This is a genomic window from Lysobacter panacisoli, assembly GCF_009765165.1.
In the GTDB taxonomy this organism is placed as follows: domain Bacteria; phylum Pseudomonadota; class Gammaproteobacteria; order Xanthomonadales; family Xanthomonadaceae; genus Lysobacter_J; species Lysobacter_J panacisoli.
Map to the genome: position 1 here is coordinate 841442 of NZ_VLNU01000001.1, position 109542 is coordinate 950983.

General features: G+C 66.9%; 118 protein-coding genes (2 of these 118 only partly in view). 49 read left to right on the forward strand and 69 right to left on the reverse strand.

All coding sequences use genetic code 11. From position 1 onward, the window contains the following. On the forward strand, positions 1-391 hold the 3' portion of the coding sequence (locus tag FOF45_RS04165; RefSeq protein ID WP_158982739.1) for a hypothetical protein. The gene continues 107 nt to the left of window position 1, outside the view; only the last 391 of its 498 coding nucleotides appear in the window; its start codon lies off the left edge, out of view; its stop codon occupies positions 389-391. 4 nt (positions 392-395) lie between these two features. Here FOF45_RS04165 and FOF45_RS04170 read toward each other — a convergent pair whose 3' ends face one another. After that, positions 396-1196 carry a lytic transglycosylase domain-containing protein gene (locus FOF45_RS04170; protein ID WP_158982740.1) on the reverse strand — a complete coding sequence of 267 codons (801 nt, stop codon included), beginning with the start codon at positions 1194-1196 and terminating at the stop codon, positions 396-398. A gap of 100 nt (positions 1197-1296) precedes the next feature. On the opposite strand from FOF45_RS04170, the gene hemN reads away from it, so the two are divergent. Further along, positions 1297-2688 carry an oxygen-independent coproporphyrinogen III oxidase gene (hemN, locus tag FOF45_RS04175; RefSeq protein WP_158982741.1) on the forward strand — a complete coding sequence of 464 codons (1392 nt, stop codon included), beginning with the start codon at positions 1297-1299 and terminating at the stop codon, positions 2686-2688. On the opposite strand, the gene FOF45_RS04180 is transcribed toward hemN, so the two are convergent. Continuing rightward, the gene (locus tag FOF45_RS04180; RefSeq protein WP_158982742.1) at positions 2670-4097 is read right to left on the reverse strand and encodes an aminotransferase-like domain-containing protein; all 1428 of its coding nucleotides are present in this window, start codon (positions 4095-4097) and stop codon (positions 2670-2672) included. The genes hemN and FOF45_RS04180 overlap by 19 nt on opposite strands. Positions 4098-4194: 97 nt before the next feature. Here FOF45_RS04180 and FOF45_RS04185 point away from each other — a divergent pair, with 97 nt between their 5' ends. The 12 genes from FOF45_RS04185 (at position 4195) to FOF45_RS04240 (ending at position 13677) form a co-directional block, all read left to right on the forward strand. After that, positions 4195-4530 carry a hypothetical protein gene (locus tag FOF45_RS04185; protein WP_158982743.1) on the forward strand — a complete coding sequence of 112 codons (336 nt, stop codon included), beginning with the start codon at positions 4195-4197 and terminating at the stop codon, positions 4528-4530. Further along, entirely contained in the window at positions 4527-4733 is a 207-nt protein-coding gene (locus tag FOF45_RS04190) for a twin transmembrane helix small protein (RefSeq protein ID WP_158982744.1), read from the forward strand. The genes FOF45_RS04185 and FOF45_RS04190 overlap by 4 nt, the downstream gene beginning before the upstream one ends. A gap of 134 nt (positions 4734-4867) precedes the next feature. After that, positions 4868-6307 (forward strand): cytochrome-c oxidase, cbb3-type subunit I, encoded by a 1440-nt coding sequence (gene ccoN / locus FOF45_RS04195; protein WP_158982745.1) that lies wholly within the window; start codon positions 4868-4870, stop codon positions 6305-6307. A 10-nt stretch (positions 6308-6317) separates the two neighbouring features. Then, positions 6318-6932, forward strand: a complete 615-nt coding sequence (gene ccoO, locus FOF45_RS04200) for a cytochrome-c oxidase, cbb3-type subunit II (protein ID WP_158982746.1) — start codon at positions 6318-6320, stop codon at positions 6930-6932. 1 nt (position 6933) lies between these two features. After that, complete coding sequence (locus FOF45_RS04205) at positions 6934-7077, forward strand: cbb3-type cytochrome oxidase subunit 3 (RefSeq protein WP_158982747.1); 144 nt, start codon at positions 6934-6936, stop codon at positions 7075-7077. Continuing rightward, on the forward strand, positions 7074-8006 hold the full coding sequence (gene ccoP, locus FOF45_RS04210) for a cytochrome-c oxidase, cbb3-type subunit III (protein WP_158982748.1): 933 nt from the start codon (positions 7074-7076) through the stop codon (positions 8004-8006). The genes FOF45_RS04205 and ccoP overlap by 4 nt, the downstream gene beginning before the upstream one ends. Continuing rightward, positions 8003-8299, forward strand: coding sequence for a hypothetical protein (locus FOF45_RS04215; protein ID WP_158982749.1), 297 nt, complete (start codon positions 8003-8005; stop codon positions 8297-8299). The genes ccoP and FOF45_RS04215 overlap by 4 nt, the downstream gene beginning before the upstream one ends. 16 nt (positions 8300-8315) lie before the next feature. Next, positions 8316-9869 (forward strand): 4Fe-4S dicluster domain-containing protein, encoded by a 1554-nt coding sequence (locus FOF45_RS04220; protein ID WP_158982750.1) that lies wholly within the window; start codon positions 8316-8318, stop codon positions 9867-9869. Next, the gene (locus tag FOF45_RS04225; RefSeq protein WP_158982751.1) at positions 9869-10378 is read left to right on the forward strand and encodes a FixH family protein; all 510 of its coding nucleotides are present in this window, start codon (positions 9869-9871) and stop codon (positions 10376-10378) included. Before FOF45_RS04220 ends, FOF45_RS04225 begins: the two co-directional genes overlap by 1 nt. A gap of 5 nt (positions 10379-10383) precedes the next feature. Further along, a complete protein-coding gene (locus tag FOF45_RS04230; RefSeq protein WP_158982752.1) occupies positions 10384-12789 on the forward strand; it encodes a heavy metal translocating P-type ATPase in 2406 nt (801 codons plus the stop codon). Beyond that, positions 12786-12968 carry a cbb3-type cytochrome oxidase assembly protein CcoS gene (gene ccoS, locus FOF45_RS04235; protein ID WP_158982753.1) on the forward strand — a complete coding sequence of 61 codons (183 nt, stop codon included), beginning with the start codon at positions 12786-12788 and terminating at the stop codon, positions 12966-12968. Before FOF45_RS04230 ends, ccoS begins: the two co-directional genes overlap by 4 nt. After that, a complete protein-coding gene (locus FOF45_RS04240) occupies positions 12958-13677 on the forward strand; it encodes a sulfite exporter TauE/SafE family protein (RefSeq protein ID WP_158982754.1) in 720 nt (239 codons plus the stop codon). Before ccoS ends, FOF45_RS04240 begins: the two co-directional genes overlap by 11 nt. Before the next feature lie 24 nt (positions 13678-13701). On the opposite strand, the gene fnr is transcribed toward FOF45_RS04240, so the two are convergent. Continuing rightward, complete coding sequence (fnr, locus tag FOF45_RS04245; RefSeq protein WP_158982755.1) at positions 13702-14469, reverse strand: fumarate/nitrate reduction transcriptional regulator Fnr; 768 nt, start codon at positions 14467-14469, stop codon at positions 13702-13704. 590 nt (positions 14470-15059) lie between these two features. Between fnr and FOF45_RS04250 the strand changes: the two genes are divergently transcribed. Together FOF45_RS04250 and FOF45_RS04255 are read left to right on the forward strand one after the other, a co-directional pair. Further along, positions 15060-15593, forward strand: a complete 534-nt coding sequence (locus FOF45_RS04250) for an outer membrane beta-barrel protein (RefSeq protein ID WP_158982756.1) — start codon at positions 15060-15062, stop codon at positions 15591-15593. A 116-nt stretch (positions 15594-15709) separates the two neighbouring features. Continuing rightward, positions 15710-17005 carry an APC family permease gene (locus FOF45_RS04255; RefSeq protein WP_158982757.1) on the forward strand — a complete coding sequence of 432 codons (1296 nt, stop codon included), beginning with the start codon at positions 15710-15712 and terminating at the stop codon, positions 17003-17005. 3 nt (positions 17006-17008) lie between these two features. Here the strand turns inward: FOF45_RS04255 and FOF45_RS04260 are convergent, their stop codons facing one another. The 11 genes from FOF45_RS04260 to FOF45_RS04310 form a co-directional block, all read right to left on the reverse strand. Next, a complete protein-coding gene (locus FOF45_RS04260; RefSeq protein ID WP_158982758.1) occupies positions 17009-17821 on the reverse strand; it encodes an N-acetylmuramoyl-L-alanine amidase in 813 nt (270 codons plus the stop codon). Between the two features lie 90 nt (positions 17822-17911). Continuing rightward, entirely contained in the window at positions 17912-18421 is a 510-nt protein-coding gene (locus FOF45_RS04265) for a DUF1993 domain-containing protein (RefSeq protein ID WP_158982759.1), read from the reverse strand. A 193-nt stretch (positions 18422-18614) separates the two neighbouring features. Continuing rightward, positions 18615-19049: a hypothetical protein gene (locus FOF45_RS04270; protein ID WP_158982760.1), complete on the reverse strand. Its 435-nt coding sequence runs from the start codon at positions 19047-19049 to the stop codon at positions 18615-18617. An 85-nt stretch (positions 19050-19134) separates the two neighbouring features. Then, on the reverse strand, positions 19135-20040 hold the full coding sequence (gene gnd / locus FOF45_RS04275) for a phosphogluconate dehydrogenase (NAD(+)-dependent, decarboxylating) (RefSeq protein WP_158982761.1): 906 nt from the start codon (positions 20038-20040) through the stop codon (positions 19135-19137). Positions 20041-20151: 111 nt separating this feature from the next. Continuing rightward, positions 20152-20574 (reverse strand): hypothetical protein, encoded by a 423-nt coding sequence (locus FOF45_RS04280; RefSeq protein ID WP_158982762.1) that lies wholly within the window; start codon positions 20572-20574, stop codon positions 20152-20154. A 60-nt stretch (positions 20575-20634) separates the two neighbouring features. Then, on the reverse strand, positions 20635-21057 hold the full coding sequence (locus tag FOF45_RS04285) for a hypothetical protein (protein ID WP_158982763.1): 423 nt from the start codon (positions 21055-21057) through the stop codon (positions 20635-20637). Between the two features lie 64 nt (positions 21058-21121). Next, on the reverse strand, positions 21122-21664 hold the full coding sequence (locus FOF45_RS04290; protein WP_199244427.1) for a lipocalin family protein: 543 nt from the start codon (positions 21662-21664) through the stop codon (positions 21122-21124). Positions 21665-21730: 66 nt separating this feature from the next. After that, positions 21731-22282, reverse strand: a complete 552-nt coding sequence (locus FOF45_RS04295; RefSeq protein ID WP_158982765.1) for a DUF4166 domain-containing protein — start codon at positions 22280-22282, stop codon at positions 21731-21733. A gap of 43 nt (positions 22283-22325) precedes the next feature. After that, positions 22326-22637, reverse strand: coding sequence for an antibiotic biosynthesis monooxygenase family protein (locus FOF45_RS04300; protein ID WP_158982766.1), 312 nt, complete (start codon positions 22635-22637; stop codon positions 22326-22328). A 10-nt stretch (positions 22638-22647) separates the two neighbouring features. Beyond that, on the reverse strand, positions 22648-22857 hold the full coding sequence (locus FOF45_RS04305) for a hypothetical protein (protein ID WP_158982767.1): 210 nt from the start codon (positions 22855-22857) through the stop codon (positions 22648-22650). Between the two features lie 113 nt (positions 22858-22970). Further along, positions 22971-23180, reverse strand: a complete 210-nt coding sequence (locus FOF45_RS04310) for a dodecin (protein ID WP_158982768.1) — start codon at positions 23178-23180, stop codon at positions 22971-22973. Positions 23181-23368: 188 nt separating this feature from the next. On the opposite strand from FOF45_RS04310, the gene FOF45_RS04315 reads away from it, so the two are divergent. Beyond that, positions 23369-24112, forward strand: coding sequence for a hypothetical protein (locus tag FOF45_RS04315; protein ID WP_158982769.1), 744 nt, complete (start codon positions 23369-23371; stop codon positions 24110-24112). Between the two features lie 4 nt (positions 24113-24116). Here FOF45_RS04315 and motB read toward each other — a convergent pair whose 3' ends face one another. Both motB and motA read right to left on the reverse strand, forming a co-directional pair. After that, a complete protein-coding gene (gene motB, locus FOF45_RS04320; protein WP_158982770.1) occupies positions 24117-25082 on the reverse strand; it encodes a flagellar motor protein MotB in 966 nt (321 codons plus the stop codon). A gap of 3 nt (positions 25083-25085) precedes the next feature. Beyond that, a complete protein-coding gene (gene motA, locus FOF45_RS04325) occupies positions 25086-25940 on the reverse strand; it encodes a flagellar motor stator protein MotA (protein ID WP_158982771.1) in 855 nt (284 codons plus the stop codon). 200 nt (positions 25941-26140) lie between these two features. On the opposite strand from motA, the gene FOF45_RS04330 reads away from it, so the two are divergent. The 5 genes from FOF45_RS04330 (at position 26141) to FOF45_RS04350 (ending at position 29688) form a co-directional block, all read left to right on the forward strand. After that, positions 26141-26878: a phytochelatin synthase family protein gene (locus FOF45_RS04330; protein ID WP_158982772.1), complete on the forward strand. Its 738-nt coding sequence runs from the start codon at positions 26141-26143 to the stop codon at positions 26876-26878. 289 nt (positions 26879-27167) lie between these two features. Further along, a complete protein-coding gene (locus FOF45_RS04335) occupies positions 27168-27425 on the forward strand; it encodes a GlsB/YeaQ/YmgE family stress response membrane protein (RefSeq protein ID WP_158982773.1) in 258 nt (85 codons plus the stop codon). A 61-nt stretch (positions 27426-27486) separates the two neighbouring features. Next, positions 27487-27861 (forward strand): hypothetical protein, encoded by a 375-nt coding sequence (locus FOF45_RS04340; protein WP_199244428.1) that lies wholly within the window; start codon positions 27487-27489, stop codon positions 27859-27861. Positions 27862-28149: 288 nt separating this feature from the next. Continuing rightward, complete coding sequence (locus tag FOF45_RS04345; protein ID WP_158982774.1) at positions 28150-28815, forward strand: response regulator; 666 nt, start codon at positions 28150-28152, stop codon at positions 28813-28815. Between the two features lie 81 nt (positions 28816-28896). Next, complete coding sequence (locus tag FOF45_RS04350) at positions 28897-29688, forward strand: Crp/Fnr family transcriptional regulator (RefSeq protein WP_158982775.1); 792 nt, start codon at positions 28897-28899, stop codon at positions 29686-29688. Here the strand turns inward: FOF45_RS04350 and FOF45_RS04355 are convergent. The 6 genes from FOF45_RS04355 to FOF45_RS04380 all read right to left on the reverse strand — a co-directional run bounded on the left by FOF45_RS04355 (position 29576) and on the right by FOF45_RS04380 (position 38354). Then, positions 29576-31759 (reverse strand): coiled-coil domain-containing protein, encoded by a 2184-nt coding sequence (locus FOF45_RS04355; protein ID WP_158982776.1) that lies wholly within the window; start codon positions 31757-31759, stop codon positions 29576-29578. The two genes, FOF45_RS04350 and FOF45_RS04355, sit on opposite strands and share 113 nt — an antisense overlap. 49 nt (positions 31760-31808) lie before the next feature. Continuing rightward, positions 31809-32627, reverse strand: coding sequence for a class I SAM-dependent methyltransferase (locus FOF45_RS04360; protein WP_158982777.1), 819 nt, complete (start codon positions 32625-32627; stop codon positions 31809-31811). A gap of 239 nt (positions 32628-32866) precedes the next feature. Beyond that, positions 32867-33883: a fimbrial protein gene (locus tag FOF45_RS04365; RefSeq protein ID WP_158982778.1), complete on the reverse strand. Its 1017-nt coding sequence runs from the start codon at positions 33881-33883 to the stop codon at positions 32867-32869. A 203-nt stretch (positions 33884-34086) separates the two neighbouring features. Next, entirely contained in the window at positions 34087-36693 is a 2607-nt protein-coding gene (locus FOF45_RS04370; RefSeq protein ID WP_158982779.1) for a fimbria/pilus outer membrane usher protein, read from the reverse strand. A gap of 232 nt (positions 36694-36925) precedes the next feature. Then, positions 36926-37681 carry a fimbrial biogenesis chaperone gene (locus tag FOF45_RS04375; RefSeq protein ID WP_233264044.1) on the reverse strand — a complete coding sequence of 252 codons (756 nt, stop codon included), beginning with the start codon at positions 37679-37681 and terminating at the stop codon, positions 36926-36928. Positions 37682-37784: 103 nt separating this feature from the next. Beyond that, complete coding sequence (locus tag FOF45_RS04380; RefSeq protein WP_158982780.1) at positions 37785-38354, reverse strand: fimbrial protein; 570 nt, start codon at positions 38352-38354, stop codon at positions 37785-37787. A gap of 625 nt (positions 38355-38979) precedes the next feature. Between FOF45_RS04380 and FOF45_RS04385 the strand changes: the two genes are divergently transcribed. The 4 genes from FOF45_RS04385 to FOF45_RS04400 all read left to right on the forward strand — a co-directional run bounded on the left by FOF45_RS04385 (position 38980) and on the right by FOF45_RS04400 (position 44203). After that, the gene (locus tag FOF45_RS04385; protein WP_158982781.1) at positions 38980-41283 is read left to right on the forward strand and encodes an arylsulfatase; all 2304 of its coding nucleotides are present in this window, start codon (positions 38980-38982) and stop codon (positions 41281-41283) included. 197 nt (positions 41284-41480) lie between these two features. Next, the gene (locus FOF45_RS04390) at positions 41481-42362 is read left to right on the forward strand and encodes an alpha/beta fold hydrolase (protein ID WP_158987221.1); all 882 of its coding nucleotides are present in this window, start codon (positions 41481-41483) and stop codon (positions 42360-42362) included. A gap of 75 nt (positions 42363-42437) precedes the next feature. Further along, positions 42438-43472, forward strand: coding sequence for a sensor histidine kinase (locus FOF45_RS04395; RefSeq protein ID WP_158982782.1), 1035 nt, complete (start codon positions 42438-42440; stop codon positions 43470-43472). After that, a complete protein-coding gene (locus FOF45_RS04400; protein ID WP_158982783.1) occupies positions 43469-44203 on the forward strand; it encodes a LytR/AlgR family response regulator transcription factor in 735 nt (244 codons plus the stop codon). Before FOF45_RS04395 ends, FOF45_RS04400 begins: the two co-directional genes overlap by 4 nt. A 28-nt stretch (positions 44204-44231) precedes the next feature. Here the strand turns inward: FOF45_RS04400 and FOF45_RS04405 are convergent, their stop codons facing one another. The 3 genes from FOF45_RS04405 to FOF45_RS04415 form a co-directional block, all read right to left on the reverse strand. Further along, positions 44232-45443 carry a trypsin-like serine protease gene (locus tag FOF45_RS04405; RefSeq protein WP_158982784.1) on the reverse strand — a complete coding sequence of 404 codons (1212 nt, stop codon included), beginning with the start codon at positions 45441-45443 and terminating at the stop codon, positions 44232-44234. Positions 45444-45595: 152 nt separating this feature from the next. Then, entirely contained in the window at positions 45596-47131 is a 1536-nt protein-coding gene (locus FOF45_RS04410; protein WP_158982785.1) for a hypothetical protein, read from the reverse strand. A gap of 139 nt (positions 47132-47270) precedes the next feature. Beyond that, positions 47271-47645, reverse strand: a complete 375-nt coding sequence (locus FOF45_RS04415; protein ID WP_158982786.1) for a hypothetical protein — start codon at positions 47643-47645, stop codon at positions 47271-47273. Positions 47646-47851: 206 nt separating this feature from the next. Here FOF45_RS04415 and FOF45_RS04420 point away from each other — a divergent pair, with 206 nt between their 5' ends. Together FOF45_RS04420 and FOF45_RS04425 are read left to right on the forward strand one after the other, a co-directional pair. Further along, a complete protein-coding gene (locus tag FOF45_RS04420; RefSeq protein ID WP_158982787.1) occupies positions 47852-48409 on the forward strand; it encodes a YaeQ family protein in 558 nt (185 codons plus the stop codon). A gap of 66 nt (positions 48410-48475) precedes the next feature. Further along, positions 48476-49615: a BaiN/RdsA family NAD(P)/FAD-dependent oxidoreductase gene (locus FOF45_RS04425; RefSeq protein ID WP_233264200.1), complete on the forward strand. Its 1140-nt coding sequence runs from the start codon at positions 48476-48478 to the stop codon at positions 49613-49615. 42 nt (positions 49616-49657) lie between these two features. Here the strand turns inward: FOF45_RS04425 and arr are convergent, their stop codons facing one another. The 3 genes from arr to FOF45_RS04440 all read right to left on the reverse strand — a co-directional run bounded on the left by arr (position 49658) and on the right by FOF45_RS04440 (position 51272). Further along, positions 49658-50059, reverse strand: a complete 402-nt coding sequence (arr, locus tag FOF45_RS04430) for an NAD(+)--rifampin ADP-ribosyltransferase (protein WP_158982789.1) — start codon at positions 50057-50059, stop codon at positions 49658-49660. Between the two features lie 176 nt (positions 50060-50235). Further along, positions 50236-50664, reverse strand: a complete 429-nt coding sequence (locus FOF45_RS04435) for a hypothetical protein (RefSeq protein WP_158982790.1) — start codon at positions 50662-50664, stop codon at positions 50236-50238. 110 nt (positions 50665-50774) lie between these two features. Further along, positions 50775-51272 carry a YaiI/YqxD family protein gene (locus FOF45_RS04440; protein WP_158982791.1) on the reverse strand — a complete coding sequence of 166 codons (498 nt, stop codon included), beginning with the start codon at positions 51270-51272 and terminating at the stop codon, positions 50775-50777. Between the two features lie 135 nt (positions 51273-51407). Here FOF45_RS04440 and FOF45_RS04445 point away from each other — a divergent pair, with 135 nt between their 5' ends. After that, positions 51408-51962: a nucleoside 2-deoxyribosyltransferase gene (locus FOF45_RS04445; protein ID WP_158982792.1), complete on the forward strand. Its 555-nt coding sequence runs from the start codon at positions 51408-51410 to the stop codon at positions 51960-51962. On the opposite strand, the gene FOF45_RS04450 is transcribed toward FOF45_RS04445, so the two are convergent. Continuing rightward, complete coding sequence (locus tag FOF45_RS04450) at positions 51937-52578, reverse strand: GNAT family N-acetyltransferase (RefSeq protein ID WP_158982793.1); 642 nt, start codon at positions 52576-52578, stop codon at positions 51937-51939. The two genes, FOF45_RS04445 and FOF45_RS04450, sit on opposite strands and share 26 nt — an antisense overlap. Positions 52579-52704: 126 nt before the next feature. Here FOF45_RS04450 and FOF45_RS04455 point away from each other — a divergent pair, with 126 nt between their 5' ends. The 5 genes from FOF45_RS04455 to FOF45_RS04475 all read left to right on the forward strand — a co-directional run bounded on the left by FOF45_RS04455 (position 52705) and on the right by FOF45_RS04475 (position 58594). Further along, positions 52705-55686, forward strand: a complete 2982-nt coding sequence (locus FOF45_RS04455) for a death domain-containing protein (RefSeq protein WP_158982794.1) — start codon at positions 52705-52707, stop codon at positions 55684-55686. Positions 55687-55853: 167 nt separating this feature from the next. Further along, positions 55854-56195 (forward strand): ArsR/SmtB family transcription factor, encoded by a 342-nt coding sequence (locus FOF45_RS04460; protein ID WP_158982795.1) that lies wholly within the window; start codon positions 55854-55856, stop codon positions 56193-56195. Continuing rightward, positions 56192-56671 carry an SRPBCC domain-containing protein gene (locus FOF45_RS04465; protein WP_158982796.1) on the forward strand — a complete coding sequence of 160 codons (480 nt, stop codon included), beginning with the start codon at positions 56192-56194 and terminating at the stop codon, positions 56669-56671. The genes FOF45_RS04460 and FOF45_RS04465 overlap by 4 nt, the downstream gene beginning before the upstream one ends. 10 nt (positions 56672-56681) lie before the next feature. Further along, a complete protein-coding gene (locus FOF45_RS04470; RefSeq protein WP_158982797.1) occupies positions 56682-57572 on the forward strand; it encodes a pseudouridine synthase in 891 nt (296 codons plus the stop codon). 122 nt (positions 57573-57694) lie between these two features. Continuing rightward, positions 57695-58594, forward strand: a complete 900-nt coding sequence (locus FOF45_RS04475; protein WP_158982798.1) for a TolB family protein — start codon at positions 57695-57697, stop codon at positions 58592-58594. Between the two features lie 60 nt (positions 58595-58654). Here the strand turns inward: FOF45_RS04475 and FOF45_RS04480 are convergent, their stop codons facing one another. The 7 genes from FOF45_RS04480 to FOF45_RS04510 form a co-directional block, all read right to left on the reverse strand. After that, a complete protein-coding gene (locus FOF45_RS04480) occupies positions 58655-59014 on the reverse strand; it encodes a hypothetical protein (RefSeq protein ID WP_158982799.1) in 360 nt (119 codons plus the stop codon). Between the two features lie 36 nt (positions 59015-59050). Continuing rightward, on the reverse strand, positions 59051-59410 hold the full coding sequence (locus FOF45_RS04485) for a hypothetical protein (protein WP_158982800.1): 360 nt from the start codon (positions 59408-59410) through the stop codon (positions 59051-59053). 57 nt (positions 59411-59467) lie between these two features. Then, entirely contained in the window at positions 59468-59956 is a 489-nt protein-coding gene (locus FOF45_RS04490) for a hypothetical protein (RefSeq protein ID WP_158982801.1), read from the reverse strand. Between the two features lie 96 nt (positions 59957-60052). Further along, positions 60053-60394: a YciI family protein gene (locus FOF45_RS04495; protein WP_158982802.1), complete on the reverse strand. Its 342-nt coding sequence runs from the start codon at positions 60392-60394 to the stop codon at positions 60053-60055. A 74-nt stretch (positions 60395-60468) separates the two neighbouring features. Further along, entirely contained in the window at positions 60469-60966 is a 498-nt protein-coding gene (locus FOF45_RS04500) for a DUF2199 domain-containing protein (RefSeq protein ID WP_158982803.1), read from the reverse strand. Beyond that, the gene (locus FOF45_RS04505) at positions 60963-61253 is read right to left on the reverse strand and encodes a hypothetical protein (RefSeq protein ID WP_233264046.1); all 291 of its coding nucleotides are present in this window, start codon (positions 61251-61253) and stop codon (positions 60963-60965) included. Before FOF45_RS04505 ends, FOF45_RS04500 begins: the two co-directional genes overlap by 4 nt. A 195-nt stretch (positions 61254-61448) precedes the next feature. Beyond that, a complete protein-coding gene (locus tag FOF45_RS04510) occupies positions 61449-61877 on the reverse strand; it encodes a hypothetical protein (protein WP_158982805.1) in 429 nt (142 codons plus the stop codon). A 148-nt stretch (positions 61878-62025) separates the two neighbouring features. Here FOF45_RS04510 and FOF45_RS04515 point away from each other — a divergent pair, with 148 nt between their 5' ends. Beyond that, positions 62026-62871 (forward strand): bile acid:sodium symporter family protein, encoded by an 846-nt coding sequence (locus FOF45_RS04515; RefSeq protein WP_158982806.1) that lies wholly within the window; start codon positions 62026-62028, stop codon positions 62869-62871. A 17-nt stretch (positions 62872-62888) separates the two neighbouring features. On the opposite strand, the gene FOF45_RS04520 is transcribed toward FOF45_RS04515, so the two are convergent. From FOF45_RS04520 to FOF45_RS04550, 7 genes are all read right to left on the reverse strand, one after another. Beyond that, positions 62889-64412 (reverse strand): arylsulfatase, encoded by a 1524-nt coding sequence (locus FOF45_RS04520; RefSeq protein WP_199244429.1) that lies wholly within the window; start codon positions 64410-64412, stop codon positions 62889-62891. A 111-nt stretch (positions 64413-64523) separates the two neighbouring features. Continuing rightward, a complete protein-coding gene (locus FOF45_RS04525) occupies positions 64524-64766 on the reverse strand; it encodes an XAC0095 family protein (protein WP_158982808.1) in 243 nt (80 codons plus the stop codon). 892 nt (positions 64767-65658) lie between these two features. Further along, positions 65659-66165, reverse strand: coding sequence for an REP-associated tyrosine transposase (locus tag FOF45_RS04530; protein WP_233264047.1), 507 nt, complete (start codon positions 66163-66165; stop codon positions 65659-65661). 87 nt (positions 66166-66252) lie between these two features. Continuing rightward, complete coding sequence (locus FOF45_RS04535) at positions 66253-67113, reverse strand: hypothetical protein (RefSeq protein WP_158982809.1); 861 nt, start codon at positions 67111-67113, stop codon at positions 66253-66255. A 9-nt stretch (positions 67114-67122) separates the two neighbouring features. Then, on the reverse strand, positions 67123-67917 hold the full coding sequence (locus FOF45_RS04540) for a TSCPD domain-containing protein (protein WP_158982810.1): 795 nt from the start codon (positions 67915-67917) through the stop codon (positions 67123-67125). A gap of 88 nt (positions 67918-68005) precedes the next feature. Next, positions 68006-68587, reverse strand: a complete 582-nt coding sequence (locus tag FOF45_RS04545; RefSeq protein WP_158982811.1) for a hypothetical protein — start codon at positions 68585-68587, stop codon at positions 68006-68008. A gap of 152 nt (positions 68588-68739) precedes the next feature. Next, on the reverse strand, positions 68740-70893 hold the full coding sequence (locus FOF45_RS04550; protein ID WP_158982812.1) for an adenosylcobalamin-dependent ribonucleoside-diphosphate reductase: 2154 nt from the start codon (positions 70891-70893) through the stop codon (positions 68740-68742). Positions 70894-71432: 539 nt separating this feature from the next. Here FOF45_RS04550 and FOF45_RS04555 point away from each other — a divergent pair. Genes FOF45_RS04555 through FOF45_RS04575 form a run of 5 tightly spaced genes read left to right on the forward strand, consistent with a single transcriptional unit; the run spans position 71433 to position 75497 of the window. Further along, positions 71433-72872 carry a trypsin-like peptidase domain-containing protein gene (locus tag FOF45_RS04555; RefSeq protein ID WP_158982813.1) on the forward strand — a complete coding sequence of 480 codons (1440 nt, stop codon included), beginning with the start codon at positions 71433-71435 and terminating at the stop codon, positions 72870-72872. A 49-nt stretch (positions 72873-72921) separates the two neighbouring features. Next, entirely contained in the window at positions 72922-73314 is a 393-nt protein-coding gene (locus tag FOF45_RS04560; protein WP_158982814.1) for a hypothetical protein, read from the forward strand. A gap of 6 nt (positions 73315-73320) precedes the next feature. Then, positions 73321-73869, forward strand: a complete 549-nt coding sequence (locus FOF45_RS18240; protein WP_233264048.1) for a phage holin family protein — start codon at positions 73321-73323, stop codon at positions 73867-73869. A 6-nt stretch (positions 73870-73875) separates the two neighbouring features. Continuing rightward, positions 73876-74367, forward strand: a complete 492-nt coding sequence (locus FOF45_RS04570; RefSeq protein WP_158982815.1) for a hypothetical protein — start codon at positions 73876-73878, stop codon at positions 74365-74367. Further along, entirely contained in the window at positions 74364-75497 is a 1134-nt protein-coding gene (locus FOF45_RS04575; protein ID WP_158982816.1) for an AI-2E family transporter, read from the forward strand. Before FOF45_RS04570 ends, FOF45_RS04575 begins: the two co-directional genes overlap by 4 nt. A gap of 34 nt (positions 75498-75531) precedes the next feature. Here the strand turns inward: FOF45_RS04575 and FOF45_RS04580 are convergent, their stop codons facing one another. Continuing rightward, positions 75532-75753, reverse strand: coding sequence for a DUF6289 family protein (locus FOF45_RS04580; protein ID WP_158982817.1), 222 nt, complete (start codon positions 75751-75753; stop codon positions 75532-75534). Positions 75754-75972: 219 nt separating this feature from the next. Here FOF45_RS04580 and FOF45_RS04585 point away from each other — a divergent pair, with 219 nt between their 5' ends. Both FOF45_RS04585 and FOF45_RS04590 read left to right on the forward strand, forming a co-directional pair. Further along, positions 75973-76689 (forward strand): HAD-IA family hydrolase, encoded by a 717-nt coding sequence (locus FOF45_RS04585; RefSeq protein ID WP_158982818.1) that lies wholly within the window; start codon positions 75973-75975, stop codon positions 76687-76689. Beyond that, the gene (locus tag FOF45_RS04590; protein ID WP_158982819.1) at positions 76686-78068 is read left to right on the forward strand and encodes a leucyl aminopeptidase family protein; all 1383 of its coding nucleotides are present in this window, start codon (positions 76686-76688) and stop codon (positions 78066-78068) included. The genes FOF45_RS04585 and FOF45_RS04590 overlap by 4 nt, the downstream gene beginning before the upstream one ends. Positions 78069-78248: 180 nt before the next feature. Here FOF45_RS04590 and FOF45_RS04595 read toward each other — a convergent pair whose 3' ends face one another. From FOF45_RS04595 to FOF45_RS04610, 4 genes are read right to left on the reverse strand one after another with little or no spacing between them, the layout of a single operon-like run. Then, complete coding sequence (locus tag FOF45_RS04595) at positions 78249-78866, reverse strand: response regulator transcription factor (protein ID WP_158982820.1); 618 nt, start codon at positions 78864-78866, stop codon at positions 78249-78251. 49 nt (positions 78867-78915) lie between these two features. Then, positions 78916-80112, reverse strand: coding sequence for a sensor histidine kinase (locus tag FOF45_RS04600; protein WP_233264049.1), 1197 nt, complete (start codon positions 80110-80112; stop codon positions 78916-78918). A 52-nt stretch (positions 80113-80164) separates the two neighbouring features. After that, a complete protein-coding gene (locus FOF45_RS04605) occupies positions 80165-80923 on the reverse strand; it encodes an ABC transporter permease (RefSeq protein ID WP_158982821.1) in 759 nt (252 codons plus the stop codon). Continuing rightward, complete coding sequence (locus FOF45_RS04610; protein ID WP_158982822.1) at positions 80923-81831, reverse strand: ABC transporter ATP-binding protein; 909 nt, start codon at positions 81829-81831, stop codon at positions 80923-80925. The genes FOF45_RS04605 and FOF45_RS04610 overlap by 1 nt, the downstream gene beginning before the upstream one ends. A 240-nt stretch (positions 81832-82071) precedes the next feature. Here FOF45_RS04610 and FOF45_RS04615 point away from each other — a divergent pair, with 240 nt between their 5' ends. Genes FOF45_RS04615 through FOF45_RS04630 form a run of 4 tightly spaced genes read left to right on the forward strand, consistent with a single transcriptional unit; the run spans position 82072 to position 86619 of the window. After that, a complete protein-coding gene (locus tag FOF45_RS04615) occupies positions 82072-83331 on the forward strand; it encodes an efflux RND transporter periplasmic adaptor subunit (RefSeq protein ID WP_158982823.1) in 1260 nt (419 codons plus the stop codon). Positions 83332-83383: 52 nt separating this feature from the next. Continuing rightward, positions 83384-84079 carry an ABC transporter ATP-binding protein gene (locus tag FOF45_RS04620; protein ID WP_158982824.1) on the forward strand — a complete coding sequence of 232 codons (696 nt, stop codon included), beginning with the start codon at positions 83384-83386 and terminating at the stop codon, positions 84077-84079. Between the two features lie 52 nt (positions 84080-84131). Next, positions 84132-85289 carry an ABC transporter permease gene (locus FOF45_RS04625; protein WP_158982825.1) on the forward strand — a complete coding sequence of 386 codons (1158 nt, stop codon included), beginning with the start codon at positions 84132-84134 and terminating at the stop codon, positions 85287-85289. 10 nt (positions 85290-85299) lie between these two features. Beyond that, positions 85300-86619 (forward strand): ABC transporter permease, encoded by a 1320-nt coding sequence (locus FOF45_RS04630; RefSeq protein ID WP_158982826.1) that lies wholly within the window; start codon positions 85300-85302, stop codon positions 86617-86619. Positions 86620-86802: 183 nt separating this feature from the next. On the opposite strand, the gene FOF45_RS04635 is transcribed toward FOF45_RS04630, so the two are convergent. The 3 genes from FOF45_RS04635 to yedA are packed head-to-tail and all read right to left on the reverse strand — an operon-like array spanning position 86803 to position 89166. Beyond that, the gene (locus FOF45_RS04635; RefSeq protein ID WP_158982827.1) at positions 86803-87303 is read right to left on the reverse strand and encodes a DinB family protein; all 501 of its coding nucleotides are present in this window, start codon (positions 87301-87303) and stop codon (positions 86803-86805) included. Positions 87304-87322: 19 nt separating this feature from the next. Next, a complete protein-coding gene (gene rarD, locus FOF45_RS04640; RefSeq protein WP_158982828.1) occupies positions 87323-88231 on the reverse strand; it encodes an EamA family transporter RarD in 909 nt (302 codons plus the stop codon). Continuing rightward, positions 88228-89166 (reverse strand): drug/metabolite exporter YedA, encoded by a 939-nt coding sequence (gene yedA / locus FOF45_RS04645; RefSeq protein ID WP_158982829.1) that lies wholly within the window; start codon positions 89164-89166, stop codon positions 88228-88230. Before yedA ends, rarD begins: the two co-directional genes overlap by 4 nt. 209 nt (positions 89167-89375) lie before the next feature. Here yedA and FOF45_RS04650 point away from each other — a divergent pair, with 209 nt between their 5' ends. Continuing rightward, positions 89376-89870 (forward strand): Lrp/AsnC family transcriptional regulator, encoded by a 495-nt coding sequence (locus FOF45_RS04650; RefSeq protein WP_158982830.1) that lies wholly within the window; start codon positions 89376-89378, stop codon positions 89868-89870. A 211-nt stretch (positions 89871-90081) separates the two neighbouring features. Here the strand turns inward: FOF45_RS04650 and FOF45_RS04655 are convergent, their stop codons facing one another. From FOF45_RS04655 to FOF45_RS04680, 6 genes are all read right to left on the reverse strand, one after another. Beyond that, positions 90082-90528, reverse strand: coding sequence for a universal stress protein (locus FOF45_RS04655; RefSeq protein ID WP_158982831.1), 447 nt, complete (start codon positions 90526-90528; stop codon positions 90082-90084). Between the two features lie 111 nt (positions 90529-90639). Further along, positions 90640-91470, reverse strand: a complete 831-nt coding sequence (locus tag FOF45_RS04660) for a methylated-DNA--[protein]-cysteine S-methyltransferase (protein WP_158982832.1) — start codon at positions 91468-91470, stop codon at positions 90640-90642. Between the two features lie 73 nt (positions 91471-91543). Further along, positions 91544-93805: a carboxy terminal-processing peptidase gene (locus tag FOF45_RS04665; protein ID WP_158982833.1), complete on the reverse strand. Its 2262-nt coding sequence runs from the start codon at positions 93803-93805 to the stop codon at positions 91544-91546. A 276-nt stretch (positions 93806-94081) separates the two neighbouring features. Next, complete coding sequence (gene lipA, locus FOF45_RS04670) at positions 94082-95098, reverse strand: lipoyl synthase (protein ID WP_158982834.1); 1017 nt, start codon at positions 95096-95098, stop codon at positions 94082-94084. 56 nt (positions 95099-95154) lie between these two features. Next, entirely contained in the window at positions 95155-95844 is a 690-nt protein-coding gene (gene lipB / locus FOF45_RS04675) for a lipoyl(octanoyl) transferase LipB (protein ID WP_158982835.1), read from the reverse strand. After that, on the reverse strand, positions 95832-96110 hold the full coding sequence (locus FOF45_RS04680; RefSeq protein WP_158982836.1) for a DUF493 family protein: 279 nt from the start codon (positions 96108-96110) through the stop codon (positions 95832-95834). Before FOF45_RS04680 ends, lipB begins: the two co-directional genes overlap by 13 nt. A 79-nt stretch (positions 96111-96189) precedes the next feature. Between FOF45_RS04680 and FOF45_RS04685 the strand changes: the two genes are divergently transcribed. After that, a complete protein-coding gene (locus FOF45_RS04685; protein ID WP_158982837.1) occupies positions 96190-96954 on the forward strand; it encodes a DUF695 domain-containing protein in 765 nt (254 codons plus the stop codon). A gap of 58 nt (positions 96955-97012) precedes the next feature. Here the strand turns inward: FOF45_RS04685 and FOF45_RS04690 are convergent, their stop codons facing one another. From FOF45_RS04690 to FOF45_RS04725, 8 genes are all read right to left on the reverse strand, one after another. Then, positions 97013-98227 (reverse strand): D-alanyl-D-alanine carboxypeptidase family protein, encoded by a 1215-nt coding sequence (locus tag FOF45_RS04690; RefSeq protein WP_158982838.1) that lies wholly within the window; start codon positions 98225-98227, stop codon positions 97013-97015. A 60-nt stretch (positions 98228-98287) separates the two neighbouring features. After that, a complete protein-coding gene (locus tag FOF45_RS04695) occupies positions 98288-99421 on the reverse strand; it encodes a septal ring lytic transglycosylase RlpA family protein (protein ID WP_158982839.1) in 1134 nt (377 codons plus the stop codon). Further along, positions 99418-100569, reverse strand: coding sequence for a lytic murein transglycosylase B (mltB, locus tag FOF45_RS04700; RefSeq protein ID WP_158982840.1), 1152 nt, complete (start codon positions 100567-100569; stop codon positions 99418-99420). Before mltB ends, FOF45_RS04695 begins: the two co-directional genes overlap by 4 nt. Positions 100570-100684: 115 nt before the next feature. Beyond that, positions 100685-101797 carry a rod shape-determining protein RodA gene (gene rodA, locus FOF45_RS04705; RefSeq protein ID WP_158982841.1) on the reverse strand — a complete coding sequence of 371 codons (1113 nt, stop codon included), beginning with the start codon at positions 101795-101797 and terminating at the stop codon, positions 100685-100687. After that, the gene (gene mrdA, locus FOF45_RS04710; protein WP_158982842.1) at positions 101794-103860 is read right to left on the reverse strand and encodes a penicillin-binding protein 2; all 2067 of its coding nucleotides are present in this window, start codon (positions 103858-103860) and stop codon (positions 101794-101796) included. The genes rodA and mrdA overlap by 4 nt, the downstream gene beginning before the upstream one ends. 3 nt (positions 103861-103863) lie before the next feature. Then, the gene (gene mreD / locus FOF45_RS04715) at positions 103864-104349 is read right to left on the reverse strand and encodes a rod shape-determining protein MreD (protein ID WP_158982843.1); all 486 of its coding nucleotides are present in this window, start codon (positions 104347-104349) and stop codon (positions 103864-103866) included. Next, complete coding sequence (mreC, locus tag FOF45_RS04720; RefSeq protein WP_158982844.1) at positions 104346-105401, reverse strand: rod shape-determining protein MreC; 1056 nt, start codon at positions 105399-105401, stop codon at positions 104346-104348. Before mreC ends, mreD begins: the two co-directional genes overlap by 4 nt. Before the next feature lie 165 nt (positions 105402-105566). Further along, positions 105567-106613 carry a rod shape-determining protein gene (locus tag FOF45_RS04725; RefSeq protein WP_158982845.1) on the reverse strand — a complete coding sequence of 349 codons (1047 nt, stop codon included), beginning with the start codon at positions 106611-106613 and terminating at the stop codon, positions 105567-105569. A gap of 298 nt (positions 106614-106911) precedes the next feature. Here FOF45_RS04725 and FOF45_RS04730 point away from each other — a divergent pair, with 298 nt between their 5' ends. Beyond that, positions 106912-107844, forward strand: coding sequence for a carbohydrate kinase family protein (locus tag FOF45_RS04730; RefSeq protein ID WP_158982846.1), 933 nt, complete (start codon positions 106912-106914; stop codon positions 107842-107844). A 63-nt stretch (positions 107845-107907) separates the two neighbouring features. Here FOF45_RS04730 and FOF45_RS04735 read toward each other — a convergent pair whose 3' ends face one another. The 4 genes from FOF45_RS04735 to FOF45_RS04750 all read right to left on the reverse strand — a co-directional run. Beyond that, positions 107908-108375 (reverse strand): aminoacyl-tRNA deacylase, encoded by a 468-nt coding sequence (locus tag FOF45_RS04735; RefSeq protein WP_158982847.1) that lies wholly within the window; start codon positions 108373-108375, stop codon positions 107908-107910. Between the two features lie 165 nt (positions 108376-108540). Next, the gene (locus FOF45_RS04740; RefSeq protein WP_233264051.1) at positions 108541-108783 is read right to left on the reverse strand and encodes a hypothetical protein; all 243 of its coding nucleotides are present in this window, start codon (positions 108781-108783) and stop codon (positions 108541-108543) included. Positions 108784-108802: 19 nt separating this feature from the next. Continuing rightward, positions 108803-109540 carry a hypothetical protein gene (locus FOF45_RS04745; RefSeq protein WP_233264052.1) on the reverse strand — a complete coding sequence of 246 codons (738 nt, stop codon included), beginning with the start codon at positions 109538-109540 and terminating at the stop codon, positions 108803-108805. Next, positions 109537-109542, reverse strand: partial view of an alpha/beta fold hydrolase gene (locus FOF45_RS04750; protein WP_158982848.1) — the final stretch only. Its footprint extends 963 nt past the window's final position; 6 of the gene's 969 nt are visible here — the last part of the coding sequence; its start codon lies off the right edge, out of view; its stop codon occupies positions 109537-109539. Before FOF45_RS04750 ends, FOF45_RS04745 begins: the two co-directional genes overlap by 4 nt.

Below are 109542 nucleotides of genomic sequence, written 5' to 3' on the forward strand. Positions count from 1 at the left end.
GCGCTCGGACATCGAGCTGGAGGAAATCCCGAACGATCGCAAGGAAGCCGACACCGACCTGCTGCCGGCAGCATTGCGTGGCGCCGGTTATGGCGGCGCCGCGGGATTGCTGGCGGGCTTGGCGGCGGTGGTGATCACACCGATCGGACTGACCCTGGCGGGCGCCGCTGCAGCGGCAGTCGCGGGCGCACTGGTGGGCTGCTGGGCGTCGGCGCTGATTGGCTCGGCATTGCCCGATCCGATCCGGCGCAAGTTCGACGACGAGATCCAGGCGGGTCGCATCCTGGTGGTGCTCGACGGCGACAAGCCGTTCCTCGACGGCATCGAACCGTCGCTCGTCGCCGCGGGCGCGACGCCGCTGCCTTACGAATCGACCAAGGCGATGGCCTGACGCGTCACGGCGACGCGGCGGTCTTCGCCACTGGCGGCAACGGCGTCATGCCGAGCGCATCGCGGTAACGTCCGTAGAGCGTGCGCACCTTCGCCACGTACTCCTGCGTTTCCTGGTACGGCGGCACGCCCCCGTATCGTGCGACCGCGCCGATACCGGCGTTGTACGCGGCGGCCGTGAGCGTGAGGTCGTTGCCGTAGCGCCGCAGGAGCGAACGCAGGTGACGCGCACCGGCCATGATCGATTCGCGGTCGGAGAACGGATCGACCACGCCGTACTCGCGACTGGTCTGCGGCATCAGCTGCATCACGCCCTGCGCGCCCTTGGGCGACACGGCGTTCGCATCGAACCCGCTCTCGGCGTGCGCGATCGCGCGCAGCCAGGCTTCATCGACGCCGGTCGCTTTGGCGGCGGCGCGGAACTGTTTCGGGAATGCGTCCAGGCGCGGCGGTCCTACGTTGCCCAGGCCTGCGTGCGCGGGTTCGCCCGGCGGCGCGGGCACGGTGAAGGACAGCACCTTCACCGAACCGGGCAGCTTGCGCGTGCCGTACACCACCTTGCCGTCCTGCACGCGCTCGTACAGCACGCCGCTGACGGCTTCGCCGGTACCGAACAGGTTGGGCACGCGCGCGGCGTTGTCGTCGATTTCCTTCGCCCGGCAGCGCGATCCGGGCTCCGGCGCTGTGGACAGGCTGACCGTGCCGTCGCGCACGCATCGATAGACCTTGCGCGCGTCCGCCTGCCCGGGGGCGAGCAGTGCCACCGAGGCCAGCAGGACGACCATCGCGGGCGCTGTCCGGGCCATTCGCCGGATTCTAGGCCCGCGTGGCGGATGAATGCGCGATACCCCCGTCGCGCTTGATCGAGGTCAAAGCGGCCTCGCGCGCGCCGGCTAGCCTGCCCGGATGCCGATCCTGCCGCCCTTCCCGACCGAACTGCTGCGTCGCTACGACCGACCGGGGCCGCGTTACACCTCGTACCCGACCGCGCCCCAGTTCAGCGAGTCCTTCGGCGTCCCGCAGCTGATGGAAGCGGCGCACCAGAGCAACGGCGATCCGATCCCGCCGCGCCTGTCGCTGTACGTGCACGTGCCGTTCTGCGCCAATCCGTGCTTCTACTGCGGCTGCAACCGGGTGATCACGCGCGATCGCAGCCGCAGCGGCCCCTACCGCAACCGGCTGGGTCGCGAGATCGGCATGATGTCTGGCCTGTTCGATCCGGACCGCGAAGTCGTGCAGCTGCATTTCGGTGGCGGCACGCCGAACTTCCTCACCCCCGCGCAGCTGGCAGACACGCTGCGCGACCTGCGCGACCACTTCCGCTTCAGCGATGCCGCCAACCGCGACATCTCCATCGAACTGGATCCACGCGAACTCACCCCCGACGACATCGCCGAACTGGTCGCGGCAGGCTTCAACCGCGCCAGCCTGGGTGTGCAGGATTTCGACCTCGCCGTGCAGCAGGCGGTCAACCGCGAGCAGGACGTCGGCGCGACGCTGGCGGTCCTCGATGCATGCCATCGCCACGGCATGCGCTCGGTCAACGTCGATCTCATCTACGGCCTGCCCCAGCAGACGCTGGAAGGTTTCGCGCACACGCTGGACACCGTCATCGGCGCCCGCCCGCAACGCCTCGCGGTCTACAGTTACGCGCACCTGCCCGAGCTGTTCCGCCCGCAACGGCAGATCCGCGCGGAGGACCTGCCCTCGCCGGAAATGAAACTCGAGCTGCTGCAACTGGCGATCCAGCGCCTGACCGCCGCCGGCTACGTGCACATCGGCATGGATCATTTCGCGCTGCCCGACGACGAACTCGCGATGGCGCAATCGCGCGGCGGGCTGCACCGCAACTTCATGGGCTACACCACGCATGCCGACTGCGACCTGATCGGCCTGGGCGTCAGCGCGATCAGCCGGATCGGCGACAGCTACAGCCAGAACGTGCGCGACCTCACCGCGTGGGAACAGGCCATCGACGCGCCGCGCCTGCCGGTGTGGCGCGGCATGCGACTGAGCGCCGACGACCAGCTGCGCTCGGACGTGATCCAGCGCCTGATGTGCCAGGGCGAAGTGCCGATCGACGCGATCGAGCGTGCGCACGGCATCGATTTCTCGCAGTACTTCGCCGACAGCCTGCGCCGCCTGGAACCGTTGCAGGACGACGGGCTGGTGTGGATCGAACCCGAACGCATCGTCGCCACGCCGGAAGGCCGCCTGCTGCTGCGCGTCATCGCGATGTGCTTCGACGCCTACCTGCCGCGCGTGTCGGCGCCGGCACGCTACTCGCGCACTGTCTGAGCCTCGGCCGCCAGCGCGCCAAGCGTGCGCAGCGCCTGTTCGGCGCGCGCATCGAAAGGATGGCCGTAATTGAGGCGCAGGCAGCGCGCGAAGCCACGGCTCGCGGAGAAGATCGGTCCCGGCGCGATGCTGATGCCGTGGCGTGCCGCGCGACGCTGCACTTCGAGCGAATCGATGCCCTCGGGAAGTTCGATCCAGGCGAAGTAGCCGCCGCCGGCGCGCGTCACCCGCGTGCCGGGCGGGAAATCGCGCGCCACCGCCGCGATGTACTGCGCCTGCTGTTCCGCCAGCGCCGCGCGCAGGCGTCGCAGGTGGCGGTCGTAGCCGCCGCGCTGCAGGTAACGGCTGATCGCGTGTTGCGCCGGCACGTTGGTGTTGAGCGTGGTGGTGAGTTTGTTGCGCGCGATGGTGTCGCGGAATCGTCCCGCCGCGACCCAGCCGATGCGGTAGCCCGGCGCCAGGCACTTGGAGAACGACGAGCAGTGCATCACCAGCCCGTTGCGGTCGAACGCCTTGGCTGGCGGCGGACGCTTGGGACCGAAGTGCAGCTCGGCGTAGACATCGTCCTCGATCAGCGGGATCCCGTGCTCCGCGAGCAGTTCCACCACGGCCTGCTTGGCGGTGTCGGGCATGGTCGCGCCGAGCGGATTGTGGAAGGTCGGCATCAGCCAGCACGCGCGCGGCGCATGACGGACGATCGCGCGCTCCAGCGCCTCCGGATCGACGCCGTCGCGCGGATGGGTCGGCACTTCGATCGCGCGCAGGCCGTTGCGTTCCAGCGATTGCAGTACCGCGTAGAAGCACGGCGATTCCACCAGCACCGCGTCGCCCGGACGCGTCGCCGCGCCAATCGACAGGGTCAGCGCCTCCAGCGCACCGTTGGTGATTACGATTTCCTCGGCCGGCACGTCGATGCCGTCGATCAGGTAGCGCTGGCTGATCTGCCGGCGCAGTTCGCCCAAACCGGGAGTCAGATCGTCGACCGTGCTCCACGGGTCCAGTTCCGGCGCGGCGGATGCGAGCGCGCGCCCGAGCTTGGCCATCGGGAACAGCAATGGACTGGGGAAAGCCGAACCGAACGGCACCCGGTCGCGCTGCATCGCCGACTGCAGGACCTGGAACACCAGCTCGCTGACGTCGACCTCGCGCGAGTCGCCATCCGGCCAGGAGGAGGCTTCCGGCTCCGGCGGCAGGCGCGGCGACTGGCGGGCGACGTAGTAGCCGGACCGCGCGCGCGACTCGATCACCCCGCGCGCTTCCAACAAGTAATAGGCCTGGAACACGGTCGAGGGACTGAGCCGGCGGGCGGCGCAGGTCTGGCGCACCGAGGGCAACCGCTCGCCGGGCCGGAATACCCCGGCCTGGATCGAGCGGGCCAGCTCCTCGGCCAGGGCTTCGTAGCGCTTCATGAGCAACTGATACGGTTTTTCTGTCCGATTTCTGATTCTACTTGAACTGATATGGTCGCCCTAGACTGCGCCGGTTCCCAGCCGCATCGAGCGTCCCGTGTCCCCCGGCGTCCAGCTCAACCTCGCCCTGATCCTGTTCGCACCGTGGTTCGCGGTGCTGTCCGTGCTGTTCTGGAAGTACCCGAAGCAACCGCGCGGGCCGGTGCGGTTGCTGTTCGACGCGGCCGCCCTGGCGCTTTCCCTGGTGGCCGCGGCGGGCGGCGTCTACTGGGGAATGGCCCACGCGGACACCGGTTACGGGCCGATGTGGAAGCAGATCCTCGCCACGTCGGTGGGGTACGGCCTGTATCTGGGCGTTATGGCCATTGCGCTGCTGGTGCGCATGCGCTGGCTGTCGCGTCCGACCCCCTCCCCCGAACGGACCCTGCCATGAAGACCCTGCTGGTCGTGGGTTTCCTGACCCTGATCGTCTACAACCTCGGCGCCGCGCTGTTCTACATGCTCACCGACCGCGGCGAGAGCAAGCGCGCGGTCAATGCCCTGACCCGCCGCATCGGACTGTCGATCCTGCTGATCGCCCTGGTCGGTGCGGGCATCGCCAGCGGCGTCATCCAACCCCACGCGGTGGGGACCTGACCGGCGCGGCCGGCGATGGCCGCCGCGAGCGTTTTTCCGCCATAGGCAGGGACTTGATCTAGATCAAGCGCCCTGCTTCGACGCGTTCCTAGTATCCCGCCCGACCCGGCCGCTGGCGCAGGGGGTGCCCAAAAATGCAAACAACTCCAGAAACCTATAACGACAAGATCGTGCGCCAGTTCACCGCGATGACGGTGGTTTGGGGCATCGTCGGCATGGCGGTCGGCGTGTTCATCGCCGCCCAGCTGTACTGGCCGGCGCTTAACTTCGACATCCCTTGGCTCAGTTACGGCCGTCTGCGGCCGCTGCACACCAACGCGGTGATCTTCGCGTTCGGTGGCTGCGCCCTGTTCGCCACCAGCTACCACGTGGTCCAGCGCACCTGCCACGTGCGCCTGGCCTTCAACAAGCTGGCGGCCTTCACGTTCTGGGGTTGGCAGGCGGTGATCGTCGCCGCGGCCATCACCCTGCCGCTGGGCCTGACCCAGGGCAAGGAATACGCCGAGCTCGAATGGCCGATCGACCTGCTGATCACGGCGGTCTGGGTGTCCTACGCGGTGGTGTTCTTCGGGACGATCGTGAAACGGCGCGTGAAGCACATCTACGTCGCCAACTGGTTCTACGGCTCGTTCATCATCACCATCGCGCTGCTGCACATCGTCAACAACCTCTCGATCCCGGTCGGACCGTTCAAGTCCTACTCGTTGTACACCGGCGCGGTCGATGCGATGGCGCAGTGGTGGTACGGGCACAACGCGGTCGGCTTCTTCCTGACCGCCGGCTTCCTGGGAATGATGTATTACTTCGTGCCCAAGCAGGCCGGACGCCCGGTGTACTCGTACCGGCTGTCGATCGTGCACTTCTGGGCGCTGATCGCGGTGTACATGTGGGCCGGTCCGCACCACCTGCAGTACACGGCGCTGCCCGACTGGGCGCAGTCGCTGGGCATGGTGTTCTCGCTGGTGCTGCTGGCCCCGAGCTGGGGCGGCGCGATCAACGGCATCCTGACCCTCTCCGGCGCGTGGGACAAACTGCGCACCGACCCGATCCTGAAGTTCCTGATCGTCGCCGTTTCCTTCTACATGATCGCCACCTTCGAGGGGCCGATGATGTCGATCAAGACGGTCAACTCGCTGTCGCACTACACCGACTGGACCGTCGGCCACGTCCATGCCGGCGCACTCGGCTGGGTGGCGATGATCTCCATCGGCGCGGTGTACTCACTGCTGCCGCGACTGCTCGGCCAGGAGCGGATGTTCTCGGTGAAGGCGATCGACCTGCACTTCTGGCTGCACACCGTGGGCGTGGTGTTCTACATCGCCTCGATGTGGATCGCCGGCGTCATGCAGGGCCTGATGTGGCGCGCCACCAACGCCGACGGCACGCTGACATACAGCTTCGTCGAAGCCCTCAACGCGACGTATCCGTACTACCTGGGCCGCCTGGCCGGTGGACTGATCGTGCTGGCGGGCATGTTCGTGATGGCCTGGAACGTCGTCCGCACCTGGCAACAGGTACGCGACCTCGCCCCGACTCCGGTGATGCCGCCGGATGCCGCCAGCGCACACGCCTGAGGTCGACGACATGAGCCATTCACACGAAAAGATCGAAACCAACGTCGGCCTCATGGCCGTGCTGATCGCGGTGGCCGTCTCCTTCGGCGGCCTCGCGGAAATCGTCCCGCTGATGCACCAGGCCGAGGCCATCGAGCCGCTGCCCGGCGTGAAGCCCTACCCCGCGCTGGAACTGGCGGGCCGCGACGTCTACGTCCGCGAAGGCTGCTACAACTGCCACTCGCAGATGGTGCGCACGCTGCGCTTCGAGACCGAGCGTTACGGCCACTACTCGCTGGCCGGCGAATCGGTTTACGACCGCCCGTTCCAGTGGGGCAGCAAGCGCACCGGTCCGGACCTCGCCCGCGTCGGCGGCCGCTACTCCGACGACTGGCATCGCGTGCATCTGCACAACCCACGCGACGTGGTGCCCGAGTCGAACATGCCCGGCTTCCCGTGGCTGTCGGAGAACAAGGTCGACGGCGCGCAGGTCGAACACCGCATGCGCGCACTGAAGAGCATCGGCGACCCGTACACCGACAAGGACATCGCCGGCGCGCAGGCCGCGGTCGACGGCAAGACCGAACTCGACGCCGTCGTCGCCTACCTGCAGGGACTCGGCCGCCACGCGCCGAGGGGAGGCTGACATGGTCTCCGGAATCGTGACCGCAACGCTGCTGGTGCTGTTCCTGGCCGGCTGGATCTGGGCCTGGAGCCCGAAGCGAAAGAAAGAATTCGACGCGGCAGCACGCCTGCCGCTCGAGGGTGATCAGAAGGAGACGAAGCGATGAGCCCGGGCTGGTCGTGGTACGTGATCGTGATAGTCGCGATCAACATCTTGGGTTGCGTCTGGCTGCTGTGGTGGACAGGTAAACGTCGTCCGGGCGATCCGGCTCCGACCGACACCAGCCACATCTGGGACGGCGACCTCACCGAGTACAACAAGCCGATGCCGAAGTGGTGGATCAACCTCTTCTACATCACCATCGTCTTCGCGATCGGTTACCTGGTCTATTACCCGGGCCTGGGCGCTGTCGCGGGCGTGGGCAAGTGGACCTCCGCCGGCGAGCACGCCGCCGACAAGGCACGCGACGACGCCAAGCTCGAGCAGACCTTCGCGCCGTACGCTGGCAAGTCGATCGACGTGATCGCACGCGATCCGAAGGCCGTGACGCTGGGCCGCTCGATCTTCAACAACACCTGCGCCACCTGCCACGGCTCCGCCGCGAAGGGTGCGATCGGCTACCCGAACCTGACCGACGACATCTGGCACTGGGGCGGCACGCCCGACCGCGTCCTGCAGACCGTGCTGGATGGCCGTGAAGGCGTGATGCCCGAATGGGGCAAGGTGCTGACCGGCATGGGCGGCGACAATGCTGTCGATTACGTGGTCGCCTACGTCCGCACGCTGTCCGATCCGTCGACGATGCAGAACAACTACATGGCCGCGCAGGGCAAACCGCTCTACGACGGCGTGTGCGTGGCGTGCCACGGCATCGACGGCAAGGGCAACCAGGAACTCGGCGCGCCGGACCTGACCGACAACTACTGGCTGTACGGCAACACCAGCGAGAGCATGCGCCAGACGATCAACAGCGGACGCCACGGCTCGATGCCGGCGCACCGCCAGATCCTCGGCGAAACCCGTGCGCGCCTGGCCGCCGCTTATGTATGGTCGTTGTCCCACCCTGACGGGAAGCCTCCAACCGCTACGCGATGAATACGCCGATCCCGACGCGATTCGACTACCCGCCCCGACCGCTGTCCCAGCGGCTCGGGGCGATCCTTTGGCCGAGCTTCTTCTCCGCCTGCGTGGCGACGATGGTGTTCTTCGCCTTCGTCGACCCGCTCGCCCTGCGCGACATGACGTTTCCCGAGTTGCCGATGACGCGCACGCTCGGATACAGCGTGGGCTTCTTCATGTTCTGGCTGGCGACCGCCGCATCCAGTGCGTTCACCTGGATCCTGCTCCGCCCCTCCAGCCGCTATAACCGGCCGCTGCGGCCGGAGTGATCCCGAGTCCCATGCAATGAGCAAGAAAATCGCGATCGATCTGGTCGACGACGGCGGCAACGCGCTTTACGTCAGCGAACGCAAGATCTACCCCCGAAGCGTGCAGGGCCGGTTCCAGACATGGCGCACGATCGCGGTCGTGGTCCTGCTGGGCATGTTCTACGTGTTCCCGTGGCTGCGCTGGGACGGCCGCCAGGCGGTGCTGTTCGACCTGCCCGCGCGCAAGTTCTACGTGTTCGGCCTGAACTTCTGGCCGCAGGACTTCGTGTTCCTGGCGATGCTGCTGATCATCGCCGGCCTGGCGCTGTTCTTCTTCACCGCGCTGGCCGGACGCCTGTGGTGCGGCTACGCCTGCCCGCAGACGGTGTGGACGGAAGTGTTCCTGTGGATGGAGCAGTGGACCGAGGGCGACCGCAACGCGCGGATGAAGCTCGACGCGGCCCCGTGGAGTCGCGAAAAGGTGCTCCGCAAGGGCGGCAAACACCTGCTGTGGCTGGTGTTCGCGCTATGGACGGGCTTCACCTTCGTCGGTTTCTTCACCCCGATCACCGACCTCGCCGCGCGCACGCCGCTGATCGGCAATCCGCCCGGCTGGGGCGGCTGGGAAACCTTCTGGGTGCTGTTCTACGCGCTGGCGACCTGGGGCAATGCGGGCTTCCTGCGCGAGCAGGTGTGCAAGTACATGTGCCCGTACGCACGCTTCCAGAGCGCGATGTTCGATCGCAACACGATGATCATCGCCTACGATCCGATGCGTGGCGAACCGCGTGGCCCGCGCAAGCGCGGGCTGGAGAGCGTGCTGCAGCGCGCGCGCGGACTGATCGACGTGCAGGCCGCTTACGACTACGTGTTCCGCGCCGCGCATTTCGCCAACGCCACCGCCGCTCAGGCCGCCGGCACGACCGCCGTCACCGACGTCGGGCTTAAGGCCGAGCCGCTGCCGAAGTTCTCGCCCGAGGAACTGGGCGACTGCATCGACTGCACGATCTGCGTGCAGGTCTGCCCGACCGGCATCGACATCCGCAATGGCCTGCAGTACGAGTGCATCGCTTGCGGCGCATGCATCGATGCCTGCGACCAGGTGATGGACAAGATGGGCTACCCGCGTGGCCTGATCCGCTACGCCACGCAGAACGCGATCGACGGCAAGTCGACGCGCGTGTTGCGTCCGCGCGTGTTCGTGTACGGCTTCCTGCTGCTGGCGCTGTGCGGCGCGTGGGCGTGGGGCGTGGTGAACCGCAGCCCGCTGATCGCCGAAGTGCTGCGCGACCGCAATGCGCTGTACCGCGAGACCGCCGATGCGCGCATCGAGAACACCTACACGCTCAAACTGGTCAACAAGGACGTGGCGGCGCACACCTTCCGCATCCGCGTGCAGGCCGGCCCCGACATCACGCTGCCCGGCGGCGAGCTGACCGTGCAGACGCCGGCGGAAGAAGTGGCGAACGTGCCGATCGTGCTGTCGGCCCCCGCTTCGACCACTGGCAAGCATCCGGTTACCTTCCGCGTGGAGCGCAGCGACGGCGCTGCGTCCGCGGACGTCGCCTCCAACTTCTTCGGACCGATGTAATGCTCGATCGCAGTTTTCTTCGTACTCCCGTGGCCTGGCTGGTGGTGTTGCTGCCACTGGCCTCGGTGATCGCCGGTGTCGGCCTGGTCGTGATCGCCGTGCGCAGCGGCAGCAGCGACGCGGTGATCGACACCGTGCAGCGCACGGCGCAGATCCAGGTCACTGAACTCGGCCCGGACGAACGCGCACGCGCGCTCAAGCTCTCCGCGGTGCTTCGCGTCGACGGCAAGAGCAAGGGCGTGGAGCTGTTGCCGGTCGGCGATGGGCTTGCCGGCCTCGAACGCGACCGCGCGCTGACGCTGGTGCTCTCGCATCCAAGCGAAGCCGCGCAGGACCGCACTCTGCAACTGCAGCCGTCCGAGCTGGGCTGGCACGTCGCCGCGGAGTTGCCGCTCGACCATGACTGGCTGCTGCAACTCGCACCGGCGGACGGCGCCTGGCGCATCCGCGGTCGCCTGCATGCGGGCCAGCTTGCCGCACACCTGGGGCCCGCCGTCGGCGGAGAATGACCGTCATGGCCGTGGCCGCCTCCCTCGCCGCTTCCAGCACCGCGTCCCGCGCGGATTGCGCCCATTGCGGGGCCACGCTCGCGGGCGACGCGGTGGCCCAGGGGAACGAAGCGTTCTGCTGCAGCGGCTGCGCTGCCGCCGCCACCTGGATCCACCAGGCCGCGCTCGACGACTACTACCAGCTGCGCACCGTGCCCGCAGGCCGCGTGGATCCGGCCAGCGCCGATTTCGGTGCGTGGGATCGTGATGTCGTGCTCGCCGAGCACAGCCGCATCGTGCCGGGCGGACGCGAGATCACCGTGCTTACCGACGCCATGCGCTGCGCCGCCTGCGCCTGGCTGATCGACCGCGCCTTGCGCCGCCATCCGGGCGTGCTCGATGCGGGTGCCAACGCGGTCACCGGTCGCGTCGTGATTGCCTGGGATCCCGCCCGCGTGACGCTCTCGACGCTCATGTCGCGCCTCAACGCACTCGGCTATCGCCCGTGGCTCGCCACCGGCGAAGCGCGCGAGCAGGCCAAGCGCAAGGAACGCCGCCGCTGGCTGCTGCGGCTGGGTGTGGCCGGGCTCGGCGCGGTCCAGGCGATGATGTTCGCCGAAGCGCTGTATCTGGACACCGCGCAGCAGATGCCGATCGCCACGCGCGATTTCTTCCGCTGGATCACCTTCCTCGTGTCGACACCGGTGGTGTTCTACGCCGGCTGGCCGTTCCTGGAAGGCATGTGGAACGAGCTGCGCGGCCGTCGCATCGGGATGGACACGCTGATCGCCGGTTCCACCCTGCTCGCCTACTTCGCCAGCGTCGTGGAGACCGTGCGCGGCGGCGTGCATGTCTGGTACGACGCGGCGGTGATGTTCGTGCTGTTGCTGCTGGTCGCGCGCATGTTCGAGCAGCGCGCACGTGGCATCGCCAGCGCGCAGGTCGATGCGCTCGCACGCGCGCGCCCCGCGCTGGCCACGCGCGAGGATCGCGAAGGTCGCCCCCAGCAGATCCCGGTCGGCGAACTCCTTGTCGGCGATGTCGTCCGCGTCGCCGCGGGCGAAGCGGTACCGGCCGACGGCATCCTGCTCGATGCGTCCTCGTCGTTCGACGAAGCCCTGATCACCGGCGAATCCGCACCGGTGCGCCGCGAACCCGGCGATCAGGCGCTCGCCGGAAGCATCTGTCGCGAGCAGTCCGCGCGCCTGCGCCTCACCCGCATCGGCGCCGACACGCGCCTTTCCGAACTCACCCGCCTGGTCGAACACGCGCAGGGTTCGCGCCCCCAGCTCGCGCGTGCGGCCGAGCGCGTCGCCGGCGGCTTCCTCGTCGTGCTGCTGTTGTGCGCCGTCGCGACGTGGGCGTGGTGGCGCGCGCACGATCCGGCACGCGCATTCGAAGTGACCCTCGCGCTGCTGGTCGTGAGCTGCCCGTGCGCGCTTTCGCTGGCGATTCCGACCGCGCTCACCGTCGCCCACGGCACGCTCGCGCGGATGGGCGTGCTCGGCCTGCGCGGCGATGCGCTGTCGACCCTGGCGCGCGTGGACCGGGTGATCCTCGACAAGACCGGCACACTCAGCAGCGGAGGTCCGCAACTGGATTCGGCGCAGGCGTTCGAGGGATTCGAGACCGATGCCGCGCTCGCCATCGCCGCGGCGCTGGAACGCGACAGCACGCACCCGCTCGCGCAGGCCTTCACCGGCATCGACACGCCGCACGTCGCGCAGCAGGTGCGCACCGTCCCTGGACAGGGCATCGAAGGTCGCATCGATGGGCAGGAATGGCGACTGGGCCGTGCGGATTTCGCGGCCGGCGATGCCGATGACGGTGCGCTCTGGCTCGGCCACGGCGGCCGGGCCGTCGCGCGGTTCACCGTGCGCGAAGCGCTGCGCGACGACGCGCGCGAAGCGGTGTCCGCATTGCGCGAGGCCGGCCTGAAGGTCGAACTTTGCAGCGGCGACGCGTCCGTCGCGGTCGCGCGCTTCGCGCGACAGGTCGGCATCGACGACGCGCACGCGCGGCAGACGCCGGAACAGAAGCTGGCGCTGGTGCGTGAGCGTCAGGCACAGGGCGACGTCGTGGTGATGGTCGGCGACGGCCTCAACGATGCACCGGTGCTTGCCGGCGCGGACGCCTCGCTGGCGATGGCCGAAGGCGCGACGCTGGCGCAGCGCGCCGCGGATTTCGTCGTGACCAGCCCGTCGCTGCTGCGCATTCCGCAGGCGATCGACCTAGCCCGCCGCGCGCAGCGCGTTGTGCGGCAGAATCTGGCCTGGGCGCTGGGCTACAACCTGCTGGCGATCCCGCTGGCGGCGACCGGGCACGTCACGCCTTGGATCGCGGCACTCGGCATGGCCGGCTCGTCGCTGCTGGTCACCCTCAACGCACTGCGCCTCGGGCGTGGCGCGACGACTTCGCGGAGGCGCGCATGAACATCCTGCTCCTGCTCGTTCCCATCAGCATCGTGCTGCTCGGCATCGCGATCGGCGCGTTCGTGTGGGCGGTACGACGCGGCCAGTTCGACGACCTGGATACGCCGGCCATCGACATCCTGCGCGACGATCCCGCGCCGCTGCGCACGCAGGACGACGGCGATCGCGATGCCGATTGACTGGCTGACGCTCGGTGCGGCGGCGCTCAGCGGCCTGCTGGGCGGCGTGCACTGCGCGGCGATGTGCGGCGGCATCGCCAGCACGTTCTCCGCGAACGCGCGCAGTTCGGCCGCGCCCGCGATCGAAGCAAACCTCGGCCGCATCGGCGGCTACGTCATCGCCGGCGCGATCGCCGGCGGGCTCGGCCACGGCATCGTCTCGGTAGCGCGCATCGACGGACTCGCCACCGCGCTGCGCATGCTGGTCGGCGCGATCCTCGTCCTCGTCGCATTGCGCTTGTTCGACCGCAAGGGAAGGCTCGGTTTCCTAGGCCAGCCCGGCTCGCGTTTGTGGACCTGGCTGCGCCCGCTGCAACAGCGCCTGTTGCCGGCCGATACGCGCGCGCGCCGGCTAGGGCTTGCGGTGTTGTGGGGCTGGCTGCCGTGTGGGCTCAGTACGACCCTGCTAGCGGCGGCGTGGTTGCAGGCCGACGCGGTGCGCGGTGCGATGACGATGGCGGCGTTCGGGCTCGGCACCCTGCCGGTCATGCTGCCGCTGACGTGGAGCGGCGCGCGCTTCGGGCGCTGGTTGCAGACGCGCTGGCGCCATGCGGGAGCGGCGATCGTTCTGGTCGCGGGCGTGATGACGATGACGGCGCCGTGGTTGATGCAGGTGCCGTTGATGCACTCGCTGCTCGGCGCACTGGGTTGCTTGCCGCCCACGGCGTGAGCAGGACTCCCGTCGGGCTTCGACTCAGCGTGCGCGACGCGCGCGCGAGGACACTTCCTCGCTATCGGCCCCGTGCGCCAGGCGGATCAGTTCTTCGCCGTCGAGGATCTCGACGCGGCGACCATGCACCGCAATGACGTTGTCTTCCTGCAAGCGCGTGAATCCGCGGCTCACCGTTTCCAGCGCGAGGCCGAGGTAGCGCGCGATGTCCTCGCGGCTCATCGGCAGCCGGAACGCGAGTGGAGACTGGCCGATCTGGCGGAAACGCTCGCCGAGTCCGTGCAGGAACAGCGCAATGCGCTCGTTGGCCTGGCGACGCACCAGCATTTCCATGTGGTCGTGGTCGCGATTGAGGCTGTGGCCGATCACGCGCAGCAGCTGTTGCTGCAGGCTCGGCAACTGCGTGGCGATCACCGTCAGCTGGTCGAACGGAACATCGCACACGTTCGCCGCACCGAGCGCGATGGCTTCGCAGCGGTGCGCGCCTTCGCCCAGCGCATCCAGGCCGATCAGCTCGCCCGGCAGGTGGAATCCGACGACCTGCTCTTCGCCGTCCTCGCTGATGCTCACCGTCTTGAACGCGCCGTCGCGCGCGACGTACACCGAGGACAGCGGATCGCCGATGCGGAAGAGCCGTTCGCCGCGCTCGATCGTGCGGCGGCGACGCACGATATCGTCGAGCCGCTCCAGTTCGTGTGCCGTGATGCCTGCCGGGAGGCAGAGCTGCTGCAACGAACACTGAGAGCAACTGCGACGCAACCGCGCCAGGTCGAGGGGGCCGGAATCGTTCATCTGTGGACATTGTCGCATGCGCCGCGTGCGGGCGCAGGCGGACTACTCCGAAAACGACGGGCAAGCGAAAGGCGGCCGGAGCCGCCTTTCGCGCCACACACCCGAAGTTCGCCCTCTCGCGGGGCGGTCCGGCCCGGCACCGAGGAACGTGGCACCGGACCGGTTTCGACTGTGCCGCAGCCTCGATGAACCCACGCGTGACCATGCGCGTCACATCCACGCGGGATTAACCCCTTCTCGCGCGTTTTCTGCTTGTCCCGGGCGATCCGTGCACAACCGCACATCCGCGTTGCGATCCCGCGCGAACATGAACAACGTTCGCATTCGTTCATCCAGCGCATCGGAACCGTACGGTGTGCCCGCCTTCCGCCCGGCGAGTGCACACATTGCGCACAGTCGACGGCACTGCGCGCCGCACGGTTCCGCACGCGGGACAGAGCATCCCCGTAATCCGGTCTTTGATCCGCACGACTGGCGCCCATTTCATCCGTGCGGCGATGGCTGCCCAGACATTCCGTCAGGACCCATCGCGGACGCCACCGCTCCCTCCCCCTCTTTGCGGCGGTGTCGATGCAGGAGTCATCAAGACAATGAGCAAGAACAAGATGCTGTCCACTGCCCTGGTTGCCGTTCTCGCCGGTGCCGCCGCCTTCGGCGCGCAGGCGGCCGACAAGGGTTTCTACGCCGGTGCGGGCGTGGGCCAGTCCTACGTCGACGAGCGTAACTATGACGACGAAGACACCGCGTTCTCGTTGTTCGGCGGTTACCAGTTCAATCGCTACTTCGGCCTCGAGGCCGGCTACGCCGACTTCGGCAAGCTCGAGCCGCGCGGTGCGGGCGCCGAACTCGAAGCCAGCTCGGTCTACCTGACCGCGGTCGGCACGCTGCCGATCACCGACAGCTTCTCCGCCTACGCGAAGGCCGGCTTCCAGCGCTGGGACCTCGACACCGCGATTCCGTCCGTCGTCGGCAACGACGACGACAGCGGCACCGATCCGACCTACGGCGTCGGTGTGCAGTACCGCTTCACCGACCACCTCGCGCTGCGCGGCGAGTACAGCCGCTTCGAGATCGAAGACACCGACCTCGACCTGGCGCAGCTGCAGGTCCGCTACGACTTCTGATCGCAGCAGGCCTTGCGCAACACACGAAGCCGCCGGCCCTCCGGCGGCTTCGTCGTAGCGTGGCGCGGGACCGCCATCTGCGGCACTCTCGGCAAGGGCCATGCCGGGAGCAGGGTTTGGACACACGGACTACGCCGTCCACCGACGCGCCGACCACGGTGCGAGCAGTCGGTCGATGGCAGATCGTCGGCCTTTCCATCAACGACGTCATCGGCAGCGGCATCTACCTGCTTCCCGCCGCAGCCGCCGCACTGCTCGGACCGGCAAGCCTGTGGGCGGTGCTGCTCGCGGGCGTGGCCGTCAGTCTGCTGGTGCTGTGCTACGCGCAGGCGGCGAGTTACTTCGACGCACCCGGCGGCGGGTATCTCTACGCGCGCGAGGCCTTTGGGCCGCTGATCGGATTCGAGGTCGGCTGGATGCTGCTGCTCACGCGCATCGCCACCGCGGCGGCGCTCGCCAACGGCCTGGCCGAGGCGGTCACGCACTTCTGGCCCGCGGCCGACACTGGCTGGGCACGCGTGTCCATCGTTGCGGGTTCCATCGGCTTGCTGGTCGCGATCAACATCCTCGGCGTGCGCGCCGCCGCGCGCACCGGCGCGCTGCTGGCGATAGGCAAGCTTCTACCGCTGCTTTTGTTCGTCGCGATCGGCGCATTCCACGTCGATGCCTCACTCGCCTCGCCGCTCGGCACGCCGCTGTCGATGCAATCACTGGGCGAGGCGGCGTTGCTGCTGCTGTTCGCCTATGCGGGTTTCGAGAACCTGCCGGCCGCGGCGGGCGAGTACCGCAATCCGCGGCGCGACGTTCCGTTCGCGCTGCTGACCATGATCGCCACCGTCACCACGGTGTACGTCAGCGTGCAGTGGGTCGCGCTCGGTACGCTGCCTGGCCTCGCCGCGTCGACGACGCCGCTCGCACAGGCGGCCGCGCGCTTCAGCGGCGAGACGCTCGCATTGCTGATGACGATCGGCGCGAGCATCTCCATCCTCGGCACCAGCAGCAACACGGTGATGATGGCGCCGCGTTATCTGCTCGCGCTCGCGCATGACGGCTACGGGCCGCGCACACTCGCCGCGATCCATCCGCGCTTCCGCACGCCGGTCGTGGCGATCCTCGTCATCGGCGCGATCTCGCTCGCACTCGCGCTGTCGGGATCGTTCGTGCAACTGGCGCTGTTGTCGGTGGTGTCGCGACTGTGCACCTATCTGGGCACGGCGGGCTCGGTGCTGGTGCTGCGCCGTCGCCACGGAGACCGCGCGGGCGCGCTGCGTCTGCCGGGCGGCCCGCTCATTCCCATCGCCGCCATCGTGCTGAGCCTGGGCCTGCTGGCCAGCGCGCAACCCGCGAACCTCATGGCGGCGGCCGTTGCGCTGCTGATCGGCGCGGTGGTGTTCCGCTTCAGGCGTCGCTGACGGTCACGGCACGGTCGCCGGCATCTCCATAACCGGCATCTCCATCAGTTGCTGTTGCAGGTCGTAAAGGATCTCCGCATCGCCCGGCAGCCACTGCTCGTCTTCGTTACCGCGATAGTGGCGATGGAACGCGCGCAGTGCGGCCGCGGGATCGCGCAGGTCGTAACCGATCAACCGCATCGCAGCCCAAGGATCAAACCCCGACGGCACCGGCGCTGTCACCGCCCGCGGCCACAGCCCATAGCCCGCTTCGGCCAAACGCTTCCACGGGAACAGCGCACTGGGATCGCGCTTGCGCGTGGGCGCGATGTCGCCGTGACCGATCACGAGATGGCGCGGGATGTCGAGGCGACCGGTGATGTCATCGAGCAGGCGCAGCAGCGTGTCGATTTGCGCCTGGCTGAAGGGCTCGACGCCGTCGTTGTCGAGTTCGATGCCGATGGACGCGGAATTGAGATCGGCCACGCCGCCCCAGCGCGACGCACCCGCGTGCCACGCACGCTCGCTTTCGGCCACGAGCTGGTAGAGCCGGCCGTCGTCGCCGATCAGGTAGTGCGCGCTGACGCGCCCGGTGGGATTTCGCGTCTGCAGTGTGACCAGCGCCGCTTCAGCGCTCTCCATCTCGGTCTGGTGCAGCACGATCATCTGCGCGCTGCGTTGATCGTGGTTGGGCGATGGACGCCATTCCAGCGGACTGCACACTTGCGGCGGCGCGGTGGCGCAACCGCCCAGCGCAAGCGCTGCGATGCAGGCGCAGATGCGGACGATCCCAAGTGCGCGGTCGGGCTCGCGCAGGCCGTGGACACGGTTTGGCATGAAGACGGAATCCCTGTCCCTTACACGACGCCGGCATTGTTCCATACCGGCCGCCGTGTCGCCGTCACCGCGTCGCGACCGTGTCGCCGCTCAGTTCGGCCAGAGGTAGTCCTTCTTGCCCAGCGGCACGCCGGCCTGGCGCAGGATCGCGTAGCAGGTGGTGCAGTGGAAGAAGAAGTTCGGCAGCATGAAATCCGACAGGTACGCGGCTGCGCCTTCGAAACGCACGTCGCCGCGGCTTCCGGTGGTCATCGTGATCGCTCGCGCTTCGCTTGCGTCGAATGCGTCCGGCGCGACGGTGCCGATGTACTCGATGGCGCGGTCGATGCGCGCGTACAACTGCGCGAAGCTGGTCTCGTCGTCCTCGAACTTCGGCGCTTCGACCGCCGCGAGCCGCGCGATGCTGTTCTTGGCCGTGTCGGTCGCGATCTGCACGTTGCGCAACAGCGGCAGCATGTCCTCGATCAGACGCGACTGCAGGAGCGTGTCCGGTGCGATGCCGGTCTCATGCGCGTGGCGTTCGCCGGCCTGCAGCACGTGGCGCAGATTGCGCAGAGCGCGCTGGACGGTGGGCACGGTGACCTGGTACGTGGACGGCATCGGTGCGATTCCTGCGGGATTGGACGGGCCGCCAGCGTAACGTCGCATGTGCGTCCCGATTAGTCCGTTCGCAGGGGAAGCGCCGTCCCGTCGGCGGGCCAATCGTCGCAGCAGGAACAGGCGGAAGCGCTCAAGGCCGGCGGCGAGGCCGCCGGCGTGCGTTGGTTTCCGCGACGATCGATCCCCGCGCTCCTCAGCGCAGCCAACCCCGCGCGGCGGCGCGGCGCGCGTACGACAGCAGGAACAGCGCGATCGCCAGCAGCAAGACCGGCATCGCCAGGCCCGACGGGCCAAGCAGTCGCCAAGCCGGCGTGACCAGGAACGCGCCCAGGCACTGCACCACCAGGCCGACCAGCGACAGCAGGAAGAACGTCGTCGCCCAGCGCTTCCTCAGCAGCAGCCCGATGGCACCGAGCACGCCGCCGATCACGGCCGCACCGTAGGCGACCTGCATCCAGCCCGGCGTGGCGGCGAGGATCTCGCGATGTTCCGAAGGCATGGCCGCGACCTGTTCGGGCGTCGCCGCCATCGTCAGGCAGAACATCGTCAGTCCGATCAGGTTCCACAGCAGGGCGAGCACGGCGATGATCCAGTAACTGGTGGGGCGCGATGCGACCACGGTCGTCATGTCCACTCTCCGTCCGGGCGGGAATGCCCGGCGCCAGCCTACGTGCATGCCGCGATGCGGCATGGCGCGCGCCGACGGGCGGCGCTCAGCCCTTGCGGATGGCGTGCCCGCCGAACTCGTTGCGCATCGCCGCGAGCAGCTTGTCGGCGAAGGAATCGTCCTCGCGCGAGCGCAGGCGTTCGAGCAGCGACAGCGTGATCACCGGCGCGGACACGTCGAGGTCGATGGCCTCGGCGACGGTCCAGCGCCCTTCGCCGGAATCGGCCACGAACGGCGCGATGCCATCGAGCGTCGGGTTGCGTTCGAGCGCGTTCGCGCTGAGGTCGAGCAGCCACGAACGCACGACGCTGCCGTGGCGCCAGATCTGCGCGAGCCGGCCCAGGTCGATGCCGAATTCCTGCTTGCGCTCGAGGATCGCGAAGCCCTCCGCGTAGGCCTGCATCATTCCGTATTCGATACCGTTGTGGACCATCTTGGCGAAATGGCCCGCGCCGCTAGGACCGACGCGACCCCAGCCACGATCCGGCGCGGGCGCGAGCGCCTCGAACACAGGACGCAGGCGTTCGACCGGAATCTCGTCGCCGCCGATCATCAGGCTGTAGCCCTCGGCCAGTCCCCACACGCCGCCGCTGGTGCCGCAATCGACATAGCCGATGCCGTGTTCGGACAGCATCGCCGCACGGCGCATCGTGTCCTTGTAGAAGGAGTTGCCGCCGTCGACGACGATGTCGCCGCGCGACAGCTGCGGCAGCAGATCGGCGAGTGTGCGATCGACCGTCTCGCCGGCGGGCACCATCAGCCAGATCGCGCGCGTCGACTTCAGGCCGGCGACCAGCGCCGTCAGCGAATCGACCGCGTCGATACCGCGCTGCGATGCCTGTTCGCGCGCCTGCGGGCCGGGGTCGAACCCCACCACGCGATGCCCGTGCTTCACCAGGCGCTGCGCCATGTTGGCGCCCATGCGACCCAGTCCGACCATGCCCAGTTCCATGCCGACTCCGTTGCGTTCGCCATTGCGGCCGATCGCTACAGCATGGCGCAAGCGCGCGCGCAGTTCATCCCCCGCCGCGACGATGCTAAGGCGGCGTGAATCCGCTCGGGTTCACTTGTCGCAGCGGCCGAAGCGCGACTTCATCGCGGCCGCGCCAACCACTTTTTCCGCGGCGGGGACGTAGTCCTGCAACGGCACGTACAGTCCCTTGGGATCCTCGAACACGTATAGCGAGAAGTCGTCGCCGATGAACTCGACGCGATAGCCTTCCGGTACCGGCGAAGTCGGCGCGCCGCCGAAGCTGGTGTACGAATCCATGCGTACCGGCGTGCGCTGCTTGCGTGTGCCCAGGACGATCTCCAGCCCCTGCGCGGCGATGTGCACCTGCGGCGCGAACGCATCGCCGCAGGCCGGCGAGTACGTGCCGCCGTACTGTTGCAGCGATTCCGGGCGCAGGTCCTGCGCGACCGCTGCGGCGGCGCCGGCCATCGCCAGCGCAAACAACAATGCCCTACCCGCCCGATGGTCGCGCATGGCTTCGCTCCGTTGCCTCGTGTCCGGAGCAACGCGGGCGCTGCCGCGCGGCGGCCAGCGTCAGTGCGTGGACGGCGCGGTGCCCGTGACGGCGGACGCTTCGAGCGCGCGCTCGCGACGCTCCTGTTCCAGCGCGGCGAGGTATTCGTCCAGGGTGTGGCCGAGCGCAGCGGCTTCGCGGCTGGCGTTGTTGAGCAGCGCGGGCGAGGCCTCCAGACGCAACTCGTGACCCGCACCGGCCTGCACCGCGACCACGTGCTTGAGCATCGCCAGCGCCATCGCGGCGCTCTCGCTGCGCGCGACCACCTGTGCGCCCAGTACCAGCAGCCATTCACCGTCGCGCCAGCCCACGCCGCCCACCGATGCATCCTGATCGTCGAGCAGCTGCGCGTGCGGCTGCATGGCCGCGCCGAGCCGGCGGATCGGCCGGGAAGGCTCCTTCTTCTTGCGCGCGTCGCGCTTGACCTTGGAATTGCGTGACATGGGCCCCTGCCTGTACTGCGTCCGATGACGACATTCTAGGACGTCGACGCCGCCGGCCGCGTATTCAGGGACGAAGCGGCGCCATGACCTTCAGTTCGCGCAGGTTGTAGCCCTTCGCGGCAGCGCGCGCCTTGATCCGCTGGAACAGCGCGCGGTTCATCTCCGGCTCGCGCGACAGTACCCACAAGTGGTCACGGTCCGGCCCGCCAACGACGGCCCAGTGGTACTCCGGATCCAGATCGATGACCCAGTAATCCGCCCAGACCATCGGCAGCCACGACAGCCAATCCGGCGCGAACCGCACCTCCAGCGCGGCTGGTTTTCCGGCGACCGGACGCGCGATGCCTTCGGACACGTCGGTGGTGCCTTCCTTGGTACGGCATGCATTGCGCACCGTGACGTTGCCGTCGGCGCGCGGCGTGTAGGTCGCCGTGATGTCGCCCACGCACTGGCGCTGGAAGAACATCGGCAGGTGGGCGATCTCATGCCACTGGCCGCTGTAGCGCTTCAGGTCGAGCTCGGCGACCGGCGCGTTGACGGCATCCTGCGCGCGACCTGGCACGGCGAACGCGAGCAGCAGCGCCAACGCGCACATCCTTGGATGCATCATTCGCAGCTCCTTTCGGCCCAGAGCTGCAGCTTCACGGTGGCGCCGTCGCTTTGGCGTGATCGGTCAGGCGTCCGGAGCCAGCACACCACCGTAGCGGAACAACAGGCCGAACCACGGCAGCGTCACGGCCACATCGAACACATAACCGTCACGCGCATCGATGCGCTTTCCCGCTTGCACGCGCGGCAACAGCGCCAGCGGAATGCGCACACCGTGCAGCCACGCCGCGCGCGGATGCCATCGCCAGTCGCCATACGTCGTATCGACGGACAACGCGAGTCGCAATGGGCCGGTCGTTTCCAGCCAGTGTCCGCGTGGCCATGCGCCAACCGGAACAAAGCGCGACGTCATCGTTTGCGAAGCACCGAACAGGCGATCCCAGTGCAGGACATCACCGTCCGACCGGATGTCCACGCGCAGCATCGTTTCGCCGGGTTCGACCGGAACGCCCATCCGTTGCGCGAAGCGTCGGCCGATCCGTCCGGCAAGACCGTGTCCGAACTCGATCGTCACCGGGCCACGCAACGTGCCGCCGCGCCGATGCAGCTCGCGCAGGGCCGGATGGAGCGTGTCGAATCCGTCGCCGAACCAGCGTTCCACCGCGTGCATGCGCATCCCCCGAGCTCGCCGCCAGTGTGGCAGAAGGCGGGCGACGGGATCAGTCGGCGGCCGTGTCGTCGACGACGTAGTGGACGACGGTCGGCTCGAACTCGAGCAGGAACCCGTCGTCCTCCGGGTAGTACTTCGCCCGCTCCACGTCGCGACCCGCGAAGGCCTCTATCGAGGCCATCGATTCCCAGTGCGTGAGGATCAGGAAATGGGTGATCCGCCCGGCCTGGCGATGCATCACGCTGACCGACCGGTTGCCGGGCGTGCCGCGGTAATCGGGCACGGCCCGCTCGCGCAGGAACGCGAGGTAGGCATCGGCCTGCTCGGTCAGCGTGATCCCATGCCAGAGCCGGGCGATCATCGCCACAGGTTCAGCGGAACGGCGACAGTGCGGTGGTGCCGCAGACCATCGAGACCGCGTGGCTATGGAAGCTGGAACGCGGCTTGCGCTCGCGCTTGGCGACACGTTCGCGTTCCTGCTCGCCTGCCTTCGCTTCCGCCTCTTCGCCTGCCAGCGAAACCGCCAGTTCGGGATCCTGGATGTAACCCTGCTGGAACAGCAATCCGGTGTAGATATTCACGGCCGACTCCCTTTGCCACTTGAGTGGAAAGAAAGTTAGACCTGCAGGCGCCCGCGAAAAAGCGACGGTTTGGCAAGGCTCGCTTGAATGCGATTCAAGCCTCGGGCGACGACTCACTCGTCCAGGGTGAACCCGATCTTCAGCGTCACCTGCCAATGCGCGACCTTGCCGTCCTCGACGTGCCCGCGTACGTCCTGTACGCAGAACCACTTGATGTTGCGCACCGTCTGCGAGGCGCGCTCGATCGCGCGCCGGATCGCATCGTCGCTGCTGGTCTTGGAGGAGCCGGTCAGTTCAAGGTGCTTGTAGACGTGTTCGCTCATGATCGTTCTCCGGTGGAGGAACACGCGCCGTCCCCGGGGGCATCGTGTCGCCGGATCTTAAACCCGGCGCATAAGCGCGCCGTGATGCCGTCCGTCGGCATCGCGACGACCGGTCATCGATCCGGCATTTCCGCACGTCGCGCGCTTGCGTAATCTGGTGCCGTGAAGACTCGTGTCGGGGGGCACGAATGGGGGCTGGCATCGCATGGGCGGTCGTCCTGGCTACGGCGTCGGTGACGCCGTCGACGCACTGGAACGTCACCGCACCGCCCGCCAACGCGGCCGAATGGCGCTGTGCCAACGAGTCGCGCAGCGACTGGACGGTCGGCATGGGTGCGCGCGGCGAGCTGCTGTTCGCCACGACACCCGCGCATCCGCCGGAACTCTCGCAGCCGCTGCCCGGCGGCGGACGACTGGTCGGCACGAACAAGGGCGAATGGGGCGGCACCGTCGCATGGGTGTCCGACTCCGGCGCGCAGCGGGTGGAGCTGCTCAACAAGCCGGTCGTCGCATTCGCGGCGTTCCGGGGCGAGGTGTTCATCGCCAGCGGTTCGAACATGTACGGTGAGCGCGGGGAGATCCACCGCATGCATCGGCGCGGCGCAACGCGCTGGCAGATCGACAAGGTGCTGGACCTGGCGGAAGTCCCGAGCGCCGCCCTGCTCGAAGCGGATACGTGGACGCTGGTGACGAATCGCGGCGTGGTGCGCGTGGACCTGCGTACGCTGGCGACGTCGCGCCTGCACACGAACCTGCAGTGGGGCCAGGTGCATCCCGGCTCGGTCGTGCATCGTCAGGGCCGATGGTTCATCGGCGCGCGCAGCGCGGTGATCCGGTTGTCGCCGTTCAACGGCAGCTATCGCGAGGAATGGATGGTGCCGCCGTCGTGCGCGACGACGACGCCCGCCGGCACTTGCCACTGCAAGACTTGACCGGCTAGCCGTGCGGCATCGCGTCGTCGGGCTCGGCGGCGATGCGCACCGGCTCGACCGGCAACGAACCCGGCGCCGGTGCGCGAGGAATGCGTTCGGGCTCCACCGGCGCGTCGAGTTCGGTATTGATCACCACGATGCTGATGCGGCGGTTGATCGCGGCACGCGGATCCTTCTTGTCGAACGGCACCGACGCGGCCAGACCGACCACGCGCGAGACCTGCGCTTCTTCCAGTCCGCCCTCGACCAGCGCGCGACGCGCGGCGTTGGCGCGTTCGGCGGAGAGTTCCCAGTTGCCGTAACCGCCGGCCGCGTGGAACGGAATCTCGTCGGTGTGGCCGCTCAACGCGATGCGATGGTGGCCGTCGTTGAGCAGCTTGCCCAGTTCGCCGAGCAGCGTGTGTGCGTAGTCCTTCAGGCGCGCACTGGCGAGGTCGAACATCGGCCGGTTGAGGTGGTCGACGATCTGGATGCGCAAACCCTCCGGCGTGAGGTCGATCAGCAACTGGTCCTTGAATGGCGCCAGCGCCTGGCTGCGTTCCACCGCTTCCTCGAGTGTGCGCTTGAGCGCTTCGAGCCGGCGCGCCTCTTCCTCGCGCGCCGCCTGTTTTGCGGCCTGCGGCGTGATGCGCATCGGCTCGCGCGCGCCGAACTCGGCGCCGTGGCCGCCGGCGACGGCGACGGCGCTGGTGGTGGGAATCAGCCGGTCGGCCGCGCCACCGGGGCCGTTCGCACCGGGCGCGGGCTTGAGCGAGCGACCCGGCACTGCGCTGGGATTCTTGAAGTACTCGGAGATCGCCGCGCGCTGCTGCTTGTCGGCGACGCCGACGAGCCACATCACCAGGAAGAACGCCATCATCGCCGTGACGAAGTCCGCGTACGCCACCTTCCACGCGCCACCGTGATGGCCGCCCGCGACGCGCTTGATGCGTCGCAGGATGATGATCGGGCGATCCTTCGCGGTGGTCATGGGTCAGCGCTTGGCGCGCAGGTGCGCGTCGAGGTCGCTGAAGGCCGGCCGCATGTCGGAGAACAGCAGCTTGCGCGCGAATTCCACCGCGACGCTCGGCGAATAGCCGCGCAGGCTCGACACCAGCGCCATCTTGATGATCTCGAACGCCTTGGCTTCTTCCTGTGCGTGGTGATGCAACGCCGCCGCGAGCGGACCGACGAAGCCATAACCGAGCAAGATGCCGAGGAAGGTGCCGACCAGCGCGCCGGCGACGTGCTTTCCGATCTCCGCCGCTTCGCCACCGATCGAGGCCATCGTAATCACAATGCCAAGCACGGCCGCGACGATTCCGAAGCCCGGCAGCGAATCGGCGAGCACCTGCAGCGCATGCGCCGGCTCGCTGGCCTCCTTGCTGTGCGTCTCCAGTTCGACTTCCAGGACCTGTTCGAGTTCGTGCGGCTCGAAGTTGCCGCTGACCATCAGGCGCAGGCAGTCGGTAGTGAATTCCATCAGATGCTTGTCGGCCTGGAGCTTGGGATAGCGCGAGAACAGCTCGCTCGATGCGGGATCGTCGACGTCCCGCTCGATGCCCATCATCCCTTCGCGGCGCGCCTTGTTCAGCACGTCGTACAGCATCGCGAGGATGTCGACGTAATCGCTCTTCTTGTAGTGCGAACCCTTGAGCAGCTTCGGGACGCCCGAAGCGCAGGCCTTCACCACCTTCATCGGATTGGCGACCAGGAACGCGCCGAACGCGGCACCGCCGATGATGAGCAGCTCGTACGGTTGCCACAGCGCGCCGATCTTTCCGTGGGAAAGAACGAAGCCGCCCAGCACGCTGCCAAGCACGACGATGAAACCGATGATGATGAACATGTGGGGTCCCGATATACGACAGGGTTATCGGCGCGACCGGCGGAACATTGAGCGCACGTGGCCAGCGTCTTCGTTCAGCTGTTTCACCGCGGCGTCATGTCCGCTGCGATCTCTTGCCTGCACCCAGGGAGCGGAGGCTGCCCCGGCCCCGGCGGATACCGGGGACCGGGGGAGCGTCTGGACCGTCCCACAGGATCGACATGAAGCGAATCGTGGTGGTCGTCGCGTTCATCCTCGCCTTCGCCGCGTTGACGGTCGGCGGCTCGATCTGGCACCGCTACCTGCGCACGCCGCCCCTCGCCCTAGAACCCCTGCCCTCGCACCTGATCGCGCTCGACACGCCCGCGGGGCGACGCCTGCTCGCGGAAAGCGACGCCGATGCCGATTACGATGCATTGCGGACAAACTTCGTCGCGCAGACGCGTCGCGCGTACTGCGGCGTAGCGAGCGCGCTGGTCGCGCTCAATGCGTCGGGCGCATCGTTGGATCAGGAGAGCCTGTTCGCGGATGCGGACGTGGAACTGGATCCACTCAAGGTCAGTTTCGTCGGCATGTCGCTGCGCGAGTTCGGAGATCTTCTGCGTGCACATGGCGTCCATGCGACGGTCGTGCATGCCTCTTCCACCGATATCGACGGGTTCCGTCGCGCGGTGTCGTCGAACCTGCACCGCGAGGGCGATCTGCTGCTGGTCAACTACGAACGGGAACTGCTGGGGCAGAAGCGCATGGGCCACATCTCGCCCGTCGCCGCCTACGACGCGGACAGCGATCGCGTCCTGATCCTGGACGTCGCGGCACACCGCTACCCGCACGTATGGGTGACGATCGATACGCTGTGGGAAGCGATGAACGCGCCGGTCAATGAACAGACCACGCGCACTCGCGGGTACGTCACGGTCGCAGCGGACCCCCTTGCTGGCGAGCCCGCGCGTCGGTGACAGCACGCGGCACTCTGCTGCGGATCTGGACAATCTGGCGCGAGTCATTGATCGGCAGCCTCGGCCTTCTGCTGCTCAGCAGCCTCACGACGGCCCGATTGTCCTCATCTGCCTTCCGTGATGTCGGGCGTCAAGGCGAACAATTCTTGCCGCGTACTTTGAACCTTGCGGGTCCTTCTTACGGCGAAGATGCTGCAGGCTGCGCTGCCTCTCGTCCCGGCCATGCAGGCCGATCCGCATGGAGGCATCGTCGTCGGCCCCTCGGGGCGTAACAGAGGATGTGGTTGCCGTGAATTTCTTGATCTATCTGGTGGTGGGTGGTGTTGCGGGTTGGCTGGCGAGCATGTTGATGCGTCGGGACGCCTCGATGGGCATCGTGCTCAACATCGTGGTGGGCATCGTTGGCGGCTTCCTCGGTGGCTGGGCACTGCCGAAGGTGGGCCTGGTGTTCGGCAGCGGCTGGATTGGCTTCCTGATCACTGCCTTCATTGGTGCGGCGGTGCTGCTTCTCTTCATCAACCTGCTCACCCGCGGTCGCAGCCGGTGACACATGCCCCGGTGCGCTGGTTCGCCGCGCACCGGTGGCTCCATGCCTCGGGATCACGTTCATGAATGCAGGCAACAATGCCAAGGCGGCGCAGGCGGAATCGCACGATGCCGAGGCGAACGCTGCCTGGGGCAACGTCCATAGCATCAGTCGCGCCGAGCGCGGCCCGGACGTAGCGACACTGTTGGCACCTGACGCAGAGCTCACATCCTCGCCACCGCGCCGTCCACACGCCGAGTACCGCATCGTCCGGGATCGCCACTGCGGTTACGAAGTGCAATATCGTCGCCGTTTCGCCTGGCTTCGAACTCCCTGGCTGCAATGCGGCCTCGCCGGTGGCATGGGCACCAACTCGCACGCCTCGCTTGAAGAGGCACGGGCCTTCGCCCTGTCGCATGCAAGCGCGGGTTGCGTCGAGTATCTGGGATTCCTGTAGGCCGCTCCTTCTCGCGAACGCTCATTCGCCGACTCCCGTCTGCGCAGTCACGCTGACACACTGCGCGCCGTGGTTCATCGCGATTCGTTTCTGCCAGGTAACCAGCAGCGATTTTCGCTTACTTGACAGCGCACGATCTCGGATTGTTCCGGGTGACGCGCCCCCTCTCTCGCCACGTATAAGGAAATCAGGACGACATACGACCTGGTTGAAGCGCTTCGCTTTGGAGCCACCGAGGCCCCGGGCTGGTGCTCGACAGGAAATTCCACGCGATGGATTGGGAGGCGAATGAGCACTACTGTCAGCAGGACCAGTGAGGCCGCGAATGGCAAGGCGTTCCGCGTCGTCCTGGCGGACGATCATCCAGTCGTCGCGAATGGCGTCAGGCTTTTGCTTGAGCAGAGTGGCTGCAAAGTCGTTGCCGTCGCCATGTCCACAGACAGTCTGCTGAGTGCGCTCGCCCGCACGACCTGCGACATCCTGGTGACCGACTTCAGCATGCCGGGCGCCGAAGCCCTCGATGGTCTGTCGCTGCTGACCCTCTTGCGGAACCGGTGGCCCGTTCTCCCCATTGTCGTGCTCACTCAGGTTCAGAGTCCGGCTGTGTTGCGATCGATCGTGGGCTCTGGCGCCAACGCCGTCGTCAACAAGTCCGACCCTCTGTCCGAGTTGCTGCTGGCCGTGAACGCCGTGCTGCAAGGGCGCACCTATCTTGGCGACTTCGCCCGACGCCACATGGATGCGATGACCAAACGTCAGGAGACCCTTTCGCGGCGGGAGTCCGAAGTTCTGCGCCTGTATGCCTCGGGACTCAGCGTGAAGGAGATTTCGGAGCTCCTCGCGCGTAGTGCAAAGACCATCAGCAATCAGAAGATCGCCGCAATGGAGAAGCTCGGCATCCGATCGGATCTGGAAATATTCAGCTACGCCTCCGAGCACGGGATGCTGCCATAAGGGGCGCTCGCCCCGACGCCTCCCTCCTCGGAGGACTTCCCGTGACAAAGGGTATGGGATTCGCCTGCGAAGGCGCGCAGAATGCATTCAGCGATCCGCCTGAACCGCGCTGGGGTCGAGATGCGTGCCCATATGAGCATCGAAAGAACGCACACGGCACCCGCATGCGCAGGCTGGCCCGCCCTGTCGATGCATATCGGAGGTACGTGTCGCCGCCTGTTCGTACCACCGGATCGCAGGTTGTTCCGGATAGATGATCGCTTCGAGGCGATCTACCTGATTGGAAGCGGCGCCTTCAAGATCTCGCGCTTCTCCGCAGAAGGGCATGAGGAACTGTGCGCGTTCCGGTTTCCTGGAGAATTCATCGGCCTCGATGGGATCGTGAGCGGCCGGCATCAGTATGAAGGCTTGGCACTGGAGCCATCGACCGCCCACGTACTGCACAAGGACAACCTGGAGCGGATGGCAGTCAGCCCTGAGCTGTTTCCTTCGCTGCTGATGGCTTTAGCGCACGACAGCGACTGCGGTCACCTGCACTCCCAGATTCTCGGACACCGTGAGGCGCTTGGTCGGCTTGCGTATTTCCTGCTGGATATCGGCGATCGCATGGTGCAGGAGACCGGGTCGACACACTTCCGTCTACCCATGAGCCGCGCGGATATCGCCTGTCATCTCGGGCTGGCCCGCGAGACGGTGAGTCGAGCTTTCGCACACCTTCAGGCGGACGGCACCATCGACCTGGCGCGGCGTGCCGTCCGTATCATCCGGCGCGATGAACTGATGCGGATCGCGCATCACGACCCCAATCGCCCGATGCGATCCGGCCCGGCCGGCGTGCGCCAACTCCGATCACGTGCCCCTCCGCATTCCTAGCCTGAACCAGGTGCTTGCAGCTCCCATCAAGCCACGCGGCCGATACCGGGTTTGATGCGGCAGCATCGACGACGTTCTGCCACAGCGGCACAAGCACGGACTTCGGCGCCCCACTGCGCCATGCCGCTTCGCAGGACTCGGCCGCCTTGGCGAGGTTGCCTCGTTCCAGGAAATAGCGCGCCACGACCAACATCGCCCCGGCATCTGCGCGTGCGCGACCGAGAAGGCGATCGGCCATCAGGTCGTGCTCACCGACGGCATCGAGGGCCAGTGTGGCATCGAGGCAGTACTGCATCGCCTTCGCCTCATGCCTGGGGCTGTGCGCCAGGGGTTCTGCCCATTCCAACGCTTGGGCGTACATCTCCCTGGATGCCTGCATGCGCAGTAGTGGTGCCTGCTCGATCGTATTGGCGACCCGCTCGAACTGCAGAGCCTCGGACGAGGCAACGCGATTCGCGTATGGCTTGAGCAGGCGCTGCTGTGCGTTACGGAGCGTGGCTAGTCGAGCCAGCGGCGCCTGCCGGGCCGCCTTGCGCCGGGCGACCCGCGAAGCGGAGACCGCCAGTGACAGGTCCTCGTGATTGGATCGCATCGCATCGGAAAGCCGGGCTTCGGCTTCCTGATACTTCTCGATGGCTACGCTTCCGACCAATCCGTCGGCTTCCGTGCAGAGCAGTTCCACCCAGGCACTGACCAGAACCGGAGCCACATCGCCCTTCATGATGGGCGCGAAACGCGCTCGGATCTCACGCAGACGCGTGCGACGCGCTGCGGCATTCGGATTCTTCATGCGCATCGATTCGATTGCGGCGTCAATGGCGGTGGCCTGCCAGAGCGGCCGCCTAGCGGCCTGGGTTCCTTCACTCAGTGCGCGCCGGATGATGGCCGACGCTTCAGCGTGGCGAGACGCGCCCTGATCGCCTTGTTCGGACTGCGCCTGCTGGCGGAGGATGTCCTGCAGCTGCCACGCGGCGTCGGAGTCCTCCTCGGCGCCAGCTTCCATCGCTGCGCGCAACGGAACCACGGCGTTGATGTACGCGGTCGGGCCCGAGGCGTCATTGCTTAGTGCCACGCATTGCGCCTGCGCCGTACCCAGATCGGCCAGAAGACGGATGTCGGCGCCGCCCGCTTCAGCCGCCAGGCCCAGGCGTTCAGCCGCCTCGCTGAACAGCCGGCTTCGTTGCGGGCCTGCGCTGAGTCTTCGTGCCTGTTCGAGTCGACACTGTCCAATGCGTCGCTGCAATGCCTGTCGCTGCGGTTCAAGCTCCAGAACGCGGGCGAACGCATCGGCTGCAAGGCCATAACACTCACCATGCTCATCGCTCCTGATGGCGATGTCCTGCAGGATTCCGCCTGCCGCCATCAGTGTCTTGTTCGACACGTCGGTGCGTTTCAGCAACGGGGTCAGAAGTTCGGCCGCGCGCGCCGGCATGCCGGTCGACAATGCCGTTCGAGCCATCCTCACCGTCGCGTCCGGGTTATCTTCGTCGAGGAACAACTTCGATTCGGGCTGAGGTGATGCGGCCGTGGTCTGTCGCGAAGGCGTTGTGCCCCATGATGGCCGAACCACAGGCGACAGCGACGGCTGCCAAGAGGTCGGCACGTTGACCGTGACATCGCGCGCAGGCGCGAGAAGCAGCGATTCGGTTAGCGCGGCATCGCTTACCCTCACCCCTGCATGTTCATCGGATGGGGCTGAGCGGGATTCGCTTGCCTTGTGTTCATCGGCCTCTGCGCCTGCCTCGGCCTCGACGACTGCCTCGTCTCCTCTGCGAGAAAAACGCCGCGCGAGGAGAATGCACAACGCGATGAGGCCCAGTAGAAGCAGCACACCCACGATGAGCCATGCCGGATGCGGGATGCGCAATGTGCCCATAGCCAGCGGCGATAGCCAAGCGAAAACACCAGTGGAAGCAACGGAGAAGGCATGGCCGTCCCGCGTCGGAGGGCGCGCTTCTGGCTGCGCGTCTTCGATACGCAGACTGGATTCGTACTGGGTGTCGGCCAGACCTGCGACGTCCTGGGCAGTGGGGGCTTCGTGCCCACGCGCCTCTGCCGTGGCGGTGCCCATGTCATCCGCGCGGGTCTCTGTGTTTGCGTACATCGATTCGACTACCGGGTCAGCCCGCGGGGTCAGTGAAGCGCGGATCGCGGCACTTCGGTGCGAGGCGCTTCCTAGTCGGTCCGCAGGACCATGAAGCGCCAGGGACGAGCCGACGGAATGAGGCCGCGCCCGTTGCGTTGAATGAGCACTGTGGTCGTCGTCGACGGTGTCGTTCGGATGCGCGAAGGGTTCCTGCTCGTCGTCCTGCACTGGCTGCGTGATTGCCTGCCCCCCGGCAGGAGAGCCGGCGGCTTCGCCACCTCCAGGCGTGTTGCGTTGGAAGCGGCCACAGGAAACGGCGGCGATCAGGATCGCCGCCAGCATCAGTCAGTTCCGGCGAGCCCACTCGGAAGTAGAGATATGGCTTGTGCTTGCGGATCGAGTCGCCCGCGCCTCCGAGCACCGACTGGAGTGTTCCGGTCGGGTTGATCTTGATCAGCTGCAGCTTCTCCAGGCTGAGCGCATCGACGATGACGTCGCGCTTGGATTCCGCGCCTGTGACGTAACCGTAGATGTTCGCCACGCCGTTAAGTGCAGCGTTGGCGCACAGCTGCAGATTGGCCATGCGATCGGCGTCGAACACATGGACTTCGCCTTCTGGACCGACTGTCTGCGACAGCCACAGCGCGTGGGCGCCATATTCCGCGCCAACCTGCAGGACCGTCGCGCCTTCCTGAAGGACACCGCTCAGGAGGTCGAGCTCGCTTTCCGCCCACTCGCCGTAACGCTCCAGCGAATGCACGATCATGTTGTCGTCCGATACCGCGTTGATGGCGCCGTAACGCGTATTCCAGAACTTGGGCGTGATCTTGTTCAGCTTGCTCGTCGTTTCCATCTCACATGTCTCATAGTTGACTCGCAAGGCACGGAGGTCTGCGAGTCATGCTTGTTGGTGTCCGCGCGCCCCTGACTGGAAGCACGGCGCGTGTCGAACCGCCATGCTCCGTGAGGTGACCGAGCGATTACATGGGAATCGTCTGGTTCTTTGGCTCCGCGTTACCGAGCTGGCGGCTTCCATCCGGACAGCTCTCGACCATGCGGCATGGAAGCGTCAGTCGTGCGCGGTACTCCAGGTCAGTCGTAGGTGATTGAGATCACCGCCTGAGTGCTAACGTTGCCGGCCGTGATGTTCGGGCTGGTTGCGACGTACTGGGCGCGGAATGGCAGCGTGTAAGTGGGCAGACCCGGAAGACCGTAGTTGACGTTGTTGGCCCGGAGCGGGACGCCGAATGGGATGGCCTGGGTCGTGTAGACCGAGCCTGGACCTTCGGTGACTCCCTCGAAAATCTGGATGCCGACGCCGCTCGCGGTCGAACCCGACCCTAACGTGAGCACGTCGCCACCGCCGGTTCCCGCGCCGGCAATCTTGCTGACACCTGGTGCCGGATCGATGCGATAGGCGACTTGATACGAACTGAATTCCGCCACGTTCGTGCAACCCGTCAGTTGCATGTCGAAATCCACTATGGAGCCCACCGGAGTGCCCACAGCGCTGGCCGACGGCGAGATGGTCGGCATGATCACCGTTTTTGACGGCGTCACGCTGCAGGTAGGCCGCGGAATGGTGATGGTGTGCCGCCCGCCCTGAAATCGATGGGTCAGGATCGAGGCTCCGCCCGTGTCCCTGATCGAAAGCAGCACTTCTGGAATCTGGAAAGTCCCATCCTTGATGACCTCGCCAGTGGACACAAACTCAAGGATCAGAACGGGGTCGATCTTGAGGTAGTCATTCGGGAACATCCCACTGCCGCCGCCCACCGGTACGACCACGGTCTGCGAGCCCAGCGGAACCGTCTGGGTATTCAGCACGTTTGCAGAAGCGAAGCTCGGCGAAGCGTGGCTCGTGGTGTCGATGCGCAGTGTCATCCGGTAGCCGACACCGGGAACGCCAGTCCTGTAGACGCCCGACAGCCCTGGCACCGGCTCGCCGAGAGCAAGGTCTGCGGCAATCTGCCACTCATACGAACCGCCGACGTTGTCAGGGCACGTCAGGAAGATCAGCTTTGAGCCAATCGGAAAGGGGGTCTTCTGCTCTATTAGCAGTTCCCCCGCTGGCCTGAACTCGGGTGGAAGGAGCGATGCGGTGCCCATCCTGGGGACTATCTGACCCGTTCCGCTAGGAACAGCCGGGGATGAGCCAGGCCAACCTCCAACACAAGCAGTCGCGCGTGCTTCCGGCGCCTGCCATGCAAGTGCCAGCAGCATCAGCGCAGCGACGGAGCGAAGGTTCTTCTTGAACGAAGCGGTCATGTGGTTGCTTGCCTCACAAAGGTTCGATGACATGGCCGTTGAGCTCACTGCAGGCTCGCTGAGGATTGGATGCGCTGGAACGTGCACTGCGCATCGACCTGCTGGTACCCATTGCCCTTGCCCGATGCGGGCACGTGGTACGGCATGGAGCAGGCCTGGTCCGGGCCACCACCCCACTTGACTGTCAGGTTTCCGCTGTCGGCGGGGCTGCGCACGAAGGCCAGGCCGTTCTGCCCGACCAGACCGATCTCGATGCCGTGTTCGTCCAGCACCTGCGCGCCGAACGGCAGGGTCTTGCCGTCCTGCATTAGTCCGCGAACGAAGAACGCACGACCCAGACTGGTGTCGAAGGAGACCGCGACCACTGCACCGGCTCGCGGTGCGACGCGCTGCAAAGTGGTGTCGAGTTCCACGTCCATGCCGAGTCCCTTCGGATCCACCTGGATGTCGTTCATGCGGTATGGCATGAGGTTGCTCACCACTGCATAGCCGCGACGATCCAGCTTGAGGTTGTAGTGGGTCGGAATGTGCGCGCCGGCCGCGCCCTTGGCATGGACGACGGCAATGGTTTCACCCAGCGGCTGACTGAAGGTCACGCCACCGGGATGCGCCACGATGGCGCCACTGGCGCTGAGCGATGCCTGCTGGTAGTTGCGGGCATAGGTGTAGCTGCCACCGAGGCTTGCATACGGTGCGCGGTACTGCAGGCTGGTGCCGACGTTGGCGTCGTTGCGGCCGCTGCTGCTGTCGCTGGTCGCCGAGACCGAGTAGTTGAACTCCTGGTCGCGACCACCGGAGCCTCCCACCGTCGCGCGAACGGCATCGCCTCGCGGACCGTGGTTGGACGCGAGCGAGAGCTGAGGTGCATTGGCATCGATGGACCGGCCCGTGGGGCTGCCCAACGGCATGCGCAGGCTCACGTAGTACTGGTTGTCGTAACGACCCGCCAGGTCGCGCGTACGGTTGGCACTGATGCCGTAGCTTAGTGAACGGAACGTATTGGACCAGCCCAGCTGGTAGCTGGTATCGACGAACTGGCGATCCCAGTAGTCGCTGCGCGAGCCGCTGGCGAACAGTGAGCCGGCGCGTTCGCCCAGACGCTGGTTGAGACTCAATTGGAAGCGACTTCGCTGGCGGCCGAAGCCGCTGTTGTCGGGCGCGACCAGCAAGCCATCTCTGATGCCTTGGTCGAGCGCCGCGGCTTCCGCGAGGCCGATGTATCCGCGACTGGAGTAGCGGTAAGCAGCCAACGCGAAGTCGGTATGCGTCTCCGGGATGCTCTTGCTATAGGTCACGCGGGCGCTGCGACCCGTCAGTGAATCGTCCGCCCCAGCGAACTTGGCCTTCGAGTAGGTGATGTCGGCGGCGACGGCGCCGATGGGCGTCGCGAAGGCCGCACCGGCGAGCACGCCGCTGTAGAGGCTTCGCTCGGCCGCCTGCGCACCGCCGTAAAGGGTCATGAAATTGTTGATGCCGCGCTGGTAGGTTCCCTCGGCGACCAGAGGACCGAGGTCAGCACCCGAACGGGAGTAGCTGCGCACTTGGCCGATGGTCGCGGAGTAGCGCGAGGAGCCGGGGCGCAGCAACTGCGGCACGTTGCCATATGGGACCACGAAAGTGCTGACGCGGCCGTCCGCTTCGGTAACGGTGACTTCCAAATCTCCGCCATATCCACTGGCATACAGGTCGGCAATCTCGAACGGACCAGGCGCGACAGTCGTCTCGTAGACGATGTATCCGTTCTGGCGGATCTCGACATGCGCGTTGGTCTGCGCCACGCCCCGTACCGTCGGCGCGTAGCCGACCAGCGAGTCCGGCAGCATGCGGTCGTCGCTGGCAATGCGGACGCCACGGAACGGGAGCGAGTCGAAGATCTCGCCCGTGGTGCTCGTATCACCCAGTGTCAGCTGAGAGCGCCAAGGTGTGATGTCGTGCTGGGCGTAAGTGGCGGTGTTCTGCCAGTGGCTGACGTCCTCGTGGCCATGCGACCCCTTGGCCCACTGGAAGTGCGAGCGTTGGCGGATACGCCAACCACCAATGTTCAGGCCTGCGTCGATGCCCAGCGATGCGGACAACTGCCCCTCGAATCCGCGTAGTTCGCTGTGATACGTGTTGAACGTGTAGTTGAGCATTGCCGCCGTGACGCCGTCGTCCCAACTCTTGGGATTGACGTAGCCGCGGGTGCGACGGTTCATCGATGCCTGGGGAATCGACAGGTCGAGCCGCAGTTCGCCGCCGTCGTAGGTGACGCGCGAGTCGGGAATGACCGATTCCAGGTCGATGCATTCCTGCGCCTGGCTGCCCGGCGCGACGGTCTCCAGCTTGACCATGTCGACGCCGAAGCCTTCGAGCAGCGCAGGCGTCAGGCAGGGCTTGGCACTCTCACTCGCCGAAGGCGCTCGGAAGCTGACGGACTCGCGTCCCAACCAACTCTGGTTGACGAACACGTCGACGCTGTAGTCGCCCGGAAGGACGACGTTCGCGCGCTCGAAGCGCGACATGTCGGCCACCGACTCGCCGAGGAACGCCGTGTCGAACTGCGTGACCGGCTCCGGCGTGGGGTCTGGCGCGGGTTCCGGCGCCGGTGCTGCACTCGCGATCGACGGCAGGTATCCCAGTGCGCTCAGCACCACCAGGCTCAGCGGCTTCATTTGTGGGCCGCGCCAGGTGTTGACTGGATCGACGTTCCGATGATGTCGTTGCGAATGCATTCTGTCGTTGCCTTGTCTATTCGCCTCGCGGACTCCGCTTCGCAATGGCGAAGCGGAGACGACGAGGGTTGTGTGTTCGAGTGCCTGCGCCCGTCGCGTTTTGCGTTGGCGCCTGGAGCCGAGCGAGCGAATTTCGAAATGGAGGCGCTGATTTCCGTCAATGCGTCAGGTCTCAGCGAGGCAGCGTCGCTTCCATCTCGACGAATCCACCCTGGTCATTGATGACGCTGAAGGAGACCTTGGCATCGCCGGGGACACTGCTTACCTCGTCCAGTGCGAACACCTGAGTGCCGAAGGCCGGCACCATGCCGCCACCGAACACGGTCCGCTTCCGGTAGCCCTTGAGACCCACTGCGCTGAAGGACACGTTGTAGGCGGAGCCATTCGCGCACTCCACCGCAGGCTTTCCATCCTTCTGCGTCAGGCGCCAGCGAAGCTGCTCGGCCGCGGCCAGGGGACCACTTTGCGGAAGGCCCTCAGGGCGGAAGAACACCTTGATTCGGCTGCGCACCGCGAACTGCATGTAGTTGGAACCGTCACCGTTGGTCGGCCGCGGTGGGATCTCCAGCACGTTGAGCCAGAAGACGGTCTCGCGGTCCTTCGGCATCGCGGCATCGCCGGTGTAGAACATGCGCAGGACCTGACCTTTGCCCGGTTCGATGCGCGCCATCGGTGGCGTGAGAGTGAATGGCGTCTTGGCCGTTTCGGCCGTTTCGGCCGGATTTCCGGTATCCACCCAGGACTGGACCAGACGTGTGGCATTACCCACGTTTGCCAGCTTCACGGTGACTTCGCGCTCATTGGCCGGATAGATGACGCGCGTGCCCTGGATCTGGATTTCGGCGTGCGCCACGCTTGCGGCGCCGCCGAATGCAAGGCAAAGGGCGAACGCCGCCCGGACTAGAATCCTCATGACCACTGAGCTCACCTGTAGAGTCGTGACTTGATGCAAACGTCGTTCCCTGTCGGGGACGAGTGGCGTGGGCGCAGAAGCGCCCACGCCATTTCTATCGAACGGCTAGCCGTATCGATCAGTTGTAGGCCACCGTATAAGTGACGTTGGTGTTGACCGTGCCTGCCGTAGCCGCACCGCCGATCGCCTTGTAAGCGGCCTGGAAATCCAGCTGGGCGGTGTTGCCCGTGATCACGGCGGTCGGATTGGCAGGGCCCGTGCTCTGGTTCAGATTGATCTCGGCGCCGGTAGCCCTGTTCATCAGCACTACTTCGACGTTCGTCGCGGTGCCCGTGTTCTTCAGACCGCCGGTGGTCGGATTGATCTGCGGACTGCTCGGCTCCCAATAGACGTAGGCGGTCTTGTTATCCACGCAACCGGTCTGGCCAGGACCTCCAAGGACGAGCGAGAAGTTCGTGGCGCCAGCCTTGACGTTGGCAGTGGACAGCCCCGTGTTCTGGACATTCGGCAGAAGAACCGTGAAGTCCTTGGCGTTCGGGTCGTCTCCGCCAATGTTCTTGATGGTGCAGGTGTTGGCGACGATGTTGCCGGTAAAGGTGATGGTGCCGTCCGACGCGAAAGCGGCTGCCGGCGCGATGGCAGCGACAAAGGTGGAGGCCAGGACAGCGGAGAGGAGAGTCTTCTTCATAAGAATCCTATGGATGGTTGGATGCTGCACTCGCTCCGGCCACACACGTGCGTAAAGCGGAATGCGCCTGCGCCGCTGCGTGCGGTTTCGTTAACCGTTCGTTGCGGGCCGCGGCATGATCAGCATTCGAGCTGTCACTCGGAATCGGAAGAGTCCTAATCACTCCGCACCACGAGAAGAAGAGACATCGGAACGCCTTGCGCAGCGCGTCTTTCGTCTTGGTTGGGAGTTCTTCGCAGCGCACAGGGTTGGCGATGCCTGGACGCCGCGGCGAACGTAGATTCGCAGTACAGCGGCGTCATGTCGCCGAGTCCACACGCGGGATGTGCACTGATTCTCGCTCTTCAATGGCGGATGCGACGAAGCGCACGCTTGTCGACCCGATGAATCTTTCGCGCAACTTCCTGTTGTCTTGATTGAGCGCAACATCAGCCGTGCCAGCACGACGACAACAGGATCGCGCCTCTACCGGACCAAAGTTGCCAACAGCACCACCGATGCAGACCGCCGAGATCGTGAATGGCAACGCCACGATCGCGTCGTACCGGCGCTGCCCGCCTCACATCGAATCCACACCGGCAAGCCAAGAATCCCGATTCCCGTCAGCAAGGAATGGAGAATCGGCATGGCCAAGACCGACCCCTCGAAGCCGGGCACACCCGACACGCTGCCGCGACCCGACTTCCACTTCACCGGCCAGGTCGGACGCACCTACGCCGATTCAGATCCAGCGCAGTTCCCGCAGCCCGTGCAGCCACCGACAGGCGCGCCGAACATCGTGCTGATCCTGCTCGACGACGTCGGCTTCGGGCAGTTCTCGACCTTCGGCGGTGGCGTTCCCTCGCCGACGATGGATCGCCTCGCCGCCGAGGGTCTTCGCTACAACCGGTTCCATACGACGGCGTTGTGCAGCCCCACGCGTGCGGCGCTTATCACCGGTCGCAACCACCATTCCGCTGCGTTTGCTGGCATCACCGAAATGGCCACCGGCTACGACGGCTACTGCTGCGTTCTGCCGCGCGAGTGCGGCACCGTCGGCGAAGTGCTGCGACAGAACGGCTACATGACTGCGTGGATCGGCAAGAACCACAACACGCCGACGTGGGAACTCAGCGCCGCCGGTCCGTACGATCGCTGGGCGAACGGGCTTGGTTTCGATTACTTCTACGGCTTCAACGCCGGCGACATGAACCACTGGAATCCGTTGCTGTTCGAGAACCGCGATCTCGTGCCCGCCTCCGACGATCCGGACTATCACCTCACCGAAGATCTTGCGGATCGCGCGATCGCTTGGGTGCGCAAGGCCAAGAGCATCGCGCCGGACAAGCCGTATTTCCTCTACGTCGCCCCGGGCGCCACGCACGCACCACACCAGGCACCGAAGGAGTGGATCGACAAGTTCAAGGGTCAGTTCGACATGGGCTGGGACGCCTACCGCGAGCAGACGCTCGAGCGCCAGAAGAAGCTCGGCGTGGTGCCGAAGGACACGAAGCTGACCGAGCGCTCCAAGGGTCTGCCCGCGTGGGATGGCCTCAACGATGAGCAGAAGCGGCTGTACGCGCGGATGATGGAAGTCTTCGCCGCCTATGGCGCGCAGGTCGATGTCGCGATGGGTCGAATCGTCGATGCGGTTAAGGCGCTGCCCGACGCGGACAACACGATCATCATCTATATCGCCGGCGACAATGGTTCCAGCGCGGAAGGTGGGCTGGAAGGTTCGCTCAACGAGAACCTGTTCTTCAACGGCTTCGCCGAGAAGTGGCAGGACAACCTCAAGGCCATCGACGAACTTGGCGGGCCGAAACACTTCAACCACTTCCCGTCGTCGTGGGCGCATGCGATGAACGCGCCGTTCCAGTGGACCAAGCAGGTCGCGAGCCACTTCGGCGGAACGCGCAATCCGATGATCATCAGCTGGCCCGCGCGCATCAAGGATCGCGGCGGCCTGCGCGAGCAGTTCCTGCACGTGATCGACATCGTGCCGACGCTCTACGAGGTGTGCGGGATCACCGCGCCGCGCGTGCTCAATGGCGTCCAGCAGAAGGACATCGAAGGGATCAGCTTCGGATTCACCTTCGACGACGCGAAGGCGCCGAGCAGGCGCCGCACGCAGTACTTCGAGCTGGCATGCAATCGCGGCCTCTACCACGATGGGTGGATGGCGTCGGCGACGTCGTTCGCGCCGTGGCAGCCGGTGCGGCCCGAGGACTGGAATCCGGACAAGCAGGCGTGGGAGCTGTACAAGCTCGACGAGGACTTCTCTCAGGCCAACGACATCGCCGCAGACCACCCAGACAAGCTTCGCGAGCTTCAGGACCTGTGGTGGGCCGAAGCATCGAAATACAGCGTGCTGCCGATCGACTGGCGCGGCACGATCCGCATGAACGCCGAAGCGATGGGGCGTCCCAGCCTGGTCGGCAAGCGCACGAAGGCGACGTACTACGAAGGGATGCTCGCGCTGCCCGACGCGGCGTGCCTCCCCATGCTCAACAAATCGTGGACGATCACGGCCGATGTCGAACTGCCAGACAACAAGGCGCAGGGCATGCTCATCACCCAGGGCGGATCGGAAGGCGGTTATGGGCTCTACCTGCGCGACGGCAAGCCGACGTTCGTCTACAACTTCCTCGGCATCGAACGCCCGACCTTCGCCGCTGACACCGCCCTGCCCAAGGGCAAGGCGACGATCGTGGTGCAGTTCGACTACGACGGCGGCGGCATGGGCAAGGGCGGCACGGTCACGCTGAGTGCGAACGGCAAGCAGATCGCGAAGGGCCGGCTCGAACGCACCATTCCGATCCAGTTTTCCATCGGCGAAGGCCTCGACGTCGGCATGGACAACGGCTCCGCGGTGGACTGGACCTACACGCTGCCGTTCAAGTTCAGCGGGCGGATCCATGCGGTGACCGTGGAGATCCATCCGGGCTGAGCGCAGGCCAGGAATCCGGCGGCGGCCTGCACGGACGGGTCGCCGCTCGGGCGCCCCGTCCGCCGCTCGCCCGGCGTGGCGGCCGCTCCTCATTTTCTTCGACCGGGCCTTCGCGGCGACCGGCACGCTGTCTCCACACCCACCGTTGGAGACCTACCGTGATCCGCAAGTCCCTGTTCCGCCTGACCGGTTACGCGATGTTCGCCGTCCTGCTGCTGTCCGGCCGCGCGTTCGCGGCCCCGCAGGAGTTCAACGGCCTGCAGGTCGAAGTGATCGGCAAGGGCCGACCGGTCGTGATGATCCCCGGCCTCAACAGTGGCGCCGATACCTGGCGCGAGACCTGCGCGGCGCTGCAGGCCGACCGCGTGCAGTGCCACCTCGTCCAGCTGCCTGGCTTCGCCGGCCTGCCGGCGGCCAAGGACGCCAGCCGCGATGCGTGGCTGGCCGACATGCGTGATCGCGTGCTGGCCTACATCGAGGCCCGCCGCCTGCGCAATCCGGTGGTGATGGGCCACAGCCTCGGCGGCGAGCTGGGCATGCAGATCGCCATCGCGAAGCCGGAGTTGCTCGATCGCCTCGTCGTGGTCGATTCGCTGCCGTTCTTCCCTGCCGCGACCAATCCCGCCGCGACGCCCGACGCCACGCGCCCGATGGCCGACGGCATGCGCCGACAGATGCTCGCGCAGGATTCCGCCGCCTATCGCGCCGGCACCGTCGCCGCGGTGAAGGGCATGGCGCAGGCGCCGGAACGCATCGAGACGCTGGTGCGCTGGGGCGAAGCCAGCGACCGCACCACCACCGCACAGGCCATGTACGAACTGATGACCATCGACCTGCGCCCGCAACTGTCCACCATCCGCACGCCGACCCTCGTGCTCGGCGCGTGGGCCGGCTACGCGCAGTACGGCGCCACCCGCGAATCCACCGAGGCGATCTTCAAGCGCGAGTACGCGAACCTGCCCGGCGCGAAGATTGCCCTCAGCGACGCTGGCCTCCACTTCCTGATGTGGGATGATCCGAAGTGGCTGCAGGCGCAGGTGCGGGGATTCATCGACGCTGCGCCGCAGGCCGGCATGTAAATCGCAATGCGCATCCGACAAGGCCGGCCGCGTGCCGGCCTTGTCGCATGCCGACGAACCCGAGCGGATGACACGATGACCCGGAACGAACTGCGCTTCGTCTGCGTGAACAGCCTCTACGGCATCGCCTATGCCGCGATGAACGTGCTGTTCTTCTCCCAGTTCGCGCGACTCGACGCCAGCGCATGGATGGTCTCCATCGCGCTCGGCTTCGGCGTGTGGGCGGTCACCAGCACGCTGCGCATCGTCGCCGTGCGCCGGCAGTGGCTCGAACGCGGCAACGGCCGGTTCGCGCTGATCCTCGCAGCGAGCATCGTGTTGGGCGCACTGGCGACGCTTCTGTTCACCACGTTGCTGCTCAACGCCGCCGACGCGCTGGGCTGGATCGTGCTGCCCGGGCGCAGCAGCCTCGCGCAGATGGTCGGCTACTGGACCAACATCGCCATCATCATCGGCCTGTGGGTGGCGTTCTGGGCGGGCTGGCAGGCGCTGGGCCGCTACCGTCACGGCGAGATCGCGCGACTGCGCGCCGAATCGCAGCGCAGCGCGCTCGAACTCGACGCCCTGCGCGCGCGGCTCAATCCGCACTTCGTGTTCAATGCGCTCAACAACGTGCGCGCCCTGATCAACGAAGACCCGGCACGGGCGCGCGAAACCGTGACGCGCCTGTCCAACATCCTGCGCCACGCGCTCGAGCACAGCCAGCGCGACTGGGCGACGCTCGGCGAGGAGATCGCGGTGGTCGACGACTACCTCGCGGTCGAGAGCGTGCATTACGAGGAGCGCCTGCGCGTGCGCCGCGACATCGACGCGAATGCGCTCGACGCCAAGCTGCCACCGATGGCGCTGCAACTGCTGGTCGAGAACGCGATCAAGCACGGCATCGCGAACCAGCCCGGCGGCGGCGACCTCACCTTGAGCGCGCGTCGCGAGCATGGGCGCTTGCGACTGGAAGTCGGAAGCCCCGGTCGAATCACGGTCGATCCGTCGCGTCGCGGCGTCGGCCTCGCCTACCTGCGCACGCGCCTGCAACGCGCGGATGCACCGGGCACGTTCGAACTCCTGCAGGACGACACTCGCGTCCTCGCCCGCCTGGAGCTGCCGCAATGAGCGCCCGTCCCGTGCGCGTGCTGATCGTCGACGACACCCGACTGGCGCGGCAGGAACTGCGCACCCTTCTCGCGGCGATTCCCGATGTCGAAGTGATCGGCGAAGCCGACGACGTGCCGGCGGCGCGCGCGGCGATCGAAAGCTCCCGGCCGGACGTCGTGCTGCTCGATATCCAGATGCCGTCCGGCACCGGCTTCGATGTGCTCGACGGACTGGAATCCACGCCGTCGGTGGTGTTCACCACGGCGTACGACACCTACGCCGTGCGCGCGTTCGAAACCAACGCGCTCGACTATCTGGTCAAGCCGGTCGAACCGGCGCGACTGGGCGAGGCACTGCAGCGCGCGCGGGCGCGACTGGCGGCACCGGAGCCCATCATGGAACCGCGCGGTGCGCTGGGCCCCGACGACCAGGTTTTCCTGCGTGAAGGCGAACGCTGCTGGTTCGTCGCCGTGCGCGAGATCGTGCGCATCGTCGTCGACGGCAACTATGCGCGCGTGTGGTTCCGCGATGAGTGCGCGCTGCTGGGCCGCAGCCTGTCGGCGCTGGAATCGCGCCTGGACCCGGCCATGTTCTTCCGCGCCAACCGCAACACGCTGGTGAACCTGCGCATGGTCAAGGCGGTCGATCTTGCCGTGCATGACGGCTACGAACTGGAACTGCGCGATGGCAGCCGCGTCGATGTGTCGCGCCGACAGGCGCGTGAGCTGCGCGAGCGGCTGGCCTTGTGACGGCGCGGGCGAGGCCCGCGCCGCCCCCTCAATCCTTGCAGGCCTCTGGAACCTTCCCGCACAGATAAGTGCGATTGCGCGCGCTCACCACGGACGACAACATCTGGGTTCCCGCCAGGCAGATGGTCGCCGTTCCGTCCCCGCTATCGGACAACGCACTGATCACGCCGACCATGTCGAGACGGGCCTGCGTGCCGTTGACCTGGCCCGCGAATGCACCGCCACCCGAGTCGCCGGAACAGAAGCCACCGTTGCCAACGGCCTCGGCCTTCCCGTAGTAGAGGACATTGTCCACGTCGTACGGAGGGTCTTCGCGCAGACCTACGAGCAGGCTCAGGCCCGCGGGCAAGCCACCATCTGTCCGGCCATATCCGACGAGACTGTGGATGCCCTCGCCCATGCGCCCCGCCAAGCGCACGTCCGGGATCGGGTTGGGCAACGCCTTGAGGTCCTGTGCGTTCAATCTAAGCAGCGCGATATCCGCACCCTGGCTCGAAAGATCGTGGATCGCCTGCTCGGATGCCGGGTAAGGAACGCCGATCTCGTCGCCAATCCAGGTGACCTGATCGACACGCACCGCTTTCATGTCGCGGTTGACGTGGCCCACGGCGGTCAACACCTGTTCCGTCCCGCCCTGGAATGGAAGGTAGACGCGCAACGTGTCCGGCCCGGGCGGCTTGCCCGGGCTGATCTCGGTAAGGCAATGCGCCGCGGTCAGCAACCACTGGCGAGCGACGACCGTGCCGGAACAGTAGATGACGGGCCGGGATCCCGTGGTGCTCAGCGCACCGGCATAGGTCAGACCGCGACGCCACACCATGTCGTCGATGCGATGACCCTTGAGTGCCGCAGCAAGCGCTTGGCCCGTGGGAAGGATGCCGGGAGCGAAGTTGTCGGGGAACATCGGTTGCGGGCGCACGATCATCACCGCGGACGTACCCAGCGTCATCCGGCCCAGCTTGTCCCGACCGAAGCGCTGCTCCAGTGCCTCCAGTTGTGCGCCCGCCTCCAGCGCATTGCCGCTGGCCACCTTGCGCAGGCCGTCCACGCTGTAGCCCGCCAGTTCGAGCGATGCCGCCAGGTCGGGATCGGAAGCGAGCTGGACCGAGTCCGCGAGCACCTGACGCACACGGAGGCTCTCCATCGCCTCCAGTGCCGGCACGCGCACCAGGTCGCGTTCGAACGCCTCCCGGATGAGCGGATCGCGGAGCGTGGACTGCCCCGCCTTGAGCAGCTGCATCTTGGCGGGCGACGACTGCTCCAGGCGTTCCAGTTTCAGCTTGTCGAGCGCGGCTGCCGGCGCAGGCTGCGATTGCGCGGGGCTGGCGGCGCCCTGTGCGTGCGCGGAACCGAATGCGAGCCCGAGGGCGAGGACAGCCGCGCCGGCGTGCCTCATGCCCCAGCCTCCTTCTGCAGTTCCGCCAACTGCTGGCGCAACTTCTCGACTTCGATTTCCTTGCCAAGCCGCTCCTTCTCGATGTCCAGCGCATCCTTGCTGGGTTGCGAGGCTTCGCTGAGCGAACGCTGCTTGTTCAGCACCGCGATCTGGTGATCGATCGAGTCCAGCTGCGCCTGTTGTGCCTTCTTCGCTGCCTCGTCCTTCGCGTCGGCCTGCGCGCGGAGCGTATCGAGACGCAGCTGCATCAGATCCACCAGCGACTTCGACGTCTCCTGCGCCGCAAGCGCCGCACGCTCGGCCTGCGCTTCGGACTTGAAGCCCACGCTGACCAGCGAGCCGTCTTCGTTGAACGCCGCGACCACGGAGTTCTTGTCGAACGGACGATTGCGCAGCCAGATCGCGCCCTTCGTGCCGAACTGCGGAAGACTCACGCTGCTCTGGCGAACCAGCCCATTGGAGGAACCGGCCGTAGACACTTTCAACGCGCCCACCGCGGGAAGGCGATAGACGAGTCCTTCGTACGAGGCGGGCGCCTGTCCCTGCGCTGGCGGCGTGACGGCGGCCGCAGGAAGCGACTCCACCTCGACGGCGAGGGTCGCAGTGAAGTCGCCCACCAGACTGGACGTCAAAGGCTTGTTGGTGATGGCCCGATAGATCTCCTTCAGCTCGTCCTGCTTTGCGGAGATCGAGACGGAGAGCTTGCCCGGCTTCGGAGTCCACCCCGACAGATATGCCTTGACGGACAGCGCCGCCTCTTCCCTGGCCAGGTCGGCCATGACCGCCGGCGCGCGTTCCTGTTTCCCGGCCACCGCCGCCTGTTGGGTCTTGAGGGTCGCCTGCAGGTTCGCGATCTCCGACTTGTGCTTCGGCACGGCCGCGGCGTCCTTCGCTTCCTGGGCCGCGGCGAGTTGCGCGTTGGCCGCATGCAGTTTCGTCGTCGTGTCGTCCACTTTCTTCTGCGCGGCGCGCAGGGTTTCGTCGTCCGCCTTGGCCTTCGGCAGGTCCGTGTAAAGCAGTTTTCGTCGCGCCGCCAGCGTCTGTTCGAGGTTCGTGTCGCAGTTGCCGGGCGCTGCGGAGCCGGACATCGGCGTGATCGTCGTGGCGTAGGCCTTGGCGAGATTGAGGAAGGTGCCGGCGACGGCGGACATCACCTGCGAGGTGCGGTCGTCGACCTCGGAATTGATCGACTTGATCATGCCGGTCGGATACATCGCGATGTCGACGGAGGTCACCTTGGTCGGCGCGCTCAGCTCGTTGTACGGGATGCGATAGGTTTCCGTCGGATCAGGCGTCAGGTACTGGCGAACCGTGCCGGCGCCGATCTCGTACTTGAGGACATCCAGGCCCGCCTTGCGTTCGCATCCGACGACAAGGAAGGTCACCTCGGCGTCGAACGTGGCCCTGGGCAAGGTGTACAGGACGCCGGGCCCGGGCGGAGTGCCCGCATCGATCAGGTTGCTGTGGAGTTTGGTGGAGCATCCACCCACGAGCAGCAAAGGCAAAAGCCACGCACACGTCATACGTTCCATCGTCGTCCCCTGTGAGCCGTTGAGTCCCCATCCAGCGTCTTCGTTCCCTGCTGGCCCACCTGCCGCGTCGTCAGTCCCGATTCCGGCAGGCGTTGCAGGCGCTAACGTCACCATCGACTTTTACAGGCCAGCGCGCGCCCTACTCCTGCATGTCGATCGGAGTAACCGCCACGTTGCGGAAGATTCCCTTCGCGTCCGTGCGTACGAGCACCTCGTAGCCCTTCTTCCGGCCGCCGGATTCCCAGATCCACCAGGTGCAATGCACCGCCCGGTCGGGCGTCGCGCCGTCGGTGCAGCCGGTCGAAGCAGTGAACGGAAGATCGGATGCCTGTATCGGTTGGCCGGCGAACCGGTCGCGCATGGCATCGGCGATGACCCGCGCGGTGAGCTGTTCCGGCTCGTGCACGTCGCGGGCGCCGATGCTGGCGGACACTGTCTCCCAGGCATCGGTGCAGGAGCACGAGACCGGAGACCACGTCGTCGCGCCACTGCCGACGCAACCGGCCAGCAGCAATGGAGAGATCCTGACCCACTTTCGCAGCGGCTTCATCCGTCCAACCTCCCCAGGTCGCGATGATGGTTCCCCGTGGCGACGAGCGTGGCATGCGTCGCCCGGGAGCGGACATTAGCACTCCTGTGGGCCGCCGCCGCCCGGGTCAGGCGCCCGTCACCCGCAACGCCTAGAATGCGGCTCCATTCCTCGCCCCAAGGCATCCGCACATGGCGCTCAAGGCGACCGTGGTCAAGGCCGAGCTGCAGCTCAGCGACCTCGACCGGCACCACTACGCAACCTACCCGCTCACCCTCGCCCAGCATCCGTCGGAGACCGACCAGCGGCTGATGGTGCGGCTGGTCGCGTTCGCGCTGCACGCCAGCGATCGCCTGGAGTTCGGCAAGGGACTGAGCAACGAAGAAGAGCCCGACCTGTGGCGTCGCGACTACACCGGCGACATCGAACTGTGGATAGACCTCGGCCAGCCCGACGAGTCGCGCATCCGCAAGGCCTGCGGGCGCTCGCGACAGGTGGTCGTGGTCACCTACGGTGGACGCGCCGCCGACCTGTGGTGGGACAAGAACGCGTCTTCGCTCGCGCGCCTGGACAACCTCACCGTCATCGACATCGATACGGCGGACGTCGACGCACTGGCCGCGATGATCGAACGCAGCATGCGCTTCAACGCGCTGATCCAGGACGGCGAACTGCAGTTGATGGGCGATGCCGGCACCGTCGCACTGCGTCCGCGCACGCGCATGGCGCCGGCCACGCAACCGGCCTGATCGCGGACGTCCGGTGTGAGCGCGCATTTCGACACGATCGTGATCGGCGGCGGCGCTGCCGGCTTGATGTGCGCGCTGACCGCAGGCCGGCGTGGCAAGCGCGTACTCGTCGTCGAGCACGCCAATCGCGTCGGCAAGAAGATCCTGATGTCCGGCGGCGGGCGCTGCAACTTCACCAACACCGGCACCACGCCCGCGAACTACCTCTCGGCCAATCCGCACTTCTGCAAGTCGGCGCTGGCGCGCTACACGCCGTGGCACTTCATCGACATGGTCGAACGCCACGGCATCGCCTACCACGAGAAGGAACTGGGCCAGCTGTTCTGCGACGTCTCGTCCAAGCTCATCGTGAAGATGCTGCTCGACGAATGTCATGAGGCCGGCGTGCGCGTGGAGACGAGCTGCAGCATCGAGCGCGTCGGCCACGGCGACAGCGACGAAGCCCGTTTCCGCCTGCACACCAGCCACGGCACGTTCTCCTCGCCCGTGCTGGTCGTCGCCAGCGGTGGACTGTCGATCCCGAGCATGGGCGCCAGCGGTTTCGGTTACGAGCTTGCGCGCCAGTTCGGCCACACCGTGCTGCCTACGCGCGCGGGTCTGGTGCCGTTGACGCTCAGCGGAAAGCACCAGGAACGCCTCGCCGATCTCAGCGGCGTCGCGCTGCCGGTGACCGCGCAATCCAACGGCGCCAGCTTCAGCAACTACATGCTGGTCACGCACCGCGGCGTCAGCGGTCCGGCGATCCTGCAGATCTCTTCGTACTGGCAACCCGGCGAAGAGCTGCGCCTCGACCTGCTGCCGGGGCAGGACGCACTGGAAGCGCTGCAACAGTGGCAGCGCGAGCGCCCTTCGGCGGAACTCAAGACCGTGCTCGGCGACGTGATGCCGAAACGCTTCGCCCAGCGCCTGTGCGAGCACTGGCTGCCGAATCGCCCGATGAAGCAGTACAACGTGCCGCAGTTGCGCGAGATCGCCCAGGTCCTCGACGACTGGGCGCTGGTGGCCAGCGGCACGGAAGGCTATCGCACCGCCGAAGTCACTCTGGGCGGCGTCGACACCGACGAACTGTCGTCGAGCACGATGCAGTCCAAGCGCGTGACCGGCCTGTATTTCATCGGCGAAGTCATCGACGTCACCGGCTGGCTCGGCGGTTACAACTTCCAGTGGGCGTGGGCGTCGGGGCACGCGGCCGGAAGCGCGGTGTAACCACGCTTCCGCAGACACCGCGCTCGAAGCGGTCGACGACGTTCACTCCTCGATCGCTTCGACACCTTGCCGCCTGAGTTCATCGAGATGCGCATGCATCTGCCGGAGCTGCTCGTCCGAGTGGCCGGTCCAATCCGCGACTTCACCGACGACGCGGAAGGGATCGCGGGACCGGTACGACTTCGTGGGATTCCCCGGGAAGCGCTTGTCCGTGAGGTTCGGATCGTCCTCGATGGGACCTGTCGGCTCGACGATGTAGATCCTGCCGCGCCCGCTTCCGACGGCGAGTTCCGCGCCCCAGGTCGCGGCTTCCAGCGTCGCGGACAGGTAGACGAACGCGGCTTGTCTGCGCGTGCCGTAGTTGGACGTGTATCCGGGCGCGATCAGATCGCCCACGTCGAGATCGGCCTTGGTGCCGTGGTAGTACGTCTGCGCATCGTTCATCGCATCGCTCCGTTGGCTGTCGTTCCGACAGGCCGGCGATGCTGCATCACGCGCAGGGCCTTGCCGCAAGCCCCCTGCTGTTCTATAAATTGAGGGTGGGAGGCGCGCGGCGCCTCCTTTTTTGTTTCCGGTCGCACGACGCGCAGTCGAAGAACAGAACGCTCACTGGGCTTGAGCTAGCTCGAGTGAATCTGGCTTGCCTTGGACGAGGCATCGGGGCGCGTACGCCGGAACCAGAACCACCAGGTACCCACGCCATAAAGGGCGAGAGAAGCCAGGTATATCCAGAACCCGGACGTCGACTCTTCCACGGTCGCGGCCGCGCCATGCTCCTGAACCACGGTGACGATCCTTGGATCGCTCAGAGCGCTCGGAAAGAGGACGTACGAACGAGCCGATCTGACGTCATGGGATTGCAGGGAGTAATGCGACCGCTCCGAAATACCGATGAGCACCGGCGTTTGATCGCCATAGCGGGCAAGTGGTGCGGCCGCGGGCGACCAGGGCGAGAGCCATCCGTACACCGCCAACAGCGGAACCAGAAGCCAAATGGCGGGCATGCCGAACTTCAGAAGGATGCGCAGCAACCGAAGATTGAATTTCATTGGCATCCCCCAGGAAGACCACAACGCCCCGGGAGCGGACATTAGCACTGCGCAGCCCGACAGATGCACATCCGCACATCGCGTCGGCTCATCGGATGCGAACGCGCGATTCACACACCGCCCGACGCCCCACCGCGTTTTGGCAACTGCGCCAGCCAGCGGTCGAGCTGGTTGGCGAACGCCTGTCGATCGCGCGCATGGAAGGCGGGCGGGCCGCCGGTCTGGACGCCGGCGCCGCGCAGTTCTTCCATGAAGTTGCGCATCGACAGGCGCTCGGCCATGTTTTCCGGGCTGTAGCGCTCGCCGCGTGGATTCACCGCCACGCCGCCTTTTTCGATCACGCGCGCGGCCAGTGGAATGTCCTGCGTGACCACCAGGTCGCCGGCGCGCATGCGTTCGACGATCTCGCTGTCGGCCACGTCGAACCCGCCCTGCACCTGCAACGCGCGGAGGTAGCGCGACGCGGGAACGCGTATCCATTGGTTGGCCACGAGCGTGACGTGCACCTGCGCGCGTTCCGCCGCGCGGAACAGGATCTCCTTGATCACGCCGGGGCATGCGTCGGCATCGACCCAGATCTGGGGATGGGCGGTGTCAGGGGTATTCATGGATTCTCGTTCCGGTGGTTCGGGCGCATCGCGGCCATGCGGTTGCCAGACTAGTACACCCCGCCCGCCCTCGCCGCTGGATGCACGAAGATCGCAGTCGGCCGACAATGGCGTCCCCCGCACCGGACGCTCCGCATGATCCGCTCCCTCTACCTGGCCGGCCCGGACGTGTTCCGTCCCGATGCGCACGCATGCGGGCAACAACTGAAGGCGCTGTGCGCGGAGTTCGGCATCGAGGGGTTGTTCCCGCTCGACCAGGACGTGCCGGCGCACATCACCGATCCCGCCGAGCAGGCGACGTGGATCTACCGGGCCAACATCGGCCTGATCGAACGTGCCGATGCGGTGCTGGCGAACCTGGATTTCTTCCGCGGCCCTGAGCCCGACAGCGGCACCTGCTTCGAAGTCGGTTACGCGGTGGCCAAGGGCAAGCCGGTGTTCGGTTACATCCCGGAACACGGCAGCTTCGCCGAGCGCATCCGCGAGCGGCACCCGCAGGCGATCGGCCCCGACGGCGTGCTCGACGTGCACGGCTGGAGCATCGAGGAGTTCGGCCTGCCGCTGAACCTGATGCTGTCCGTGCCTGCACCGCTGGTGGTCGGCGATGCCCGCGCCGCGCTGGTGCAGCTGGTGCGCTACCAGCGCGAGCACGGCGACGTCGGGCTCAATCTCCCGGAATCGTCGCGGTAGCGAAGGGGACGAGCATGGTCCAACCCAGCCGCGCATAGAGTTGACGGCCGTCCTCTGTCGCGACGAGGAATTGCGGCGTCGTGAGGGATCTTCTGGCGCTTGCAAGCGCGCCCATTATCGCAATGCCCAATCCCTTTCGCCGGTGATCCTGCGCGGTCTCGATTCGATCGTAGACGAAGGCAGCTTCGGTTTCCGCCGCGCATCCATTTGCAGCCAGATCGCCATCCGGTGCGATGACTGAGGCCCGCGTAACCGGGCCGACCCGATGAAGCTCCATCCGGTATCCCTCCGGCAGCGGCCGTGTATCGACGACAGCTGCTGCCGCCGTCATGAAATAGCTTTCGGGCTGAACCTCCCAACGCGCCGGCACGTTACTTCGCAGCTCGTCGTTGGTACCGCACAGCTTCAGGTAGTGCCGTGGAACCACGATGTCATGCGCGATTTCCCGCAGCCCATCGCATAGCTCCGGAAACACCCAGCGCTTCACTTCCTTCTCGGAATCGGTGTCCACCCGGAAACCGCCGCGGTCATGAACAGGGGCTGGCGCGTCCCGCGCAACGGAATGCGCGGTCTGCCAGGCGAGAACGAGCGATGGATCGATGCGGGATCGGGTCATGGATGCGATGGTGACGCGCGGTGATGGCGACTAGAACAGTGTCCCGTCTCACGGGCCAAGACGAGCGCTCTGTCCGATCCCCCGCGGTGATCGCGTTGCTTCTGGATGGAGCCGGGAAAGTGACCGGTGCCCGAGGCCAGCGCGCGCGTCGCGCAGACCGCCCACCACGGCCAGGGAGCGGCAGTCATGCCCGACGTCGGCGACCATCTCAAAACAGGTTTCCAGGGCCTCGCGCTGGACGAAGTCCTGCAGAAGCCCACCTCCGCCCTGTTCGGCGTCAGCGATGCGGCGGCGACGGCGCTCAAGCGCATCGGCGTGGAGACGGTGTTCGACCTCGGGGCGTCGTGGCTGTTCGCGAACGCCGCCGCGGCGATGGCGCTGGACAGCGCCGAACCCGGCACCTCCGGGACGCACCTGCTGGAACCAGCGGCGCCGGACGAACCCGAGGAAGCGGCATCGCGCGCGCTCGAATCGTTGCGTGGAATCTCCGACGAGGATGCCACGCAGATCAAGCAGGCACTGGGCACCACGACGATCCGCGAGTTCGCCCTGTGGCCGCCGCGCGAGGTCGCACGGCGCCTGCTCGGCGAGGCCAGCGGTGCCATCGTCGAAGGCGAGGACGTACACGCCGAAGCGTTGCGTCCGCGCCTGGGCGAGTATCCGACGGAACGGGTCTACTACGACTCACTCGTCATGCTGGGCATGGCCGCCAGTCCGGATCAGCAGCCACTGACCGGAACCATCTCGCTGCAGCCCGTGGTCGACGATCCCTCCGGTTTTGGTCAACCGGCGATCGGTGCGCTCGTCACGCTTTCGCAGTCGTGGTACGCGAAGGGAATCACGCTGGGGCACATGCTGCATTCGCTCGCCCTCGCACCCGGCGAGGCGACGCGGATCGCCGTGATCGACTGGTCGCGCAGGACGCGTGCGAGTGTCTCGGAAACCATCGAAGAAACGGAAGCCCTCGACAGCGCCAGCGAGCATTCGCGCGCGATCAGCGAAGTGCAGAACGCAGTCGCGAACGAAATGCAGAGCGGCGGCTCGATGAGTTCGGGCTGGGCCAAGTCGAGCAGCAAGGGCAAGGCCGGTGGCTTCAGCATCGGCGGCGGCGTCGCCGGCGCGGTCAGCGGTGTCACGGGCGCGCTCGGTTTCGGCGGCGGCAGCAGCAGTTCATCGCAGTCGTCGCAAACCAGCAGCGGAGCCAGCAGCAGCTCGTGGTCGATCGGCAACCGCTCGGTCATGGCGGAGCTGTCGCAGCGCGTGAACGACCGCACCGAGCAGCACTCGACCTCGGTGCGCAACCGCCGTGCGTCGGCGGTTCGCGAAGTTTCGCAATCGGAACACATGGCGCACCTGCAGGCCAATCGCACGTACTACTCGCAGGCGGTGCTGGCCAATATCGACACCGCGACGCTGGTGATGCTGCTGTCGCGCTTCACCTGGAACGGGAAGCCGCTGGTCGACCAGGTCGAACCCAAGCCGCTCGCGATGACCGGCAACTACCTGGTGCTTCGCGCGCCGGTCGAAGACAGCGAAGCGTCAGGGATCGATGGCACCACCTGGGGCAAGCTGCTCAGCGATCGCTCGCTGAACCTTGCGCAGCGCGACGATCGGCTGGTGCCGATCCCCACCGGTGGCGTGTTCGCCGAAGCCGTGCTGGGGCGTTCGAATTCCGCCGAGAAGCTCGACATCACCCGCTTCTGGAACTGGCAGGACTCGCCGATTCCGTTGCAGCCGCCGGAGATCGCGCCGGTCGCCACCGGCAGTCGCGGCACAAGCGAGGACCTCAGGCCGGGCCAGCTCAGCGCCCCGGTGCTCAACGTCCTCACACCGACATCCTTGCCGGAGCCGACCGGACTCACGGCGGCGATGACGGCGCTCGCTAACGGCAGCATGTTCCGCGACATGAGCGGTCTCGCGGGTACGCAGGCGCTGGCCCAGGCCGCGTCCGCGGGCACGCTCGACGCCGCGACCGAAGCGGGCCGGTTGGCCAGCACCAACCTCAAGACCGTCACCGATCAGGCCGTCGCGATGGGCCAGACAGCCGCTGACATGTGGAAGACCGCGCAGGCGAACAAGAACGGGGGCGGCGGAGGCGGTAGCGGCGGAAGCGGCGGCACCGGATCGAGCATCTCCGCCGACGGCGCGCGCATCAACCACGGCCGCGACATGGACCAGCGTGGCGTCACGAATGCCGCGCGAAGCCCGTCGTCCAGCGGCTTCCGCGTCACCGAACAGCAGAGCGAGTTCCAGGCAGCCGGGAGCGCAGGCGACAGCGGCGGCGCCGTGGGCAATGGCGCATCGAGCGAGTTCGTGTTCGCCGAGACCGCCGCCACGGGCGTCTCGCCTAGCCAGATCGCCGCGACCACCAATGCGCTCGGTGGTGGTGTGGCCAACGCGGCGGCGTTCAGTGCACTGTCGTCCAGCGTGGTGTCGTCGTTGAGCATGACCGCGCTGCTGGACAACCTGCTGCTGACGGTGATCCGCATCGACACGGAGGCATCCGGCCTTTCGATGCAGGGGATCAACCTGCGGCCGATGACCGAACACAAGCATGGCAAGGAATACATCGCCATCGAGCTGGGCGCATGGACGAACAGCACGACCGACGTCTTCTACAACATCAAGGCGCACATGGCTCTCATTGACCTTGCCCGCAAGAAGCTGGGCCTGAACGAGGCAAAGGCCCTCCTGTTCGTGCGCGGCATGGCCGTCGGTGCGCTGCGCCACGAGCTGGTGCACATCAAGCAGTTCATAAGCAGGAATGGCAAGACGCCGGTGGACTACCTCGATATGGTCGACCTGGAGATCAAGGCATACGGCTGCGACCCAACGAACGTGGATCCCCAGTCGACGCAGAAGTGGCTCGATGACACGGGAGCCAGCGGCGCGAACGTATTCCTGACCACGAAGCTCAACATGGACCAGAGCACGGCCAATCTGGTGATCGACAAGATCCAGGATGCGCTCGATGAGCGGTGCGCCATCCTGCGGCCCTTGCCCGGCGGGACTTCGGCTGCCGCCAAGACCGCCCTGGTGGCCAATGACATGTTGCCGGCGAAGGTGAACGGCAGCACGAACTACAAGATCGGCGAGCTGTACCAATAACGCGCAGCACGCGCCGCGGATGCGTCGACCGGGCGCGCAGCGAACGTCCGGATCCGGCGCTGATGCGCGCTTGCCGCCGACTCAATACTTAGGTATTGACCTTAGTTTCATCCGGTGCTAGAAACGTCGTGCCGGATCGGACAACCCACCCAACGCACGGTGCTTGAATGGCGCAATCCGCAGTCGCCGACGATGTCTTCTATGCCTTGTCGAACTCGACCCGGCGGAAGGTCCTGGAGCAGCTGTCTCTGGGGCCGGCCACGGTCACCCAGTTGGCTGCACCGTTCGACATGAAGCTGCCCTCGTTCGTGCAGCACCTGTCGGTGCTCGAACGCAGCCGACTGGTGAAGTCGAAGAAGCAAGGGCGCGTACGCACGTACGAGATCGCGCCCGAACGCTTCAAGCTCGCCGAGGATTGGCTGACCAAGCGACGTCAGGAATGGGAATCCCGATTCGACCGGTTCGACGAGTACGTCAAACAACTCAAGCACAAGGAGTCGAAGTCATGAGCGGGCCCTTCGAAGTCAATCCGAAGACCGATTTCGTTCTCGAGCGGTTCGTCGATGCGCCCCGGCATCTCGTCTGGGAAGCGTTGACGAAACCGGAACACCTCAAGGAGTGGTACATGCCCAAGCCTTGGGGCGCAGTCGTCGACTGCGAGATGGACGTGCGGCCGGGCGGCATCTTCAGCATCACGACGGGCGAAGGCCAGGAGCCGCACATGGGCTGCTTCGTCGAAGTCGTTCCGATGGAGCGGCTGGTCTGGACCTCCATGCTGTTCGCCGGCTATCGCCCGGCGGTGTTCGACGACATTCCGATCACGGCCATCGCCACGATGGAAACCTCCGGCAGCGGAACCCGTTACGTCTTCACGGCGCTGCATCGGAATGAAGCCGACCTCGAAGAGAACAAGGCGTCCGGTTGGCAGGAAGGCACCGAGATCGCGATCGATCAGTTCGTGGCTCACATCAAGTCGTTGAAGTAAGCACGCTGGCATGCGCAGTCGCCCGCCCGCCATCGATGGACTCACGGCCAGCACACTGCAGTTGCCGCCCGGGGCGTGGCCGACGGTCCTCGATTGTTTGTGCGAGCGGTTCCCGGCCGTGGCGCGCTCGCAATGGCTGGCGCGGATGGCACGAGGGCGGGTCATCGACAATGCCGGGAACCGGTTGACTCCGGAAACGCCCTATCGCGTCGGGCTCGAAGTCCATTACTACCGTGAAGTCGCGGACGAACCACTGATCCCGTTCGATGAAGTCATCCTGCATGCAGACGCCGACCTGCTCGTGGCGGACAAGCCGCACTTCCTGCCCGTCGCGCCCGCCGGCGCTCATGTCCATGAAACCCTGCTGGGCCGCCTGATCCGCCGCACCGGCAACCACGCGCTGGCGCCGCTGCACCGGATCGACCGGGACACCGCCGGACTGGTGTTGTTCTCGACCAACCCGGACACGCGTGCGCGTTACCAGGCATTGTTTCCCGAGCGGCGGATCGAGAAGGGCTACGAGGCGATCGCACCCGCACTGCCGGACGTCGGGTTTCCATGCGTGCATTCCAGCCGGATGGTCGCAGGCGCACCGTTCTTCCGCATGCAGGAGAGCGATGGGCCGGCGAACAGTGAAACCAGGATCGATGTCGTCGCGCGCGGCGAGGTGCACTGGCGTTATGCACTGACACCGCTCACGGGCCGAAAGCATCAATTGCGCGTGCACATGGCCGCGATGGGCGCGCCCATCGTCAACGATGCGATCTATCCGTCGCTGCTTCACCGCGCCACCGGCGACTACTCCGCGCCATTGCAGTTGCTCGCCAAGCGACTGTCGTTCATCGATCCACTCAGCGGCATCGAACGCAGCTTCACGAGCCAGCTTCTGCTCCAAGGCTGATGGAAGCCGCACGACGGTTTGTCAGGTGGCTCGATGGAAGCTCCCCAGATTGGCACTTCTGGTGCGTTGCCGGGCCCGATATAAACGTCGCATCGCCAGAGCCGACGACAGGGATACACCGGATGATCTCCAATCCCCGCACGACGATGCAGACATGCGCCTGGCTGCTATTCGCCTGCGCCACCGTGGGCTGCCACGCCGGAGACATCGACACCGCGGCGGCCGTTCGCGTGACGCCCGATGTGCTGTCGAGTGGCGAGTACGAGTCATCGCCGACGTTCTCGCAGGACGGCACCGAGGTGTATTTCTTCCGCGCCGATCGCGGCTTCGGGCGCTATCGACTGCTGACCTCGCGTTGCGTCGACGGCCGCTGGACGGAACCGGTATCGCCGTCGTTCGCCAGACCGGGCGTCTCGGAAGCCGACCCGTCCCTGTCCGCGGACGGCCGCTGGCTCTACTACGTTTCCGCCCGCGCCGACCCCGCCGGAGAGCGGCTCGACATCTGGCGCGTGCAGCGCAACGCCGGCGGCGCGTGGGGCGAACCCGAGCGACTGCCCGAGCCGGTGAACTCAGCTGAGTCGCAACTCTTGCCCCGACCACAACCGGATGGCCGCCTGCTCTTCGGCTCCAGTCGACCCGGCGGCATGGGACAGGGCGACATCTATCTGGCCACACCGGAAACCGACGGGCGCTGGCGTGTCGAGAATTTCGGGCCACCCATCAGCTCGGACGCCAACGAGTACGAAGCCGAACTGTCGCGCGACGGCAACGTGCTGGTGACGGTCGCAAACCGCGGCACCACGTCGCACCTGTACGTCTACGAGCGGGACGGCACGACCTGGCGCGAGCGGGGCCGCGTACCGGCGCGAACGGACGTCTTCCAGGTGGGACCGCTCCTCTCGCCCGACGGACGTCGCCTGCTGTTCTCCCAGGCCGACACCTCGGAACGTTCCGGCGAATGGTTCCTGATCGACCTCGAGAAGACCGCTGACTCGCACTGGCCACCGCGCTGCGGTGGGTGAACGCTACAGACAAGCGCAACCGTCAGTCGCTCGCCTCAAGCCTATCCTGCTCCGGTAGGTCTATTCGTACCAGGGGGCGACTGTGGCGCCGAGAAGCATCGCCACGACAAGTGCACCGGACAACACGCCAAGCGACAAGGTACGAACTTGGATGAACAGCTTGCGTAGCCCATAGACGCTTACGTAGAGCATGGAAACGGACGCGGCAACAACCAGGAACGGATAAACGATGAGCGCCCAGCCGACTTGGGCTGGCGCATTGAATCCGAGCAGCCCGGCCACGAAACCTGCAGCCGGGAGCACTGGAAGCAGAAGATCGGTCGCAAACAGACGACGCTCGCGGTAGGCAACGCGAAGCGGTGCGGCCGCCGCGAACAGAAGGATTGCCAACATGGCAAACGCAACGGCTCCAGCACTCATGGCGTAGGCCTCAAACAGACGTGCTCATGGGTCCGGCTAAAGCCCTGCATATGATTGCCCCCGCAAACGTCTGACTAGAAGGAAGCGGACACCAAGCGCCAGCGCAACTGCCAGCGCGGGGTAGAACCACCCACCCAGGATTGCGACGACTACGGTGTTGTTGTCGTACCGCGCCCCGGTGCTATCGACCCCAGCCGCGATAGCTGCCGCGATGCCAGCGGGGTTGTACACATAGATCGTGAATACGATGCCGGCGATCCATCCCGCCATTACGCCAACCGCGGCCCGAAGGAGAACGCTGCGCGGTTTGGGGAAGAACACGGCGGCCATGCCTATGACACAGGGCCCCACCCAGCCGGCAACCGCAACAACGTCGAACACGTCCTGTGGCGACATCGAGATTCCTCTTCGTCCAATAGCTGCTATGGGCCATCAATTCCGCTGCCGCCCCGCCTAACCCTCATGCGGTGGCGTAGCAGCCGCACTCGGGGAGACTGTGTAGTGGAAGACCACGTAAACCGTGCCGCTGGAAGAATGGAAGTCGTGCAACGCGGCCGAGTCGTTGTAGAACCGTGTGAGGCGAGGCGTTTCGCTGTCGGGGGCATCGCGCACCTGCATGTCGAAGGTTGCGGGCTTGTCCGGTGTGAGGGTGTAGCGAACCATGACACCGAAGCTGGCCTGGCTGTCTCCAAATGCGGTCGCGGCCACCGGTTTGATCCGGGCGTGGAGTTTCATCAGTTCGTCGTGCTGGATGTTTCGCCCACAGCGATCGTCGGGACTCATGTACTGGAAGTTCGTCAGCTCGATGTTGGGCGCGGGAGTCCCCTCCGGCTCGGGCAGGAACAGGGCCATCGCCTCGCCGCAGAACATCTCTTCAGGGCTCGCGGCGGCCTGAGCGGCGGCCATCGGGACAAGCAATGAAAGGACAAGCGATCTGATCATGGGAGCCGACTGTGGCAGGCAGGTCGGAGGCGACATTAGCACCAGCCTCGCGCCTCGGATCAGCCCGGGCTTCGCGCTGGTTGAACCCCATCACGATCAGGACTCGGGGTCGTACATGATCTCGCGCACTTCCTGTGCACAGCGACAGGACGCGGCGAGCCTTGCCGCCCACGCCAGCGCTTCGTCGCGTGAGGGCACTTCGAGGATCGAGAAACCGCCGATGACCGCTTTGGTCTCCGGATAGGGGCCAGCGGCGACCGAGCCGTCGGTGGCGACGATGCTGGCCTGCTGGCTCATGATGCCGCCGCCGAAGATCCACACGCCGGCCGCCTTGGCGTCGCGCACGACGGCGCGCGATGTCTCGCCGGCGGTGGCGAGTTCCTCTCCTGAAAGAGACGTCATCGATCCGTCGTCGAACGAGATCAGGTATCGCGGCATATCGGCTCTCCTGTGCTCAATGGCCAGACCGCATAGCTTCCAGCCGGCTGCGTTTCGCAGGCGTGATTTGTCGATCAGCGACCATGAAGAATCGAATGGACGATCTCATGCCAGCGGGCTTCGCTGATGCCCTGCCTCTGCTCGAGCGAGAGCGGGTGATCGCTTGGCGCCACGGTGAAGAGAGGCACGAGACCCGGCGCGCGCGACTGCACGGAAAGCTTGAGATTGATCGTGTCCGGATACACGGCGATGTCGGTGGACAGCCAGCCGAAATACGGCGGATCGTCGGCACGATCGGCGCAACGCCAGCGCTCGGACATGTGCAGGAAGCTGCGCTCGCTGAGCGATGACCACACCGAGAAGGCCAGCGGTTCCGACTGACCGTGCACCAGAATTTCGATGTGTCCGCGGATGAAGAAGGCCTTCTCGTCCACCACGCACTGGTCCGCGGTCAGCTCCACGCGCTGGTCGAATTCGCTCTCCGGAACCATCGCCCGCCACGGAGCCTCGGTGCCGAAACACCGCGGCGTTTCGTTGTCCGCTTCACCGCACAGGGCGCACTTCCACGTCATGCGATGAAGCCAAGGCCCGATGCGAGCGCCAAGCCCAACACCACGAGGATGGTCGCTGCGAACCAGATCGCGGCGGCGACGGGAGGGCCGATGAGCAGTCGGCGGAAGCGCTCGGCGTCGGTGCGCATGACGGGGCGGACCGCGTTCTCCTTCCGGAGTCGGGCCCAACCGCGCGCGAAGAATCCGAACAGCGAAACCAAGAACGAACCCAGGACGACGGCCAACGACCACGAATCCTCGTTCTGGATGCTTGGGCCGATCACCACGGCGAAAATGCCGCCGAGCATCGCGCAGGCGAAACCGAAGCGTGCCCAGGAAAGGTTGATTGTGTTGGTCATGGTCTGATTCGTGGTCCAGGTTTCAAGAAGGATTGGATGCCACCGTCACGCACCGAATTGCCCAGCGCCCTGTCGATGGTCATGCACGATTCGTCGGGCGGTGCGGCCGAGCCGAGCGGATTGCTTTCGTGATCGATCATCGTCCTAACCTTCCACCGCGCTCCCGAACGCGAGCGCGGTGGCTTTGCGGTCGCCGATCAGGGCGCCGCGCATGCGTTGTTCGGTGAGCGGTCGGATGACCCACTCCGCGTCGACCTTGCCGTATCCGACCTGCACGATGGCGATGGCGAGGAAGTACGACGGCCCCGGACCGACGCAGTACCAGAAGGTGTCCGCAGGTAGCGGATCGGCGGCCAGTTGATAGACGTCGTCAGCGGCGAAGCGGACGGTTTGACGGCTCACCTTGACCACTTTCAGCGCCTCGCCGGTGACCTTGCCCTGCGGCGTGTCGAACGTCTTCCGGTCGAAGGTCGCCCTGAGCTCACGCTCGATCTTGCGACGGCCACGCAAGGACAGGTACACGCTACCGCCCATCACCAGCAGCACGACGATCGTGGACGTGAGGTCGACCATGCCAAGCCCCTCCCCGGGCTCCGGCGATCATAACGGCAACGAATCACGCGGGTGGAGGTCGCGCCTCCCGGTCCCGTCGGGTGGCGCTCACGCGGCCACACCGCTTCGTGGGGCAGCATTGCGGCACCCGACGTCAGGCGAGGCGGACATGCGCGACCTAGTCATGCTGGGCATCCAGGCGAGCATCCTGGGAACGGTCTTCTGCTACGGCCTGCAAGCCACGCTGGACGACGCACTCCACCTGGTTCGTCACCGCTCGCTGCTGCTGCGCTCGCTGATTTCCATGTTCGTGGTGATGCCCGCCGCGGCGCTGGTCATCCTGGGCGTGTTCGACTTGCCGAAGGCCACCGCCATCGTGCTGGTGGCGCTGGCCATCTCGCCCATTCCGCCCATGCTGCCGAAGAAGGAGCGCAAGGCGGGCGGTCTTGCGGACTACGGACTCGGGTTGATGCTCACCGTGGGCCTGCTTGCCATCGTCATCGTGCCGCTCGCGGGCGAGCTGCTGGCGCGCTACTTCGGCCGGCCTTTCCACGTTGCGGGCGGCGCGATCGCCAAGCCGGTGCTCATGATGATCGCCGCGCCGCTGGTGCTTGGCATGCTGGCGCGCGCGTGGAAGCCGGAGATCGCAGCGCGACTGGTCAAGCCGCTCCTGATCGCATCGACGGTGCTGCTGGTGGTGTGCGCGCTGGCGATCATCGTGGGCATGTCGCACACCCTCGCCCCCCTGATCCACGACGGCACGCTATGGGCGATGCTGTTGTTCGCGCTGATCGGGCTGGTGTCGGGCCACTGGCTGGGCGGCCCCATCGGCGAGCAGAGAACGGTACTGGCGCTGTCCACGGCGTCGCGGCATCCCGCCATCGCGCTGGCGATTGCGAAGAGCAACTTCCCGGACGAACACTTCCTGGCCGCGACGGTCGTGCTGTACCTGCTGGTGGTGACCGTCACCGTCGTTCCCTACGTGCAGTGGCGCAAACGCGCGACCCGCGATTGAGGCGTGCGGTACCTCGCTCAGAGGCCGATGTCCTTCGGCGGGTACTTCTTGAACGTCGCGGCATGCGCTTTCAGCTCCGCCGACATCGGCGCGATGAACGCGTTCATGCGATGCCCGACGGGGTATTCCTCCTTCGGGTCGATGTAGAGGTTGAACAGCCACGGCGCGATGCCGACGGATGCCACGGTCGTCATGTCGATGTCCAGCCACTGCGAATGCGTGGTCATGACTTTCACGTGGATCTTGTACTCGTACATGCGCATGGCCATGAGGTTCTTTTCGGCCCAGATGTACACCTTCTCGCGGCACGACTCGCCGTCGTCGCACAGCAGGAACGAGGTCTGGCAGATGCCGTCGATGTAACGATCCTGCGGCACCTTGTTCTCCACGCCCGCGAGGTCCAGGCAAGTGTTGAACAGGTCCATGAGGTCGAACAGGCCATCGCTCTCGCGACCCGGCGCAATCATTCCCTTCCAGTAGGCGATGCCGGGGACGCGGACGCCGCCTTCCCATGCCGATGACTTGGCGCCGCGGAACGGGCTGTAGCCCGCATCCGGCCAGCTGTCGCGTTGCGGACCGTTGTCGGAGGTGATGAAGATGAAGGTGTTGTCCAGCACGCCCGCCTTCTCCAGCGCGTCGACGATCTCGCCGATGTACGTGTCGACTTCCACCACGCTGTCCTTGTAGGGGAACTTGCTGCTACTCGCGCCCTCGAAAGCCTTGGACGGAAAGTTGTCGGCATGCACCTTCATGAAAGCGTGCTCGAGGAAGAACGGCTTTCCGGACGCCGCCAGCTCCTTGATCTTCCCGATCGAGAATTCCTTCAGCTTGCGATCGCCGTCGGCGACATCGTCCAGACAGGTGATCTTGCTGGCCTCTTCGGTCTTTCCACCCTTCCATCCGTGGATGAGCGCTTCACTGCCGCCCTCGGCGCGCAACGCCGCCAGACGTTCCGGGTTCAACACCAGATCCGGATAGCGCCGCTTGTCGAAGGCCTGCGAGATCTCCTTCTGTGCCGGATAGAAGCCGTAGAACTCATCGAAGCCGACGTCGTGCGGTCGCATGCCTTCCGCTTCGCCCACATGCCATTTGCCGCTGAGGACGGTGGTGTAACCGGAGTCGCTCAGCAACGCAGCGAGGCTGATTTCATCCGACCACGGATTCTTGCCGACGCGATCGCCGGCCAGAATGGGCCGGGTGAGCCCCGTCCGTACCGGCAACCGGCCGGTGAGAATCGCCGAGCGCGTGGGCGTGCACGTGGGCTGCGAATAGGTCGAGGTCAGCTTCAAGCCTTCGCGTGCCAGACGGTCCATGTTCGGCGTCGCGGCACCGATGGCCTCGCCGCCGCCGAACGCGCCGGGGTCGCCATAGCCCATGTCGTCGATCAGGAACCAGACGATGTTCGGCCGCTTGCCCTTCGCCTTGAAGAGCGCGTCGAGCTTCGCTTGCGCCGCATTCGTCTGGTCCGCGTGCGGAACCGCGGGCTCCAGGTTGTCCCGCGTCCGCTCCGCCTTGCTGAGAGTGCTGGTGCGCTCGCTCACGGCCGACTCCTTCCGCATGGAGTCGAGGACTTCAGCGCGTGACGCATCAACTGTGCGTGAAGGTTGGTTCGCTTCCGCAGTCGAGCCTCATGCTGCCGCGCGCAGCCGCCTTCAGGATCGTCTCGGCGTTGCGCCGTGCAGCACGCCGTCGAGGTCGTTCGCGAGGCGCTGGAAGGTGGTCGTCAGCGCATCGGGAGAGAGGTGCAGCTCCTTGGCTTCATACACGATGCCGGCAGCCGTCATGCGTGCGAGCAGCCGCAGATGGTCGCGTATGCGCAGGAGCGCACCGTGCGCCGCGTCGCTCAACACGTAATGGGTGGAAGGGGATGCCGCCGAACTGCGCTGCCTGCTCATGAGTCGCTCCGTTGACTGAGGGAACCTCGCGGCGATTACCGCGAAGGTGTCGGGAGGCTAAGAACCGAAGCCAGTCGGCGGGCAGGTTTCCCCTCGCGGGTGTTGTATGACTGCCGCCCTCCCGACGCAGATCAACTGCATCGGAGCTTGTGCCCGGTTCAGCTCAGGCACAAAAAACCCACCGGTTTGTCGGAGGTGGGTGCCGCTGACTTCGGAGTTCTCAGGCTCCGGCGACGAGTCTCCTTTCGCTGCGCGCGAAGGGTCAACGCGAAGAAGTCCCACGCAATGGGCGGATCACGAACCAACCAACGTCGTAGCCCGGGTAAGCGAAGCGCACCCGGGACCGCCGCGCCCCCCGAGCGAGCCTCAAAGCCCCGAACGCAAGCCATTTTGTGTCGCCCGCAAGTGATTTTGGCTTGCGCGCGAATGAATTTGCCTTGCGCGCAAGTGATCCTGGCTTGCGCGCGAGTGAATCTGCCTTGCGCGCAAGTGATTCCGGCTTGCGCGCGAGTGAATTTGCCTTGCGCGCGAGTGATTTTGAGTGGCGCGCAAGTGAATTTGCCTTGCACGCGAGTGATTCCGGCTTGCGCGCGAGTGATCCTGGCTTGCGCGCGAGAAAATTTGCCTTGCGCTCGAGTGGTCCCGGCTTGCACGCGAGTGAATTTGCCTTGCGCGCGAGTGATTCTGGCTTGCGCGTGAGCCAGATTCACTTGCGTCCCGCCCTCAAGACCTCGAACGCCGGCCGTTTTGCCGGCACAGGACCCCACCGTAGCCCGGGTAAGGCCAAAGGCCGCACCCGGGAAACCATCGCCGCTTCGCAAAGGAGAGCCCCCGAGTGCGCTCCTCTTACCCGGGCTACGTGCGTGACTAACGCCCACGCATCGATCGGGTGTTACCGAGCCTCACCACCCCAATCGACCGGCAGCCAACCCATCCGCGCGTGGCGGTGAAACGAGGAGAGCGGCCAATCCGCCACGCGCGTGACCAGGCCGTGCTTCACCGGGTTGAAGTGCACGTAATCGACATGCCTGCGCAGATCGACTTCGTCGCGAATCGTGTGTTCCCAGAAACGCGGTTGCCACAATGACACTCGGTCGCCCGGCAGCCTCCGCGTGAAGCCCTTCTTGATCTCCTGCCACAGCTGCGAGTAATCCGCGGTGTCATTGCGCAGCCGGATAACGGCGTGCAGGTGCTCGGGCAACACGACGACGGCGATGACCTCATGCGGAACGCGCGAAGACGCGACTCGCCATGAGGCACGCAACAGGTCGATATGACGCACCAACGCATCGTCACGTCGATCGCGCAGGGTCAGCGTGAAGAAGTAGGTGCCGCCCGGGATACGGCTTCGCCGGTATCGCACCATCCGCGTTGTCGTCCCGGCATTGCCCGGGTTCAACGTAGCCCGGGTAAGGCCGAAGGCCGCACCCGGGGATACCGCATCATCAAGTCAGGGAAAGCCCCGGGTGCGCTTCGCTTACCCGGGCTACGCTGGCTGTCGCGCAGTGTCGATCTCGATCATCCAGCGGATGAAGGCCGCCCCAGAAGTGAGCATTTGCACTGCTAGCGAGACCGGAGCAGTGACCTCAACGCCCACCCCTTGGCCGTGTCGATACTGATGAGTTGCGTTGGTCCAATCCGAAAGTGAACCCACAATCTGCTGGCTTGCATCTGCTGCAACGTTATCGGAGGCATACATCGCCCGGACCAATGGCGAGAGATACTTCTGGATCTCACTTGACCCAAAGCGAGATGCCCCGTTACCAATGACTATCTTTCCGCATGCTTCGACGACCGCAGCAGCTATCGCCCGAATTGCAGCGTTCGTATCTTGCTCAGTGCCGTCCATTGCATCGAATGCTCGTTCAAACTCGCCCTTGACGGAGGCCCACCTTGCCGCGTCAAGCCCGTTTAGAGTGGCCTTCCGATTCAATGCGTATGCCTCATCAACTGCATATCGAACATTGCAGTCCGAATCAACTTCATAGGTTGTGTGCTCTTCCGCAAGCACCCTAGCAACAAAATCACGCCACTCCCGTGCCGCCTGCCGAAGGGTATAAGCATCACTAGGGTAACGCCCGCGCTTATCCGCCTCTTGAAGCAATGCTTGATACACGTGCGTGATTCCATCAAGCACATCGCGCAGAGCAGCCTTCCTAAAGAAGGAATCTAGACTGTACCCACCAATTACAGGAACACGAGCACCCGTTTCCCTCTCGATCCGGGCAACGATGACATGGGTTTCCTTGAAGTCGGAAGCAAACCGTCCAAGACGGTGCCTCATCCGGGAGCTGTCTTCTTGAGCCGCTTCCGGTATGCAGTAGGCACGCGAGAAAGGTTGAGACATTCGGCTAGATCACCCGCACTTGCTATACCCGCAATTCAAACACGTCGCACACCCGTCCATGATCACCACCGCCTTCGTCGAGCACTTGTGGCACATGGTGGCGGACGGCGGGAAGGCGACGCCTTCGCCGGTGATTTCGACGTCTTCGCTGCGCGGGGTGTCGGCGACGCGCGGTTCGGGGAACAGGTCGCCGGCGGGGTTGCTTACGTCAGAGTTTTTTTTTGAGAGTTGCGCGTAGGCCGCGCGCTTCTCGGCGATCAGCGCGCGCTGGGCGTCGCTCATCTCCGGATCGTGGATCAGGCCGATGGACTTGAGGTGGTCTTCCACGATCGCGCCCAGTTCGGCGACCAGCGACGGCATGTACACGCCGCCCGGCTTCCAGTAACCGCCACGCGGGTCGAACACGGCCTTCATCTCGTCGACCAGGAAGGTGACGTCGCCGCCCTTGCGGAACACGGCGGACATGATGCGGGTGAGCGCGACGATCCACTGGAAGTGGTCCATGTTCTTCGAGTTGATGAAGATCTCGAAGGGACGGCGCAGTTCGTGTTCGGTGCCGGCGTTGAGCACGATGTCGTTGATGGTGACGTACAGCGCGTGCTCGAACAGCGGCGACTTGATCTTGTAGGTGGAGCCGACCAGGATTTCCGGGCGCTCGATGCGCTCGTGCATCTGGATCACGTCGGCCGTCGGCAGCGCGTCCACGACGGACACGGGCGCGGCGCCCTTGGCGGCCTCTTTCGCCTTGTCTTCCGGAGTGACGACGGCGTAACCCTTGATTTTCTTGTCGATCTTGACGGCCATGAACCCGCTCCTGGTGCGGTGTTGCTGATCTAGTTATGTGTAATGCGGTGGCCGCGCCGCGTGGGCGCGGCCACCAATCGGGGCTTGCTTACTTCCTGGCAGCTTTCTTCGCGACCTTCTTGGCGGGTCGCTTGACTGCCTTCTTGGCGGCGGCCTTGCGGGCCGGCGCCTTCTTCGCCGTCGTTGCGGCGGATTTCTTCACGGCCTTGCGTACCGCGGCCTTGCGGGTGGCGGTGCGCTTGGTGGCGGCCTTCTTGGCTGCCGTCTTCTTGGTGGCTTTCTTCGCGGTCTTCTTGGCGACGGCCTTCTTCGCCTTGGTGGCCTTCTTGGCGACCTTGCGCTTGGCGGTGCCCTTGGCCTTGGCGACGGCGGTCTTGCCGGCCTTGCGCGCGGCCTTCACTTTCTTGGCAGCCTTCTTGCGCGCGGAGGTGGCCTGGCGCTTGAGCGCGGCCGCTTCCTTCTTGGCCTTGGCGCTGGCGGTGGCGAGCTTCTTCTTGGCGGTCTTCACCGCCTTCTTGGCGGCCTTGCGCGCGGTATCGGCGGTTTCGCGCACGGTCTGCACCGCCGCATCGGCGCGCTGCATCACCGCGGTGCCGATGTTGGCGGCAGTCTCTTTCACGTTATCGGCGGCCTGCGACAAGGTCGCCGTCACTCCGTTGCCATTGCTCATGTGTGCCCTCCTGACGGGCGTCTCATTCGTTTGGCGATGCAGTAATCGGGGTGCTGCGAATTCGATGCTATACCCGCGCGGGCCTGGAAGATGAACGCGGAGCGGCCCGTTCCGCGTTGGAGGCGACGGGTCGCCTCCGGCCCGCAAGTCCGTCAGAACTTGCCGTAATAACCTTCCTTGAGCGCATCGAACAGATTGGCGGCGGTGTGCATCTCGCCGTCGTACTCGATCTGCTCGTTGCCCTTCACTTCCAGCACGCTGCCGTCTTCGAGTTCGAAGCGGTAGGTGGTGTTCTCCAGGTCCTGCTCCTTCACCAGCACGCCCTGGAAGGCGGCCGGGTTGAAGCGGAACGTGGTGCAGCCCTTCAGGCCCTGCTGGTGCGCGTAGCGGTAGATGTCCTTGAACTGCTCGTACGGATAGTCCGTGGGCACGTTCGCGGTCTTGGAGATCGAGCTGTCCACCCACTTCTGCGCGGCGGCCTGCACGTCGACGTGTTCCTTCGGCGAGATGTCGTCGGCGGCGATGAAGTAGTCGGGCAGCTTCGCGTCGGCCTCGTCGGAGAACGGCATCGCCTTGGTGTTGATCAGCTCACGATAGGCGAGCAGCTCATAGCTGTAGACGTCGACCTTTTCCTTCGACTTCTTGCCTTCGCGGATCACGTTGCGGCTGTAGTGGTGCGCGAAGGACGGCTCGATGCCGTTGGAGGCGTTGTTGGCCAGCGACAGCGAGATGGTGCCGGTGGGCGCGATCGAGCTGTGGTGGGTGAAGCGCGCGCCGACGTCGGCGAGCTCTTCGACCAGTTCCGGCGCGACGCCGGCGATGCGCTGCATGTAGCGGCTGTACTTGGCGTGCAGCACCTTGCCGGGAATGTCCTGGCCGACCTTCCAGCCGTCCTTCTTCATCTCCGGACGCTTGCGCAGCATCTCGGCGGTGACCGGGAAGCGCTCTTCCATGATCGGCGCGGCGCCCTTCTCCTTCGCCAGCGCCAGGCCCATTTCCCAGCCGGCGACGGCCATTTCCTGGGCGATGCGCTCGGTGAACTCGCACGACTCCTTGCTGCCGTACTTCATGCGCAGCATGGTCACGGTGCTGCCCAGGCCCAGGAAGCCCATGCCGTGGCGGCGCTTGCGCATGATCTCGTTGCGCTGCTGTTCCAGCGGCAGGCCGTTCACTTCGACCACGTTGTCGAGCATGCGCGTGAACACGCGCACGACTTCCTTGTATTCCTCCCAGTCGAACGCGGCCTGTTCGGTGAACGGGTTGCGCACGAACTTGGTGAGGTTGACCGAGCCCAGCAGGCAGGCGCCGTAGGCCGGCAGCGGCTGCTCGCCGCACGGGTTGGTGGCGCGGATGTTCTCGCACCACCAGTTGTTGTTCATCTCGTTGACGCGGTCGATCAGGATGAAGCCCGGCTCGGCGTAGTCGTACGTCGAGACCATGATCATGTCCCACAGGTGGCGGGCGCGGATGTGGCCGTAGATCTTGCAGGCCACCAGTCCGTCGTCGCGCACGATGTAGTTGCGGTGGGTCGGCCACTCGCGCCACACGACCTGGGCGGCGTCCTTGAGGTCGATGTCGCCCTTTTCCTTGATGTTCACCGGGAACACCAGCGGCCAGTCGGCGTCGTTCTCGACGGCCTGCATGAAGCCGTCGGTGATCAGCAGCGACAGGTTGAACTGACGGAGGCGACCGTCCTCGCGCTTGGCGCGGATGAAGTCCTTCACGTCCGGATGGCTGACGTCGAACGTGCCCATCTGCGCGCCGCGGCGGCCGCCGGCGGAGGACACGGTGAAGCACATCTTGTCGTAGATATCCATGAAGGACATCGGGCCCGACGTGTACGCGCCGGCGCCAGCGACGAACGCGCCGCGCGGACGCAGCGTGGAGAACTCGTAGCCGATGCCGCAGCCGGCCTTCAGGGTCAGGCCCGCTTCGTGGACCTTCTCCAGGATGCCGTCCATCGAATCCTCGATGGTGCCCGAGACGGTGCAGTTGATGGTCGAGGTGGCGGGCTTGTGCTCCAGCGCGCCGGCGTTGGACGTGATGCGGCCGGCGGGAATGGCCCCACGGCGCAGCGCCCAGACGAAACGCTCGTTCCAGTACTGCTGCTTGTCCGGCGTGGGCTCGGCTTCGGCCAGGGCCTTGGCGACGCGCTGGTACGTCGCGTCGATGTCCGCGTCCACTGCCTGGCCGTTCTTGGTCTTCAGGCGGTACTTCTTGTCCCAGATGTCCTGGGACGCCGGCTGCATCGGAATCTCACGCTCGGCCTCGACCGACTTCACCGCCTCCAGACGCACTGTGCTCATGCCTGTCCTGTCTCCCTGTTGCGTGTGGCGGACCGGGACCGCCACGGGTGGATTCTTATGTTGGTTGATGCACCGTCGCGGGGGCCTCAAGGGCCGGCGACGGCTATGCCCGCGAGCGCGTCCAGCGCGCTCGCGACAGCATGGGTTTTCGTCGAATCTGCGCTCATCTGCTCCGCTCCGCGCGCCGTCCCCCGAAAGCGCTCACAGCATCTGCCACTTCGCCAGAAACCCCAAGATTGGGCTCCTGTCGCGACATCGACCACTACATCTAGTGGCCGAAGGCGAGGATTCAAGCTACCCCCGGGTTTGGGATGTGTCAACGCTTTTTTGATGTCAGTCACGAATGTGACGCCGGCCCGCCTGGCACGTGCGTGTGGTCGATCTCTGCGCGTGAGGGCGTTGCATCGCGCGGATTTTCTGGGCCATCCGCGGCTGCGCGCGGTCGGCAGGACCGCGGCGATCTTTACGCACTTGTATCCTCCCGCACGGGCCGCGACATTCGCCGCCTGCCCTGCCGGACTCCACCGCGACGCCCCCCCATGACGACCGCTTCCAAGACCCTGCTCGCCCTGACCCTGGCCGCCGCGTTCGGCGGGTTCGCCGCCACCGCGATCCGCGAGGGGCTGGAGGCGCCCGCCCGCGCCGAGCCGTCCGCCCCCGCCGCCGCGATCGCGCCGACCGTTGCTGCCCTGCCGGCCGTGGTCAGCGGGCAGCCGCTGCCGTCGCTGGCGCCGATGCTGGCCAAGGTGACGCCGGCCGTGGTCAGCGTGCACACAAAGCAGCGCGTGCGGGTCAGCCCGTTCGGCAACGACCCGATCTTCCGCCGCATGTTCCCCGAGCTGTCGCAGGAGCGGATCAACGAATCGCTGGGTTCGGGCGTGATCGTCGATGCCCAACGCGGCTACGTGCTGACCAACCACCACGTGATCGAGGGCGCGGACGAGGTCTCGGTGACGCTCGCCGACGGGCGCACGCTCACCGCCGAGTTCGTCGGCTCCGATCCCGACACCGACGTCGCGCTGATGCGCATCAAGGCACCGAACCTGACCGCCCTGCCGATGGCCGACTCGGGCGCGCTGCGCGTGGGCGATTTCGTGGTCGCCGTGGGCAATCCGTTCGGCATCGGCCAGACGGTGACCTCGGGCATCGTCTCGGCGGTCGGCCGCAGCGGCCTGCGCGGACTGGGCTTCCAGAACTTCATCCAGACCGACGCGTCGATCAACCCGGGCAATTCCGGCGGCGCGCTGGTCAACCTCAACGGCGAACTGGTCGGCATCAATACGGCCAGCTTCAACCCGCGCGGCTCGATGGCCGGCAACATCGGCCTGGGCTTCGCGATCCCGACCAGCCTGGCGCGCAACATCATGGGCCAGCTGATCGCCAACAACGGCGTGGTGATCCGCGGCACGCTGGGCCTGGAATCGCAGGACGTGGACGCACGCATCGCGCAGGCGCTGGGCCTGCCCGAAGCGCGCGGCGCCGTGGTGACGCAGGTGTTCTCCGGCAGCGCCGCCGCGGCCGCAGGCGTGAAGGTGGGCGACGTGATCCTCTCCGCCAACGGCGAGCGCATCGACGGACGCGACGCGCTGCGCAACTTCGAGGGCCTGCAGGCAGTGGGCGGGCGCATCGCGCTGGACGTGCGCCGCGACGGCAAGCCGTTGCAGCTCACCGCGACACTGCGCGCACAGCCCAAGGCCTTCGCCGGTCTGGAACTGGATCCGCGCCTGAACGGTGCGACCTTCGCCGAACTGCCCGAACGCCTGCGCCAGGCCGGCCTGTCCGGCGTACTGGTCGAATCGGTCGAGCGCGGCAGTCGCGCCGAAGCGAACCGCCTGCGCAAGGACGACGTGGTGATTGCGTCCAACGCGGGCAACTTCGAAGATTTACCGGGTTTCCGCGCGAGCTTCACGCAAGCTCCGGCACAGTTGGTCCTGCGCATCGTCCGTGGTGGACGGCCAGCCGATCTGCTGATGCAGTGACGTCGCCGCACCCGGCATGACGCCCGTTCACGACACAGGAGTGGTTTCGATGAATAGCCCGACCGATCCGAGCACGCCGCCTCCGGGCACCTACGGCGAAGGCCTGCGCAGCAATCTGGGCGAAGCCGGCGGCCACCTGCGGCAGGCGGCCAGCGATGCGGGCTCTGCCGTGCGCAGCGCGGCCTCCGCGGCCAGCGAAGAGCTGAAGCTGGGCAAGGCGAACGTCAAGGCGGATCTCGCCGACGGCGCGCTGGCCGGCATCGCCGCCGCCGAAAACGCGGGCGGTGCCGCACGCGAGCAGGTGGATGTACTGATGGACAAGGGCCGCGACCTGATCGACAGCGCCGCCGAACTCATCCGCGAACGTCCGCTCGCCTCCTTCGGCGTCGCCTTCGCGGCCGGCTGGATCATCGCCAAGCTCGCGCGCAGCGGCGACAAGTAAGCGCCCGTGAGCGAGGCCGACGAGCGCGCGCAGGCCGAAGACCCGGGCAAGGGCCCGGCCGCGGAACCGCCGCCGGACCTCACCGAATCGCTGCGCGACATCGGCGCGACCGCGCGCGCCAGCCTCGGCGCCACGGTCGATTCGGCCAAGGCGTTGCGCTCGCTGGTCGCCGCGGACCTCTCGCTCGCGCGCAGTGCGCTCGGCCGCGCGCTCGCGTTCACCGGCGTGGCGATCGTGTTCGGTGCGTCGTCGTGGTTGCTGCTGATGGCCACGCTGGTCGCGCTGCTGCGGCAGTTCGGCGTGTCATGGCTGGGCTCGATGCTGATCGCCGCGGGCCTGAGCCTGGCCGTCACCGTCTACGCCTGCTTCCGTGCGGCGCACTATTTCGAACACACCCGCCTGCAGGCCACGCGCCGCCAGCTGGCGCGACTGGGCATCGGCGAACTGGCCGACCTCATGCCCACGCCGGGTTCCGACGAATCCGCGCGCAAGGCCGCGCGCGATCTGCACGGCGATCCCGATAAGCTGCGCGAGAACGGCATCACGCCGCCCTGATCCGACATGGCATCGAGCAAACGACCGCGCGCGCTGAGCTTCCAACAGCGCATCGCCAAGGTGCAGCAGACCGAGGACGCGCTCGAGGCGAAAGAGCGGGCGGCCGCCACCGACCTGGGCCGGCTGCGCGACTCGTGGCGCGCGGCGTGGACGCCGTGGCGGATCGTGATCGCGGGCGTGGCCGCGGGCTTCGTCGTCGGTCGCTCCGAACCGCTGCGCGCGATCGGCAAGAGCGGTGGCCTGATGCAGCTGGTGTCGATGGTTTCCAGCCTGGTCGCCGGCGGGAAAGCGCAGGTCGCGGCGGAAGAAGCCGGCGACGCCAAGCGCGAAGTGCAGCACGCGAACCTTGAGGAAGGCGTGGGTACGGCGACCCCGACCGATGCCTCGACGACGCAACCGCAACCCTCGAAGATCGACGAAGAAGCGATGGCGCTCGCCCGCGCCGAAGCCCTGCTGCGCGCCGCGCGCAGCGCCACGGTGGACCAGGTGAATTCTTGAACGCGCAACCGCCCGCCGAATCGGCTTCCGGCTCCGACGCTGCCGACGGCGACGCGCCCGATCTTCCCGCGCCTCGCCCGCCGCCGCCGCGCCCGCGCTCGCCGGCCGCGGTGGTGGTGCTGGCCACGCTCGCGGTGTGCTTCACCTTGTGGGCCGCGCAGGAACTGATCCTGCCGATCCTGCTGGCCGCGTTCTTCGCGCTGGTCGGCAATCCGATCATCCGCTTCCTGCAGCGCCTGTATGTGCCGCGTTTCTTCGGCGCGCTGCTGGTGCTGCTGGGCGGACTGACCGCGGCCGGCGCGCTGGGCAACCAGCTGATCGAACCGGCCGGGGAATGGGTCCGCCAGGTGCCGCGCGAGATGAAGCAGATCGCGCCGAAGCTGCGCGACCTGACCAAACCTATGCTCGACGCCAACAAGGCCGCGCAGAACATCGCGCGTGCGGCGGGCGGCGAGAGCACCAGCAAGCCGGTGCAAGTGATCCGCACCGAACTCAACGAACCTTACAAGGTGCTCACCGCGACGCCGCGACGCGTGGCCTCGGTGCTGGCGGTGGTGCTGTTGACGTTCTTCTTCATGGTGTACGGGCAGACGCTGCAGCGAAACGCGCTGGCGCTGCTGCCCACGCGCCAGCAGAAGAAGCTGACGGTGGAGATCCTCACCTCGATCGAGCGCGCGATCTCGCGCTACGTGCTGACCATCACCGTGATCAACACCGTGCTGGGCCTGGCGCTCGCCGCTTCGCTGTACTGGCTGGGCGTGCCGATGCAGGAGGCGCTGCTGTGGGGCACGATGGCGGCGATCCTCAATTTCGCGCCGTACGTGGGTCCGCTGATCGGCATCATCATCATGCTGCTGATGGGCTTCGTCGCCTTCGACGACCTGCTGCCCTCGCTGCTGCCGGCCGGCATCTACCTGGCGCTGCACACGGTGGAGAGCCAGATCGTCACGCCGATCATCCTCGGTCACAGCATGCGCCTGTCGCCGCTGGTGCTGATCCTGGCGCTGATGCTGTTCGGCTGGCTGTGGGGAATCATCGGCCTGCTGCTGGCGGTACCGCTGCTGGTATGCGTGAAGCTGGTGCTGGCGCGCATCGAAGGCCTGGGCGGCTGGGCGAAGCTGTTGGAGTAGCGGAAGCCCCGCGAGGCTTCCGCCACCGATGGGCTCAATCGCCCGGGCACTGCAGCTGTTGGATCGTGTACACGCTCGTGCGCACCCCGTGGAAGCTGTAGCTATTGTCGCAGTGGCCGATCTGCCAGCCCACCGCATTGCCGGCTTCGTCGTAGAACGTCATGACGTAGGGCCAGCGACCCGCGCTGGCGGCCCCGACGAGCATCAGGGCCAGCACGGCCGCGAGGGCGATCCGCTTTCCGATTGCGTGGCGCATGTCCTTCCTCCTCCGATGAGAGGGGCGCGCGAGCCGTCCTGGGCGCGTCCCGGTGGCAGGTCGATGGCACGCGCGCGGTTCGCCGGCCGGCTCCGCGCGTGCCTTGCCCTGCATACGCCCGATCCCCCCGCCGAACCGGGACCCCTTCCACAGAGGCTGTATCGAAAGTCCACTCCGGCGACGGACGGAAGCCGCCATTTCGCAGGCTAAAATGGCCCCATGCATTTCCCGGTCCGTGCGATCACCCTCGACCTCGACGACACCCTGTGGCCGTTCGCGCCGATCGGCGCGCGGGTCGAGCGCGTGCTGGACGCATGGCTGCACGAACACTGCCCGCGCACGGCGCAGCGGTTCCCGATCGAGGCCATGCGCGAACTGCGCGGCCAGGTGTTCGCCGAACGCCCCGACCTGGCGCACGACCTGAGCCAGTTGCGCAGGCTGAGCCTGGTGCGCGCGATGGAGTTGTCCGGCGACGATCCGCTGCACGCCGATGCGGCGTTCGAGATCTTCTACGCGGAACGCAATCGCGTGGAGTTCTACGACGACGCCCTGCCCGCGCTCGCGCGGCTGGCCGCGCGCGTGCCGCTGGGCGCGCTTAGCAACGGCAATGCGGACCTGGCGCGCGTGGGCATCGCCGCGCATTTCGTCTTCCAGCTCGGCGCGCGCGAACACGGCGCGGCCAAGCCGGCGGCGAGCATCTTCCACGCCGCGTGCGCGCGGTTCGCGCATGCACCGGTCGACGTACTGCACGTCGGCGACGACATCGAGATGGACGTCGTCGGCGCGTACCGTGCCGGCCTGCGCAGCTGCTGGATCAATCGCGAAAGCATGCGCTGGCCGCACGAAACCCTGCGTCCCGACCTTGAATTCACTTCCCTTGCCGAACTGGCCGACTGGCTGGACGCGGCGCAATCACCGGAACCCATTGCCGCATGAGCCTGCCGTCTGGATTCGTTTCCGCCGCATCCGTCGCCGACGCGTTGCCGCTGCACGTCGTCACCCGCGACACGCTCGCCGCGTGGCGCGCCACGCAGGCGCCCGCGGTCGGCGCCTGGCTCGATGCGCAGGGCTTCGAGGGTGCGTCGTTCTCGGCCGTCACCCTGCCCGCGGCCGACGGCGGCATCGCCGGCGCAGTGATCGGCGTGACCGACGTGCTCGATCCCTTCGCCTACGGGCACGCTCCGTTCGCACTGCCGGCGCGCGCATGGTCGCTGGCGACCGCGCTGTCGCCCGAGGCGCACGCCGCGCTGCAGCTCGGCTGGGGCCTGGGCAGTTACCGGTTCGACCGCTATCGCACGCCGCTGCGCGTGCCGGCGCAGCTCGCGATCGAGCCGCCGCAGGGCGACGTGCTGGACCAGCTCATCGCGTGCGTGCGCGTGCGCGACCTGGTCAACACGCCGACCGAGCACATGGGCCCGGACCAGCTGGAACAGGTGGCGTGCGAGATCGCCGAACGCTTCGGTGCGCACATCGAAGTGGTCAGCGGCGAGGACCTGCTCACGCACAACTTCCCCGCGATCCACGCAGTCGGCCGCGCCAGCCATCGCGCGCCGCGCCTGATCGCGCTGCGCTGGGGCGACGAGTCGCATCCGCACGTCGCCATCGTCGGCAAGGGCGTGTGCTTCGACACCGGCGGCCTGGACCTCAAGCCCGCCGATGGCATGCGCAACATGAAGAAGGACATGGGCGGCGCGGCGCACGCGATCGCGCTGGCCGAACTGGTCATGGCGCGCAAGCTGCCGCTGCGCATCACCCTGCTGGTACCGGCGGTGGAGAATGCGATCGGTCCCAACGCGTTCCGCCCGGGCGAAGTCATCGCCACGCGCCAGGGACTGTCGGTGGAGATCGACAATACCGACGCCGAAGGCCGGGTCATCCTGTGCGACGCGCTGACCTACGCGGCTGAGCGGAAGCCGGGCCTGCTGCTCGACTTCGCCACGCTCACGGGTGCGGCGCGCATCGCGCTGGGTCCGGACCTGCCGGCGCTGTACAGCAACGACGAGGCGGTCGCGCAGCAGTGGATCGAGGCCGGCGTCGCGCAGCGCGATCCGCTGTGGCGCATGCCGCTGTGGCGCCCGTACCTGCGCTACCTCGCCAGCAATGTCGCCGACATCGCCAACGGCGGGCCGTCGAAGATGGCCGGCAGCATCACCGCGGCCGTGTACCTGGATCGTTTCGTCCCGCCCACGCAGAAGTGGGCGCATCTCGACGTCTACAGCTGGAACGACGCCGACCGTCCCGGCCGTCCCGCCGGCGGCGAAGCGCAGGGCCTGCGCGGTGCGTATGCATTGTTGAAGCGGCACGCGGGCGTTTGATCGCGTCGCAACGAACGTAGCCTCCCTCTCCCCTTGCGGGAGAGGGACAGGCCGCCATAGGCGGCCAGGGAGAGGGGTCCGGCGTTGTTGCGCCTCGCCCCCTCTTCCGGCGCTTCGCGCCACCTTCTCCCGCAAGGGGAGAAGGTAAAACCACAACTCCCCTCTGCCAAAAAGGGACAGCTACAACCACCCCTTCTGCCGCGCCAGTCGATACGCCTCGATGCGATTACCGACGCCGAGCTTGCCGATCGACTCCGACAGGTAATTCCGCACCGTGCCCTGCGACAGGTTGAGCTGCGTGGCGATCTCACCCGCGGTCATGCCCTCGCCCGCCAGCCGCAGCACCTGGCGTTCGCGGTCGTTGAGCGGATCGGCATCGCTCCACGCGTCAACCGCCAACTGCGGATCGATCGCGCGTCCGCCGCGGTGCACGCGACGGATCGCTTCGGCCAACTGCTCCGCCGGCGCGTCCTTGAGTAGATAACCGCTCGCTCCGGCATCGAGCGCGCGGCGCAGGAAGCCCGCGCGCGCGAACGTGGTGACGATGATGACCCTCGTCGCAAGCCCGTGGCGCTGCACGCGCTGCGCGAGTTCCAGGCCGCTCAGGCCGGGCATTTCGATGTCGGTGACGAGCACGTCGGGCGCGCGGCCGTCGCGCTGCAGGCGCTGCAGCTCGCTCCACGCGGACTCGCCATCGGTGACCGCGCCGAGCACGTCGATGTCCGATTCCAGCCGCAGCAGCGCCGACAGTGCGCCCAGCACCATCGCCTGGTCTTCGGCCAGCAGCACTCCGATCATCGTCGTCCTTCCCGCCGTGGTGCGCGCAACTTACCACTCGCGCGCCCGCTCAGGCCGCAGCGGGCGGTACCTGTATGCGCGGCGCGCCCGCATGGGTTTCGCTCGAAGGCCATGCCAGCGGCACGTGCGCGAGCAATTGCGTGCCCCGACCCGGCGCGGAATCCACGCGCAACCGGCCGCCCAGCGCTTCCAGCCGCTCGCGCATGCCCGACAGTCCGTTGCCCGGCGCGATCGCACCGCCGCGACCGTCGTCCTCCACGCTCAGCACCGCTTCGTCGCCCTCGGTGCTCAGGCGCACGCGCGCGCTGCGCGCACGCGCATGGCGCTGGATGTTGGTGACCGCTTCACGCAGGGTCATCGCGAGCACGATCTCGACCTCGCCCGGCAGCGACACCGGTGCGAACTCGTAGTCGAACGAAACGCCATCGGATTCCAGCAGCAACCGCGCCGAGGCGAGTTCCGACGCCACGCCCGCCGCGCGGATGCCGGTGACCGCGCTGCGCACCTGTCCAAGCGCGTCTCGGGCGATGCGCGTGACTTCGCCGAGCTCGCGCGCCGCGGCCGGCGGATCGCGCTCGATCAGCTTGCCGGCGAGTTCGGATTTCAGCGCGACCAGCGACAGCGTGTGGCCGAGCAAGTCGTGCAGGTCGCGACCGATGCGTTCGCGCTCGGCCAGCGCCGCGAGGCGCCGGACCTCGTCGTGCGACAGCTGCAGCTGCGCCTGCTTGCGGCGGCTTTCGAGGAAGTGGTGATTGCCGAAGAACACCGCGACGCACACGATCAGCGTCACCAGGAACACGAACACCGGAAAGCGCAACAGCAGGATCTCGACGAGGAACACACCGAGCATCGCCGTCATCCACGCCAGTCGTCGCCACAGCGAACCGCCCATCGTCGCGGCGAACGCCACCGCGTAGATCAGGTACGTGTTGCCGAACGGATTGCCGGGCAACACGAGGTACCCGAGCGCCGCGATCGCCAGCATGCACGCGACCTTGCGCAGGCCGACCTGTCGATATCCGGCGAAGTACAGCGGCAGGAACACCACCACCGACACCAGCGTCGGCCACAGCTGCGTGCGGCCGCCGAACATGCGGTCGCTCTCGCCGATCCACGCCAGGATCGTCGGCAGGAACAGGAACGCGAGGTAGCCGAGCAGGAAGATCGGCGTCCAGCCCAGGCCCAGCGACTCGGGGATCAGGCGCCCGCGCCAGCGCAGCAGCGTCGGCACGATCGATGCGGACATGGCGTGGACTCCGTGGCTCTGGTGCGTCGTCACGACTCTATCTCCCGGGCGCTCAGCGCGAAAGGCGGCGGCGCGCCAGCAGGAAGAACACCACGGTGATCGCGCCCAGCACCGCCACGTGCATCAAGGTCGATGCGCCCGAGTCGCGCCCCACCACCTTCAGCGCGAGCTGGCCCAGGTGCCACGCCGGCCACACCGGGGCCAGCTTCGTGAAGAACGGCGGCAGCAGCTGCAGCGGCATCCAAAGGCCCGACAGGAATGCCATCGGCAGGTACGCCAGGTTCACCACCGCAGGCGCGCCGCTACCGCCGACGAGGCTGCCGATGTACAGGCCCATCGCGCAGAACGGCAGTGCACCGGCGACGTCCACCACCAGCAGCAGCGCCCATTGCGACGCCGACAGCGAAACGCCGGCCAGCGTCATCGCGAGCACCGCCAGCATCAGCGAGATGATCGCCGAGAACAGCATCGCCATCGCCATCTTCGCGAGCAGGTACGCGCCGCGCGGCATCGGCAGCGCGCGCTTGAGTTCGAGATAGCCGTTCTCGCGCTCGATCGCCACGCTCACGCCGAAGCCGAACAGCGCCGCGCCCATCACGCCGAACACGCCGTAGGTCGCGAGCAGGTATTGCGCCGCGCCGGGGCCGCCGCGCGAGCCGGCGAGCAACACGCCGAACAAAACGTAGAACAGCGTCGGGAACATCAACGTGGGAATGGCGAACATCGGCGTGCGCAACAGGCGCAGGAATTCGTATTTCGCTTCCAGCCAATAGGCGCGCAGCGGTGTGCGCGTGTCGAGAACGGCGTCCATCACGCGGCCTCCTTCGCGGCATCGCGGGTGAGTTCGAGGAACGCATCGGCGAGGCCGGCGCGTTGTACTTCCAGGTCGGTCAGCGCTGCGTCCTCCGCGAGTAGACGACGCACGACGGTTTCCGCGGACTCGGCGACCACTTCGAGCCGGTGCGCGTCGCGCCGCGCTTCAAGCACGTGCGGCCACGTCGCCACGCGTTCGGCCGGCAGCGCGCTCACGCAGCGGATGCGTCGCTGCGCGAGGTGATTGCGCAGCTGATCGACGGTGCCTTCGGCGACCATGCGACCGCGATCGAGCACGGCGACGCGATCGGCCAGCGCTTCGGCTTCTTCCAGGTAGTGCGTGGTCAGCAGCACGCCGCAGCCTTCGTCGACGAGTTCGCGGATCGCGCGCCACAGCGTCTGCCGTGCCTGGATGTCGAGACCCGTGGTGGGTTCGTCGAGGAACAGCAACTGCGGGCGACCGCATATCGCCAGGGCGAACTGCACGCGCCGCTGCTGTCCGCCGGAGAGATAGCGGTAACGGCGGTCGAGCAGGCCATCGAGCCCGGCCAGCACCACGCAATCGGCGATGCTGCGCGGCTGCGGATAATAGCTGCGCGTGAGTTCGAGCAACTCCGAGACCTTGAGCGTGTCGGGGATGCCCGCGCTCTGCAGCATCACACCGATGCGACGTCGCGCGCGCAGCTCGAACGGCGACACGCCGAACAGCGAGGCCGTGCCCGCATCCGCGACGTCCTGGCCCAGCAGCAGGCCGATCGCCGTGCTCTTGCCCGCGCCATTGGGGCCGAGCAGCGCGAGCATCTGTCCGCCACGCACTTCCAGGTCCACGCCGGAAAGCGCCTGGATCCTGCCGAATGACTTGTGCGCGCGTTCCAGCCTCGCCAGCACCGTGTTAGCGCTATTCATCGCCATGTCCTCCCTGCGGGATGATCCCGATGCGGCGCATCTTCCGCGCCTGCGGCACGGCGCGGCAGTCGCAGGCGTCACCGCGAGCGGATGACACACGTCAGGTGACCTCGCGGGGCCGCATCGAATAGGCTTGGCGCTGTCCCGGGTCCGCCCCGGCCGCAGAAAGTTACTTCCGGCCCCTAGCGCCGTGGCGGCCCGCTGCCCACACTTGCCCCCTTGCCATCGTCCGGATTGTCGATGAACAACTCTGCTGATCTGCTGAAGGAACTGCGCATCGACCGGAGTGCCCCGCCTCCGCCGCCATCGCGGCGTGGGCTCTGGATCGCGCTGGCCGCCGCGGCCGCGCTCGTCGTGTTGGCACTGATCGCGTGGGCCGTGCTCGGCCGCAGCCGCGGCGTGGAAGTACAGACCGCCACCGTCGCCGCGATCGGCAACGGCGGCGGCAGTGCGTCGGTGCTCGATGCGACCGGCTACGTGGTCGCGCGTCGCATGGCCACCGTGTCGGCGAAGATCACCGGCAAGGTGCGCGAAGTGCTGATCGAGGAAGGCATGAAGGTCGAAGCGGGCCAGATCATGGCCACGCTCGATCCGATCGATGCCGACGCCGAACGCAGCCTCGCCACCGCGCAGGCCGGTGCCGCGCGCAGCCAGGTCGAGAGCGTCCGCGCGCGCGTCGAGGAAGCCGAAGCGAATGCGCGTCGCCTGTCGACGCTGGTGCAGCAGCAACTCGTGTCGAAGGCGCAGTACGACGAAGCGGTCGCCGCGCGCGATTCGCTGCGTGCCGAACTGATCACCTCCGAGCGCAATGCCAAGGTCGCCGGCGATCGCCTGCGCATCGCCGACATCGGCGTGGACAACACCATCGTGCGCGCGCCGTTCGCAGGCGTGGTGACGGCCAAGGCCGCGCAGCCGGGCGAGATCGTCTCGCCGCTCGCCACCGGCGGTTTCACCCGCACGGGCATCGGCACCGTCGTCGACATGGATTCGCTGGAGATCGAGGTCGAGGTCGGCGAGGCCTTCATCGGCCGCGTGCAGCCAAAGATGCCGGTCGAGGCAACGCTCAATGCGTACCAGGACTGGAAGATCCCGGCCGAGGTCATCGCGATCATTCCTGCCGCCGACCGCGGCAAGGCCACCGTGAAGGTGCGCATCGCGCTGAAGGTGAAGGACCCGCGCATCGTCCCGGACATGGGCGTGCGAGTGAGCTTCCTGGAAGCGAGCAAGCCCGATCAGCCGGCGCAGAAGCCGGGCGTGCTGGTGCCGGCGGCGGCGCTGTCGACGCGCGACGGCAAGCAGGTCGCGTTCGTCGTCAACGATGAGAAGGCGCAGCGCCGCGATGTCACCGTCGGCCGCAGCCTGGGCGAGGACCGCGAGGTCACCCAGGGTCTCTCAGGCGGTGAGACGGTGGTGCTGGATCCTCCCGCCGGGCTTGCCGACGGCGACCGCGTGCGCGTGGTCGTCGAAGGCGACGCCGAATCCGAACCTGCAAGCGAGTAAGGCCTTACGAAGTACCCAGCAGTCCCCCTTCTACCGTTTCGAGGACGTCGCAATGGCTACGCTGGTTTCGATCCGCAATCTAAGGAAGAACTATCAACGCGGTCCGGAGAAGGTGGAGGTGCTGCACGGCATCGACCTCGACATTCCGAAGGGCGACTTCGTTGCGCTGATGGGCCCGTCGGGCTCCGGCAAGACGACGCTGCTCAACCTCATCGGCGGACTGGATTCGCCCAGCGGCGGCGAGATCCAGGTCGACGGCCAGCGCATCGACACGATGACCGCCGGCCAGCTCTCGCACTGGCGCAGCCAGAACGTCGGCTTCGTGTTCCAGTTCTACAACCTGATGCCGACGCTCAACGCGCAGAAGAATGTCGAGCTGCCGCTGCTGCTGACCAAGCTGTCGTCCGCGCAGCGCAAGCGCAACGCCGAGATCGCGCTGCAGCTGGTGGGCCTGGCCGAGCGCGGCAAGCATCGTCCGAACGAACTGTCGGGCGGCCAGCAGCAGCGCGTGGCGATCGCGCGCGCGATCGTTTCCGACCCGACGCTGCTGATCTGCGACGAACCGACCGGCGACCTGGATCGCCAGTCCGCCGAGGAGATCCTCGCGCTGCTGCAGTCGCTCAACCGCGACCACGGCAAGACCATCCTGATGGTCACGCACGATCCCAAGGCCGCCGACCACGCACAGCGCACCATCCACCTCGACAAGGGCACGCTGGTCGAGCGCGAGCTCGCCGTCGAGCACTGAGCCGGTCCGCTTCTCCCGCACGCGGGGGAAGACCACATTCGAGGATGCGCAGATGAAATACCTGCACCTTATCTGGGCCGCGCTGTTCCGCAGCAAGACCCGCACATTCCTGACGCTGTTGTCGGTGGTCACCGCATTCCTGCTGTTCGGCATGCTCGATTCCGTCCGCGTGGCGTTCAACTCCAGCGCCAACGTGTCCGGCTACGACCGCCTGATCACGACCTCGCGCCTGTCGATCACGCAGTCGCTGCCGTATCGCCTGCAAACGCAGATCGAGACCGTCCCGGGCGTGAAGAAGGCGTCGTACGCGACCTGGTTCGGCGGCATCTACCAGGATCCGAAGAACTTCTTCCCGAACTTCGCCGTCGGCCCGGGCTACATCGAGCTGTATCCGGAATACGTGATGCCCGCCGACCAGCTCAAGGCGTTCTACGCCACGCAGGACGGCGCCATCGTCGGCGAGGCGCTGGCCAAGCTGCACGGCTGGAAGATCGGCGACACGATCCCGCTGCAGGCCACGATCTTCCCGACCAAGGGCAGCAACAACTGGAACTTCAAGCTGGTCGGCATCTTCCACATGAACGACAACAAGCGGAAGGGCGAAGAAAAGCAGCTGATGTTCAACTGGAAGTACTTCGACGAGGCCAACGACTACATCAAGGGCCAGGTCCACTGGTACGTCGTCGACGTCGCCGATGCCGGCCAGTCGAACCGGGTCGCGCAGGCCATCGACAAGCTGTCCGACAACTCCGACCACGAAACCAAGACGCAGACCGAACAGGCATTCAACCAGGCGTTCTTCAAGCAGATCGGCGACATCGGCCTGATCGTCACCTCGATCATGGGCGCGGTGTTCTTCACCCTGGTGCTGCTGACCGGCAACACGATGGCGCAGGCGGTGCGCGAGCGCATCCCCGAACTGGCCGTGCTCAAGACCATCGGCTTCTCCAACCGCAGCGTGCTGTGGCTGGTGCTGGCCGAAGCGACCTTGCTGGTGGTGCTGGGCGGGCTGATCGGACTGGGCCTGGCCGCGCTGATCATGCCGGCGGTGAGCCAGGCCAGCATGGGCCTGATCCAGCTGCCGAACGTGCCGGCCGCGACGTGGGGACTGGGCGTGGCGATGATGATCGTCATCGGCGTGGTCGTCGGCCTGCTGCCGGCGCTGCGCGCGATGCGCCTGAACATCGTCGATGCCCTGGCCGGACGCTGAGGAGAGAGCCATGAAATTCCTGAAGAATGCAGGCGTCATCGCGATCCTGTTGGCGTGCCTGGTGGTGTGGATCCTGCTGCCCTGGTACGCGGTGCTGGCGCTCGTCGTGGCGTTGGCGCTGTGGCTGGTGCTGACGCGCAGCGGACGCCTGGCGCTGGAAGCCACGCGCATCGGCATCGCCAGCCTGCCGCAACGCTGGGGCGCATCGAGCGTGATCGTGGTCGGTATCGCCGGCGTGGTCGGCGTGCTGGTGGCGATGCTGGCGATGGGCGCGGGCTTCGAGGCCACGCTCAAGCAGACCGGTAACGACTCCACCGCGATCATCCTGCGCGGCGGTTCGCAGGCGGAGACCAACTCGGTCATCACCCGCGACCAGGTGCCGCTGATCGGCGCGCTCGCCGGCATCGCCAAGGGCGCCGATGGACGCCCGGCGATCTCGCCCGAACTGTCGCAGGTGGTGAACATGGTGACCCGCGCGGACCATACCGATGCCAACGCGCAGCTGCGTGGCGTCGGCGAGGCGGCGTGGGCGCTGCGGCCGCAGGTGAAGATCGTCGAGGGCCGCAGGTTCAACCCCGGCATGCGTGAACTGGTGATCGGCCAGGGCGCGCGCAAGCAGTACGTCGACCAGCAGTTCAACGACCTCAAGCCGGGCTCGCAGATCGAACTCGCCAACCAGATCTGGACCGTGGTCGGCTTCTTCGCGTCGGGCGATTCGCACGACTCGGAACTGTGGGCCGACGGTGAGACGCTCGCGTCGACCTATCGCCGCAATGCGTACCAGTCGGTGACCGTGCAGCTCGATGGCAAGGACGGCTTCAAGCAGCTCAAGGCCGCGATGGCCGCCGACCCGCGACTCAAGCTCGACGTCGACACCACCCGTCACTACTACGCCAAGCAGTCGGAGGGGTTGAGCAAGTTCCTGCGCGTGCTCGGCATCGTGATCGGTTCGATCATGGCGGTGGGCGCGGTGTTCGGTGCGCTCAACACGATGTACGCCGCCGTCGCCGGACGCGCGCGCGAGATCGCGACGATGCGTGCGATCGGTTTCCGCGGGCTGCCGGTCGTCGTGGCCGTGATGCTGGAGACGATGCTGCTGGCGCTGATCGGCGGCCTGGTCGGCGGCGCGATCGCGTGGCTGCTGTTCAACGGCTACAGCGTCTCGACACTGGGCAACAACTTCAGCCAGGTGATGTTCCAGTTCAAGGTATCGCCGGACCTGCTGTGGAACGGCATCAAGTGGGCGCTGGGCATCGGCCTGATCGGCGGCCTGTTCCCGGCCCTGCGCGCGGCGCGGTTGCCGGTGACGGAGGCGTTGCGCGCGGCGTGATCGCAACGTGTTGGCTGCACAAGCGAAAGGCCGCGAGCGATCGCGGCCTTTCTTTTTTGACTTCCTGCTCGTCATTCCCGCGAAGGCGGGAATCCAGCTATGCGATGCATCACGCTCTCCGGAGGCCGTGACGCGCCGGGAGCCTGGATCCCCGCCTTCGCGGGGATGACAGCTCAGGGCGCCTTACATCGACGTGCGCTCGGCCTCGATCTTGCCGAGCAGCCATTGCAGTCCCGCCAGGTGCTGCTGGTCGTGGCTGCACAGGTAGTGCACCAGGCTGCGCAGCGTGAGCGGACCGTAGCCTTCGAATACCGCGGTGCGGGCGAGCTGTCGCTCGTCGAGTGCGGCGATCGTCTCCACCGTGCGTGCGCGTGCCTCGCGGAACGAGGCGAGCACCTCGTCCGCGCTCGCTTCACCGTAGCGGCGCTCGATCGCGAGCGGCTCGCTGTCGATCGACACCAGCAGCGGGTTCGCTTCGTCGAGCGTGCGGCGGATGCGTTCCTGATAGCCCTCGATCTCGATGTCGCGCACGTGGCACAGCTGCTCGATCGCGGTGAAGTGCTCGCTGGGGATGCCGTCCCAGCTCGGCGGCGCCCAGTGGCGGTACTCGCGCGGGATCGCCGCGTAGTGCGCTTCCAGCTGCAATGGGAACAACGTCAGTGCATTGAGGGTGGTCTTGTTCATCGCGAGTCCTTGCGAGTAGTCAGGCGGCGGAGGCGGCGATCTGCCGGCGTGAGCGCCACAGGCCCTCACCGGCAAACAACAGCAGGCCGCACCAGATGAAGACGAAACCGACCAGGCGCGCGCTGTCGAAGGGCTCGCGCAGGATCAGCACGCCGATGAGGAACTGTAAGGTCGGCGCGATGTACTGCATCAGGCCCACCACCGACAGCGGCACGCGGCGCACGGCGTAGGCGAAGCCGATCAGCGGCAGCGCGGTGAGCGCGCCCGCGATCACCAGCAACACGTCCATCGCGAGGCCCCAGCCGCCGAGGAAACCACCCGCGCCGTGGGTTTCGCCCCACAGCATGAGCGCGAGCGCCGGCAGGAACAGGTACGCGCTCTCCACGCCGAGGCCGGCGACCGCGTCCACCGCAACCAGTTTGCGCACCAGTCCGTAGATGCCGAACGACAACGCCAGCGCCAGCGCGATCCACGGCGGGCGTCCGTACTGCCAGGTCAGCCATGCGACGCCGACCAGCGCGAACGCCACAGCGATCCATTGCAGGCGGGTCAGGCGTTCGCGCAGGAAGGCCACGCCGATGACCACGTTCAACAGCGGGTTGATGAAGTAGCCCAGGCTGGTCTCGATGACGTGGCCGGCGTTCACCGCCCAGATGTAGAGGCCCCAGTTGAATGCGATCAGCACACCGCTCAGGCCCAGCATCCACGCTGCGCGCGGCTTCGCCAGCGTCGCCCGCAGCCAGCCGCGGCCCTGCTTCCACAGCAGCCACGCGCCGACCAGCAGCGCGCTCCAGACCACGCGATGGGCGACGATCTGCAGCGACGGCACGGCCTTGAGCAGGTGCCAGTACAGCGGCATCAGGCCCCACAGCACGAACGAAGCCGCGGCGATCCACAGTCCGTTGCGCATGGATGCGGCGTCGTTCATGCCGCCGGCTCCGAGGTCGGCGACGGTGCGATGGCTTTCGCACCGCGCGCCTTGGCGAGGGTGATGATCACCACGCCCATCAGGATCACCGCCATCGCGCCGAGGTCGTGCGCGGTGAAGTGCTCGCCGCCGATCAGCGCGCCGAACAGCACCGCGATCGGCGGGTTCACGTAGGCATAGCTGGTCGCCAGGGCGGGACGCACGTGGTGCAGCAGCCAGATGTAGGCGGTGAAGCCGAAGATCGAACCGGCGACGACGAGGTAGAGCATCGCGCCGGTCGCCGACAGCGACGGCATCTGCGTGATCCGCTCGCCATGCACCATCGCCGCGATCAGCATCCACACACTGCCGGTGAGCATTTGCCCCGCGGCCGACATGAAGGGCTGCGGCAGGTCCTGGTCGCGGCTCCAGATCGAACCCCAGGCCCACGCGATCGGCGCGATGACCAGGCAGACCAGGCCGAGCGTGGACGACGACAGTTCGCTGCCCGCGTTGAGCCAGAGCACGCCGAGGAAGCCGATCACCAGGCCGACCCATTCGATCTTCGACGGATGGCGTCCGCGCATCATCGCGAACACGCCGGCGAACAGCGGCATCGACGCGACCGCGATCGCGGCCAGGCCGGAACCCACTTCGGTCTCGGCCAGGTTCACCAGACCGTTGGACAGCAGCACCATCCAGATCGACAGCACCCACAACGTGCGCCATTGCCTGCCGGTCGGCGCAGCGACGCCGCGCGAACGCAGCACTACGTACATGATCAGGCCAGCGAGGAACATGCGGCCCGCGCCGAGCAGGAACGGCGGATAGCTCTCCAGCGCGAAGCGGATGGCGAGGTAGGTGGAGCCCCAGAGGATGTAGACCGAAGCCAGGGCGAAGGCGACGGCCAGTGCGCCGGGTCCGGCCCGGTCGGCAGTGGGTGCAGCGGTGCTCATGCGGATTCCGTGTGGGGTGGAGGTGCGGGCACGGCCAACAACAGGTTCACCGAACGCCACGGGCACCGCGCTGCGCGGAGCTGCCGGGGTCCCTGTTCGGGCCGGAAGCCCCGCACCGCCGGTGCAGGAGTCGTTCGGATGACCAAAGCGTAACGCCGCCGGGGCGCGACGTGGTTGATTAATCATGCGCTTGCGCGCAAAAATTTTGCATGGACGCGACGCCCGTCGTACTCGACGAATTCGACCATCGCCTGCTGGAACTCCTGCAGCGCGATTCGGCCGCCACGCTGACCACGCTCGGCGAGGCTGTGGGCCTGTCCGCGAGTGCGGTGCAACGGCGCATCACGCGCTACCGCAAGAGCGGGCTGATGCGCGAGATCGCAGTGCTCGACGCGAAACAGCTCGGCACCACCACGCTGGCCACGGTGCTGGTCGCGATGGAACGCGAGTCGGCCAAGCTGCACGCCGCGTTCCACGCGCGCATGCGCAACGCGCCGGAAGTGCAGCAGTGCTTCACCCTCGCCGGCGAGTGGGATTACCTGGTGATCCTGGCCACCACCGGCGTCGCGCATTGCCGCGAGGTCGCCGACCGGCTCTTCATGGACGAAGGCAACATCAAGCGCTACGAGACGCGCATGGTGTTCGAAGTGGTGAAGTCCGGGCTGCACCTGCCGACGCGGTTGTCGGCCCGGCGCAGGAAGTAGCGCGACCGGCCGCATCTCGCGCGCTGCGCGAACCCCTCTTCCGCCCTTCGGGCACCTTCTCCCACAAGGGGAGAAGGGAAACCGCCGCATTGCAAGCAAAGGTGAGCGCGCTGAAGCGCTCAGCGTTGCCCTCTCCCCTTGCGGCGACCGAAGGGAGTGCAGAGCTGAGAGGGACAGGCCGCGCAGCGGCCAGCGAGAGGGGTGGCGCGCATCAGTTGCCCGGCCGGTACACCAGCACCGGGATGCTGGAATGGGTCAGCACCTTCTGGGTCTCGCTGCCGAGCACCATCGCCTTGATGCCGCGGTGTCCGTGCGAGGCCATCGCGATCAGGTCGCAGCCGCGCTCGCGGGCGATGGCGATGATCGCCTGGTACGGCGACTCGTCTTCGACCACCACGCTGTCGCAGGGCACGCTCGCCGCGTGCGCGCGCGATTCGATGCTGCGCAGGTGGTGGCGCGCCGCATCGCGCGTCTCGCGCTCGTAGTCGTCGCGCACCGCGACCATCTGTTCGGGCGTCACTGCGAACACGTGGTAAGGCTGGGTGACGAAAACAGCGGTGACACGGGCGTGCAGCGTCTTCGCCAGAATGAGGGCCTGTTCGATCGCGTGTTCGGACAACGCGGATCCGTCGGTGGGCAGGCACAGGTGGTGGTACATGGCGGTACTCCGGAGTGGGCCTGCGACCACTGTCCGCCCGCACTTCGCGGCATCTCCTGATCCGGATCAAGTCGCGCCGACCGCCCAGCCCGGCCGCCGACGAACGGTGCTTCAGGCCGCCCGTTCGCGCTCGAGCACGCGCTGCTTCAACGGCAGGCCCCAGCGGTAGCCGCCGAGGGAACCGTCGGAGCGCACCACGCGATGGCACGGCACGACGATGGCGACATGGTTGCCGGCGCAGGCGCTGGCGACCGCACGCGTCGCGCGCGGGTGGCCGATCTGCTGCGCGATCTGCGCATAGCTGCGGGTCTGCCCGCGCGGGATCTTCATCAGCGCATCCCAGACCTTCTTCTGGAACGCGGTGCCAATCAGGTGCACGGGAACCTGCGCCTGCCTGCCGGCCAGTGCGTCGGCGACCGCGCGCAGCCGCGGCGCGAGGAACTCGTCGCGGCCGGCATCGACGCGCTCGAGCCGCGCATTGGGGAATTCATCGCGCAGCTTCGCTTCCAGCGCGCCGTCGTCCTCGCCGAGTTCGATCATGCAGATGCCACGCTCGGTGGTCGCGACCAGCGCGCGGCCGAGCGCGGTGTCCGCGATGCTCCAGCGGATCTGTTCGCCCGCACCGCCGGAACGGTAGCGCGCCGGCGTCATCCCGAGCTTCGCCGCGCCGCCCTCGTACACGCGCGAGGGCGACCCGTAACCGGCGTCGTACAGCGCAGCGCTGACGTCGCTGCCTTCGCGCAGTGCGATCTTGAGCGTGCCGAGCTTGCGCTGCGCCAGGTATTCGGCCGGACTCAACCCATAGCGCGCGGTGAACTGGCGCTGCAGGTGCGAGGCACTCAGGCCGACCTCCGCCGCGAGCGCGGCGAGCGTGGGCTCGCCTTCGTCGAGGAGTCGGCGGGCGTGTTCGAGCTTGTCGCGCAGTTGGCGGGCGGTGTTCATGGCCCAAAGCGTAACGGGCGCCCGAAGGCGCCCGCTATCCGATCCTTGCAGCGCCGGGGCGCAGGTTCGACCCTCAGTCGGCCCAGTGACCGGCCGTCGTCGCGGTCGGCAGCACCTGCGCCGAGAGCTGGCGGTCGGCGTTGAGCAGGCGGATCGCGTCGGCGAGGATCGAGGCCGATTCGCGCAGCAGCGGATCCGGACGCTTGTCGGCGAGCTTCTCGCGCTCGGCGTCCTTGGCGATGTCGCGCTCGTTCGCCGAGAGGCCGTCGTCGGTGTAGTCGTCGGCGAGCGGATCGAGGTCCAGGCCCAGCGCCTTGCGCTGTTCCTGGCGCGTCTTGCGCTTGGCGTCCTCGCGGTCGCGCTCGGCGCGGCGGTCGGCCTCGTTGAGGCTCACCCACTTCTTCGCGCGCTCCTCGCGGAACTGCGCGACGTCCTGCGACCACCACTGGAATTCCTTGTCGTTGGCGATGCGCGTGGTGTGCAGCGCTTCCAGCTTGGGCAGCAGCGGCGCGAAGTTGCCGTACGCGGTGTGCGGCACGGCCGAGATGCGGGTCCACGGCAGCGCGTTGTCGTAGGTGCTTTCGCCGTATTCGCTGGCGTCGACCGACACCGGGAAGGCGACGTCCGGTACTACGCCCTTGTTCTGCGTCGAACCGCCGCTGACGCGGAAGAACTGGGCGATGGTCAGCTTGACCTGGCCGAAGCGCGCTTCTTCGTTGGCCGGCCAGCGGTCGAGATCGACCAGGTTCTGCACCGTGCCCTTGCCGAAGCTGGTCTCGCCGATGACGAGGCCGCGGCCGTAGTCCTGGATCGCACCGGCGAAGATCTCCGACGCCGACGCGGAACCGCGGTTGATCAGCACCGCGAGCGGGCCTTCCCATGCGATGCCGCTGTCGCTGTCGCCTTCGACGCTGACGCGGCCGCCGGATTCGCGAACCTGCACGACCGGGCCGCGGTCGATGAACAGACCGGTGAGTTCGATCGCTTCGTTGAGCGAACCGCCGCCGTTGTTGCGCAGATCGAGCACGACGCCGTCGACCTTCTCGCCGCGCAGCTTCTCCAGCAGCTTGGCGACGTCGCGCGTGGCGGACGCGTAGTCGCTGCTGTTCTTGCGGCGGCCTTCGAAGTCCTGGTAGAAGCCCGGCAGTTCGATCACGCCGATGCGCTTCTGCGGCGCGCCGCTGGCCGCGGGAATGGTGATGACCTTCGACTTGGCGGCCTGGTCTTCCAGGCGCACCTTGTCGCGCACCAGCACCAGGCGCTGCGGCTGGCTGTCGAGGCCGGCTTCGGCGGGGATCACGTCCAGGCGCACCTTGGTGCCCTTGGCGCCGCGGATCTTGGCGACGACGTCGTCGATGCGCCAGCCGATCACGTCTTCCATCGTGCCGCTCTCGCCCTGCCCCACCGCGACCACGCGGTCGCCGGGCTTGAGCTTGCCGGACTTGCCGGCCGGACCGCCGGGCACGATCTCGCGGATCGCGACCACGTCGTCCTGCTTCTGCAGCACCGCGCCGATGCCTTCCAGCGAAAGCGACATCGACACGTTGAAGTTGTCGGCGGTCTTCGGCGTGAAGTAATCGGTGTGCGGATCGACCGAGTTGGCGTAGCTGTTGAGGAAGGTCTGGAACACGTCCTCGCCCTTCAGCTCGGCGATCGACTTGCCCATGTTCGCGTAGCGCTTGTCGAGCGTCTTGCGGATGTCGTCCGGCTTCTTGCCCGCCAGCTTCAGGCGCAGCCAGTCGTTGCGCACGGACTGCTTCCACAGCGTGTCGAGCGCGGGCGCGTCGGTCGCCCACGGTGCGTCCTCGCGGTCGTACTCGTAGCGGTCGGCGCCGGTGAAGTCGAAGATGTCCTGCTTGAGCAGGTTGCGCGCGTAGCCGACGCGCTGGTCCACGCGCTGCTTGTAGGTCGCGAAGATCGCGTAGGCAGGCGCAAGGTCGCCGCTCTTGATCGCGTCGTCGAACTTCAGCTTGTAGGCATCGAACTTGGCGATGTCCTGCGCGGTGAAGAACTGCTTGCCGCCGTCGAGCGCTTCCAGGTAACGCTTGTAGATGTCGGCCGAGAGCGTGTCGTCCAGCGCGACCGGGCGGTACGCGTAGCGGCTGTCGGAGAGCAGTCCGTACACCAGCTTGGCGGCCGTGGTCTGGTCGGCGGTGGCCGCGCGCGGAAGCGGCGACGGCTCCATCGATCGGATCAGGTTGGGCTTTTCGTGCTGCGGCAGCTCGACCTGCGAGGTCTTCTTGTCGGTCGGGCTGTCGGACTGTGCGAGCAACGCAAGCGGCGTCGTCAGCAGGAACGCGACGAGGACGGAAGCAGGGGCGGTCTTGGCTTTCATCGGAGGCTTCGCGGCCGCAGGTGCGACCTGATCTTGGGTCTCAAGTGAGAGAAACGCAGGATGGACCCGCGTTGGACAACCCCACAGTGCCGAAAGTTGCGGCGGCTGTCACCCCACTGCAGGTGGGAAATACCGTGTCATCCGACGCATATTCGCCTGTTCACGTGCAGCCGTTCAGCTGGCCGCCGGCTGCCGTTGGGACAGCCGTCAGACTCCCGCTTCGCGGATCAAGGGGGTGTGAGCGGTAACGCGGCGCAATGCCGCGTCCGGACACGATCAGCCGGTGGCGACGACGCCGGCTTCCATCGCCGAGCGGTCGGCGTGGTAGGACGAACGCACCAGCGGACCGGAAGCGACGTGGCTGAAGCCCAGCGCGTAGCCGAATTCCTCCAGCTCCTTGAACTCGTCCGGCGTCCAGTAGCGCAGCACCGGATGATGGTGGGCGCTGGGCTGCAGGTACTGGCCGATGGTGATCATGTCCACGTCGTGCGCGCGCAGGTCGCGCAGCGTGCCCTTGACCTGCTCCATGTCCTCGCCCAGGCCGAGCATGATGCCGCTCTTGGTCGCGACCTCCGGATGCTGCGCCTTGAACTTCTTCAGCAGCGTGAGCGACCACTGGTAGTCGGCGCCCGGACGCACGTTGCGGTACAGGTCCGGAACCGTCTCGACGTTGTGGTTGAACACGTCCGGCGGATTGGCCGCCATGATCTCCAGCGCGCGCTCCATGCGGCCCTTGCCGCGGAAGTCGGGCGTGAGGATCTCGATCTTGGTGCGCGGGCTGTGCTCGCGGATCGCGGCGATGCAGTCGACGAAATGCTGGGCGCCGCCATCGCGCAGGTCGTCGCGGTCGACGCTGGTGACCACCACGTACTTCAGGCGCATGTCGGCGACGGTCGTCGCCAGGCTCAGCGGCTCGGACGCATCCGGCGGCTTCGGCCGGCCGTGGGCGACGTCGCAGAAGCTGCAGCGGCGGGTGCAGACCTCGCCCAGGATCATGAACGTGGCCGTGCCGTGGCTGAAGCACTCGTGGATGTTCGGGCAGCTGGCTTCCTCGCACACCGTGACCAGGCGGTTCTCGCGCAGCTTGGCCTTGAGCTGCTGCACCGAGTTGCCGGAGGGGATGCGCACGCGGATCCACGACGGCTTGCGCAGCACCGGCGCGTCGGCGAACTGCACCGGCGAGCGCGCGATCTTGTCGCCCGCCACCTGCTTGACGCCGGGCTGCAGCGAAGCCGGTGCGGCGTCGCCGCTCACCACCGCGAGCGGAATGGTCTTGGGGGCGGACTCGGTCATGGCGTGCGTGGATCTCTGGAGCGGCGGCTCCGCGTGCGGAGCGCGTCGGGAAGGTTTCAGAACGTCGGCGGGGGTGCCGCTTCGACCTGCAGTCCGAACTGGCGGGCCACGTGCTCGATCAGCACCGGCTTGACCGCTTCCAGCCCGGAGGGGCCGCCCAAGTCTAGCATCGAGGTCACCTGCAGCCCTTGGTAGCCGCACGGATTGATGCGCTGGAACGGCTCCAGGTCCATCGCGATGTTGAAGGCCAAGCCGTGGAAGGTGCAGCCGCGGCGCACGCGGATGCCGAGCGCGCCGATCTTGGCCCCGTTCACGTACACGCCCGGCGCACCGTCGCGTCGTTCGGCGTGGATGTTCCAGTCGGCCAGCGTGTCGATCATCGCCTGCTCGATCCGGTACACGTAGTCCTTCACGCCGACCTTCAGGCGCTTCAGGTCGAGCAGCGGGTACAGCACGATCTGGCCGGGGCCGTGGTAGGTCACCTGGCCGCCACGATCGACATGGATCACCGGGATGTTGCCGGGGAACAGGACGTGCTCGTCCTTGCCGGCCTGGCCGAGGGTGAACACCGGATCGTGCTCGACCAGCCACAGCTCGTCGGGCGTGTCGGACGTGCGCTCGTCGGTGAAGGCCTGCATCGCATGCCAGACCGGCTCGTAGGCGCGGCGGCCGAGGTCCCGGACCTGCGTCGCCGGCAGGACCGGCGCGGGTACCTCGGCGATGACCGGATCGCTTACAGCGTCCACTTCACTTCCGGGTGGTCGCGCAGCACCTGGTGGGCCTTGTCGTACTGCTCGCGGTCCTCGGCGCGGAAGGTGATGCGCACCGAGACGAACTTGCCGCTGGAAGAATGCTTCCACTGCACCGTTTCGGTCTCGACGTCGATGCCGGCATCGATCAGCAGTCGTGGCAGCTCGCGCTCCAGTCCGGCTTCGGCCGCGCCCATCGCGCTGAGCTCGAAACTGCCGGGGAACTGGAAGCCGTGCTCCGGGTTGTCGGATTTGATTTCCATCCGCGGATTATCGGGGCACCGGGCGGCGAACCCAAGCCCGGGGCCCGTATGATCGACCGACCACAGACAGGATGCCGGCATGAGCGACGAATGGGACTTCTACTTCTGCCACGTGGACGACAAACCGGCCTCGATCTATGTCGACGTCGGTCTGCACGGCGAGGTCCCGCTGCCGGCGCTGCCGGACCGGGCCTACCTCAGCGTGATCATGCGCCAGCCGCGTCCTGACGGGTTGTCCAGCCAGGAAGAATTCGACGCCCTGAAGGCGCTGGAGGACGCGATCGACGAAAAGCTGGTGTCGTCCCGGACGGTCTACGTCGGGCGCAACACCTCCGACGGGCGACGCGATTTCTGGTTCTACCTCGCCGATGCGGCGGCATGGGACGCGCAGGCGGCGGAGTTCATGGCGGCATTCCCGGAGTACGCCTACGAGACCGACGCCGAGCCGGACCCGGAATGGTCGGCCTACCTCGAGTTCCTCTACCCCAACGAACAGGGCTGGGACTTCATCACCAACCGCCGCGTCTGCGAGCGGCTCGAGGAGGACGGCGATCCGCTGACGGAGGCGCGTGATATCGAGCACTGGGCGTACTTCCCCGATGCTGTCTCGCGCGATGCGTTCATCGCACGCGCGCAGGCGATGCAGTTCGAAGTGCGCGAACTTCTGGAACCCGATGCGGAAGAAGAGCGCACCGACCACGGCGTGCGCCTGTCGCGGCGCGACGTGCCGAGCCATCGCGGGATCCACGACATCACCGTCCCGCTGCTGCGCGCCGCGAACGAAGCGGGCGGGCGTTACGACGGCTGGGAAACGCAGTGCCTGCCGGCGTCGCCCGGGGCCTGAGCGAAAAAAGAAAAAGCCGGCTTTCGCCGGCTTTTTTCATGCGTTGCGCGCGGGGACGTCAGTCCGACTCCCACCACATCCAGAACTCGTCCCACAGGCGCTTGAAGAAGCCGCCCTGCTCGACCGCGTTGAGCGCGACCAGCGGACGCTGCGAGACGACCTTGCCGTCCAGCATCACTTTGATGGTGCCGATCTTCTGGCCCTTCGCGATCGGCGCGACCAGCGTCTTGGGCACGTCCATCATCGGCTTGAGCTGGTTGTACTTGCCGCGCTGCACGGTGACCAGCAGCGGTTCGGCGACGCCCAGCTGCACCTCGTCGGCGGCGCCCTTCCATACCTTCTGCTTCGCGATCGCCTTGCCCACGTCGTAGAGCTTGTGGGTTTCGAAGAAGCGGAAGCCCCAGTTGAGCAGGGCCTGCGAATCGACGGCGCGCTGGTTCTCGCTGGTGGAACCCATGACCACAGAGATCAGGCGCTGGTCGCCGCGCTTGGCCGAGGCCATCAGGCAGTAGCCGGCGCCGGAGTGGTGGCCGGTCTTGATGCCGTCGACCGACGCGTCGCGCCACAGCAGCAGGTTGCGGTTCGGCTGGGTGATCGGGCCGACCGTGAATTCCTTGATCTTGTTGTACGAGTACGCGACCGGGTAGTCGTGGATCAGCGCGCGGCCGAGCGTGGCCAGGTCGTGCGCGGTCGAGTAGTGGCCTTCCGCCGACAGGCCATGCGGGTTCACGAAGTGCGAGCCCTTCATGCCGATGCGCGCGGCGTACTGGTTCATCAGCGCGGCGAAGGCATCGGTGCTGCCGGCCACGTGCTCGGCCAGCGCGATGGCGGCGTCGTTGCCCGACTGCACCACCATGCCCTTTTCCATCTCCAGCAGCGGCGCGGTCTTGTTGACCTCGAAGCCGGAGTAGCTGCCGTCGGTGCCGGCGCCGCCGACGCGCCAGGCGTTCTCGGTCATCATCACCTGGTCGTCGCCCTTGACCTTGCCGGCGGCCATTTCCGCGGCGATCACGTAGCTGGTCATGACCTTGGTGATGCTGGCGGGCTCGACGCGCTGGTCGTAGTTCTCGCCGGCGAGCACGTTGCCGCTGGCCGCGTCCATCAGGATCCAGGCGGTGCCGGCGATCTGCGGCGGCGGCGGCACGGGCAGCGAGTCGCTGGCCGGCGGCAGCGCGGCGGCGGGGGTCGGCGTGGTCTGCGCGAGGGCGAGGCCGGCCACGAGGGTGGCGGCAGCGGCGACCGCGGCGGCTCTGGCGAGAGCGGGGACTTTCATCTTTTCAACGACTCCAAAGGCCGGGGTGGCGCCGGCCAGTCAAAAACAGGTGGATAAATTCTAGTCGCGGACGCGCTGCGGCTGGCCGAAACCCAGACCCGCGATGCGGGCCGCGAGTTCCGGAGCCTGCGCTTCCTGCAGGGGACCGACGCGCAGGCGCCAGATGGTCTGGCCGTTGGCGCTGGCATCGCTGATCCGGGCGGCGTCGATGCCGGCCTCGCGCAGGCGCGTCAGCGCGCGATCGGCGTTGGCGCGGGCGCTGAAGCTGGCGACCTGGAAGGTGATGTCGCCGGCGCTCACGGCGGCAGGAATGGCCGGCACCGCCGGGACAGGCGCCTGGGCGGCAGCCGACCCGATGGGCGTCGGCTTGCCGGTGGCGATGCGCACGCCGGGCGGAAGTTCGCCCGCGTTGGCGCTCGCGATCGGCATCGCCGAGACCAGCCGGTCCATCGCGCTCGGTGTGGCCGGCTTGGCCGCCGGTGCGGCGGCCACGGTCGGCTTGTCGTCGTCGCCCGGCGCCAGTGCGCGCACTTCGACGCGACCGGTGCCGCGCTGGGTGATGCCCAGCTTCACCGCCGCGGCGTAGCTCAGGTCGATCACGCGGCCTTCGTGGAACGGGCCGCGATCGTTGACGCGCACCACCACCGACTTGCCGTTGTCGAGGTTGGTGACGCGCGCGAAGCTCGGCAGCGGCAGCGTCTTGTGCGCCGCGGTGAAGGCGTACATGTCGTACACCTCGAGGTTGGAGGTGCGGCGGCCGTGGAACTTCTGGCCGTAGTACGACGCCGTGCCGCGCTCGACGTAGCCCCGCGGGTTGTCGAGCACCTTGTACTTCTTGCCGAGCACCGCGTAGACGGGGCGGTTGCCCACGGACGAACGCGGTTCGTTGGTGACCTCGGGCTCGGGAATCGCATCGACGTCCGGAACATGGTCCGGCGTACTGTCGGAGACGCCCGGCTTGTACAGCCCACCGGCGGTGTAATGGCCGCGCGTGTTCGGGTCTTCCTGCGCGGGCGCGTACGGCGATTTCTTCTTGCCCGCCAGCGGCGCGTGCTGCACGCCGTCGCGATCCGGCATCGCGACCGCTTGCGACGCCGGCTTCTTCGGCGCGCTCGCGCAGGCCGCCAGGGTCAGCGCCAGCACGACCGCGCATCCGCGCAGGGCGATGGCGCCGGGGGCGCGTGCGCCCGTCATGCGCCGGGCTGTCCGGCCGGGGCGGTCGCGACGGGAACGTCGCGTCCGGCGATCGCCTCGCTCAACTGGTACACCGCCATCGCGTAGTGCTTGGAGATGTTGTAACGGGTGATCGCGTAGAAGTTGCGGAACCCGAACCAGAACTCCCGACCGTTGTCGCCGTCGAGGTTCACCACCGTTGCGGTCTGCTCGGCGGGAACGGGCGTCAGCGGACGGAACCCGCGCGCGGCGAGGTCGGCCATCGAGTACACCGGGTCCAGGTTTTCCGGCTCGATCGGCTGCGCGTCCACGGCCGCGTTGGCGCGCACGGTGACCGCGCCACCACGCACCCAGCCGCCCTTCTTGACGAAGTAGTTGGCGATGGACGCGAACACGTCGTTGAGGTTGTTGAACAGGTCGCGCTTGCCGTCGCCATCGCCGTCGACCGCGAACTCGCGATAGCTCGACGGCATGAACTGGCCCCAGCCCATCGCGCCGGCATAGCTGCCGGTGAGCGTGGTGATGTCCAGCCCCGTTTCCTTGCCCAGCGCGAACAGCTGGCCGAGTTCGCCGCGGAAGAACGCCTCGCGACGGTTCTCGCGATCGGCCTTGGCCGGATCGCCGGTGCGCGGATACGCGAAGGCGAGCGTGTAGAGCGCATCCAGCACCGGATACGAACCGGTGTTGCGGCCGTAGTTGGTTTCCACGCCGATGATCGAGACGATCACCTGCGCCGGCACGCCGTGCTGCGCCTCGGCCTTCGCCAGCGCGTCGCGATGCTGGGCGAGGAATTCGCGGCCGCCGTCGATGCGTGCCTGGGTGATGAAGATCGGGCGGTAATCGCGCCACGGCTTGGCTTCGGCCGGGCGCGCCATCGCCGCGACGATGGCGTCGCGGATCTGCGCCTTCGCCAGCACCGATTCGATGTAGGCCGGATCGATGCCGTACTGCGCCGCGGTCTCCTTCACGAAGGCGGCGCGGGCCTGCTCCAGCGGCTGCCGTGCGACCGGATCCGGCAACGCCGGCGTACCGGGCACCTGGGTGGCCGGAGTCTTGGCGGCGGGAGTGGGAGTCTGCGAACCGGGCGCGGAGGCCTGGGTGGCGCAGCCGGCCAACGCGAACAGGAGCGCGCTGATCACGGCGCTACGGGATAGGTGGCGTCGAGTCATCGACGCGAGGGTAGCACGCACGTTCCGGCGCCAGAACCGCGGTCCGGGGACGTCATCGGGGCGCCAGTCAGGTTCACGCGAGCCGGTCCGGATGACTGAATGCGGCACGCGGCCCTCAGCGCGCGTAGATCGGCCGGTGCGCACGCACCGCCATCACCACGCCCAGGCCCGCCAGCAGTGACACCGCCGAGGTGCCGCCGTAGCTGAGCAGCGGCATCGGCACGCCCACGACCGGCAGCAGGCCCGAGATCATCCCGCCGTTCACGATCACGTACACGCAGAACGCCAGGCCCAGCGCGCCGGCGATCAGACGCGAGTAGCCGTCGCGCGCCTCGGCCGCGATCCACAGGCAGCGACCGATCACGAACAGGTACAGCGCCAGCACCGTGGCCACGCCGGCCCAGCCGAACTCCTCGCTGAGCACCGCGAAGATGAAGTCGGTGGTGTGCTCGGGGAGGTAGTTCAGGTGCGACTGCGAGCCCTGCCCCCACCCTTTGCCGGTGAGGCCGCCCGCGCCGATGGCGATCTTCGACTGGATGATGTTCCAGCCGGTGCCGAGTGGATCGGATTCGGGATTGAGGAAGGTCAGGATGCGGTCCTTCTGGTATGGACGCAGCAGCCAGAACCACGCGACCGGGGCGACCGCGGCGACGCCGCCGAAGGCCATGCCGAACCACCACCACGGCAAGCCCGCGAGATAGAGCGCGAACGCGCCGCTCATCGCCACCAGCATCGCCGTGCCGAAGTCCGGCTGCAGCAGGATCAGCCCGGTCGGGACCGCGATCAGCACGCCCGCGATCAACACCGTGCGGAAGCGCGGCGGCAGCGCCTGGCGGTCTAGGTACCACGCGACCATCATCGGCAGGCTCAGCTTGAGCAGTTCCGCCGGCTGCACGTAGACCACGCCGAGGTTGATCCAGTGCCGACCGTGCTTGCCGGTGCCGATCAGCAGCACGAGCATCAGCGGGATCAGCGAAGCGGCGAACACGAACGGCGTCCAGTTGCGCAGCTGGTTCGGCGGAATGCGCGAGAGCGCCCACATCACGCCCAGGCCGGCGGCGAAGAACGCGCCCTGGCGGACCACCAGTCCCATCGAGTGGTCGGCCGCGCTGTACAGCACCGCCAGGCCGATCACCATCAGCGCGAGCAGCGCGCCGAGCAGCGGCAGGTCGAGCGTGCGCGCGAAGCGCACCAGCAGCTCGAACAGCCAGCGCAGGATCTGCCTCATCGGGTCGGCTCTCCGTTCGACGGCGGCGGCGTGGCGTCGCTACGCGGCGTTGCCTGCGCGGGCACGGTGGTCGCGGGACGCGATGCCGGGGCGGCCGGCACGACGGCGGCGGCCGATGTCGGCAGCGTCGTCGCCACCGGCGTGGTGGGTTCGGCCTGCGCGATGACGGGCTCGGCGTGTGGCTGCGGCGGGCGCGTGTACTTGGGATCGGTCGGGATCGGCTCGGGCATCTTGCCCAGCAGCCACGCGTCGAAGATCTTGCGCGCGATCGGCGCGGCGGTGCTGCCGCCGAAGCCGCCGTGCTCCACCGAAATGGCGACCACGATGGTCGGGTTGTCCGCCGGCGCGTAGCCGACGAACAGCGCCTGGTGGCGCAGGTGGTAAGGCAGCGAATGCGGATCGAAGCTCTGGCTGCCCTTGCGGCTGATCTTCTGCGCGGTGCCGGTCTTGCCGGCCATCAGGTACGGCGCGCCAGCCGCCATCGCGCGGCCGGTACCGCCGGGGCCCATCGTCGCCATCATGCCCTCCTGCACCGCGCGCAGGTTGGAGGCATTGTCGGTGATGCGTGGCGGCGTGGGCTGTGTCACCGGCATCCACGGGGTGTCGTAACCGTCGCGGCGCTCGGCGACGAGGTGCGGACGCACCAGATCGCCACCGTTGGCGATCGCGGCGGTACCGCGCACCAGCTGCAGCACGGTGGCGATCCAGTAGCCCTGGCCGATGCCGGCGTTGACCGTCTCGCCCGCGTACCACGGCTCCTTGCTGCGCGTGCGCTTCCATTCCGGAGACGGCACCACGCCCTTGTTCTCGCCGGACAGGTCGATGCCGGTGCGATCGCCGAACCCGTACTTGCGCATGTACTGGTCGAAGCGCTCGATGCCCATGTCGTAGGCGAGCTTGTAGTAATAGAAGTTCACCGATGCGGCGATCGACTTGCGCAGGTCCGTCCAGCCCGCGCCGCCGTGCGCATCGCGCCACCCGCGCCGCTGGCCGGGGATGTAGAAGGTGCCGGTCGAGAACACCTTGTCCTCGGGCCTGCGCAGGCCGCTGTCGAGGCCGGCCAGCGCGATCAGCGGCTTCACCGTCGAACCCGGCGGGCCGCCGCCGAGCACGTTGCGGTTGAACAGCGGCCGCGACGGGTTGTCCATCAGCGCGCGGTAATCCGCGTTGGAGATGCCGTTGACGAACAGGTTGGTGTCGTAGCCCGGCAGGCTGACCATGCCGAGGACCTCGCCGGTGCGCGGGTCCATCGCCACCGCCGAGCCGTCCATGTCGCCGAACGCGGTGACCATCGCCTGCTGCAGGTCGAGGTCGATGCTCAATCGCAGATCAGCGCCGGGCGTGGCCGGCACGTGGCCGACCTGGCGCATCGGACGGCCGTCGACGTTGGTTTCGATCTGCTCATAGCCGACCTTGCCGCGCAGCGCTTCCTCGTAATAGCGCTCCAGGCCGGTCTTGCCGATGTGGGTCAGCGCGGCGCCGCCCTCGCCCAGCTGCTTGAGGTCTTCCGCGTCCACGCGCGCGACGTAGCCGATCACGTGCGAGAGCAGTTCGCCGTAGGGATAGCGCCGGTTGAGGTAGGGCACCAGATCCACGCCCGGGAAGCGCCAGCGGTCGACCGCGAAGCGCGCGACTTCCTCCTCGGTCACGCGCAGCTTCAGCGTGATCGGCTTGAACCCACGCGTGGCGCGACGCTCGTCCTCGAAGCGCGCGATGTCCTCGGGCGAGAGCGCGACGATCTTCGACAGCGCCGGCAGCCAGGTGTCGGTCTTGCCGGCTTCGAACGGCGTCACTTCGATCCGGTACGCCGGCACGTTGTCGGCCAGCACGCGACCCTTGCGGTCGAGGATCAGCCCGCGTCCCGGCACGACCGGCCGCAACTTGACCCGGTTGGCTTCCGAACGCGTGGCGTAGTCGGCGTGCTGCCAGACCTGCAGGCGGAAGTACCAGAACCCCAGGCCCACCAGCGCCACCAGCACGCAGATGAAGGCGATCGCCGAGCGCAGCCGGAACTGGTTGGCCTCGGCGGCGGTGTTCTTGAGGACGCGGCGACGCGGACCCATCGCTCAGCGCCCCCGCCAGCGTCCCAGACGCAGCGAATCCAGAGCCACGTACACCAGCGGCCACAGCAGCAGGCCCGACAGCGGTGACAGCCAGAACGCGGCCGGCCGCGTCGGCTCGCCGATGGCGATGTGGATCGCCGCGGTCACGATGCAATCGTTGACCAGCAGGCCGCCAATCGCCAGCGCCTGCTGCGACATCGGGAAGAACCGCAGGCGCGCGCGGAAGCGCTGCAGGATGTAGGCCATCACCACCAGGCGCAGGGCCTGTTCGCCGAACAGCCCGCCGTACACCAGATCGCCGATCAGGCCGATGATGAAGGCGATGCCGAGGCCGACGTGATCGGGGTCCTCGATCACCCAGTACGCCAGCACCAGCGCCAGCCAGTACGGACGCAGCGGCTGCAGCACCGCCGGCAGCGGCAGCAGGCCGAGGAACAGCGCCACCACCAGGCTCAGCGGCAGCACCCATTGCGGACGCGCGCGGGTCATCGGCGGACCTCCGTGGACGGCGGCGACTGCGGTTGCCGAGTCTGCGGTTTCGTCTGGGTGGCTTGCGGTGCGGACTGCGCAGGCGTCGTCGTCGCGCTGCCCGCGGGCACCGCCTGCGCGGCGCCAGAGACCGGGGCCGTCGTCGCCGGCGTCAGGCCGATCGCGGTGGTCGGCGCGGTGGAATCGAAGGCGGTCGCGCCCGGCAGCGGGTTCGGCGTGGACAGCAGCACCAGCACCTCGCGGCCGCGATCCAGCTGCGCCGCCGGCTTCACCTCGCCGACCAGGAACGCGCGGCTGTCGTCGGGCTTGAGCGATGCGATCGTGCCGACCGGGAAGCCTGGCGCGAAACGGCCGCCCAGGCCCGAGGTGACCAGCACGTCGCCGACTTTCACGTCGCTCGACAGCGGCACGCTGGTCAGGCGCAACTGGTCGCTGCGGCCCTCGCCGTAGACCACCAGGCGCACGCCGTTGCGCGCGACCGCCACCGGCACTGCGTGCGAAGGATCGGTCAGCAGCAGCACGTTGGCGTACATCGGCGTCACCGCGATGACCTGGCCCAGCAGGCCACCGGCGTCGATCACGCTCTGACCGGTGCGCACGCGGTTGAGCGTGCCGGCGTCGAGCACCAGTCGTTGGCGGGTCGGATCCAGGTCGATGTCGAGCACCGGCGCGAGCACCACTTCGAGCTTGCCGCGATCGGCCGCGTCGAGCAGGCCACGCAGGCGCGCGTTGTCGGCGGCGAGCGTCTGCAAACGTGCCATGCGCGCCTGGTTGAGCATCAGGTCGTTGCGCAGTCGACGGTTCTCATCGGTGAGCTGGCCCAGCGTGCCGGCGTCTTCGCTGATGCGCTCGACCACGCGGCCCGGCCAGCCGGCGACCATCCACAGCGGTTGCACCAGCAGCGTGGCCTGTCGCCGCGCCTGAGTCAGCCAGCCGCCGCGGTGGTCCAGCACGATCAGCACCACGGCCAGCGCCAGATAGGCCAGCAGCTTGAGCGTGCCAGCCACGTCGCCGGTGCGTGCGGAACTGGGAGGACCGGCGTAGGTGGGCACGTGGTTACGGGGTCGGTGGAAGGCGGGAGGGTCGATCCGGCGCCGGGCGGTCCCGGGCTGCGGCGCGCGGGGAGGTTCCTCGCGGAACCTCCGGTGTCATGTCCAGCATGAGCCGGGGCTGGGTAGCTTCGACGATCCGCGAATCCCCCATCCCGAGTCCCGGCTTTATTCCGGCGTGAAGAACTCGTTGCCGTGCATGTCGACCAGCTCCAGCGCGCGGCCACCGCCGCGGGCGACGCACGTCAGCGGATCGTCGGCCACCTGCACGTGCAGGCCGGTCTCCTCGCTGATGAGGCGGTCGAGGTCGCGCAGCAGCGCGCCGCCACCGGTCAGGACGATGCCGCGTTCGGCCACGTCCGCGCACAGTTCCGGCGGGGTCTGCTCCAGCGCCAGCTTGATCGCCGAGACGATGCCTGCCAGCGGCTCGCGCAGGGCCTCGAGGACCTCGTTGGAGTTGATGGTGATCATCTTCGGCACGCCCTCGGCGAGGTTGCGGCCGGAGACTTCGATCGAGGAAGCCTTCTGCTGCGGGTAGGCGCAGCCGATCTCGATCTTGATGCGCTCGGCCGTGGCCTCGCCGATCAGCGTGCCGTAGGTGCGGCGCACGTAGCTGATGATCGACTCGTCGAACCGGTCGCCGCCGATGCGGACCGACGCGGAGTAGACGATGCCGTTCAGCGCGATCACCGCGACTTCGGTGGTGCCGCCGCCGATGTCCACGACCATCGAGCCGCGGGCCTCGGTCACCGGCATGCCGGCGCCGATGGCAGCCGCCATCGGCTCCTCGATCAGGTAGACCTCACGGGCGCCGGCTTCTTCGGCCGATTCCTTGATCGCGCGGCGCTCGACCTGGGTCGAGCCGCAGGGCACGCACACCAGCACGCGCGGGCTCGGGCGCAGGAAGCGCGACTTGTGCACCTTGCGGATGAAATGCTTGAGCATTTCCTCGGTGTAGGTGAAGTCGGCGATGACGCCATCCTTCATCGGCCGGATCGTGGTGATGTGGCCCGGGGTGCGCCCGAGCATCATCTTGGCCTCGCTGCCGACCGCCGCCACCGTGCGGTTGCCGCCGATCAGGCGGTCCTGGCGGACGGCGACCACCGAAGGCTCGTTCAGGACGATTCCCTGCCCGCGCACATAGATGAGGGTGTTCGCCGTGCCCAGGTCGATGGACAGGTCGTTGGAAAACATGCCGCGAAACTTCTTGAACATCGAGGATCGGCCGTCCGAAAGGTGGGGGCGTGAGGGGCGCGTGAGGGGTTCGCTAGCCTAACAACCACCCACTTGTCGAGCAAGGAAAAAACCAGCATTTACGGGCACTTCGTGCCCAGTCCGGTCACCTTTCGGAACCGTCCTAGGGGCGACCGCCCGTAGGGGCGGTGCCGGGCGGCTGGCCGTGGGCGGCCCCAGCGGCTACCCTAGCGCCCGCGCGGCACTGGGCCGCCCTCCCGCGACTTTACGCAACCGCCGCACGCCGCCGTGCGACCGGCCTCACGACCTGGAAATCCCGATGTCTGCACTTATCTGCGGCTCGCTGGCCTACGACACCATCATGGTGTTCCCGGACCAGTTCAAGAACCACATCCTCCCGGACAAGGTCCACATCCTGAATGTGTCCTTCCTGGTGCCGCGGATGCGCCGCGAATTCGGCGGCTGCGCCGGCAACATCGCCTACAACCTCAAGCTGCTCGGCGGCGATCCGATCCCGATGGCCACCGTCGGCCAGGACTTCGCGCCGTACCGCGAGCACTTCGAGCAGTGCGAGATCAACCTGTCGCAGGTGAAGGAGATCGCCGAGCTGTTCACGCCGCAGGCGTTCATCACCACCGACCACGACAACAACCAGATCACCGCGTTCCATCCGGGCGCGATGATGCGCAGCTACGAGAACCACGTGAAGAACGTGAAGGGCGTGACGTTCGGCATCGTCAGCCCCGACGGTCGCGAAGGCATGCTGCAGAACGCCGCGGAGTTCGCCGACGCCGGCATTCCCTTCATCTTCGATCCGGGCCAGGCGATGCCGCTGTTCAACGGCGAGGAGCTGCGCCAGTTCATCGAGCTGGCCGACTACGTCACCGTCAACGACTACGAATCCAACCTGCTGCAGGAACGCACCGGCTGGAGTGAGAACGACATCGTCAAGCGCGTGAAGGCGTACATCACCACGCGCGGCCCGCACGGCTCGCAGATCCACACGGCGGAAAAGACCTTCGACATCCCGCCCGCGCACGAACGCCGCGTCACCGATCCGACCGGCTGCGGCGATGCGTTCCGCGCCGGCCTGATCTTCGGCATCGAGAAGGGCTACGACTGGATGACGATCGGCCGCATGGGCAACCTGATGGGCGCACTCAAGGTCGAGCATCCGGGCACGCAGAACCAGCGCTTCGACTTCGGCGAGTTCGCCGAACAGTTCAAGCAGCAGTTCGGTTACGCGCTGTAATCCATCGCCAGCGCGCACGACCGGAACCCCGCGGAAACGCGGGGTTTCGCGTTTGTGCGCCGCTCACATCATGTGCGCGAGCCAGAGCATCTCCGGCGCGGCAAGGCGTTCGAACTCCGTGTACGGCATGCGCACCACTTCGGTGTGGTTGCCGGCGTTGAACGCGATCTCGTCCTGGTGCGCCAGGCGCGAATCGATGTACACCGGCATGCCGTAGAGGTGCCCGAACGGCGGCATCGCGCCCGGTTCGCAATCGGGGAACGCGCCGCGGAATTCGGTTTCCTCGGCAAGCTCGACGGGAACACCGCCCAGCGCTAGCGAGAGGCGATACAGATCGGCGCGGTACGCCGCCGGCATCACCACCATCGCCAGCCTGCCATCGGTCTTGATCATCACCGTTTTGGCGAAATGGTTGGGCTCCACACGCACCGCCGATGCGGTCTCGTGCGCGGTGACCGTGCGTGGATGCGTGAGCGTCGTGTACGGCGTGTGCCCCGCATCGAGCAGGTTGTGCAGTCTCGGGGAGAGCATGGCGTCCTCCACCCGGCGCCGGCTGCGCTCCGTTCGCGGCCGCGTCGCGACGTGGATCGGCGCGGCATTCCGTTCCGCGCGCCCGATGCACGGACGAAGCCGGCATCGGTTCCGACTCTACGTTCCACGGCGTAAGGCGCGTGTGCACGCGCGCGCCCTGCTCGTTCAGCCCGGGCGATAGTCGCTCGCCGCCCGCTCCAGCCACGCCGGCAGGTCGCGACGTCGCACGCGGTCGCGCCGCGCCTGCGCCAGCCGCGCGAGCATGTATGCGCGCTTGCCTTCGTCCTCGCCCGCAAGGCGCAACGCCAGGTCGCGATCCATCCAGCCGCGGATCTTCCAGTACAGCCCCGCATGCAGCGCGACCACCAGCACGGTGGTGACCGCGACGATGACGTAGGCAGTGTTCACGCGGCGATCCGCACGGCGTTCAATTCCACTTCGGCATCTTCGACGGATCCAGTCCGCCCACTTCGAACACCGCGGCACGCGTGCCGCCGGCCTTCACCGGGAACTCTATGGCGATGACCTTCGCGCCCTTCACGGTCTTCCACAGCATCTTCTCGTCCTCGATGAACATCGCGATCGCCTCGTCGGTCTTCGGGCGGCTCGCATCCACCGGCTTCGGCGCGGCGTCGTCGACTTTCAGCTTCACCTTGCAGCCGCCGTAGCAGTCGAAGTCGCCCGCCTCCAGCACGAGGTAGCTGCTGCGACCCCAGTCGGGACGGTCGCGGAAGATCAGTTGCACCGGTCGTGCTCCGCTGCCGTCGGTGTCGACGTACTCCTTCGCGTAGATCGATGCGGACACCTGGTCGCCACCCTTCACCGGCTGCGACTGGTAAGTCCACAGCGCGGCGGTGCGGCGCTGCTCGCGTGCCTGCGCGGCCTTGTCCTTCACCTCGTTGTAGCGCTCTTCGATGCTGGCGAACGCGGCGCTGGCGGGATACTTCGCGGCCAGCACGTCGCCGTGCGCGCGGGCGAGCTCCCAGTTCTGTTTGCCGTACTCGGTTTCGAAGGAGCGGGCCATCTCGGCGGCGGCCTGTTCCTGCGCGGCCGCCTGCGCGGCGGCTTCGGCCTTGGGGTCCTGCGCGGGCTGGCAGGCACCCAGCATCAGTGCGAACAGCAATAAGACAATGGCGTCGGTTCGCGAACCAGCGGTGCGTTTCATCG

Bases quoted from the DNA above. Each gene is read 5' to 3' on its own strand.
- FOF45_RS04340 (WP_199244428.1), top strand. From the start codon at position 27,487: ATGAATGCAGGCAACAATGCCAAGGCGGCGCAGGCGGAATCGCACGAT.
- FOF45_RS04370 (WP_158982779.1), bottom strand. From the start codon at position 36,693: ATGAAGCCGCTGAGCCTGGTGGTGCTGAGCGCACTGGGATACCTGCCG.
- FOF45_RS04725 (WP_158982845.1), bottom strand. From the start codon at position 106,613: ATGTTCAAGAAGTTTCGCGGCATGTTTTCCAACGACCTGTCCATCGAC.
- FOF45_RS04730 (WP_158982846.1), top strand. From the start codon at position 106,912: ATGTCTGCACTTATCTGCGGCTCGCTGGCCTACGACACCATCATGGTG.
- fnr (WP_158982755.1), bottom strand. From the start codon at position 14,469: ATGAACGATTCCGGCCCCCTCGACCTGGCGCGGTTGCGTCGCAGTTGC.
- motA (WP_158982771.1), bottom strand. From the start codon at position 25,940: ATGTTCATCATCATCGGTTTCATCGTCGTGCTTGGCAGCGTGCTGGGC.
- FOF45_RS04615 (WP_158982823.1), top strand. From the start codon at position 82,072: ATGAACAACTCTGCTGATCTGCTGAAGGAACTGCGCATCGACCGGAGT.
- FOF45_RS04215 (WP_158982749.1), top strand. From the start codon at position 8,003: ATGAATACGCCGATCCCGACGCGATTCGACTACCCGCCCCGACCGCTG.
- FOF45_RS04540 (WP_158982810.1), bottom strand. From the start codon at position 67,917: ATGGCCGTCAAGATCGACAAGAAAATCAAGGGTTACGCCGTCGTCACT.
- FOF45_RS04385 (WP_158982781.1), top strand. From the start codon at position 38,980: ATGGCCAAGACCGACCCCTCGAAGCCGGGCACACCCGACACGCTGCCG.
- FOF45_RS04500 (WP_158982803.1), bottom strand. From the start codon at position 60,966: ATGACGTGGAAGTGCGCCCTGTGCGGTGAAGCGGACAACGAAACGCCG.
- FOF45_RS04280 (WP_158982762.1), bottom strand. From the start codon at position 20,574: ATGCGCGACCATCGGGCGGGTAGGGCATTGTTGTTTGCGCTGGCGATG.
- FOF45_RS04380 (WP_158982780.1), bottom strand. From the start codon at position 38,354: ATGAAGAAGACTCTCCTCTCCGCTGTCCTGGCCTCCACCTTTGTCGCT.
- FOF45_RS04345 (WP_158982774.1), top strand. From the start codon at position 28,150: ATGAGCACTACTGTCAGCAGGACCAGTGAGGCCGCGAATGGCAAGGCG.
- FOF45_RS04180 (WP_158982742.1), bottom strand. From the start codon at position 4,097: ATGAAGCGCTACGAAGCCCTGGCCGAGGAGCTGGCCCGCTCGATCCAG.
- FOF45_RS04490 (WP_158982801.1), bottom strand. From the start codon at position 59,956: ATGATCAGATCGCTTGTCCTTTCATTGCTTGTCCCGATGGCCGCCGCT.
- FOF45_RS04300 (WP_158982766.1), bottom strand. From the start codon at position 22,637: ATGATCGCCCGGCTCTGGCATGGGATCACGCTGACCGAGCAGGCCGAT.
- FOF45_RS04445 (WP_158982792.1), top strand. From the start codon at position 51,408: ATGATCCGCTCCCTCTACCTGGCCGGCCCGGACGTGTTCCGTCCCGAT.
- FOF45_RS04410 (WP_158982785.1), bottom strand. From the start codon at position 47,131: ATGGAACGTATGACGTGTGCGTGGCTTTTGCCTTTGCTGCTCGTGGGT.
- FOF45_RS04270 (WP_158982760.1), bottom strand. From the start codon at position 19,049: ATGACGACCGTGGTCGCATCGCGCCCCACCAGTTACTGGATCATCGCC.
- FOF45_RS04220 (WP_158982750.1), top strand. From the start codon at position 8,316: ATGAGCAAGAAAATCGCGATCGATCTGGTCGACGACGGCGGCAACGCG.
- FOF45_RS04295 (WP_158982765.1), bottom strand. From the start codon at position 22,282: ATGCGCATGCACGCGGTGGAACGCTGGTTCGGCGACGGATTCGACACG.
- yedA (WP_158982829.1), bottom strand. From the start codon at position 89,166: ATGAGCACCGCTGCACCCACTGCCGACCGGGCCGGACCCGGCGCACTG.
- FOF45_RS04470 (WP_158982797.1), top strand. From the start codon at position 56,682: ATGCGCAGTCGCCCGCCCGCCATCGATGGACTCACGGCCAGCACACTG.
- FOF45_RS04190 (WP_158982744.1), top strand. From the start codon at position 4,527: ATGAAGACCCTGCTGGTCGTGGGTTTCCTGACCCTGATCGTCTACAAC.
- FOF45_RS04260 (WP_158982758.1), bottom strand. From the start codon at position 17,821: ATGCCAAACCGTGTCCACGGCCTGCGCGAGCCCGACCGCGCACTTGGG.
- FOF45_RS04535 (WP_158982809.1), bottom strand. From the start codon at position 67,113: ATGTCTCAACCTTTCTCGCGTGCCTACTGCATACCGGAAGCGGCTCAA.
- FOF45_RS04225 (WP_158982751.1), top strand. From the start codon at position 9,869: ATGCTCGATCGCAGTTTTCTTCGTACTCCCGTGGCCTGGCTGGTGGTG.
- mltB (WP_158982840.1), bottom strand. From the start codon at position 100,569: ATGACTCGACGCCACCTATCCCGTAGCGCCGTGATCAGCGCGCTCCTG.
- gnd (WP_158982761.1), bottom strand. From the start codon at position 20,040: ATGGAACTGGGCATGGTCGGACTGGGTCGCATGGGCGCCAACATGGCG.
- hemN (WP_158982741.1), top strand. From the start codon at position 1,297: ATGCCGATCCTGCCGCCCTTCCCGACCGAACTGCTGCGTCGCTACGAC.
- FOF45_RS04170 (WP_158982740.1), bottom strand. From the start codon at position 1,196: ATGGCCCGGACAGCGCCCGCGATGGTCGTCCTGCTGGCCTCGGTGGCA.
- FOF45_RS04680 (WP_158982836.1), bottom strand. From the start codon at position 96,110: ATGGAAATCAAATCCGACAACCCGGAGCACGGCTTCCAGTTCCCCGGC.
- FOF45_RS04595 (WP_158982820.1), bottom strand. From the start codon at position 78,866: ATGATCGGAGTGCTGCTGGCCGAAGACCAGGCGATGGTGCTGGGCGCA.
- FOF45_RS04440 (WP_158982791.1), bottom strand. From the start codon at position 51,272: ATGAATACCCCTGACACCGCCCATCCCCAGATCTGGGTCGATGCCGAC.
- FOF45_RS04625 (WP_158982825.1), top strand. From the start codon at position 84,132: ATGAAATACCTGCACCTTATCTGGGCCGCGCTGTTCCGCAGCAAGACC.
- FOF45_RS04390 (WP_158987221.1), top strand. From the start codon at position 41,481: ATGTTCGCCGTCCTGCTGCTGTCCGGCCGCGCGTTCGCGGCCCCGCAG.
- ccoS (WP_158982753.1), top strand. From the start codon at position 12,786: ATGAACATCCTGCTCCTGCTCGTTCCCATCAGCATCGTGCTGCTCGGC.
- motB (WP_158982770.1), bottom strand. From the start codon at position 25,082: ATGACCACCGCGAAGGATCGCCCGATCATCATCCTGCGACGCATCAAG.
- arr (WP_158982789.1), bottom strand. From the start codon at position 50,059: ATGAACGATGCGCAGACGTACTACCACGGCACCAAGGCCGATCTCGAC.
- FOF45_RS04480 (WP_158982799.1), bottom strand. From the start codon at position 59,014: ATGAGTGCTGGAGCCGTTGCGTTTGCCATGTTGGCAATCCTTCTGTTC.
- FOF45_RS04425 (WP_233264200.1), top strand. From the start codon at position 48,476: ATGTGCGCGCTGACCGCAGGCCGGCGTGGCAAGCGCGTACTCGTCGTC.
- FOF45_RS04355 (WP_158982776.1), bottom strand. From the start codon at position 31,759: ATGGGCACCGCCACGGCAGAGGCGCGTGGGCACGAAGCCCCCACTGCC.
- mreD (WP_158982843.1), bottom strand. From the start codon at position 104,349: ATGACCCGCGCGCGTCCGCAATGGGTGCTGCCGCTGAGCCTGGTGGTG.
- FOF45_RS04205 (WP_158982747.1), top strand. From the start codon at position 6,934: ATGGTCTCCGGAATCGTGACCGCAACGCTGCTGGTGCTGTTCCTGGCC.
- FOF45_RS04360 (WP_158982777.1), bottom strand. From the start codon at position 32,627: ATGGAAACGACGAGCAAGCTGAACAAGATCACGCCCAAGTTCTGGAAT.
- FOF45_RS04350 (WP_158982775.1), top strand. From the start codon at position 28,897: ATGCATTCAGCGATCCGCCTGAACCGCGCTGGGGTCGAGATGCGTGCC.
- FOF45_RS04555 (WP_158982813.1), top strand. From the start codon at position 71,433: ATGACGACCGCTTCCAAGACCCTGCTCGCCCTGACCCTGGCCGCCGCG.
- FOF45_RS04600 (WP_233264049.1), bottom strand. From the start codon at position 80,112: ATGTCCGCATCGATCGTGCCGACGCTGCTGCGCTGGCGCGGGCGCCTG.
- FOF45_RS04365 (WP_158982778.1), bottom strand. From the start codon at position 33,883: ATGGGCACCGCATCGCTCCTTCCACCCGAGTTCAGGCCAGCGGGGGAA.
- FOF45_RS04405 (WP_158982784.1), bottom strand. From the start codon at position 45,443: ATGCAGCTGCTCAAGGCGGGGCAGTCCACGCTCCGCGATCCGCTCATC.
- lipA (WP_158982834.1), bottom strand. From the start codon at position 95,098: ATGACCGAGTCCGCCCCCAAGACCATTCCGCTCGCGGTGGTGAGCGGC.
- FOF45_RS04230 (WP_158982752.1), top strand. From the start codon at position 10,384: ATGGCCGTGGCCGCCTCCCTCGCCGCTTCCAGCACCGCGTCCCGCGCG.
- FOF45_RS04240 (WP_158982754.1), top strand. From the start codon at position 12,958: ATGCCGATTGACTGGCTGACGCTCGGTGCGGCGGCGCTCAGCGGCCTG.
- FOF45_RS04685 (WP_158982837.1), top strand. From the start codon at position 96,190: ATGAGCGACGAATGGGACTTCTACTTCTGCCACGTGGACGACAAACCG.
- FOF45_RS04510 (WP_158982805.1), bottom strand. From the start codon at position 61,877: ATGGTCGACCTCACGTCCACGATCGTCGTGCTGCTGGTGATGGGCGGT.
- FOF45_RS04655 (WP_158982831.1), bottom strand. From the start codon at position 90,528: ATGTACCACCACCTGTGCCTGCCCACCGACGGATCCGCGTTGTCCGAA.
- FOF45_RS04630 (WP_158982826.1), top strand. From the start codon at position 85,300: ATGAAATTCCTGAAGAATGCAGGCGTCATCGCGATCCTGTTGGCGTGC.
- mrdA (WP_158982842.1), bottom strand. From the start codon at position 103,860: ATGGGTCCGCGTCGCCGCGTCCTCAAGAACACCGCCGCCGAGGCCAAC.
- FOF45_RS04495 (WP_158982802.1), bottom strand. From the start codon at position 60,394: ATGCCGCGATACCTGATCTCGTTCGACGACGGATCGATGACGTCTCTT.
- FOF45_RS04465 (WP_158982796.1), top strand. From the start codon at position 56,192: ATGAGCGGGCCCTTCGAAGTCAATCCGAAGACCGATTTCGTTCTCGAG.
- FOF45_RS04745 (WP_233264052.1), bottom strand. From the start codon at position 109,540: ATGAAACGCACCGCTGGTTCGCGAACCGACGCCATTGTCTTATTGCTG.
- FOF45_RS04290 (WP_199244427.1), bottom strand. From the start codon at position 21,664: ATGCATCCAAGGATGTGCGCGTTGGCGCTGCTGCTCGCGTTCGCCGTG.
- FOF45_RS04400 (WP_158982783.1), top strand. From the start codon at position 43,469: ATGAGCGCCCGTCCCGTGCGCGTGCTGATCGTCGACGACACCCGACTG.
- FOF45_RS04620 (WP_158982824.1), top strand. From the start codon at position 83,384: ATGGCTACGCTGGTTTCGATCCGCAATCTAAGGAAGAACTATCAACGC.
- FOF45_RS04395 (WP_158982782.1), top strand. From the start codon at position 42,438: ATGACCCGGAACGAACTGCGCTTCGTCTGCGTGAACAGCCTCTACGGC.
- ccoO (WP_158982746.1), top strand. From the start codon at position 6,318: ATGAGCCATTCACACGAAAAGATCGAAACCAACGTCGGCCTCATGGCC.
- FOF45_RS04550 (WP_158982812.1), bottom strand. From the start codon at position 70,893: ATGAGCACAGTGCGTCTGGAGGCGGTGAAGTCGGTCGAGGCCGAGCGT.
- FOF45_RS04475 (WP_158982798.1), top strand. From the start codon at position 57,695: ATGATCTCCAATCCCCGCACGACGATGCAGACATGCGCCTGGCTGCTA.
- FOF45_RS04570 (WP_158982815.1), top strand. From the start codon at position 73,876: ATGGCATCGAGCAAACGACCGCGCGCGCTGAGCTTCCAACAGCGCATC.
- FOF45_RS04695 (WP_158982839.1), bottom strand. From the start codon at position 99,421: ATGACGGGCGCACGCGCCCCCGGCGCCATCGCCCTGCGCGGATGCGCG.
- FOF45_RS04605 (WP_158982821.1), bottom strand. From the start codon at position 80,923: ATGGACGCCGTTCTCGACACGCGCACACCGCTGCGCGCCTATTGGCTG.
- FOF45_RS04265 (WP_158982759.1), bottom strand. From the start codon at position 18,421: ATGCCGTCCACGTACCAGGTCACCGTGCCCACCGTCCAGCGCGCTCTG.
- FOF45_RS04250 (WP_158982756.1), top strand. From the start codon at position 15,060: ATGAGCAAGAACAAGATGCTGTCCACTGCCCTGGTTGCCGTTCTCGCC.
- FOF45_RS04665 (WP_158982833.1), bottom strand. From the start codon at position 93,805: ATGAAAGCCAAGACCGCCCCTGCTTCCGTCCTCGTCGCGTTCCTGCTG.
- FOF45_RS04515 (WP_158982806.1), top strand. From the start codon at position 62,026: ATGCGCGACCTAGTCATGCTGGGCATCCAGGCGAGCATCCTGGGAACG.
- FOF45_RS04610 (WP_158982822.1), bottom strand. From the start codon at position 81,831: ATGAATAGCGCTAACACGGTGCTGGCGAGGCTGGAACGCGCGCACAAG.
- FOF45_RS04310 (WP_158982768.1), bottom strand. From the start codon at position 23,180: ATGAGCGAACACGTCTACAAGCACCTTGAACTGACCGGCTCCTCCAAG.
- FOF45_RS04460 (WP_158982795.1), top strand. From the start codon at position 55,854: ATGGCGCAATCCGCAGTCGCCGACGATGTCTTCTATGCCTTGTCGAAC.
- FOF45_RS04590 (WP_158982819.1), top strand. From the start codon at position 76,686: ATGAGCCTGCCGTCTGGATTCGTTTCCGCCGCATCCGTCGCCGACGCG.
- FOF45_RS04450 (WP_158982793.1), bottom strand. From the start codon at position 52,578: ATGACCCGATCCCGCATCGATCCATCGCTCGTTCTCGCCTGGCAGACC.
- FOF45_RS04545 (WP_158982811.1), bottom strand. From the start codon at position 68,587: ATGAGCAATGGCAACGGAGTGACGGCGACCTTGTCGCAGGCCGCCGAT.
- ccoP (WP_158982748.1), top strand. From the start codon at position 7,074: ATGAGCCCGGGCTGGTCGTGGTACGTGATCGTGATAGTCGCGATCAAC.
- FOF45_RS04420 (WP_158982787.1), top strand. From the start codon at position 47,852: ATGGCGCTCAAGGCGACCGTGGTCAAGGCCGAGCTGCAGCTCAGCGAC.
- FOF45_RS04660 (WP_158982832.1), bottom strand. From the start codon at position 91,470: ATGAACACCGCCCGCCAACTGCGCGACAAGCTCGAACACGCCCGCCGA.
- FOF45_RS04330 (WP_158982772.1), top strand. From the start codon at position 26,141: ATGAAGCGAATCGTGGTGGTCGTCGCGTTCATCCTCGCCTTCGCCGCG.
- FOF45_RS04585 (WP_158982818.1), top strand. From the start codon at position 75,973: ATGCATTTCCCGGTCCGTGCGATCACCCTCGACCTCGACGACACCCTG.
- FOF45_RS04635 (WP_158982827.1), bottom strand. From the start codon at position 87,303: ATGAACAAGACCACCCTCAATGCACTGACGTTGTTCCCATTGCAGCTG.
- FOF45_RS04525 (WP_158982808.1), bottom strand. From the start codon at position 64,766: ATGAGCAGGCAGCGCAGTTCGGCGGCATCCCCTTCCACCCATTACGTG.
- FOF45_RS04505 (WP_233264046.1), bottom strand. From the start codon at position 61,253: ATGCTCGGCGGCATTTTCGCCGTGGTGATCGGCCCAAGCATCCAGAAC.
- FOF45_RS04485 (WP_158982800.1), bottom strand. From the start codon at position 59,410: ATGTCGCCACAGGACGTGTTCGACGTTGTTGCGGTTGCCGGCTGGGTG.
- FOF45_RS04690 (WP_158982838.1), bottom strand. From the start codon at position 98,227: ATGAAAGTCCCCGCTCTCGCCAGAGCCGCCGCGGTCGCCGCTGCCGCC.
- rarD (WP_158982828.1), bottom strand. From the start codon at position 88,231: ATGAACGACGCCGCATCCATGCGCAACGGACTGTGGATCGCCGCGGCT.
- FOF45_RS04580 (WP_158982817.1), bottom strand. From the start codon at position 75,753: ATGCGCCACGCAATCGGAAAGCGGATCGCCCTCGCGGCCGTGCTGGCC.
- ccoN (WP_158982745.1), top strand. From the start codon at position 4,868: ATGCAAACAACTCCAGAAACCTATAACGACAAGATCGTGCGCCAGTTC.
- rodA (WP_158982841.1), bottom strand. From the start codon at position 101,797: ATGAGGCAGATCCTGCGCTGGCTGTTCGAGCTGCTGGTGCGCTTCGCG.
- FOF45_RS04650 (WP_158982830.1), top strand. From the start codon at position 89,376: ATGGACGCGACGCCCGTCGTACTCGACGAATTCGACCATCGCCTGCTG.
- FOF45_RS04285 (WP_158982763.1), bottom strand. From the start codon at position 21,057: ATGTCACGCAATTCCAAGGTCAAGCGCGACGCGCGCAAGAAGAAGGAG.
- FOF45_RS04735 (WP_158982847.1), bottom strand. From the start codon at position 108,375: ATGCTCTCCCCGAGACTGCACAACCTGCTCGATGCGGGGCACACGCCG.
- FOF45_RS04315 (WP_158982769.1), top strand. From the start codon at position 23,369: ATGGGGGCTGGCATCGCATGGGCGGTCGTCCTGGCTACGGCGTCGGTG.
- FOF45_RS04435 (WP_158982790.1), bottom strand. From the start codon at position 50,664: ATGAAATTCAATCTTCGGTTGCTGCGCATCCTTCTGAAGTTCGGCATG.
- FOF45_RS04560 (WP_158982814.1), top strand. From the start codon at position 72,922: ATGAATAGCCCGACCGATCCGAGCACGCCGCCTCCGGGCACCTACGGC.